This window comes from Cryobacterium algoricola (assembly GCF_004402485.1).
GTDB classification, from domain to species: domain Bacteria; phylum Actinomycetota; class Actinomycetes; order Actinomycetales; family Microbacteriaceae; genus Cryobacterium; species Cryobacterium algoricola.
The window spans coordinates 1-115,343 of record NZ_SOFG01000017.1 but is presented as its reverse complement, the minus strand read 5'-3'; the positions used below and the strand labels follow the sequence as shown (position 1 = coordinate 115,343).

Annotated in this window: 101 protein-coding genes, 2 tRNA genes and 1 pseudogene (1 of these 104 running past the window's edge); 74 read left to right on the top strand and 30 right to left on the bottom strand. The window is 67.0% G+C overall.

Annotated features, from left to right (window positions below; genetic code table 11):
* Together E3O44_RS13605 and E3O44_RS13600 are read left to right on the top strand one after the other, a co-directional pair.
* A protein-coding gene (locus tag E3O44_RS13605; RefSeq protein ID WP_174775082.1) for a sugar transferase crosses the window boundary here: on the top strand, positions 1-341 show its final stretch. It extends 1,147 nt beyond the left edge of the window; the window shows 341 of its 1,488 coding nt (coding positions 1,148-1,488); the start codon falls outside the window, past its left edge; its stop codon occupies positions 339-341.
* A 537-nt stretch (positions 342-878) separates the two neighbouring features.
* A complete protein-coding gene (locus E3O44_RS13600; RefSeq protein ID WP_134535312.1) occupies positions 879-2,042 on the top strand; it encodes an IS30 family transposase in 1,164 nt (387 codons plus the stop codon).
* A gap of 303 nt (positions 2,043-2,345) precedes the next feature.
* On the opposite strand, the gene E3O44_RS13595 is transcribed toward E3O44_RS13600, so the two are convergent.
* The gene (locus E3O44_RS13595; RefSeq protein WP_134535311.1) at positions 2,346-3,701 is read right to left on the bottom strand and encodes a hypothetical protein; all 1,356 of its coding nucleotides are present in this window, start codon (positions 3,699-3,701) and stop codon (positions 2,346-2,348) included.
* 809 nt (positions 3,702-4,510) lie between these two features.
* On the opposite strand from E3O44_RS13595, the gene E3O44_RS19650 reads away from it, so the two are divergent.
* The 12 genes from E3O44_RS19650 (at position 4,511) to E3O44_RS13535 (ending at position 17,794) form a co-directional block, all read left to right on the top strand.
* Entirely contained in the window at positions 4,511-5,074 is a 564-nt protein-coding gene (locus E3O44_RS19650; protein ID WP_241976326.1) for a glycosyltransferase, read from the top strand.
* A complete protein-coding gene (locus tag E3O44_RS13585) occupies positions 5,071-6,108 on the top strand; it encodes a glycosyltransferase family 4 protein (RefSeq protein WP_166792663.1) in 1,038 nt (345 codons plus the stop codon). The genes E3O44_RS19650 and E3O44_RS13585 overlap by 4 nt, the downstream gene beginning before the upstream one ends.
* A 58-nt stretch (positions 6,109-6,166) precedes the next feature.
* Complete coding sequence (locus tag E3O44_RS13580; RefSeq protein WP_166792662.1) at positions 6,167-7,012, top strand: glycosyltransferase family 2 protein; 846 nt, start codon at positions 6,167-6,169, stop codon at positions 7,010-7,012.
* Positions 7,013-7,394: 382 nt separating this feature from the next.
* Positions 7,395-8,849 (top strand): oligosaccharide flippase family protein, encoded by a 1,455-nt coding sequence (locus tag E3O44_RS13575; protein WP_134535307.1) that lies wholly within the window; start codon positions 7,395-7,397, stop codon positions 8,847-8,849.
* Position 8,850: 1 nt separating this feature from the next.
* Positions 8,851-9,783 carry a glycosyltransferase gene (locus tag E3O44_RS13570; protein ID WP_166792661.1) on the top strand — a complete coding sequence of 311 codons (933 nt, stop codon included), beginning with the start codon at positions 8,851-8,853 and terminating at the stop codon, positions 9,781-9,783.
* 439 nt (positions 9,784-10,222) lie between these two features.
* Positions 10,223-11,206 (top strand): GDP-mannose 4,6-dehydratase, encoded by a 984-nt coding sequence (locus E3O44_RS13565; protein WP_134535305.1) that lies wholly within the window; start codon positions 10,223-10,225, stop codon positions 11,204-11,206.
* A 13-nt stretch (positions 11,207-11,219) separates the two neighbouring features.
* Positions 11,220-12,182, top strand: a complete 963-nt coding sequence (locus tag E3O44_RS13560) for a GDP-mannose 4,6-dehydratase (protein WP_134535304.1) — start codon at positions 11,220-11,222, stop codon at positions 12,180-12,182.
* A 162-nt stretch (positions 12,183-12,344) separates the two neighbouring features.
* Complete coding sequence (locus E3O44_RS13555; RefSeq protein ID WP_166792660.1) at positions 12,345-14,036, top strand: DUF4012 domain-containing protein; 1,692 nt, start codon at positions 12,345-12,347, stop codon at positions 14,034-14,036.
* A 68-nt stretch (positions 14,037-14,104) separates the two neighbouring features.
* Positions 14,105-14,638 carry a hypothetical protein gene (locus E3O44_RS13550; RefSeq protein ID WP_134535302.1) on the top strand — a complete coding sequence of 178 codons (534 nt, stop codon included), beginning with the start codon at positions 14,105-14,107 and terminating at the stop codon, positions 14,636-14,638.
* 282 nt (positions 14,639-14,920) lie between these two features.
* A complete protein-coding gene (locus E3O44_RS13545; protein WP_134535301.1) occupies positions 14,921-15,472 on the top strand; it encodes a hypothetical protein in 552 nt (183 codons plus the stop codon).
* Positions 15,473-15,657: 185 nt separating this feature from the next.
* The gene (locus E3O44_RS13540; protein ID WP_134535300.1) at positions 15,658-16,971 is read left to right on the top strand and encodes a UDP-glucose dehydrogenase family protein; all 1,314 of its coding nucleotides are present in this window, start codon (positions 15,658-15,660) and stop codon (positions 16,969-16,971) included.
* 49 nt (positions 16,972-17,020) lie between these two features.
* A complete protein-coding gene (locus E3O44_RS13535; protein WP_134535299.1) occupies positions 17,021-17,794 on the top strand; it encodes an HAD-IIB family hydrolase in 774 nt (257 codons plus the stop codon).
* 16 nt (positions 17,795-17,810) lie between these two features.
* Here E3O44_RS13535 and E3O44_RS13530 read toward each other — a convergent pair whose 3' ends face one another.
* Positions 17,811-18,113, bottom strand: a complete 303-nt coding sequence (locus tag E3O44_RS13530; RefSeq protein ID WP_134535298.1) for a hypothetical protein — start codon at positions 18,111-18,113, stop codon at positions 17,811-17,813.
* 173 nt (positions 18,114-18,286) lie between these two features.
* Positions 18,287-19,180, bottom strand: a complete 894-nt coding sequence (gene galU, locus E3O44_RS13525) for a UTP--glucose-1-phosphate uridylyltransferase GalU (RefSeq protein WP_134535297.1) — start codon at positions 19,178-19,180, stop codon at positions 18,287-18,289.
* 239 nt (positions 19,181-19,419) lie between these two features.
* On the opposite strand from galU, the gene E3O44_RS13520 reads away from it, so the two are divergent.
* Positions 19,420-20,433 (top strand): LCP family protein, encoded by a 1,014-nt coding sequence (locus tag E3O44_RS13520; RefSeq protein ID WP_134535296.1) that lies wholly within the window; start codon positions 19,420-19,422, stop codon positions 20,431-20,433.
* Between the two features lie 145 nt (positions 20,434-20,578).
* Entirely contained in the window at positions 20,579-21,622 is a 1,044-nt protein-coding gene (locus tag E3O44_RS13515; RefSeq protein ID WP_134535295.1) for an FRG domain-containing protein, read from the top strand.
* A 134-nt stretch (positions 21,623-21,756) separates the two neighbouring features.
* Here E3O44_RS13515 and E3O44_RS13510 read toward each other — a convergent pair whose 3' ends face one another.
* Both E3O44_RS13510 and E3O44_RS13505 read right to left on the bottom strand, forming a co-directional pair.
* A complete protein-coding gene (locus tag E3O44_RS13510; RefSeq protein WP_166792659.1) occupies positions 21,757-22,275 on the bottom strand; it encodes a VanZ family protein in 519 nt (172 codons plus the stop codon).
* A 259-nt stretch (positions 22,276-22,534) separates the two neighbouring features.
* Positions 22,535-23,560, bottom strand: coding sequence for an ATP-binding cassette domain-containing protein (locus tag E3O44_RS13505; protein ID WP_134535293.1), 1,026 nt, complete (start codon positions 23,558-23,560; stop codon positions 22,535-22,537).
* Between the two features lie 223 nt (positions 23,561-23,783).
* On the opposite strand from E3O44_RS13505, the gene E3O44_RS13500 reads away from it, so the two are divergent.
* Together E3O44_RS13500 and E3O44_RS13495 are read left to right on the top strand one after the other, a co-directional pair.
* The gene (locus tag E3O44_RS13500; RefSeq protein WP_134535292.1) at positions 23,784-24,812 is read left to right on the top strand and encodes an LLM class flavin-dependent oxidoreductase; all 1,029 of its coding nucleotides are present in this window, start codon (positions 23,784-23,786) and stop codon (positions 24,810-24,812) included.
* Positions 24,813-25,015: 203 nt separating this feature from the next.
* Positions 25,016-25,972, top strand: a complete 957-nt coding sequence (locus E3O44_RS13495) for a hypothetical protein (RefSeq protein WP_134535291.1) — start codon at positions 25,016-25,018, stop codon at positions 25,970-25,972.
* Between the two features lie 95 nt (positions 25,973-26,067).
* Here E3O44_RS13495 and E3O44_RS13490 read toward each other — a convergent pair whose 3' ends face one another.
* From E3O44_RS13490 to E3O44_RS13470, 5 genes are all read right to left on the bottom strand, one after another.
* Entirely contained in the window at positions 26,068-27,597 is a 1,530-nt protein-coding gene (locus E3O44_RS13490; RefSeq protein WP_134535290.1) for a DHA2 family efflux MFS transporter permease subunit, read from the bottom strand.
* A 2-nt stretch (positions 27,598-27,599) separates the two neighbouring features.
* Positions 27,600-28,163 carry a PadR family transcriptional regulator gene (locus E3O44_RS13485; protein ID WP_134535289.1) on the bottom strand — a complete coding sequence of 188 codons (564 nt, stop codon included), beginning with the start codon at positions 28,161-28,163 and terminating at the stop codon, positions 27,600-27,602.
* A gap of 135 nt (positions 28,164-28,298) precedes the next feature.
* A tRNA-Pro gene (locus E3O44_RS13480) sits at positions 28,299-28,372 on the bottom strand.
* Positions 28,373-28,456: 84 nt separating this feature from the next.
* Positions 28,457-29,443, bottom strand: coding sequence for a metallophosphoesterase (locus tag E3O44_RS13475; protein WP_134535288.1), 987 nt, complete (start codon positions 29,441-29,443; stop codon positions 28,457-28,459).
* Positions 29,440-31,929, bottom strand: a complete 2,490-nt coding sequence (locus tag E3O44_RS13470; protein ID WP_241976325.1) for a transglycosylase domain-containing protein — start codon at positions 31,927-31,929, stop codon at positions 29,440-29,442. The genes E3O44_RS13475 and E3O44_RS13470 overlap by 4 nt, the downstream gene beginning before the upstream one ends.
* Before the next feature lie 110 nt (positions 31,930-32,039).
* Here E3O44_RS13470 and E3O44_RS19250 point away from each other — a divergent pair, with 110 nt between their 5' ends.
* Positions 32,040-32,201 (top strand): Sp36 family protein, encoded by a 162-nt coding sequence (locus E3O44_RS19250; protein ID WP_166787392.1) that lies wholly within the window; start codon positions 32,040-32,042, stop codon positions 32,199-32,201.
* A gap of 2 nt (positions 32,202-32,203) precedes the next feature.
* The gene (locus tag E3O44_RS13465; protein ID WP_134535286.1) at positions 32,204-32,674 is read left to right on the top strand and encodes a RidA family protein; all 471 of its coding nucleotides are present in this window, start codon (positions 32,204-32,206) and stop codon (positions 32,672-32,674) included.
* Here E3O44_RS13465 and E3O44_RS13460 read toward each other — a convergent pair.
* Together E3O44_RS13460 and acs are read right to left on the bottom strand one after the other, a co-directional pair.
* The gene (locus tag E3O44_RS13460) at positions 32,671-33,972 is read right to left on the bottom strand and encodes an acyltransferase family protein (protein WP_134535285.1); all 1,302 of its coding nucleotides are present in this window, start codon (positions 33,970-33,972) and stop codon (positions 32,671-32,673) included. The two genes, E3O44_RS13465 and E3O44_RS13460, sit on opposite strands and share 4 nt — an antisense overlap.
* Before the next feature lie 63 nt (positions 33,973-34,035).
* On the bottom strand, positions 34,036-35,991 hold the full coding sequence (gene acs / locus E3O44_RS13455) for an acetate--CoA ligase (RefSeq protein WP_134535284.1): 1,956 nt from the start codon (positions 35,989-35,991) through the stop codon (positions 34,036-34,038).
* Positions 35,992-36,446: 455 nt separating this feature from the next.
* Here acs and E3O44_RS13450 point away from each other — a divergent pair, with 455 nt between their 5' ends.
* The 5 genes and pseudogenes from E3O44_RS13450 to E3O44_RS20010 all read left to right on the top strand — a co-directional run.
* On the top strand, positions 36,447-37,535 hold the full coding sequence (locus E3O44_RS13450; protein ID WP_420897930.1) for a TadA family conjugal transfer-associated ATPase: 1,089 nt from the start codon (positions 36,447-36,449) through the stop codon (positions 37,533-37,535).
* The gene (locus E3O44_RS13445) at positions 37,532-38,785 is read left to right on the top strand and encodes a pilus assembly protein (protein ID WP_420897929.1); all 1,254 of its coding nucleotides are present in this window, start codon (positions 37,532-37,534) and stop codon (positions 38,783-38,785) included. Before E3O44_RS13450 ends, E3O44_RS13445 begins: the two co-directional genes overlap by 4 nt.
* A 659-nt stretch (positions 38,786-39,444) precedes the next feature.
* On the top strand, positions 39,445-39,684 hold the full coding sequence (locus E3O44_RS13440) for a DUF4244 domain-containing protein (protein ID WP_134535283.1): 240 nt from the start codon (positions 39,445-39,447) through the stop codon (positions 39,682-39,684).
* Positions 39,665-40,093: a TadE family type IV pilus minor pilin gene (locus E3O44_RS13435; RefSeq protein WP_134535282.1), complete on the top strand. Its 429-nt coding sequence runs from the start codon at positions 39,665-39,667 to the stop codon at positions 40,091-40,093. Before E3O44_RS13440 ends, E3O44_RS13435 begins: the two co-directional genes overlap by 20 nt.
* Positions 40,090-40,359 (top strand): annotated as a pseudogene (locus E3O44_RS20010) (Rv3654c family TadE-like protein); the annotation flags it as partial. The gene E3O44_RS13435 and the pseudogene E3O44_RS20010, both read left to right, overlap by 4 nt.
* Before the next feature lie 117 nt (positions 40,360-40,476).
* On the opposite strand, the gene E3O44_RS13425 reads toward E3O44_RS20010, so the two are convergent.
* Positions 40,477-40,719: a hypothetical protein gene (locus E3O44_RS13425; RefSeq protein WP_134535327.1), complete on the bottom strand. Its 243-nt coding sequence runs from the start codon at positions 40,717-40,719 to the stop codon at positions 40,477-40,479.
* Between the two features lie 141 nt (positions 40,720-40,860).
* Here E3O44_RS13425 and topA point away from each other — a divergent pair, with 141 nt between their 5' ends.
* The 6 genes from topA to E3O44_RS13395 all read left to right on the top strand — a co-directional run bounded on the left by topA (position 40,861) and on the right by E3O44_RS13395 (position 48,529).
* The gene (gene topA, locus E3O44_RS13420) at positions 40,861-43,899 is read left to right on the top strand and encodes a type I DNA topoisomerase (protein ID WP_134535326.1); all 3,039 of its coding nucleotides are present in this window, start codon (positions 40,861-40,863) and stop codon (positions 43,897-43,899) included.
* Positions 43,900-43,949: 50 nt separating this feature from the next.
* Positions 43,950-44,573: a dTMP kinase gene (gene tmk / locus E3O44_RS13415; RefSeq protein WP_134535325.1), complete on the top strand. Its 624-nt coding sequence runs from the start codon at positions 43,950-43,952 to the stop codon at positions 44,571-44,573.
* A 177-nt stretch (positions 44,574-44,750) separates the two neighbouring features.
* Entirely contained in the window at positions 44,751-46,007 is a 1,257-nt protein-coding gene (locus E3O44_RS13410; RefSeq protein WP_134535281.1) for a DNA polymerase III subunit delta', read from the top strand.
* A gap of 99 nt (positions 46,008-46,106) precedes the next feature.
* Positions 46,107-47,687 carry an alpha/beta hydrolase gene (locus tag E3O44_RS13405; RefSeq protein WP_241976322.1) on the top strand — a complete coding sequence of 527 codons (1,581 nt, stop codon included), beginning with the start codon at positions 46,107-46,109 and terminating at the stop codon, positions 47,685-47,687.
* Between the two features lie 75 nt (positions 47,688-47,762).
* Positions 47,763-48,401: a TetR/AcrR family transcriptional regulator gene (locus tag E3O44_RS13400; RefSeq protein ID WP_134535280.1), complete on the top strand. Its 639-nt coding sequence runs from the start codon at positions 47,763-47,765 to the stop codon at positions 48,399-48,401.
* A gap of 52 nt (positions 48,402-48,453) precedes the next feature.
* Positions 48,454-48,529: transfer RNA gene (locus E3O44_RS13395), tRNA-Thr, on the top strand.
* 15 nt (positions 48,530-48,544) lie between these two features.
* Here the strand turns inward: E3O44_RS13395 and E3O44_RS13390 are convergent.
* On the bottom strand, positions 48,545-49,702 hold the full coding sequence (locus E3O44_RS13390; RefSeq protein ID WP_134535279.1) for a site-specific integrase: 1,158 nt from the start codon (positions 49,700-49,702) through the stop codon (positions 48,545-48,547).
* A 685-nt stretch (positions 49,703-50,387) separates the two neighbouring features.
* Between E3O44_RS13390 and E3O44_RS13385 the strand changes: the two genes are divergently transcribed.
* The 8 genes from E3O44_RS13385 (at position 50,388) to relB (E3O44_RS13345) (ending at position 56,291) form a co-directional block, all read left to right on the top strand.
* Positions 50,388-50,837: a hypothetical protein gene (locus E3O44_RS13385; protein ID WP_134535278.1), complete on the top strand. Its 450-nt coding sequence runs from the start codon at positions 50,388-50,390 to the stop codon at positions 50,835-50,837.
* 297 nt (positions 50,838-51,134) lie between these two features.
* Positions 51,135-52,130: a hypothetical protein gene (locus E3O44_RS13380; protein ID WP_134535277.1), complete on the top strand. Its 996-nt coding sequence runs from the start codon at positions 51,135-51,137 to the stop codon at positions 52,128-52,130.
* Between the two features lie 1,295 nt (positions 52,131-53,425).
* The gene (locus tag E3O44_RS13370; RefSeq protein ID WP_134535276.1) at positions 53,426-53,761 is read left to right on the top strand and encodes an MmpS family transport accessory protein; all 336 of its coding nucleotides are present in this window, start codon (positions 53,426-53,428) and stop codon (positions 53,759-53,761) included.
* 290 nt (positions 53,762-54,051) lie between these two features.
* Complete coding sequence (relB, locus tag E3O44_RS13365; protein WP_134535275.1) at positions 54,052-54,273, top strand: type II toxin-antitoxin system RelB family antitoxin; 222 nt, start codon at positions 54,052-54,054, stop codon at positions 54,271-54,273.
* Positions 54,270-54,536, top strand: a complete 267-nt coding sequence (locus E3O44_RS13360; protein ID WP_134535274.1) for a type II toxin-antitoxin system RelE family toxin — start codon at positions 54,270-54,272, stop codon at positions 54,534-54,536. Before relB (E3O44_RS13365) ends, E3O44_RS13360 begins: the two co-directional genes overlap by 4 nt.
* 384 nt (positions 54,537-54,920) lie before the next feature.
* Positions 54,921-55,211 carry a hypothetical protein gene (locus E3O44_RS13355; protein ID WP_134535273.1) on the top strand — a complete coding sequence of 97 codons (291 nt, stop codon included), beginning with the start codon at positions 54,921-54,923 and terminating at the stop codon, positions 55,209-55,211.
* 127 nt (positions 55,212-55,338) lie between these two features.
* Complete coding sequence (locus E3O44_RS13350) at positions 55,339-55,779, top strand: MmpS family transport accessory protein (RefSeq protein ID WP_134535272.1); 441 nt, start codon at positions 55,339-55,341, stop codon at positions 55,777-55,779.
* A gap of 290 nt (positions 55,780-56,069) precedes the next feature.
* Complete coding sequence (gene relB / locus E3O44_RS13345; protein ID WP_134535271.1) at positions 56,070-56,291, top strand: type II toxin-antitoxin system RelB family antitoxin; 222 nt, start codon at positions 56,070-56,072, stop codon at positions 56,289-56,291.
* Between the two features lie 339 nt (positions 56,292-56,630).
* Here the strand turns inward: relB (E3O44_RS13345) and E3O44_RS13340 are convergent, their stop codons facing one another.
* Both E3O44_RS13340 and E3O44_RS13335 read right to left on the bottom strand, forming a co-directional pair.
* Entirely contained in the window at positions 56,631-57,137 is a 507-nt protein-coding gene (locus tag E3O44_RS13340; RefSeq protein WP_134535270.1) for a DUF6278 family protein, read from the bottom strand.
* 21 nt (positions 57,138-57,158) lie between these two features.
* Positions 57,159-57,845 (bottom strand): hypothetical protein, encoded by a 687-nt coding sequence (locus E3O44_RS13335; protein WP_134535269.1) that lies wholly within the window; start codon positions 57,843-57,845, stop codon positions 57,159-57,161.
* 122 nt (positions 57,846-57,967) lie between these two features.
* Between E3O44_RS13335 and E3O44_RS13330 the strand changes: the two genes are divergently transcribed.
* Complete coding sequence (locus E3O44_RS13330) at positions 57,968-58,225, top strand: hypothetical protein (RefSeq protein ID WP_134535268.1); 258 nt, start codon at positions 57,968-57,970, stop codon at positions 58,223-58,225.
* Positions 58,226-58,298: 73 nt separating this feature from the next.
* On the opposite strand, the gene E3O44_RS13325 is transcribed toward E3O44_RS13330, so the two are convergent.
* From E3O44_RS13325 to E3O44_RS13315, 3 genes are read right to left on the bottom strand one after another with little or no spacing between them, the layout of a single operon-like run.
* Entirely contained in the window at positions 58,299-59,261 is a 963-nt protein-coding gene (locus E3O44_RS13325; RefSeq protein ID WP_134535267.1) for a hypothetical protein, read from the bottom strand.
* A gap of 2 nt (positions 59,262-59,263) precedes the next feature.
* The gene (locus tag E3O44_RS13320) at positions 59,264-59,611 is read right to left on the bottom strand and encodes a GntR family transcriptional regulator (protein ID WP_134535266.1); all 348 of its coding nucleotides are present in this window, start codon (positions 59,609-59,611) and stop codon (positions 59,264-59,266) included.
* 50 nt (positions 59,612-59,661) lie between these two features.
* On the bottom strand, positions 59,662-60,060 hold the full coding sequence (locus E3O44_RS13315) for a MerR family transcriptional regulator (protein ID WP_134535265.1): 399 nt from the start codon (positions 60,058-60,060) through the stop codon (positions 59,662-59,664).
* 49 nt (positions 60,061-60,109) lie between these two features.
* Between E3O44_RS13315 and E3O44_RS13310 the strand changes: the two genes are divergently transcribed.
* From E3O44_RS13310 to E3O44_RS13295, 4 genes are all read left to right on the top strand, one after another.
* Complete coding sequence (locus tag E3O44_RS13310) at positions 60,110-61,093, top strand: oxidoreductase (RefSeq protein WP_174775081.1); 984 nt, start codon at positions 60,110-60,112, stop codon at positions 61,091-61,093.
* A 278-nt stretch (positions 61,094-61,371) separates the two neighbouring features.
* On the top strand, positions 61,372-61,632 hold the full coding sequence (locus E3O44_RS13305; RefSeq protein WP_134535264.1) for a hypothetical protein: 261 nt from the start codon (positions 61,372-61,374) through the stop codon (positions 61,630-61,632).
* Between the two features lie 71 nt (positions 61,633-61,703).
* The gene (locus E3O44_RS13300; RefSeq protein WP_241976321.1) at positions 61,704-61,925 is read left to right on the top strand and encodes a hypothetical protein; all 222 of its coding nucleotides are present in this window, start codon (positions 61,704-61,706) and stop codon (positions 61,923-61,925) included.
* 83 nt (positions 61,926-62,008) lie between these two features.
* A complete protein-coding gene (locus tag E3O44_RS13295; RefSeq protein ID WP_134535262.1) occupies positions 62,009-62,821 on the top strand; it encodes an alpha/beta fold hydrolase in 813 nt (270 codons plus the stop codon).
* Position 62,822: 1 nt separating this feature from the next.
* Here E3O44_RS13295 and E3O44_RS13290 read toward each other — a convergent pair whose 3' ends face one another.
* Entirely contained in the window at positions 62,823-63,455 is a 633-nt protein-coding gene (locus tag E3O44_RS13290; protein WP_134535261.1) for a TetR/AcrR family transcriptional regulator, read from the bottom strand.
* Between the two features lie 74 nt (positions 63,456-63,529).
* Between E3O44_RS13290 and E3O44_RS13285 the strand changes: the two genes are divergently transcribed.
* A complete protein-coding gene (locus E3O44_RS13285; RefSeq protein WP_134535260.1) occupies positions 63,530-64,945 on the top strand; it encodes an MDR family MFS transporter in 1,416 nt (471 codons plus the stop codon).
* On the opposite strand, the gene E3O44_RS13280 is transcribed toward E3O44_RS13285, so the two are convergent.
* On the bottom strand, positions 64,942-65,436 hold the full coding sequence (locus tag E3O44_RS13280) for a 2'-5' RNA ligase family protein (RefSeq protein WP_134535259.1): 495 nt from the start codon (positions 65,434-65,436) through the stop codon (positions 64,942-64,944). The two genes, E3O44_RS13285 and E3O44_RS13280, sit on opposite strands and share 4 nt — an antisense overlap.
* A 23-nt stretch (positions 65,437-65,459) precedes the next feature.
* Positions 65,460-66,365 carry a LysR family transcriptional regulator gene (locus tag E3O44_RS13275; RefSeq protein ID WP_241976320.1) on the bottom strand — a complete coding sequence of 302 codons (906 nt, stop codon included), beginning with the start codon at positions 66,363-66,365 and terminating at the stop codon, positions 65,460-65,462.
* Between the two features lie 116 nt (positions 66,366-66,481).
* Between E3O44_RS13275 and alsS the strand changes: the two genes are divergently transcribed.
* The 5 genes from alsS to E3O44_RS13250 all read left to right on the top strand — a co-directional run bounded on the left by alsS (position 66,482) and on the right by E3O44_RS13250 (position 73,074).
* On the top strand, positions 66,482-68,257 hold the full coding sequence (gene alsS, locus E3O44_RS13270) for an acetolactate synthase AlsS (protein ID WP_241976319.1): 1,776 nt from the start codon (positions 66,482-66,484) through the stop codon (positions 68,255-68,257).
* The gene (budA, locus tag E3O44_RS13265) at positions 68,254-68,988 is read left to right on the top strand and encodes an acetolactate decarboxylase (RefSeq protein WP_134535258.1); all 735 of its coding nucleotides are present in this window, start codon (positions 68,254-68,256) and stop codon (positions 68,986-68,988) included. Before alsS ends, budA begins: the two co-directional genes overlap by 4 nt.
* A gap of 152 nt (positions 68,989-69,140) precedes the next feature.
* Positions 69,141-70,694 (top strand): protoporphyrinogen oxidase, encoded by a 1,554-nt coding sequence (gene hemG / locus E3O44_RS13260; RefSeq protein ID WP_166792657.1) that lies wholly within the window; start codon positions 69,141-69,143, stop codon positions 70,692-70,694.
* Positions 70,691-71,971 carry a TIGR04053 family radical SAM/SPASM domain-containing protein gene (locus E3O44_RS13255; protein ID WP_134535256.1) on the top strand — a complete coding sequence of 427 codons (1,281 nt, stop codon included), beginning with the start codon at positions 70,691-70,693 and terminating at the stop codon, positions 71,969-71,971. The genes hemG and E3O44_RS13255 overlap by 4 nt, the downstream gene beginning before the upstream one ends.
* Entirely contained in the window at positions 71,968-73,074 is a 1,107-nt protein-coding gene (locus E3O44_RS13250; protein ID WP_134535255.1) for a ferrochelatase, read from the top strand. The genes E3O44_RS13255 and E3O44_RS13250 overlap by 4 nt, the downstream gene beginning before the upstream one ends.
* Positions 73,075-73,206: 132 nt before the next feature.
* Here E3O44_RS13250 and E3O44_RS13245 read toward each other — a convergent pair whose 3' ends face one another.
* Entirely contained in the window at positions 73,207-73,815 is a 609-nt protein-coding gene (locus tag E3O44_RS13245) for a TetR/AcrR family transcriptional regulator (protein WP_134535254.1), read from the bottom strand.
* Positions 73,816-74,025: 210 nt separating this feature from the next.
* On the opposite strand from E3O44_RS13245, the gene E3O44_RS13240 reads away from it, so the two are divergent.
* The 19 genes from E3O44_RS13240 (at position 74,026) to E3O44_RS13150 (ending at position 95,827) form a co-directional block, all read left to right on the top strand.
* Complete coding sequence (locus E3O44_RS13240) at positions 74,026-74,460, top strand: GntR family transcriptional regulator (RefSeq protein ID WP_134535253.1); 435 nt, start codon at positions 74,026-74,028, stop codon at positions 74,458-74,460.
* 19 nt (positions 74,461-74,479) lie between these two features.
* Positions 74,480-75,418: an ABC transporter ATP-binding protein gene (locus E3O44_RS13235; RefSeq protein WP_134535252.1), complete on the top strand. Its 939-nt coding sequence runs from the start codon at positions 74,480-74,482 to the stop codon at positions 75,416-75,418.
* Positions 75,415-76,125, top strand: coding sequence for a hypothetical protein (locus E3O44_RS13230; protein WP_134535251.1), 711 nt, complete (start codon positions 75,415-75,417; stop codon positions 76,123-76,125). The genes E3O44_RS13235 and E3O44_RS13230 overlap by 4 nt, the downstream gene beginning before the upstream one ends.
* Positions 76,126-76,257: 132 nt before the next feature.
* Entirely contained in the window at positions 76,258-77,457 is a 1,200-nt protein-coding gene (locus E3O44_RS13225) for a MalY/PatB family protein (protein ID WP_134535250.1), read from the top strand.
* Between the two features lie 134 nt (positions 77,458-77,591).
* The gene (locus tag E3O44_RS13220; RefSeq protein ID WP_241976328.1) at positions 77,592-78,842 is read left to right on the top strand and encodes an O-acetylhomoserine aminocarboxypropyltransferase/cysteine synthase family protein; all 1,251 of its coding nucleotides are present in this window, start codon (positions 77,592-77,594) and stop codon (positions 78,840-78,842) included.
* 23 nt (positions 78,843-78,865) lie between these two features.
* On the top strand, positions 78,866-79,849 hold the full coding sequence (locus tag E3O44_RS13215) for a Gfo/Idh/MocA family protein (RefSeq protein ID WP_134535248.1): 984 nt from the start codon (positions 78,866-78,868) through the stop codon (positions 79,847-79,849).
* A 112-nt stretch (positions 79,850-79,961) separates the two neighbouring features.
* Positions 79,962-82,268, top strand: coding sequence for a putative bifunctional diguanylate cyclase/phosphodiesterase (locus E3O44_RS13210; protein WP_134535247.1), 2,307 nt, complete (start codon positions 79,962-79,964; stop codon positions 82,266-82,268).
* The gene (locus E3O44_RS13205) at positions 82,265-84,595 is read left to right on the top strand and encodes a putative bifunctional diguanylate cyclase/phosphodiesterase (protein ID WP_166792656.1); all 2,331 of its coding nucleotides are present in this window, start codon (positions 82,265-82,267) and stop codon (positions 84,593-84,595) included. Before E3O44_RS13210 ends, E3O44_RS13205 begins: the two co-directional genes overlap by 4 nt.
* Complete coding sequence (gene dacB / locus E3O44_RS13200) at positions 84,592-86,115, top strand: D-alanyl-D-alanine carboxypeptidase/D-alanyl-D-alanine endopeptidase (protein ID WP_241976318.1); 1,524 nt, start codon at positions 84,592-84,594, stop codon at positions 86,113-86,115. Before E3O44_RS13205 ends, dacB begins: the two co-directional genes overlap by 4 nt.
* Positions 86,116-86,151: 36 nt before the next feature.
* Entirely contained in the window at positions 86,152-86,763 is a 612-nt protein-coding gene (locus E3O44_RS13195) for an isochorismatase family protein (RefSeq protein ID WP_134535244.1), read from the top strand.
* A 173-nt stretch (positions 86,764-86,936) separates the two neighbouring features.
* Positions 86,937-87,656, top strand: coding sequence for a DUF4397 domain-containing protein (locus E3O44_RS13190; RefSeq protein WP_134535243.1), 720 nt, complete (start codon positions 86,937-86,939; stop codon positions 87,654-87,656).
* Between the two features lie 235 nt (positions 87,657-87,891).
* Complete coding sequence (locus E3O44_RS13185) at positions 87,892-88,749, top strand: DUF4397 domain-containing protein (RefSeq protein WP_134535242.1); 858 nt, start codon at positions 87,892-87,894, stop codon at positions 88,747-88,749.
* 28 nt (positions 88,750-88,777) lie between these two features.
* Entirely contained in the window at positions 88,778-89,512 is a 735-nt protein-coding gene (locus E3O44_RS13180; protein WP_134535241.1) for a class F sortase, read from the top strand.
* Between the two features lie 112 nt (positions 89,513-89,624).
* Complete coding sequence (locus tag E3O44_RS13175) at positions 89,625-90,185, top strand: RNA polymerase sigma factor (RefSeq protein WP_241976317.1); 561 nt, start codon at positions 89,625-89,627, stop codon at positions 90,183-90,185.
* Positions 90,172-91,128, top strand: a complete 957-nt coding sequence (locus tag E3O44_RS13170) for an anti-sigma factor (RefSeq protein ID WP_166792655.1) — start codon at positions 90,172-90,174, stop codon at positions 91,126-91,128. Before E3O44_RS13175 ends, E3O44_RS13170 begins: the two co-directional genes overlap by 14 nt.
* 64 nt (positions 91,129-91,192) lie before the next feature.
* The gene (locus E3O44_RS13165; RefSeq protein WP_134535238.1) at positions 91,193-92,668 is read left to right on the top strand and encodes an NAD-dependent succinate-semialdehyde dehydrogenase; all 1,476 of its coding nucleotides are present in this window, start codon (positions 91,193-91,195) and stop codon (positions 92,666-92,668) included.
* A 41-nt stretch (positions 92,669-92,709) separates the two neighbouring features.
* On the top strand, positions 92,710-93,507 hold the full coding sequence (locus E3O44_RS13160; protein WP_134535237.1) for a TrmH family RNA methyltransferase: 798 nt from the start codon (positions 92,710-92,712) through the stop codon (positions 93,505-93,507).
* A 176-nt stretch (positions 93,508-93,683) separates the two neighbouring features.
* The gene (locus E3O44_RS13155) at positions 93,684-94,871 is read left to right on the top strand and encodes a thiolase family protein (protein WP_134535236.1); all 1,188 of its coding nucleotides are present in this window, start codon (positions 93,684-93,686) and stop codon (positions 94,869-94,871) included.
* Between the two features lie 107 nt (positions 94,872-94,978).
* Positions 94,979-95,827 carry an SDR family NAD(P)-dependent oxidoreductase gene (locus E3O44_RS13150; RefSeq protein ID WP_134535235.1) on the top strand — a complete coding sequence of 283 codons (849 nt, stop codon included), beginning with the start codon at positions 94,979-94,981 and terminating at the stop codon, positions 95,825-95,827.
* A gap of 101 nt (positions 95,828-95,928) precedes the next feature.
* Here the strand turns inward: E3O44_RS13150 and E3O44_RS13145 are convergent, their stop codons facing one another.
* The 3 genes from E3O44_RS13145 to E3O44_RS13135 form a co-directional block, all read right to left on the bottom strand.
* On the bottom strand, positions 95,929-97,770 hold the full coding sequence (locus E3O44_RS13145; RefSeq protein ID WP_134535234.1) for a hypothetical protein: 1,842 nt from the start codon (positions 97,768-97,770) through the stop codon (positions 95,929-95,931).
* 393 nt (positions 97,771-98,163) lie between these two features.
* Complete coding sequence (locus tag E3O44_RS13140; protein WP_134535233.1) at positions 98,164-99,240, bottom strand: agmatine deiminase family protein; 1,077 nt, start codon at positions 99,238-99,240, stop codon at positions 98,164-98,166.
* On the bottom strand, positions 99,237-100,274 hold the full coding sequence (locus E3O44_RS13135) for a nitrilase-related carbon-nitrogen hydrolase (RefSeq protein WP_198415916.1): 1,038 nt from the start codon (positions 100,272-100,274) through the stop codon (positions 99,237-99,239). The genes E3O44_RS13140 and E3O44_RS13135 overlap by 4 nt, the downstream gene beginning before the upstream one ends.
* A 135-nt stretch (positions 100,275-100,409) precedes the next feature.
* On the opposite strand from E3O44_RS13135, the gene E3O44_RS13130 reads away from it, so the two are divergent.
* Positions 100,410-101,039, top strand: a complete 630-nt coding sequence (locus E3O44_RS13130; RefSeq protein ID WP_134535232.1) for a TetR/AcrR family transcriptional regulator — start codon at positions 100,410-100,412, stop codon at positions 101,037-101,039.
* Between the two features lie 313 nt (positions 101,040-101,352).
* Entirely contained in the window at positions 101,353-104,274 is a 2,922-nt protein-coding gene (locus E3O44_RS13125; protein WP_134535231.1) for an aminotransferase, read from the top strand.
* A 5-nt stretch (positions 104,275-104,279) separates the two neighbouring features.
* On the opposite strand, the gene E3O44_RS13120 is transcribed toward E3O44_RS13125, so the two are convergent.
* Positions 104,280-104,762 carry an Lrp/AsnC family transcriptional regulator gene (locus E3O44_RS13120; RefSeq protein ID WP_134535230.1) on the bottom strand — a complete coding sequence of 161 codons (483 nt, stop codon included), beginning with the start codon at positions 104,760-104,762 and terminating at the stop codon, positions 104,280-104,282.
* Between the two features lie 143 nt (positions 104,763-104,905).
* Positions 104,906-106,348, bottom strand: a complete 1,443-nt coding sequence (locus tag E3O44_RS13115) for a helix-turn-helix domain-containing protein (protein ID WP_134535229.1) — start codon at positions 106,346-106,348, stop codon at positions 104,906-104,908.
* Between the two features lie 187 nt (positions 106,349-106,535).
* Between E3O44_RS13115 and E3O44_RS13110 the strand changes: the two genes are divergently transcribed.
* Positions 106,536-108,386, top strand: a complete 1,851-nt coding sequence (locus E3O44_RS13110) for a phosphoenolpyruvate carboxykinase (GTP) (protein ID WP_134535319.1) — start codon at positions 106,536-106,538, stop codon at positions 108,384-108,386.
* Between the two features lie 79 nt (positions 108,387-108,465).
* Here E3O44_RS13110 and E3O44_RS13105 read toward each other — a convergent pair whose 3' ends face one another.
* Complete coding sequence (locus E3O44_RS13105; protein WP_134535228.1) at positions 108,466-109,038, bottom strand: TetR/AcrR family transcriptional regulator; 573 nt, start codon at positions 109,036-109,038, stop codon at positions 108,466-108,468.
* Positions 109,039-109,095: 57 nt separating this feature from the next.
* Here E3O44_RS13105 and E3O44_RS13100 point away from each other — a divergent pair, with 57 nt between their 5' ends.
* Positions 109,096-110,586 (top strand): MFS transporter, encoded by a 1,491-nt coding sequence (locus E3O44_RS13100; protein WP_134535227.1) that lies wholly within the window; start codon positions 109,096-109,098, stop codon positions 110,584-110,586.
* Between the two features lie 166 nt (positions 110,587-110,752).
* The gene (locus tag E3O44_RS13095; protein WP_134535226.1) at positions 110,753-113,908 is read left to right on the top strand and encodes an alpha-mannosidase; all 3,156 of its coding nucleotides are present in this window, start codon (positions 110,753-110,755) and stop codon (positions 113,906-113,908) included.
* Positions 113,909-114,010: 102 nt separating this feature from the next.
* On the opposite strand, the gene E3O44_RS19640 is transcribed toward E3O44_RS13095, so the two are convergent.
* A partial coding sequence (locus E3O44_RS19640) for an ATP-binding cassette domain-containing protein (protein WP_241976314.1) occupies positions 114,011-115,343 on the bottom strand: 1,333 nt, incomplete at its 5' end.

The window sequence follows — 115,343 nt, the reverse complement described above, 5'->3', positions numbered from 1 at the left end:
AGGTAGATCCGCGAGTAACTCGAGTTGGCCGATTTATTCGACGTTTTAGCCTCGACGAATTACCTCAGCTATTCAATGTGTTTATTGGAAGTATGTCGCTCGTTGGCCCGCGACCGCCGCTGGAAACGGAAGTCGAACAGTATGAATCGCACGTGCACCGACGCTTTCTTGTAAAACCCGGGATCACGGGACTCTGGCAAACCAGCGGGCGCTCAAACCTGTCTTGGGAAGAGACCGTTAGGCTCGATCTCTACTATGTCGAAAACTGGTCCATCGCGGGCGACCTAGTGATACTTTGGCGAACTGCAAGGGCAGTTATAGCTCGAGAGGGCGCGTACTGAGGGTTGTTTCGCTAGCGACAGAGCGTCTGTTGATGCAGCCGCAGGATTGTCAACGGCCATGCCAAACTGCGCATATGCGGCCATGGGATTGCCCGCTGATGGCCATGAGATCTGCCCACCTCTATTTCTGAATCCCCGCCCGGGTGCGTGGCGAGAGTCCCTTCCTGGGATCTGATGACGGTTTCAGTCGCATCAAAGTCGCACAGGAAGACGCCCTGAATGAAGTTTGATGGTGAAATCATGGAAATACCCGCTGCCTACGCCCTGGCCTAGTCGTTGCGTGCCGCGGCCGAACTCACGGGCTCCCTGCATCACACCGAGGCCCGGTGCGTCGCCGCGCGCGACGCGGGCCGGCCGCTCGCGGAACCAGCTTACCGGGGTCGGGTCACGGATCCGTTCTTGCTGAAGACCGAGGAATGGGTTGACGCGTGTCAGCGCTCTTTGAAAAGTAGGCCAGTTTCGCTGACAGTTTCAAGCGGTCAATGCAAGGGTGTGGTTCCGGTGACCTCCTAATCTGCTTCTTGGGAAGGAGCGAGAATGGGACGGAAACCAAAGCCACCGGAACAGCGGATGGCGTTCTTTACGGCATGTGCGTCGGGTGCGTCGCTTCGAAAGTCCGCAGCATTGGGGGGAATTTCGAGGTCGACGGCCTGTCTGTGGCTCAAGCAGTCTGGTGGTGTCAGACCGCGGGCGACGAAGCCTCGGCCGGCGTTGCGGTTGTCGCTCGATGAGCGTGAGACGATCTCGCGCGGTCTCGCGGCTAACCGGTCTCTTACGTCGATCGCCGCCGAGCTAGGTCGGCCGGTTTCCACTGTTTCGCGGGAGGTGCTTCGCAACAGTGGGAGGCATGGATACCGTGCCGCTCATGCTGAACGTCTCTCCGAGGCCCGGAGCCGGCGGCCTCGCCTCGGGAAGCTCGCTTTGGATGATCGTTTGCGCGAGCACGTGGAATCCAAACTCCAGGTCTGCTGGTCTCCGCAACAGATCTCGAAGCGCCTGATCGCGGAGTTCCCGGACGACTCGGCGATGCGGGTGTCTCACGAGACGATCTACACCTCGCTCTTTGTGCAGGCCCAGCCCGGTTTCAAAGCGGAATTGACCGCCCAGCTTCGGACTCGGCGTTTGCGGCGCCATCTGCAACGGCGTGTTGCCTCCGGTGGGAAGAAGTCACGGATACCGGGCCTCGTGCCCCTGAAGGACCGTCCGGCCGAGGCGAACGACCGCAAGACACCCGGCCATTGGGAAGGCGACATGATCGTGGGACGTTACGGTACGTCCCACATCGTGACTTTGGTCGAACGGCACAGTCGCGTCCTGATCGCCGTCCCGTTGCCGCACGGCGCCAGAAGTGAAATCGTGATCGCGGCACTCATCGAAACCTTCAACAAGCTCCCCGCTGTCATGCGCCGAACGCTGACCTGGGATCGCGGCAACGAGATGGCTCGTCACGCTGATTTCACGATAGCGACCGGGATTCCCGTGTTCTTCTGCGACGCGTACTCACCCTGGCAACGTGGCACGAACGAAAACACCAACGGCCTGCTCCGCCAGTACCTGCCCAAGAGCACCGATCTCAACCTGACCAACACAGAGAGACTTGAGGAAATCGTGGCAGAACTCAACAACCGCCCGCGGAGAACACTGAGATGGCAGAATCCTCATGAGGTCTTCAGCGCCGCCTGCGTTGCGTTGACCGCTTGAAACTGTCAGCACCAAATGCCTACTATTCAACGAGCGTCGACAGACGCGTCGCAGGGCAAGATCCGTGCGGACTGAGCCCACGCGAAGCTGAGCGCTCTGGGACATGCGGAGTCGGAGCGGTCGGCGCGGCGCCCGGTCGCGGATGACCGTGCTGCGTTCCGGCTAGGCCGGGTGGGGGTCCACTAGCTGTGGATTACGGGGCTCACTCGAGCCTCCATAAACCCGGGGCTTGACACCAGGGGATCAACAGCCGCCAGTTGTTGACACTGATAATAGTGGCAGGCCCCAAAAGCGTCTTTGGCATTAAGCCGAAGCACGCACCGCCTTGTCGTCCAGGCCGGTATCGCCCATTTGCGAACTCTGCACTGGAATAACCGGATTCTTTTGGTGGGCTTTTGGGGCAATCGACCAGCACGCGCTCGCGCATGCGGCGATCAGGGTCCAAAGGATTGGTGAGGAAAGATCGGGTGTTGCAATTACTTTCGCCACGAGGACAGAAAAGAGTGCCCACGCGATGGCGCGTCCACTTCCGAATCGTCCAGCGTGCCAGATGATGCGCGCAGCCAGCCACAAGAAGGATGCCAGTCCGACAACTCCCACGCAGGACAAAAGCATCATGGCAAAGGACGACGGCCTGTTGCTCCCAAGCCCGGCACCAATCCAGTAGGTATCGCTCGACACTCTGATTGAGAAAAGGTCGGCGCTTGACCTGGTTATCTGCGAATGGCTTCCGATCTTCTCACCTACTATGCCGATAATCGAGTTAGCCGCCGCACCTCCCCAAAGCAGGACGGCTACGGCCCCAACCAGAATTACCAACGTGGCAAACATCGCTCCTTGACCACGAGTCAGGAATCTTGAGACACCGTAGACGAGAACTGCAACGCTTACGATGACGGCAGCGACTGTTCCCGTTCCAGTCATCGAGGCGGACAGATTCACTCCAGCGAGTGCCGCAAGAATCAGGTAAGCAACCCTTCTTTTGCCTCGAGCTGAGAAGAACATGAAAAAGAAATATACGGCTGCCGCGATTGAGAATTCTGCCAGTAGGGACGGTTCAGCGAACACTCCGCGCAGCCTTGAGATCCCGCCGACGTCACCATTCGTGTAAATAGACGTTCCTGTGTCGAACACTTCAGACGGCCAACGCCCACCTGTCCGCACGACCAGGAGATTGGCTGAAGAGAGTACTGTTCCAACGCCGAAAGTCACGGCAGGCAAATGAATGGTCGCCGGATTCTTTACCAGGAAAAACACGAACCCCACTGCTATGAGCAAGTATGACGCTTGAGCCGCATTGGAAATTCCCGGAGCCAAGATGGCGGGGTCAAGCACCCCAGTATCAATACCGTTCCGCGGGCTAAGTACCCGGATGCCGGCGAATATGATCGGGCTGAGGGCAGTCACGAAGACTGCCCAAACTACGAACAGTTTGATTGCTCCCACACCCGGCCCAACTACTCGGCTGCCAAAAAAAAGAAACCAAAATAGTGTAGGAATCGCCAAAAGATAGAACGGGCTGATCGCATTGTCGTTTAAGAGGATTGCGGCCGATGAGGGAAACGCCGCGGCTATCGCAAGTAGCCAAGGATACGCCGAACGTCGTAACAACAGGGTTGCTGCAGCGGCTATGAGAAAGGCAACCCCCAATATTGTCACAGCGATATCTTAGCAATCAGATAAGTACGCCAGGCCCTATCTCCAACTCGTTGTGAACAGACTCACCAACATTTTGACCCGTAGTGGCCGCACGAAAGTAGGGTCTTGCCTTGGACGCAACATGGTATTTTTGCGGCTCGTTGGAGGCAACCTGCGGTAGGTTCCGAGCCGCTGATGCAACGACAAGAAGTTAGACTCGGCCTGGACAAAGCAGTCTGACCTGCATCGGGCCTCGATGCTGAGTGCTTTTCTAATTGGAGGGGGCAATCGCCATGCCTGAGATTATTGTCCATGAGTGGATTGAGGCTCACGGTGGGGCTGAAAAAGTCTTGGATTCGATTGCCTCGTTGTATCCGCTCGCGCAGATTAAGTGCCTTTGGAACGATGCACCATATCGATTTGAACAAGGCCGAGTGTCCGAATCGATACTAGCCAGGACCCCGCTCCGGCGGAACAAAGCTATGGCCCTTCCGCTAATGCCGCTGACGTGGAGATATTCTGGTCGCTCCAATGCTGGCCTCATCCTGTGCAGCTCGCACCTATTCTCTCACCACGTGCGCTTCTCAGGGGCTGCACGGTCGGCGCCTAAAATTGTGTACGCGTACACCCCTGCTCGGTACATTTGGAATCCCGAGCTCGACACGAGAGGCGCCTCATTTGGCGCCAGAGTGGCATCAGTTCCGCTTCGAAAAATTGACCGGGCTAGAGCAAATGAACCTCGGTCTATTGCTTCCATAAGCGAGTTTGTCCGATCCAGGATCCAATCCGCATGGGACCGTGACTCGCAAGTCATTTATCCGCCTGTGGACGTGGCTTTCTACACCAACAAGGCACAGGACTGGACGCCAGCTGAAGAAGGAATACTCCAGTCGCTACCAGATGTGTATGTGCTTGGTGCATCCCGATTTATCCCCTACAAGAGATTGGAAGATGTCATTCTTCTTGGGAAGGCCGCGGGTGTTCCAGTCGTACTGGCAGGCGATGGCCCCCACGCCCCAATTCTCAAGGCCTTGGCGGAGCGCACTGGTGCTTCTGTGCAATTCGTCGTCAGGCCGAGTGCGCAGTTGCTTCGAGAGCTATATGTCAGAGCGCTGGCTTATGTCTTCCCTCCAGTCGAGGACTTTGGATTAATGCCCGTCGAAGCAATGGCTGCCGGCACACCAGTTATTGCTCGGGCGATTGGTGGGGCTTCAGAAACGGTCGTACATGGAAAGACAGGAATTTTGCTGGACGAGTTTGAGCCTGTGTCGATGCGCAATGCAGTTGACAATGTGGATTCTCTAAAGACATCCGACTGCGTGGACAGAGCGTGGGAATTTGACCAACTCGTATTTGAGAGAAAGATGACCCGATGGGTAGACGCAAACCGATGATTGGAATAAACGGTAAGTGGATCGGGCACCCAATGACCGGCACGGAACGATACGGGACCGAAGTGTCGAAGCGCGTTATACGTTCTCTCGGCTCCGCGGCTACACTCTTCATTCCGAAGTCAGCCCCAATCCCGGCTTGGATTGGTGATTGTCGCGTAGTCCGCTCGCGACTTGATGGAAACGCGTTCGAGCAGATTGCACTACCCTGGCTCGCTCGAAACCACCACCTCATCAGCGTTGGTGGTCCGGCGCCACTGGCGAAGCGAAACCAAACCGTAACATTATTTGATGCAAGCGTCTTTCGATTTCCCGATACCTTCGGCAAGGCGTTTTCAATGTGGTATCGATTCATGTATCTAGTGCTAGCTCGCACGGCAAAGTCGGTGGTGACCATTTCGGAATTCAGTGCAATTGAAATTTCAGACGTTACCAGGACCCGACGAAAGCACTTTACTGTTGCACTATGCGGGAGTGACCACTATCGAGACCTAGCGCCCAGAAAGCCGGATCTCGATATCCCCGAGGTTTTCGTAGTCTGCGTGGGCACGATGGCTCTTCGCAAAAATCTAGTACCCGTGTCAGCTGCGCTTGCCGAGGCAGGCGTTAACACGGTCATCGTTGGTGCTTCTGGCAAGGCCAAAGTTTTCGGAAAGCAACGCGTGCATCCAGCTGCAAGTGATTCCCTGATCTTTGCAGGTCGTCTCTCGGACGAGGAAATTGCTTGGCTTTACGAACACGCCGTCGCGCTCGTGTTCCCGTCGTTATACGAGGGCTTTGGGCTCCCTATCGTGGAGGCGCAGACGCGTCGTTGCCCGGTCGTTTGCTCAGACGAGCCGATAATGCACGAGGTCGGCGGTTCATCCGTGCTCTATTTCAATTCTAATTCACCGTCAGAGGCAGTGGCTAGGGTGGCAGAACTACGTGAATCCGTTGGTCTGAGGGAAAAATTGATTGAAGCAGGCGTAAGAAATTCGGCTCGCTTTAGCTGGGACGCAACAACAGAGATCATCTTGGGGATTGCGCGGAACAGATGAGTATTTTCGAATCGGGGACTTTCCGAATGCAAACTCTGGCTGAGTATTGATGGGCACTGTGAGCGCGATCACGCTCAACTGGCGTGACACGAAGCGCACGACGGCATGCGTCCTGAGTCTTCTCTCTGAGCCCGAAATACACCACGTTATTGTTTCCGACAATGAAAGCGACGGCAGTTTACGCGCATCTCTGGGCCCACTTCTGGACGATGGTCGAATTTCAATTATCGAATCCGAGAAGAACCTTGGATTCGCAGCAGGAATCAATCCAGCGCTCCTGGCTGTATTAGATTCCGAGGCAGAGTTTGTCTTTGTGGTCAACAATGACGCGGTCGTTGAGCCTGGAGCGATAAAGGCATTAGTCCACCGCATGAAACTTGATGATTCCCTAGGGATTTGTGGCCCCAAAATACTTAACCCGGACGGATCTGTCCAGACGCTAGGCGCTCAAGTTTCTCCCATAAGGGCGTCAGTTCGGCAGATTGGCCTAACGGGACAGCCGGATTATCTGACATGGGCGGCAGTCCTGATGAGAACAGACGCTATCAGGAGTGTTGGACTCCTCGATGAGCGATTCTTCATGTATTGGGAAGACGTTGAATATTGTCTTCGAGCCAGAGACCTCGGTTGGGGAATTTGCGTTTGCGAAAGTGCATCAGTTGTCCACGAGCTTTCCGCATCGGGAAGGGGAATCGCTGAGACAGTACGCCGCTACTATGTGGAAAGTTTGGTTCAGTTTGCTTTCTTGAGGAAGGGCGGTTGGATTCTCGGGCTTCCGTTTAGGCTTGTTATCTTGATTCTTGCGCGGATTCGGGTTTTCGATCTAAGAGGCGGCGCGGCTGTTTTCGAAGGAGCCGTTGATGGTGTGCTCAAGACGTGGAAGGCAGGGAGGCTTGAGTCCTAGTTTCCTTTTCGAGAGAAGTTGTTGCACTCGAAAGCCAGATTTGATTTGCACAACTACTTCTACCGGCGTCTCGAACCAGTCGAATCCCGATAGCTCGTGGCGCTGATTTGTTCGTGTCGAGGACGATCGATACTCATCAGTAGCTGAGCCCGCGTGAGTATTTGCGCATCTGGCGGCGCGTGCTGTTGACTCTCGGGGCCAGGCCATTGATCGATGCGGCGAGTAGGGCGGCGTGAGTCGACCGGATATTCTCGTTGGGCCATCTGCTTGGCTCTTTCCGCTGCGCGGATTGGCGCGCGGCGAAAGGAGCAATTAGCAATACGAGCGAACTAAGTGCGTGATCGTCGCGACTGACTTCGATCTCAGCGGATATGGTTAGCGAATGGAACGAATTCTGAAAGCTACCGTGGTAGTGGGGCTTAGCTCGCTGCTGACCGTAGCTTTCGGCGCTGTTAGGTACAAATTTATTGCCACAGAACTCGGTGCCACCGGCGTTGGACTGCTAGGAATACTCACGTCGGGAATAACCTTCGGCGTTGTGCTGTTCAGCCTTGGTTTGAACACGAGCGGTGTTCAAGCGGCGGCGGCGGCGAGTGGCGACAAGGCGAAGTTTCAGCTGACGCGATTTGCGCTGTTGCGCGGCTCAAACTGGCTGGGAGTCGCGGGTGGGCTGATTGTCGCTACTTTGGGTCTAACCTTGGGCGCGTCTTGGTTTCCGGCACCAGTTGAACCCGCGTTGATGATATGGATGGGTGTTGCACTCGGCTCCATGGTTGTGTCTGGCGGGTACTTGGCTCTCCTGAACGGCACAGGGCGTATTCGAGCCCTTGCCGTGAGTAATGCATTGGGTTCTGCTGTCGGAACCGTAGTCACGATCGCTGCCGTCTTCATTTCCGGTCAGGCCGGCCTCATCGCGGCATTGGCTGCCGCGCCAATTGCAACTCTCGCGTGTAGCGGCTGGTTTCTCCTCAGGGACCCGCGGACAATCCCCCGTCCGAATTTCAGCCAATGGTGGCCGGAACTTCGGAGCATGTTCCTTTTGGGGGGAGTCGTCATGGTCGGACTCTTGGTGGGGAGCGCCGCGCAGCTGATTGTTCGCATTTGGCTCCAGCAGACACAAGGGCTACAAATCGTCGGCTATTTTCAAGCCGCGTGGACGATTACCGGGCTCTATTTGGGATTTGTGCTTACGGCACTCGCGGTCGAGTACTACCCGAGAATCAGCAAGCAGGTTAATCATCCGCGCATTCTGAACTCGAGCGTCGACAAGCAAATTCGCGTCGCACTACTCTTGGGCGCCCCAGTTCTACTTTGGATGATGGTCCTTTCACCATTGGTGTTGCACATTTTGTACGACGCAGATTTTCAATCGGCAACAAGCATTCTTCGTTGGCAATTACTAGGCGACGTTCTAAAGATCGTAGGTTGGGCGATTGCTTTCCTGTTGCTGGCGCGAAAGGCACGAGGGGCGTATTTCGTCGCTGAACTAAGTTTCAATGTCTGCTACTTACTTTTGGGCATCCCGCTCGCGTTACAGAGCGATCTTGCCGCAATGGGCATTGCATACGTCGGTTCCTATGCTGTGTACGTTCCGGTCACGCTTTGGCTGGCGCACCGCGAGAGCGGATTCGTTCTTCAGCGAAGTGCTGCCCTGCTAATTCTTGTGCTTCTCGTCGCAGGTGGCGTCACTCTTTGGTGCCTAGAGAATGGTTCGACAGTCGGGATTTATGTCGGATCGTTTGTAGCATCAATTGTGTCAATCGCATCAGCATTCACACTTCACGCATGGCGCAAGGTCGAAAGGCGATCGGCGGTCGATGTGGACTACATTGGGTGACGTGAATTCTGAGATTGAGCCTTCGGTAACTCCCTTGGTGAGTGTTCTTGTGCCGGCATTCAATCACCAGGAATACATCGAAGCTTGCCTGGACAGCGTCGCAGCGAGCGGATACGCCCCTCTAGAAATCCTGGTTATCGACGACGGTTCGACGGATGCAACGTTCCCACGCGCCTCCGCTTGGATGGAAAAGAACAGCCATATGTTGAGCCGAGGGGAGGTCCGGCAGCAGCCCAATGAGGGAATAACCCGCACCCTCAACACGCTGGTTGGAATGGCGTTAGGACAGTACGTCGTGATCTTGGGTAGTGATGATGCACTTGAACCAGGCGGCATTGGGATCCGGGTTGCCGCGCTCGAGCTCCATCCGAAATGGCTCGCAGTCTTTGGGGACTGCAGCGTTATCGACAGCGCTGGCCGCATAACGGCAGCAAGCGCTCTCTCGAGCCTGCATCGAGCGCACGTTCCAAGCCTGCGGGATCCGCGACGAATAGCACGCGAACTAATTCTGAAATGGTCGGTGCCGGGTCCTGCCATGATGGCAAGGCGGTCGGCCTATAGTGCAGAAGGAGTTGGCCAATACGATGAGCGGCTCCGGGTTGAAGATCGAGATTTCTATTTGAGGTTGTTGTGCGTCAGCGCCTTGGGTTTTACTCCTGAGACGGTGGCCAAGTACAGGCTTCATGGGTTGAATAGCATCTTTCAGGGTTCATCTGTCTCCCGTGACATGACCACCGCTGAATGGCAGAGTGTTTCAAACTTTCGAGGGCTTAACCGATGGTTGCTGATCTTGGTCGCTACACGGGGTACTTGCGCGTTGTCAGCGGCCGATCAGACCGAGTCTGGGCATCTTGTGCGCGGGGCGGCGCTCCGACTGATCGGCCGCGGTCTAGAAGTGATAAAGAGGGTCGCTCTAGTCGCAACTCGTCTTTGACATTCCTGAGGGAATGGGGAGATCTTTCCGCGGCGCGTTTCCGATTCGAAAATGAGTTGGCCCGATGATTTCGGTGAGGCGGCCAAATCTGATTTGATCGAACACCGAAATCGTAAGGCCGAAGTGAACAGGATGACATCCTGTTTCTGCAGTCCTGGACTTTGAGCATTTAGCCCGAGGGCGAGGAAACGCTAGGGCTGCGAAATTCGGGCTCTTGTGTCGTTTGCAAATGCATCCGCACCAAGGCCCGTCAGTCGGGTTTCGTCGTATCATTTCGTCGGCTATGTTTCATAGTGGATGGGATTCGGCATGTAGGTTCCAGTAGCCTCGCGACTTATTCTGTTGCCGAACATTCAAACTTTACGCGGGCTGCGTCTTGGCAGCGAAGCGATAGTCCACGACCTAATAGCTACGCCAGAAAACGCACAAACGGAGAGTCATGCCTCGCGCACTAATAACAGGAATCACTGGGCAGGACGGGCTGTATCTTTCCGAACTGCTCTTGAGCAAGGGATACGAGGTCTACGGTCTCATTCGCGGGCAGAACAACCCGAAGCTTGACCTTGTCCGTCGGACAGTCCCCGCCGTGAAATTGCTGAATGGTGACCTCACTGATGTTTCGAGCCTCGTGCGAGTGCTATCGATCGCTCAGCCCGACGAGGTCTACAACCTGGGAGCGATTTCGTTCGTCGCATACTCATGGGAAAACTCCTCCATGACTTCCGACGTCACGGGCAAGGGTGTACTGAATATTCTTGAGGCCACGCGCCTCTATATGGCCGGCGACGCGTCCAAAGTCCGGTTCTACCAGGCATCGTCCTCGGAGATGTTCGGCAAGGTGCAGGAAGTACCTCAGCGGGAAACAACGTTGCTCTGGCCACGCTCTCCCTATGGTGTGGCGAAGGTGTTTGGCCACTACATGACGATCAACTATCGCGAGTCCTATGGACTTCACGCGTCCAGCGGGATTCTCTTCAATCATGAATCGCCGCGGCGTGGGCCGGAGTTTGTCACCAGAAAGATTTCCCAGGCCGTCGCGCGTATTGAGCTCGGTCTTCAGAAGGGCGTAACCCTGGGAAACATCGACGCAAAGCGAGACTGGGGATTCGCTGGCGACTACGTCGACGCCATGTGGCGGATGCTTCAGCAGCCCGAGGGCGATGACTATGTGGTGGCGACAGGTGAAACTCACTCGATTAGGGATCTTCTTGACGTTGCTTTCGCAACGATCGGCGTTGACGACTGGGCGCCTTTTGTAACTCAGGATCCCCAATTCATGCGACCGGCCGAAGTGGACCTATTGATCGGCGATCCGACCAAGGCTCGCGAAGTGCTGGGATGGAAGCCCAAGGTTCCCTTCGAAGAGCTGGTTCGAATGATGGTCACGAACGACATTGCCGAGCAAGCCGTCCTGTCTCGTTAGCGAAGCAACTCAATTGCCGCGCGCACTGATCACCGGCATCACCGGTCAGGATGGAAGCTACCTCTCGGAGCAGCTCCTTGCCCAAGGGTGGGAGATTCACGCGCTCGTTCGAAAAGCGCGCCAAGACAACGAGCGGTTCGTCGACGCCCGGGTCATCACTCATTTTGGTGACTTAAACGATTTCGTCGGTCTTGAGCGCGTCGTCAGCGACGTCGAGCCCAACTACGTCTTCAATCTTGGAGGCATCAGTTCTGTCGCGACGTCTTGGGACAAGCCAGCTGCGACGGGACTCATCAGTGGAGTCGCTGTGGTGGCGTTGCTGGATGCCTCCCTACGGCTTCAGGTGCGCACCGGGAAGGATGTTCGCTTCGTTCAGGCATCCAGTTCCGAGATCTTCGGTAACGCCCGCGCAGCACCTCAAGACGAGAAAACTCCGGTGAAGCCGATCTCTCCTTACGGAGTGGCCAAGGCTTATGCCCACGATGGAGTCAGGATTTATCGAGCGAAGGGATTGCACGCGTCTTCGTGCATTCTCTACAACCACGAGTCGCCGCGTCGTCCCCAGACCTTCGTCACGCGAAAGATCACTATGGGCGCCGCTGAAATAGTGGCCGGAGTATCTGGTCGACTGATGCTCGGGAGTCTGGACGTCAAGCGTGACTGGGGGTGGGCACCCGACTACGTCGACGCCCTTATCCGAGCCTCCCAGGCTTCGGAGCCTGACGACTACGTGATTGCCACCGGTATATCTCACTCTGTTCGTGACTTTGTAGAGGCCGCGTTCGTAGCTGTCGGTATAACCGATTGGGAGCCATTTGTAGGTGTCGATCAGAGATTTGTGCGTCCGGCTGACGTCCAAGAGATGCGCGGTGATGCGAGAAAGGCCTTGCGCGTTTTGGGGTGGAAACCGACCATTGGCTTCACCGAAGTCGTTTCACGCATGGCCCGCCATGACCTGGCTTTACTCGGAAAGTAGCTGTTGGCGAGTCTTCGCTGACACGTCTGGTTGACTGGGAAAATGTCTCCCTCACACTCCGCCGCGCGCCGTCGCGGTCGCCGATCTCGACCACGCAGGGTTGTGCTCTGGGTTGGCGCCGGGGTTGCGGTGCTCGCTATCGGCGCAGTGGCCTGGGTAGGAGTGCGCGGTGTACTCGCCAAGGGCGAACTCGAAAGTGCCATCCCGCTCGCTTCGAAGATTCAAGACCAGGTAGTGTCCGGCGATGGACCGTCTGCTGGCGCGACTGCGGACGAGCTCAGCAGACATGCGGCCAGCGCAGCGAGCCTGACGAGCGATCCGGTTTGGCGGGCCTTTGAGGTTGTTCCGTTTCTGGGACCGAATCTCGTCGCGGTGCGGCAACTAGCCGCGGTTGTCGACGGCGTGGCGCAGAATGCCGTCACGCCGCTCGCCCAGGTCGCCGGGGCGGTCACGCTGGGCGACTTCAAGCCCGTGAACGGCGCAATCAACCTCAAGCCGCTTGTCGATGCTCAGTCCCAGTTCGCTGCGGCGAACACAGCCCTGGTTTCGGCCACAGTGCAGGTCGCAGCGATCGACACCTCGGCGACCCTACCGATGGTGCGTGGTGCGGCCGAGCAGCTGGCGAGTGCGGTCACGAAGGCGGCTGGGAGCGTCGATGATGTGGACCGGGCGGTACGCCTGGTGCCGAGCATGCTGGGGGCATCCGGACCACGCAATTACGTGCTGCTATTCCAGAACCCGGCCGAGTTGCGGGCCACGGGTGGAATTGCCGGCGCCGTGGCTCTCATTCACACCGAGGGCGGGCAGATCAAGCTCGCGCAGCAGTCATCCAGCACGGACTTCCCGCTCTATAAGACGCCCGTGCTCCCGCTGGCGGAAGAGACCCGAGGTCTTTATGGCGAGATCACCGGACAGTACATACAGGACGTCAACTTCACCCCCGACTTTGCTCAGACAGGACCATTAGCGCGGGAGATGTGGAAGCGGCAGTTCGGCGTCGAGGCCGACGGTGTCGTCTCCATCGACCCGGTCGCGTTGAGCTACTTGCTCCGGGCCACCGGGCCGATCACGCTGCCCACCGGCGACGTGCTGTCGGCCGACAATGCGGTGCAGTTATTACTGAGCGATGTCTATGCCCGCTACAAGAATCCGACCGACCAGGACAAGTTCTTCGCGGCCGCCGCGTCATCCGTCTTCTCGGCGGTCTCGAGTGGGAACGCCGACCCGGTCGCTCTCATCACCGCGCTGGCCCAGGCGGGCGGTGAGCACCGGGTGCTGGTCTGGAGCGCGCACGAGGAAGACCAGGCTGTGCTCGCTGATACGACTCTCGCCGGCGGCCTTCCGGTGAGCGACGCAAGCGCTACCCGGTTCGGCGTATACCTCAATGACGGCACTGGCGCAAAAATGGGGGTGTACCTTGACATGAAAGTTGGCCTCGGACAAGCGACGTGCCGCAAGGATGAGCGCCCCAATTATGGGGTCACCGTCACGCTGACGAATACCGCTCCGGCGGATGCCGCGACCAGGCTCTCCGACTACGTCACCGGCGGCGACGTCTACGGGGTGCCCCGAGGAAATGTGAAGACAATTGTCTCGGCCTACGGCGCGCCGGGCATGGAAAACCTGGGAATGACGCGGGACGGCGCCGCTGTGGGCTACCACCCGGGCACCGATGCTGGTTACCCGGTGAGCGCGGTCACAGTCGAACTAGCACCTGGTCAGAGCACGGTTCTGCACTTCGGCTGGCTCGGCGAGAAGCCTTCGGCCGCTCCGCTGGCTGTCCAAATGACTCCGGGAATTCACGTACAAGAAACACCCGGGGGAGACATTGGCTGTGAATTTACCCTAAGGTAAGAAACGTTCCTATTAGGCGCGCTCAGCGTCGGTACATATTTCATCAGCTAACTGGGGGAAATCTCACCATGGTAAAAAAGACTCTCGCGGTCGTCGCACTCGCGGTCCTCGCACTCTTCGCAGTACCGACCGCGGCTACCGCCGCTGGTTACGTTGCTGCTGACAAGGTGACCGTTGCAGGTGCCGAGGTTGCCGGCGGCACCGTCGTCGCGAACTTCGCCGCTGGTTCCTTCACGGCCGGCGAGAACGTTTCCTTCGCCGTCACGGGTTCGGGCACCGTCGTTCTCTCCACAGTCAAGGCTGCCACCGTGTCCCTGGTCAAGGTCGCGTCCGCCACCGGCGCCACCTCGGTCAACGTCAAGCTGCCGGCCGACGCGACCGGCACCTACTCGGTCACCGCAACGGGCGTCACCTCGGCCAACATCGCCACCGCCTCGATCACGATCGTTGCCGCTGACGCCGGAACCACCGGCCAGGCGCTCGCCAGCACCGGCTACAACGCTCCCGTGCTCCTCATCTGGGGCGCCGTCGGCGTTCTCGTCCTCGGCATCGCACTCGTCGTCGTCATGAGCATCGTTCGTCGCCAGCGCGCGAACGCGTAACACCCTCGTTCGGAACCTGTCCTGACGGGTTTCGAGGTTTCCCCCCTAGAACGGCCCCGCACCTCGGTGCGGGGCCGTTTGGTGTTCGTGGGGGCGTAGACCACGTCGCACAGCAGGCGTCAGTGTGCGCCCGGTCGGTTGCAGGCAATGGAACGAAATGTTCACTCGCTTGAAACAGAACAACTGGAAATCCGCTGGGAATGTACCCTAAAGTGGGGGTAGCCTCAGCCGAGGTCAGCCAGTGTCGGCGACGTACATCTGATCCAGGGCAGGGAATGCATCATGGTAAAAAAGACCCTCGCGGTGATTGCACTCGCAGTCCTCGCCATCTTCGCAGTACCGGCCGCAGCGAACGCTGCGGGCTACGTTGCCGACGATCACGTCCTCGTCTCGGGAACCACCGAGCCCGGGGACACCGTCGACGTTGAGTTCACCGACGGTTCTTTCACTCCCGGCGAAGACGTTTCCTTCTCCTGCACGGGATCCGGGCTCGCGACCCTCTCTATCGTCAAGGCCGCAACGGCCACTCTGGTCAAGAGCACCTCAGCCACTGGAGCGGTCAAGGTCGCCGTCACCTTGCCGTCGGACGCGACCGGCACCTATACGCTGACTGCGACCGGTCTCACGTCCGGCACCGTCGGTGCCGCATCCATCACGGTTACGGCCGTTGACTCGGCGTCCACCGCGACGAACACGGGAACTGGCCTGGCCAACACCGGCTACACCACGCCTCTTCTCCTTCTCTGGGCTGCCGCAGGCGCTCTGCTCCTTGGTGTGGCGCTCGTCGTTGTGCTGCGCTTCGTACGCCGTAGTCGTCTCGCCGCGCAGCGCTGACCGGGGCAACGTCGTCCGAGGTGGTGTGAATTCGATGGCCACGAAGTGACCCATTGGGAAGGCCCCGGACGTTGTCCGGGGCCTTTCTTCGGAGGGAGACGGGTGGTTTTTCTCTCGCGAAGCCTGCGGCCTATCCGAGCCTCGCGTTTCTACGCCGCTAGGCTTTTCTCTATGGAGCTGCGCGCATGAAGATATCCGTCATTGGTTGTGGCTACCTGGGTGCCGTGCACGCGGCGGCGATGGTCGAACTCGGGCACGAGGTGGTCGGCATCGACGTCGACGCGAAGAAGATCGCGCAACTCGCCGTCGGGCTCCCCCCGTTCTTCGAACCCGGACTTCCGGAGATCCTGACCTCGGCGATGGCCACGGGCCGGCTCCGGTTTAGCACGGATATTTCCGAGGTTGCCGGGTCCCGGGTGCACTTTGTGGCCGTTGGAACCCCGCAGAAGCCCGGCAGTTACGCGGCGGACCTCACGTACGTCGACGCCGCAGTCCAGGCGCTCCTTCCGCACCTGAGCGAGGGTGACCTCGTCGTGGGCAAGAGCACCGTCCCGGTCGGGACCGCGAGCCGCCTCGCTGGCATTGTGGAGGCATCCGGAACCGGGGCGACGCTCGCGTGGAACCCGGAGTTCCTCCGTGAGGGCTTCGCCGTGAAAGACACCATCAGCCCCGATCGCCTCGTTTACGGTGTCGCCGCCGGTGACCTGGGCGAACACGCTACTGCTCTGCTCAACGAGATCTATTCCGCCGCACTTGCCGCGGGGACTCCGCTCGTGATCACCGACTTCGCCACGGCCGAACTCGTCAAGGTCGCGGCCAATGCGTTCCTTGCCACCAAAATCAGCTTCATCAACGCCATGGCCGAAATCGCCGAGGTGACCGGTGCCGATGTGACCCAGCTCGCCGATGCGATCGGCTACGACAGCCGCATCGGACGACGTTTCCTGGGCGCCGGCGTTGGATTCGGCGGCGGCTGCCTACCCAAGGACATCCGCGCCTTCACGGCCCGAGCCGAAGAGCTGGGTCGCGGTGAATCGGTCGCTTTTCTCAAGGAAGTCGATTCGATCAATCTGCGGCGTCGTCAGCGCGCGATCGACCTCACCGTATCGGCGCTCGGCGGCAGCGCGTACAACGCGAAAGTAGCCGTACTGGGGCTCAGCTTCAAACCGCACTCGGACGATGTGCGCGACTCCCCGGCGCTCGACGTCGCGGTGCAACTGCATGGTCTTGGCGCGAAGGTTGTCGCGACTGACCCGCAGGCCATTGAGAACGCACGGGCCCGTCATCCGCAGCTGACGTACGCCACCGATCTGGAGGAGACTCTGCGCGGCGCGGACGCCGTGGTGCTCGTGACCGAGTGGCCCGAATTCCGGCACCTCGACCCGGACTGGGTTGGCAACCTGGTGAAGAACAAGATCGTCATTGACGGGCGAAACTCGTTCGACCCGGCCGCGTGGCGGTCTTCCGGGTGGACGTACCATGGTCTGGGGCGTCCATAACCGGTCCCGTACGACTGCCGAACGTTTCAGTAAGGAACACAGCACACTCATGACGACTCTTCCCCGCCTGGTCGCCTTCGACCTGGATGACACCCTTGCGGCGTCCAAGTCCCCGATCGACCCGCGGATGGCCGACTTGATGGTGCGCCTGCTCGGTGTCGCCGAGGTGTGTGTCATCTCCGGTGGCCAGATCGGTCAGTTCCACATGCAGCTCATCGACAACCTCATCGACGTCGATGATGCGGCACTCGCCCGACTGCACCTGATGCCCACGTGCGGCACGCAGTACTACCTGCATCAGGGCGGCGACTGGACTCAGATCTACGCGGAGTACCTCACCGACGACCAGAAGTCGCGTGCGCTCGTGGCCGTGGAGACCACGGCCCGAGAACTCGGTTATTGGGAAAGCGACACCTGGGGTCCGATTCTGGAGGACCGCGGCTCGCAGATCACGTTCTCGGCGCTCGGTCAGGTCGCACCGGTCGCGTCCAAGGTCGCCTGGGATCCGACAGGGAGCAAGAAGAATACACTGCGTGAGGCCGTGCAGGCGCTTCTTCCCGACCTCGAGGTGCGCTCTGGGGGTTCCACCTCGGTCGACATCACCCGACAGGGCATCGACAAGGCCTACGGCATGAAGAAGCTTGCCCAGCTGACCGGTGTACCGCTCGACGACATGCTCTTCGTGGGCGACCGCCTCGACGAAGACGGCAACGACTACCCGGTGCTCGCACTCGGGGTCGAGTGCTTCGCTGTCGAGGGTTGGGAAGACACGGCCGCGTTCCTGGAGACGCTCATCCCCAAGCTCGCGGCCGCTTCCGTCTGATTCGACAAGGGCGGCACTAGCCGACCGGGAAATCGAGCGCGGTGAGAGTGAACTGGCGCTCGATCCTCCTCCACTTCGCGACGACGAGCGTGGCTCCGTTGGAACGGAGGTTGCGGACGAGTCCCAGGTTGAGGACCTCACGTTTCATAGAGTGATCCCAGCCGTGCTCGGGAAAGTAGACCGAAATCGCCTTCGGCAGCGCTTTCGGCGTGCCGAATTTCTCGAGAAGGAGCGGGTGGATCGAGTTTAGGTCGATCTGCCGTGCAGAACGGACGGAGTCGGGGTCGGGAGGCTGCGTTTCGGGGAGCGATGACGACATTCTGAATCCTCTTGGGACGATCGGCGGTGTTAACGGAATCGTTGCTTCAGCGAATCTCTGGCCAGACTACTGTCGAGGAGCTATGAACCCGCTGAACGATAACAAACCGCAATGTCGATGGAATGAATTCGTTCTTGTGCACCCGTGAAAGAGGTTGCGGGAACCCCTTCGCGTCACTCGAGGGTCGCGGCGAACTCCTGTAGCCACACGCGGAGGTCCGGGCCGAGGTCGGGACGGTCGACGGCGAGCTGCACGATGGCCTTGATGTAGTCGAGCCGGTCGCCGGTGTCGTAGCGGCGACCGCGGAAGATGACGCCGTACACGCCGCCGGTGAACTGCGGGTTGACCGCCATCACCTGCAAGGCGTCGGTGAGCTGGATCTCGTTGCCCTTGCCGGGCTTGGTGTTCTGCAGCACCTCGAAGATCTCGGGGCGGAGCACGTAGCGACCGATGATGGCCAGGTTCGACGGGGCATCCGCTGCGGAAGGCTTCTCGACCAGGCCGGTCACCTTCACCACGTCGGGGTCGTCCGTGGTCTCGACGGCGGCGCAACCGTAGAGGTGGATGGCCTCGGGCTCGACCTCCATCAAGGCGATGATCGTGGCGTTGCGTTTGGTCTGCTCGGTGAGCATCTTGGACAGCAGCACATCGCGGTCGTCGATGATGTCGTCGCCCAGAAGCACGGCGAAGGGCTCGTGGCCGATGTGCATCTTTGCACGCAATACGGCGTGGCCGAGACCGAGCGGGTCGCCCTGGCGCACGTAGTGCACGTCGGCGAGTCCGGTGGCGAAACGCACCTTGGCGAGGCGGTCCTGGTCGCCCTTCTTCTCGAGCAGGTCCTCGAGCTCGGTCATGCGGTCGAAGTGGTTCTCGAGCGCGTTCTTGTTGCGGCCCGTGATCATGAGCACGTCGGTGAGGCCGGCGGCGACGGCTTCCTCCACGACGTACTGGATCGCGGGCTTGTCGACGACCGGGAGCATCTCCTTGGGCATGGCCTTGGTCGCAGGCAGGAAGCGCGTACCCAGCCCGGCGGCGGGGATGACGGCTTTGGTTATCTTCGTGGTCATGACACTCAGGTTATTGAAGAAAGGTTACGGCGTCATTACGCGGTGATAGACGGCGTGTCGTCCCCCGTTTACGGGGGTTTTTCGGGCGTTCGGGGCCGGGACAGGGGGTTGCCGCCCGGGCTATATTGTTTGCACCTGAACCGCACCGTTCCTTGCACTGTCCCTGTCTTGCTTGTGTACTGCGACTGCTGGAGGCCCACCGTGTCGAACCCGAATCGAGAATCGTGACGGAGGCGGCCGTGCGCCAGCCGTCGGGGGTGTGGCGGGTCACCTCCATTGTGATCGTCCTGATGCTCGCGGCTGCGGCAGGAGTTGCGAGCATCAGCTCCATCGTCGGGCGGTTCTTCGACCTCAAACTCCCCACCCTGTCCGACCCGTTTCCGGCGGAGGCCGCCCGACCGCCGGTCTCGACCGGGCTCGCCGCCGGGGCGCAGAACATCCTGCTGTTGGGCTCGGACACCTGGGATCAAGTCAACGGTTCGCTCGTGAACATCAGCAAACAGCGCTCCGACACCATCATGGTTGTACACATTCCGGCGGACCGGCACCACGTCTACGTGATGTCGATTCTGCGCGACAGCTGGCTCGACCTGCCGGGGTTCGGCTCGGACAAGATCAATGCGGCGCTCTCCTATGGCGGCGTGCCGCTCGCCGTGCAGACGATCGAGGGACTCATCGGAACCCGCATCGACCACGTCGCACTCGTCGACTACGCCGGGTACAAGGGGCTCACCGACACGCTCGGCGGGGTGGATATCCTGAACCCGGTCGGGTTCCAGTCGTCGGCGAGTGACCACTACTACCCGTCCGGGATGCAACACCTCACCGGCGACGAGACTCTTGCCTTTGCGCGCGAGTGGCGCGCGTTCCCCGACGGGGACTTCCAGCGGGTGCGCAACCAGCAGCTCGTGATGCGGGCCACGCTCACCAAGGCGATGCAGCGGGAGACGCTGACCGACCCCGGCAAGGTGTCCGCCCTGTTGTCTGCGGTGCGCCCGTTCGTTGCCGTGGACGAAGGCCTCAACGTGGACTACCTGACCGTTCTGGCGGGGTCGCTGGCCAGCATCCGCTCGACGGACTTCACCTTCTTCACGGCGCCGACGAAGGGCATCGGGGTGACGAGCGACGGGCAGTCGATCGTGCACCTCGACCTGGCGAAGCTGTCGGTGGTGCAGCACGCGTTCCAGACGGACACCCTCGATACCTTCGAGCCGGAGTACCAGACCATGCAGACCGTGGCGCCGGTGCCGTAGGTCGTAGTCGTAGTCGTAGTCGTAGTCGTGACGATGCGGTCGGCGGCTGGTGAGCGAACCCTCTAGCTAGTGGGCGCCGGACTCGCCGGGAGTCGTGCCCGCCGCCAGGGCATTCAGGTGGCTGATCAGGCGATAGATTTTGACTATGTATAACGCCGAGATCAGCGGATTGTCGCACGACAATGCCGAAGATGCCTTCTCAGTTGAGGATTTCTTGGACGAGCGCAGGCTCAACCTCCATGACGGCTTCAAATCAGTTGACGATATCTGGGACTTCTTTACAAACGAAGAGCGGCTCGCCGGCTTCAATCTCGATGAAGGCACTCTGCTTTTCAGAGGTCAGAGCCGAGCGGTACATGGAGTGAATTCGAGTCTCTATCGCGTTGCGCAGCAAGAGATCGAAAAGGTTCAAGAAGCTTCGACCGCGCAGCAGAAGTACCGTGCCGAGTCTGTTCTTGCAGAGGCGGAGATCCGGGTACTCGAGGCTGCACGCGTCAATGGAATTGGGCTTGGACTCTCAAACCTGGAGACTCTCGGCCTCCTTCAGCACCATTCCTCGCCGACTCGGCTTCTCGACGTGTCCGCTTCGCCGCTGGTTTCTCTCTATTTCGCGTGCGAAAAGAATGATTCTGAGGACGGCCGAGTGTTCCTCTTCACCGTTCGGAACGATGATGATGAACTTCCAGCACCAGAAGCCGCCGGAACACGCCTTCCGTGGACGGATTGGATCGGCAGGACTTCAGATCGAAGAAACTGGTCGACAAAGGTGTGGCACCTCCCGATGACACCCCTTGATGCGCGCATGCGCGCACAGCAGGGAACATTCCTCGTGGGCGGACTTTACTCCAGCGGGGGCGACTACCCCGTCTATTGGAAGAAGAAGTCATCAGATGTCGGCCATGGCAAGACACTAGCTGCGAGTGACTTTCGAAGGGTCTGCACGCTCACGATCAACTTTCCAGCAGTCGGCCTGAGGCCACGGAATGCAAGCAGCTGGAGCGCCTATGGCTGGTCGCTGCGCATCAATCGAAAATGGAAAAGCAAACTTAGGGAGAGACTCGCACATCTCCCTCAACCGATTACCTACGACTCCGTCTACCCGCCCATTGATGAGGTCAGACGACTTCTCGACCACGTTGCGCGGCAAGGAGCGAAGGATGCGGTCGACAACCTGAACTTGGGAATCTAGACTCGCGATTTCTTCCTTCAGGCGTTGTATCTTGTCGGGTGCGGCGGACTAACCGGGAGGTTGCGCCCGAAGTTCGCCATCATTCATTTGCGCAGCGGGACGCTCGGGCGTTGGGCGGAAAACGGCGCTCAGCGCTAGTGCGGGTTAGCGGCTCGCGCGGCTGAGCCGCGCGGGCGGGCGATCTCGGCGAGGATCAGCAGCAGGACGCCGAGGAGGGCGCCGACGACGGCGCCGGTCGTGTTGGCGATGACGTCGTTGAGGGTCGCGAAACGGCTGGAAAGGAAGAGCAGCTGGCCGAGCTCGATCGTGCAGCTCGCGGCGAATCCGACGAGCACGGCCCACCACCAGCGCCGGGCGCCGGAGAGCACCACGATGAACACCCCGACCGGGATGAAGAGCACGATGTTCGCGCCGAACTCGACGGTGCTGTAGCGGAACCAGCCGGGGGCGCCGTGCCGGTGCAGCCAGTCGATGAGCTGCAGCAGCGGGCCGTCGATGTTGCGGTCGACCGGGACCGGCCAGAACGCGATCAGGGCGAGGGCGACCACGTAGACGACGGCGAGGGCGATCACCCAGCGGCGCAGCAGCGGATGCCGGTGCCCGGCCGGTGTGGGGACGGGCGGTCCCTGCCGGTCAGTGATCGTGTCGAACACCACAGCACCTCCCGGGGAACAGAGCGGGTGAGCGACCGGTCCGACGGCGTCGGGTTGTGGACCACGTCACCATCGATCCGTCCACTGTATGCCTCCCGGCTGGTCGCCCGCTGGAATCCGCGCGACAGCGAACCAATTCGACGGAGTTTTTCGATTCTCGACACGTGGGACGGCGCTCAAACCGGTTCAGAACGCAAAAAGTCCGTCGAATTCGTCCGGTGCCGGATGGTGTCGCTGGGTACCCGCTGACGCGCCGACGCTAGCCGGCGAGGGCGCCGGCGTCGTGGTAGTACGCCGAGGCGCCCATGGAGTGCAGCGCGACGACCTCCAGCACGTCGGCCCCTGTCCTGGCGGCGAGGTCTTCGGGGCCGAAGCCGTATGGCTGGCGGGCGTCGAGCATCCGCTGGGTATGCGGATGCTGCGGGTACGCGAACAGCTCGTCGACCGCGCCCTGTTCGACGATGCGCCCGGCCTGGAGCACGGCTATGCGTTCGCAGCACTCTGCGGCGATGCCGACGTCGTCGGTGACGAGGATGAGCGCGAACTGGTGCTTGCTCTGCAGGGCCCGCACGAGGCGGAGCAGGTCGGCGAGGGGGCGTGCGTGTGCGGGGTCGGCGGGGATCGTGGCGATCAGGAGCTCGGGGTCGAAGGACAGCGCCGCGGCGACCGCGACCCGCTGCACGACGACGGGGGAGAGGTCGCCCGGGTAGGAGAGGGCGACGACGTCGGAATTGTCGAGGCCGACCCGCGCGAGGGCCTTCAGGGCGCGCTCGCGGGCGGCGGGGCGATCGAGCCCGAGACGTCGCCGGAGCGGGGTTGCGAGCTGGCTGAGGATGGTGCGGGTGGGGTCGAGAGACCCCAGCAGGTCGGGTGGGAGGTATCCAATGTTGGCGCCGAGGAGCCGGGCCTGGGCGCGGCGTTTCAGGCCGACGAGCTCCTGGCCGTTGAACAGGATCGACCCGTTCGTCACGGTTTTGTCCAGGGGAAGCAGGCCGGCGATAGCGAGGGCCGTCGCGGTCATGCCGCTGCCTGCCTCGCCGACGAGGGCGAGCGACTCGCCCTGCATGAGGGTGAGGGCGACGCGGGACACCTCTGTGACACGGGGCATTTCAGTGCGGTCGGGTGTGACCTGGCGGGTAGTGGTCACGGTGAGTCCGCGTACATCGAGCAAGGCCATGGCCCGGAACGCATGAGAGGGGACGGGGTCCTGGTCGGCGCGTTCGCCCTCCGCGTTGGTCGACGTGGTTCCGGCATCCCTGAGGGTGTGGTCACTTAAATGGTTCATAGCCGGGCCTATCGTGTTGCAGTGCGTGATTTACTGTATCCAATTCACGGCGGATCCCACCGGTTTTAGAGAGATTCTCAGGAATGGCATAACTCCTGCAGATTCTGCCGAACGGGTCGAAAACGTGCCCAGTGCGGGGTTTTTCGGAAATGTGCAGGAGTTATGCTCCGTGGAAGGCCGGAAAGCGGGAATCAGGCATGGTCGAACGAGGTTGGAACAGGCGATGAAGACTTTGCCGATTAGCGTGCTCGACCTGGCCGGCCGCCCCGCGGGCGGCACCAACGCGGAGGCGGTGGCCGGCAGCATCCGCCTGGCGCAACGTGCGGAGGACCTCGGCTACGACCGGTTCTGGGTGGCCGAACACCACAACATGCCGGCGATCGCCTCGAGCGCGCCGCCCGTGCTGATATCCGGGATCGCGGCGCGGACGACGCGGATCCGGGTGGGGTCCGGCGGCGTGATGCTGCCCAACCATGCCCCGCTCGTCGTGGCCGAGCAGTTCGGCACCCTGCACGCCCTCTACGGCGACCGGATCGACCTGGGGATCGGGCGCGCGCCCGGCACCGACGGCGCGACCGCGCTCGCCCTGCGGCGGAGCGCCGAGGGGCTCGGCGTCGACGACTTCCCGCAGCAGCTCGTCGACCTGATCGGGTTCTTCCACGGGGGCATGGCCGCAGACAATCCCCTGCGCGACATCACCGCCTACCCGGGGCTCGGCGACGCACCCGAGATGTGGCTGCTCGGCTCGAGCGGGTTCAGCGCGCAGCTCGCCGGGGCGCTCGGGCTGCCGTTCACGTTCGCGCACCACTTCGCCGGCGAGCATACCGAGGAGGCCCTCGACCTGTACCGGGCACATTTCGAGCCGAGCGCGTTCCTGGCCGCCCCGCACACGATGATCGCGGTCGGGCTGATCAGCGACGACGACCCGGAGGTCGTGCGCCGGGAGGCCTTGCCCGGGCTGATCACCTTCCTGCGGATGCGCCAGGGCAAGAAACCCGCGCCGGTGTCGCTCGAGGAGGCGCTCGCCTACCGGTTCACCGAGCATGACCTCGCGTTCGTGGCCTCCCGGAACCGCCGCCAGGCCGTGGGCACACCCGCCGAGGTGGATGCGCGGCTCAGCGCGCTCCTCACCGCCACCGGGGCCGACGAGCTCATGCTCAGCGCGCAGTCCGCGACACTGGCCGGGCGCATCCGCTCGCTCGAGATCGTGGCCGCCCTGCGCGCCGACCCTGCGGAGCCCGCCGCGGCATAACGCGGGTGCGTGAGGTGTCGCAGATCGAGGTTCCCCGGGCCTGCGAAGGTCGATCTGCGACACCTCAGCACCGGGTCCGGCGCCGCCAGCGCGGCATAATACCCCTGTTCGGGGAAGAAACTGAGGGGTAGTCACGTCCCGCTGACCGGGATTTACTGACTGGGCCGTCCCCACCCGAACCGGGGCGGCACGGGCAGGTTGCTATGGACGCGCCACACCACCGATCGTGGTTCCGCCGAGCGGTCGGCCGGTGCGCCCGGGTGGCCGGGGCCGTGAGCCTCGTGCTCGTCGCGGCGACGCCCACGCTTGCCGCCGCCCGCATGACAGCGGATGCCCCCGCACCCGACTCCGCCTCCGCGTCGGCGGCCGTCGCGCCCGGCTCCGGCACCGCGTCGGCGTCGGGCGCTGCTGTCGGCTCCGCTGTCAGCTCCGGCCGGTACGCGAATCTGCAGCGGACACCGTTCCGGTCGAGAGTGACCTTTGCACCGGTCACTCTCGACCGGAAAGGGGCCTCTCGAGGTCTCGTCGAGTGGCAGTCCCCGCCGCAGGGGCTCGCCGGGGCGGTCGCCCGGCTCGCGTTCGGCGCCACGCAGTCCGCCGCCGCGCACACGGATCGGATCGCGGAAGCCGCGCGCATCGCCGAGGTCGCCCGCGTCGCGGAGGCAGCGCGGGTCGCGGAAGCCGCCCGGGTTGCCGAGGTCGCCCGGGTTGCGGAGGAGGCGAGGCTCGCCGAGGCCGCGGCCGTTGCTGCCGAGGAGGCACGGGTCGCCGCGGCCGCGCAGGCCGCTGCGGAGGCGGAAGCGGCAGCATCCGCCGCCGCGCAGGGCGCACCCACCTACACGAAGTACGTCTGGACGAGCGGCTGGCAGGCCGAGATCGACAGTTGCCAGGGTGCCGTCGACCTCAGCGGCAACTACGGAGTCGCGGTGATCGCCGAGCACTGGTCGTGCGGCGGGTCGCACTTTCCGGCGGACGGCACGATCATCGCGCTGACCGGGGTGCGGTCGGGCACCTACCGGGTCGGCCCGGTCGTCGCGATCCTGAACGCCAACACCGAACGCACCGACGCCATCCCGCGCGGCTACGACCTGCTCTACCAAACCTGCATCAACGGGTCGAACGCGACCATGTCGTTCACCGAGCTCACCCGAGTCGGCTGACCCGCCGCATCCGCCCGTCGAACGCGCGTGAAACGAAGGGGCACTCTCGACTAACGGTCCCGGCGCAGACCTGGCGACGGGCGGATGCCGCCGCTCTAGAAGCGCGCGTCGACCCGCTTGGGCAGCACGAAGACGAGCAGCAGCGCCAGCACGCTGAACGCGGCGCTGACGGCCATCGCATCCGTCGCAGCACTCGTGAATGCGGACGCGAGCGCGTCCTTCCCCGGCCCGGTGACGACGAGGTTGCCGAAGAGCACGCTGCCGATCACGGCGATGCCGGTAGCCGCACCGACCCGCTGCATCACGCCGACGACACCGCTCGCGGCGCCGGCCTCCGCACGGTCGACCGTCGCGACGATGAACTGCGCGTTCGGGGCGATGAAGAACCCGCTGCCGAGTCCCGCGATGAGCAGCGGCGGCAGCAGCTCCCAGTTAGTGATCGACGGCCCGATCAGGAGCAGCGCCAGGTAGATCCAGATCAGGCCGATCGTCACGAGGGTCACGCCGATCACGAGCACCGTACGGCCGAGCCGCTGCGCCAGCCGGTTGCTCTGCGAGGCGCCGACGATGTTGCCGATCGCGAACGGGATGGAGACGAGCCCGGACTCGAGTGCGGTGTGGCCGAGGCCGGCCTGCCACAGGATCGAGATGGTGAAGAAGATGCTCGTGAACGCCGCGAAGTAGACGAGGGCGAGCACGACGCCACCGGAGAACGCGGGGTGCGAGAACAGGTGCGGCGGCACGAGCGGGCTCCTGCCGCGACGGGTGTAGGCGACTTCCCAGGCGCCGAACGCGACGAGCAGCACCGCGCCGAGCGCGAGGGTGAGGTACGTCCAGAGCGGCCAGCCCTGGTCCTGGCCCTCGATGAGCGGCACGAGCAGGGCGACGAGGCCGCCGGAGAGCAGCACGAGTCCGACGAAGTCGATGCCGGAGCTCGCCTTGTTCGGGTCGCGCTCGGCGCCGGAGGGGAGCATGAACACGGCGGCGACGAGGGCCACGATGCCGATCGGGAGGTTGACCCAGAACACCAGTCGCCAGCCGTTCTCGTCGCCGAAGGCCTGGATGATCAGTCCGCCGAGGATCGGGCCGAGTGCGGTCGAGACGCCGATGACCGAGCCCATGATCGCGAAGGCCTTGCCCCGCGCCTGCGGCGGGAAGACGAGCTGGATCACGGCCGTGACGGCGGGCACGAAGATGCCGCCGGCGAGGCCCTGCACGACGCGGGCGATGATCATCTGCAGGTCGTTCTGCGCGAGGCCGCAGGCGAGGCTCGCGAGGGTGAAGAGCGCGAGTCCGGTGAAGAAGACCCACTTGTGGCCGATCCGGTCGCCGAGGCGCCCGGCGGGGATGAGCGCGAGGCCGAAGGCGAGCGCGTACCCGGAGATGATCCAGGACAGCGTCGCCTCGGAGGCGTTCAGGCTCTCCCGGATGGTCGGCAGGGCGACGTTCACGATCGTGGTGTCGAGCAGGGCCATGAACATGCCGGCGAGCAGCACGATCAGGGCCTGCCAGGCGTGGCGGGGGATCACGACCGGCGGTCGGGTGCCGGGCGTGCCGGGCGTGCCGGCGCCGGCGGGACCGCCGGCGGTGCCGCCAGTGGTGGCGGGAGCGTTGGTGTCTGACATGGTCAGTCGGCCTTTCGGGCTAGTTCGTCCGCGACGATGTCGGGGAGGACGGTGACGAGGTGTTCGTGCCAGGCGATTTCGGCGCGCAGGCGGGCCGCCTTGTGCTGCATGACGAAGGCTTCGCTGGCGGTGAGATAGGGCAGGGCGTGGGCCGTGGTGGCCTCGGAATCGGTGAGCAGGGCGCGCAGCGAGAGCAGGCGTGCCTCGATCATCAGGGGGAGTTCGTCGAGCAGTTCGGGGTCGAGCCGGGTCATGGCGAGGTCGAAGGGGTCGGGCTTGAGCACGATCGTGCGCAGCCCGTCGAGCCGGAGGGTCGCGAGGTCCCGGCGCCCGGCATCCGAGATCTCGTAGACCTGCCGCTCGGGGTAGCGGCCCTCGCGTTCGACGCGGGCCACGTGGATCAGCCCCTCGGTCGCGAGCCGCTTGATCGCGCCGTACACCGCGCCGACGGAGATGTCCGTCCACATGTGCACGTGCTCCTCCTCGGCGAGCAGCCGCAGCTGGTGCCCGTGCATCGGCCCGCGCTCGGCGAGGGAGCCGAGAATGAACAGACGGATCGAGGACATGCGCTTACTCTCGCATGAGTAGTCTTGCGAGTCAAGGCCAGGGGTGATGCGGATTTCCCGGCGGATGCCTACCGTGCGCACAGCAGAAAACCCCCACTCTCGCGAGTGGGGGTTTTTCGTTTCTGTGTCTTGCTGTCGGGGTAACAGGATTTGAACCTGCGACCTCGTCGTCCCGAACGACGCGCGCTACCAAGCTGCGCCATACCCCGATGGCCCGTAAGCCTTGTCAAGTATAACCCCATGCGCACGGATGCTCGGTGCACCCTCCGAACGGATCCCGCGGGCGCGGCCGGCTACGCGGAGGCGGTGAGGGTCAGCAGGGTCGCCTCGGGCGGGCAGGCGAAGCGCACCGGGGCGTAGATCGAGGTGCCGAGGCCGGCCGAGACGTTGAGGTACGCGCTGCGGAGCCCGGATCCCCAGAGGCTGAGCCCCTTGACCTGTGACCGGGGAATGTCGCAGTTCGTGACGAGAGCGCCGAACCCGGGCACGCAGACCTGGCCGCCGTGGGTGTGTCCCGCGAGGATCAGTTGCGCGCCGTGGTTCACGAACGAGGTGAGCACCCGGCGGTATGGCGCGTGCGCGACGCCGATCGTGACCGTCGGCCGCGGCTTGCGGTGCTCCGCAGAGTCCGGCCAGGTCTCGTCGCCGAGCGGGTCCTCGCCGCGGAGGTCGTCCACGGCCCGGGTGATCAGGTCGAGGCGGTCGCGTCCGATGTGCGGGTCGTCCACGCCGAAGACCTCGAGGTGGGTGCCGTTGATGTCGAGGGACTCCGCGGCGTTGTTGATGTCGTTCCAGCCGAGGTTCGCGAAGATCCCGTGCAGCCGGTCGGTGTCGAGCCGGTTCTGCGGGGCGGCCTTGAGCAGCGACGGTCCGCCGAAGTACCGGAACGGGTTCTTCAGCTGCGGGCCCCAGAAATCGTTGGAACCGTTGACGAAGATCCCGGGGATGCCCGCGAACGGCTCGAGCGTGTACGCGAGGGCGTCGAAGGCATCCGCGTGCCCGAGGTTGTCGCCGGTGTCGACGACGAGGTCGGGCTTCAGCGCGGCGAGGCCGCGCACCCACTCCTGCTTGTCCTTCTGCCAGGGGGCGAGGTGCAGGTCGGAGATGTGCAGCACGCGAATCGGTGCCGAACCGGGGGCGAGCACGGGCACGGATGCCTCACGCAGGGTGAACATCCGGCGTTCGAGCAGAGACCCCCAGGCGAACGCGCCGGCACCGGTCGCGGCTAGCGCGCCCGTGCCGACGAGGAGGGCCTTGGCCCCGGTGCCGAGGGCGCTCATCCGCCCGCCTTCGGCGGACCGGCGAGCTTTCCGATCGCGATCGTCACGGTGTCACCTGGCTTGGCGCCGGCGCCGGCGAGCGGGGTCATCGCGACGACCTTGCCCACCTGGGTCGGGTCAGTCACGGCGGCCTCACTCTTGACCACCGCGAAGTTGCCGAGCGTCGTTCTCGCCTCGGCCTCGCTCTTGCCGACGACGTCGGGGACCACGATCAGCGCGGCGTTGCTCGTGGACACCGTCACGGTCGAACCACGGTTGGTGCTGGTCCCGCCGGCCGGGTCCGTCTTCGCGACCGTGCCCGCCGGGAGCTCGGAGTCGGTTATCCCGCCGTTGATGAACACGAATCCGGCGGCCTCGAGTGTGGTCTGGGCTTCGGCGATGCTCTTGCCGCGGAGGTCGGGGATCGGGACCTGCACGGCGTTGACGATCGCGCCGGACGCGACCGGGAAGGCGTCTCCGCCGTACTTGGCGTTGGCGACGCTCATCACGACGGGCCACATCCGGTGCCGGGCGTCCGCCGCCCGACCGCTGTCGAACCGGGTAGTGCGCTGGTCGCGGTCTCCGGTGACGCTCATCACGCCGACGACAGTGGCGACCTTGGTCGTCGCACCGCTCATCCAGGTGTCCTTGTTGCCGTCGGTGGTTCCGGTCTTACCGATCATCGGCACCTTCGGGCTCGTGGCCGCGTTCGATGCGGTCGCCGTTCCCTTGGTCATAACCTGTTGCATTGCGGTCGTCATGCCCGCTGCGACGGCCGGATCGACGGACTGGGTGCACGTACTCGCGGGCACCGGGATCGCGGCTCCGTCCGTGCCGGTGATGTGGTCGATCACGATGGGGCTGCAGGTGGTGCCCTTGTTGGCGATGCCGGCGAAGGCGACCGCCATGCTGAGAGGAGCGACCTCGTTGGTGCCGAGCACCGCGGAGGCACCCTCCTGCAGGGGGTCACCGTCGGCTCGGGTCACACCGAAGGCCTCTGCGGTCTTGCGGATGCCGCACAGGTCGAGTTTCTTGGCCATGCCGATGTAGCCGGTGTTGATCGAGTTGATCGTGGACTCGAGGGCGCTGTAGTTGGCGCCGGCCTCGCCGGAGTCGTTCTTCGGGTTGAAGACGAAGCTCTGGTTGCCGAGGCAGCTGTCCCGGAACACGCCCCAGTCGGTTTTGCGCCGCGAGTCGACCCGTTCGTTGAGCGAGTGTCCTTCGGTGAGCCATTCGGCGAGCGTGAAGACCTTGTACGTCGATCCCGGCTGGAAGCCGTGCGAGCCGCCCTGGTCGACGTTGGTGTTGTAGTTGATGCTGGTGTAGTTTGCGCCGGTGGCCTGCACGGCCGGGTCCTGGCTGTAGTCCTTGTTCTGCGTCATCGCGAGCACCTTGCCGGTGCCGACGCCGACGGAGACGATCACGCCACCCACGTCCCAGCCGGGGTAGGTGTCGGGAACGTTGGCCTTCATCGTGGTCTCGGCGGCGTTCTGGAGGTCGAGGTCGAGGGTCGTGTACACGTTGTAGCCGCCGCGACGGAAGTTCGCGAGGCGCGTGGCCTCATCCGCTCCGAAGGTCGTGTTGGTCTGCAGGATGTTCACAACGAGGTCGCAGAAGAACGCACTGCCGGCTGCGGTCTGGCAGCCGGTCGAGGGCTCGTGGATGCTCGGCTCGATCGGGGCGGCGATCGCGGCGTCGTGGTCGGCCTGGTTGATCTTGCCGTACTTGAGCATCTCATCGAGGATGTAGTCGCGGCGGTCCTTGTTCGCGGCGTAGCCGTTCGCGGCGCCGTTGGTCACGCTGTCCGGCTGGTCGAGCTGGAACTTGACCGGGTTATTCACGATCGCGACGAGGCTCGCCGCCTGCGGGAGCGTCAGCGTGAGCGCGGTCGCGCCGAAGTAGTACTCCGCGGCGGATTCGATGCCGTAAACGGTGCCGCCGAAACCGGTGATGTTCAGGTACGAGCGGAGGATGTCGTCCTTCGCATACTTCTTCTCCACGCCGATCGCGAGCCGCATCTCCTTGAGCTTGCGGTCGGGTGTGGTTGCGGTCGCTGCGTCATAGCAGTCCGACTTCTTCTGCGCATCCGTCAGCACTTCGCACTTCTGCACGAGGACGTTCTTCACATACTGCTGCGTGATCGAGGAGCCACCGCGGGTGCCGCCGCCGGCGAGAGTGGAGACGAGTCCGCCGACGGTGCCCTGCAGGTCGACGCCGCCGTGGTCGTAGAACCGGGGGTCTTCACCGGAGGTCGCGGCGTCCTTGACGAACTGGTTGATCGCGTCGGACCCGACCTCGACCCGGTTCTGGTCGTAGAACGACGCCAGAAGAGCCTCGGATCCGTCGGAGCGGGTCGCGTAGATGTTGCTCTTCTGCGAGAGCTGGTCGATCTTCAGATAGTCGGGCAGGTTCTCGAAGACGTTGATCGTGTTCGTCGCAGCCATGCCCGACAGAGCGAGAGCGGGAGTCACCGCAGCCGTCACGAGAACACCGACGATTGCACTCATTCCAACGAAACCCAGGAGACCGCCCAGGGAGCCGCTGACCGTTCGATTTTTGGCAGACATACAATTGAGCGTAAGGGACAAATCTGAAAAACCGCCTGAATCGGAGTCTTATGCCTGCCTGGGAGTACCTCACCACCCCGCTGATGATCCACAACACCGCCGCCATCCTGAACAGCTGGGGATCGGACGGCTGGGAGCTCGTCCAGGTCGTGCCAGGGCCGGAGGGTGGCCTCGTCGCCTACCTCAAGCGCCCCGTTGTGAAGGAGGCCTGAACATGTCGATGATTGATGCGCGTCTCGCCGAACTGGGAATCGAACTGCCGAGCGTGGTTCCCCCGGTTGCGTCCTACGTTCCCGCCGTCGTCTCCGGCAACCTCGTCTTCACCTCCGGCCAGCTGCCGATGGTGTCCGGCGTCCTGCCGGAGACCGGCAAGGTCGGCGACGGCCACGGTCTCGTTCCCGCAGCGGACGCCCAGGAGTATGCCCGCCTGTGCGCGCTCAACGCCCTCGCGGCGATCAAGGATGTGATCGGGTCGCTCGACCGCATCACGCAGGTCGTCAAGGTCACCGGTTTCGTCGCATCCGCCCCCGACTTCACCGGCCAGCCCGGCGTCGTCAATGGGGCGTCGCAGGTGCTCGGCGAGATCTTCGGCGACCGCGGCGTGCACGCCCGTTCGGCGGTCGGGGTCGCGGTGCTGCCGCTCGACTCGCCCGTCGAGGTGGAGCTCGTCGTCTCCTTCGCCTAGGCCTTCGCGCGCTCGTCTTCGGGCGCGCGGGCCGGGGCCGCAGCGGATGCCGCGACATCCGCTTGCCCGCCGCCGCCGCCGCTTCGTCGCAGTGCCCCGGCCTTCGCACTCGCCCACCGGCCCGTCCAGTTCGCGAGGCGTTGCGAGGGCAGCTCGACCCACAGGTACATCAGCTGCGCGAGCGCGAGGCTGAGCGGCACCGACACGAGCGCGCCGAGCCACCAGCGGCCAGGGCCGAACATCGTGCCGAAGGCGACGACGACCGGGAAGTGCACGAGGTAGAGGCTGAAACTCACCCGGCCGAGCCAGACCAGCGGCCGGGCGGACAGCGGGCGCTGCAGCGGAGGCCAGAGCGCGACCACCGCGACGACGAGCACGGCGCCGGGCACCCGCAGCGCGAGCGTGAGGTCACCCCAGAGCCCGCTCAGTTGCGGGCGCAGCAGCCAGTGCGACACGAGCAGGGCCGGCCCGAGGGCGGTGAGCCCGATCCAGAGAGCGGTGCCGCCGCGTCGTGCGGCGACGCCGGCCGCCCAGGTGCGCAGCGACTCGTAGTTCGCGGCGAGCAGGGCACCGAGGCCGAACGCGGGCAGGTACATCAGCGGTTCGATGCCCGTGACGTACCCGGTCGCACTCACGGCGAGGAAGGCAGCGGCCCAGAGCGCGGGCAGCCGGCGGGTCGCCACGGCGAGCAGCACGCAGATGGGCAGCAGAAGCGAGAACCACATTTCCCAGGTCAGCGACCAGAGTGGCGGGTTGACATCTGGCCGGCCGGAGCCGCCGATGACGCTCGCCTCGCCGAGCAGGTTCGGGAGGCCGATGTCGGGGCTGTCCTGCCGGGCAAGCCAGCTACCGCCGACGTCGATGCCGGCGCGCGGCACGAGCAGGATCCACGCGGCGGCGAGGGCCACGGAGACGACGACGGGAATCGCCAGGCGGATGATGCGACGCGGGTAATACGCCACCCAGTCGTAGCCGCGGGCGGCGAGCCCGTTTGCGCGGCTTGCGGCCCGGCTTGCCGCCCGGCTCGCCGCCCGGCTCGCGAGCGGTGAGCGCACGAGCACGAAGCCGCTCAGCACGAAGAAGACCAGCACGAACTCGGGGCCGGCGACGAGGAACTTGAGCGGGGTCAGGGTCGACCACCAGCCCGCCGAGCCGGTGTTGACGCCGACGGTCGACTGGTATGCGGCGGCAATGCCGGGAGCGGTCATCGAGACGTGGTGCACGAGCACAATGCCCGCGGCGACGCCGCGGAGGGCATCGAGCGCGACCAGGCGACCGGACGAGGGAAGTCGAGGCATTGTCCCCACGATAGGGGGGCCGCTTGTGAAAACCCTCACTGCCCCCTCGTCCGGCCCGCGCGGCTACCGCAGGGTGCTCTTGATCACCTGCATCACCGAGGTGTCCGCGAGGGTCGTCGTGTCGCCGATTTCACGGCCCTCTGCGACGTCCTGCAACAGGCGGCGGATGATCTTGCCCGAGCGGGTCTTCGGCAGCTCGTTCACGATGAAGATCTGTCGCGGACGGGCGATCGCACCGATCTGCTGCGTCACGTGTGCGCGAAGAACCGCCTGGATGTCCTCGTGTGAGCTCTCCTCGAGGTGGCTGTACTTGATGATCACGAACGCGACGACGGCCTGGCCGGTCGTCTCGTCGTGAGCGCCGACCACGGCCGCCTCGGCCGTCATCGGGTGCGACACGAGCGAGGACTCGATCTCCGCGGTCGAGAGCCGGTGCCCGGAGACGTTCATCACGTCGTCGACCCGGCCGAGCAGCCAGATGTCCCCGTCTTCGTCGAGGCGGGCGCCGTCGCCGGCGAAGTAGCGCGGGTTCTCCTCGCCGAACTTCTCCCAGTACGTCTCGATGAACCGCTCGGGGTCGCCCCAGATGCCACGGAGCATCGACGGCCAGGGCTCGGTGACGACGAGCAGCCCGCCGTTGCCGTGCCCGACGTGCACGCCGGCCTCGTCGAGAACATCGATCGCCACTCCGGGAATAGGCACCTGCGCGGCGCCCGGCTTCGTGACGGTGACCCCGGGAAGCGCGGAAATCATGATCGCACCGGTCTCGGTCTGCCACCAGGTGTCCACGACCGGGGCGACGTTGCCGCCGATCACCTCGCGGTACCACATCCACGCCTCGGGGTTGATCGGTTCGCCGACCGAGCCGAGCAGCCGCAGGCTCGACAAGTCGAAGCCCTGCGGAATCTGGCGACCGAGCTTCATGAACGTGCGGATGGCAGTGGGTGCCGTGTAGAGGATGCTGACCTTGTACTTCTCGACGATCTCCCACCAGCGGCCCGGGTGCGGGGTGTCCGGGGTGCCCTCGAAGAGCACCTGCGTCGCCCCGTTGGCGAGCGGGCCGTAGGTCACGTAGCTGTGGCCGGTGATCCAGCCGACGTCCGCGGTACACCAGTAGACATCCGTTTCGGGGTGCAGGTCGAAGACGTTCTTGTGGGTGAAGGCGACCTGCGTGAGGTACCCGCCGCTCGTGTGCAGGATGCCCTTGGGCTTGCCGGTCGTGCCCGACGTGTAGAGGATGAACAGCGGATTCTCGGCGGGGAAACCCTCTGCCTCGTGTTCGGCGTCGACGCTCGCGAGCTCGTCGTGCCACCAGAGGTCGCGGTCGGTCCACTCCACCTCGTTGCCGGTGCGCTTGACGACGAGCACGTTCCGCACGGTCGTCGGCACGCCGGTCAGCGCCATGTCCACGGCGGGCTTGAGCGGGGTCACCCGGCCCTTGCGGTAGCCGCCGTCCGCGGTGATCACGAGCACGGCGTTCGCGTCGTCGATCCGTGAGCGCAGGCTTTCGGCGCTGAAGCCGCCGAAGATGACCGAGTGCACGGCGCCGATCCTGGCGACGGCGAGCATCGAGATCACGGCCTCCGGAATCATCGGCAGGTAGATCGCAACCCGGTCCCCGGCTTGCACACCGAGCTTTGTCAGTACATTCGCAGCCCGCTTCACCTCGGCCGTCAACTCGGCATAGGTGATCGCGCGGGAGTCCCCGGGCTCGCCCTCGAAGTAGAGCGCGACCCGGTCGCCATGGCCCGCGAGCACGTGCCGGTCGAGGCAGTTCCAGGCCACATTGAGCTGCCCGTCCTCGAACCATTTCGCGAACGGCGGGTTGGTCCAGTCGAGCACTTTGGTGAACGGCTTGTGCCAGTGCAGCAAGTCACGGGCCTGATCAGCCCAGAATTGGAGGCGGTCTTCCGAGGCATCCGCGTAGAGCTTCGATGTGCCGATAGCCTGGTCCGCGAAGTCAGCGGTCGGTGCGAACCTGCGGGTTTCGTTGAGAAGATGGTCGATCTGAACGCTCATAGCTTGTCGCTCCTTTGCGATGACGGCCGGGTGCGTAACAAGCCCCCCGAGCACCATACCCTGACGATCCGCGAACCCACGTTGCGGGGAATTGCGGTGCGACTCTCTTTCCGGAGAACCCCGCGTGATCGCCGGAGGAGTCCCCTGGATAGGGGGCACGGAATCGTGTCCTCATTTATGAGGACACCGGGGACTTGCGCATCTGGATTTTCCTTATACACTTGGACTCGTCCGAACGAAAGTTTTGACCTGCATCACGTTTGGTTCCCCCCAATCAGCGTGATGCCGAGGCGGCACCTGTTCCCCCCAATAGGTGCCGCCCCCCTTTTTTTAACGACCGGTCGGTTGTGCGGCAGTCCGGCGGCCCTTCCTCCACAGCCGTCGTGCCGGTCGAGTTGTCCGCAATCGTGGTTGCGGCCCCCGTGCAGGCACCCATCGCCGCCTACCTTCAGGGCATGCTGCAACCGTTCATTGCCGTCCCGTCGTTCGGGCGTGAACGGATGCCGGCCGCCACGGGTCCGGGGGAGCGTGCGCCTGTGCCTGTGCCTGTGCCTGTGTCTGTGCCCGAGCGGGACCTGGCCGGGCTGGGCCCGCTCGCGCCCTACGCGGCATCCGCTGGCGTGACGGACCTCTTCGTCAACGGCGAGGCCGGCCTCTGGGTCGACGCCGGCCTCGGCCCGGTGCAGGAGCCGGGCTGGCGGCGTGCCGAGGCCGAGGTACGCGCGCTCGCCGTGCGGCTGATCGCACTCGGCGGCCGGCACATCGACGAAGCGAGCCCGTGCGTCGACGTGCGGCTTGCCGACGGCATCCGCGTGCACGCCGTTCTGCCGCCGGTCTCGAGCACGGGCACCCTGCTCTCGATCCGGCTGCCGCGGCCGGACCGGCCGCGACTGGCCGCGCTCGCCGCCGGCGGGCTCTGCGGCTCAGGGACGGCGGGCCTCGCGCTCACCGGGCGCCTGCGCGCCGCGGTGCAGGGCAGGGAGAACCTGCTCGTGACCGGGGCGGCCGGCAGCGGGAAGACCACCCTGCTGGCCGCACTGCTCGGCGAGGCGCCGCCGGGGGAGCGCATCGTGGTCATCGAGGACGTCGCCGAGCTCCGCATCGACCACCCGCACGTCGTTGCGCTCGAATCGCGGCAGCCGAACCTCGAGGGCGCCGGCGGGGTCGGCCTCGACGCGTTGCTGCGGGAGGCGCTGCGGATGCGCCCGGACCGATTGGTGCTCGGTGAATGCCGCGGCGGCGAACTGCGGGAGCTGCTCGCCGCGCTCAACACCGGGCACGACGGCGGGGCCGGTACCCTGCACGCGAACTCCCTGGGCGATGTGCCCGCCCGGCTCGAGGCCCTCGGGGCGCTCGCCGGGATGAGTCAGGCGGCCGTCGCCCGGCAGGCGGTCAGCGCGATCGGCCTCGTGCTGCACCTCGAGCGTCGCGGCGGCGAGCGGCGGCTCGCGCAACTCGGACGGTTCGAGCTCGACGCCCGGGGGCTGCTCGTGGCGGTGCCGGGGGCCGTTCCGGTGGCCGTGCCGGTCGGGTTTGATCCGTGATGCGCAACGGAGCGGGCGGGCTGGCGAGGCCGACGGGGAGCGCGGGGCGGGCCGGGAGCGTCGCGCCTGCCGGTCGTGCAGCGCGCGCGGATGCCGTGGGCCGCCCACGCGGGACGCCTCGCCGCAGGGCTCGCGGTCACGCCCACGGCGACGCCGATATCGAGGACGCGGCCCGCATCGTGCAACGTCTGGCCGTGCTCCTCTCCGCGGGGGTGTCGCCGGTGACCGCCTGGGGATACCTGGACGAGGGCCCCGGCCCAGAGGTCGCTCATGCCGGCCTGGATGCTGCTCACGCCGACCTTGCTGGCGCGGCCGGCCCGCGTTGGACGCGGCCGCGCGGGAACCGAGCAGGTGCCGGATCGCCGGCCGTGGGCATCCGTGTCGTGCGCGCCGCCGGTCTCGCCGCACGCCGCGGCGACAGCGTTGCGGAGGCCGTTGCGGGGGAGGCTCGGGCCCTGGGCGGCCAGCCGGGGGACGCCTGGCTCGCGGTCGCCGCCGCGTGGGAGGTGGCGACCCGGTCCGGGGCGCCGCTCGCCGCCTGCCTGCGCCGGCTCGCGTCCAGCCTGCGCGATCTCGGCCAGCTGCACGCCGACCTCGAGACGGCGCTCGCCGGCCCCGCCGCGACGGCCCGGCTGGTCGCCGTCCTGCCGCTCGTCGGAATCCTGTTCGGCGTGGTGCTCGGGTTCAACACCGTCGCGACGCTGTTCCTGACGGTGCCGGGCTGGCTGTGCCTCGGCAGCGGCACCGGGCTGATGCTCGCGGGGAGCCGGTGGAATCGCCGGCTGCTCCGGCGGGCCCGGGTGCGGGCGCCGACGCCGGGCCTCGAACTCGACCTGACCGCGATCGCGATGAGCGGTGGCGGTTCGGTGGAGCGTGCCCGGGCCCTGGTGACCGAGGTGCTCGACCGGTACCTGCCAGCCGACCATGGCCGGCGCCCGGAGCGTGGCCGTGGGTCTGGCTCCGGAGGCACCGGCCGCGCGGACCCTCGGGGTGCCGCGGACTTGGGTCGAACTGCCGCGGACCGGGTGCTGGACCTCGCCGTGCGCGCAGGCGTGCCCGCCGCGGAGCTCCTGCGCAGTGAAGCCGAGCAGCTGCGCCGCGACGCCCGAACGGCGGGCCAGCGGCGGGCGATCAGTCTCGGGATCGCCCTGCTGGTTCCCCTCGGGGTGTGTGTGCTACCGGCCTTCATGCTGCTCGGCGTTGTCCCGCTCCTCGTGACGGTGCTGTCGACGACGCTCTCGGAGTTCTAGCCGGCGGCATCCGGACACGAAAAAAGAGCCGGACCCTCGGGTCCGGCTCTTTCGAAGTCACGGTAAATCTGTCCAGCTGCTCTAGTCCTTGCGCTCCGGACGAGCTTTCTTGTCGGCGCGTTTTTCCTTCAGAGTCTTCGCTGCGGCAGTCTTGCCGGTGCTCTTCTTAGGGGATTTGTCTGCCATCAGCGCCTCGTTCCCCGGACCCTTGTGGGTGCCGTTGGGAAGACACTACGCTCATCTTTCGCCAAAGGTAACCCCTTTCTGAAATTGGTCGACCGGGTCCACAAATCGGGTCCGAGAATCGTCCCCCGTCCTCCCGCGAGAGCGTACTTTTGGCCCTTAAACCGCGGGTTTAAGGGCCAAAAGTGCGCTCTCGCGGGGGCTGTGCGGGGTGCGCGGGTCCTCAACAGGACCGGGACGGGCGGGGTTGTGCACGCATCCCGGACGGGAGCCGGTACCGGGGACCGGCAGGGCGAATCTGGACTCGATCGTGCCGCCGGACTACCGCGTCGATGGACGCGAGAGGAGAAGAACCGATGCCGAGCACCACAACCACGTCGCAAAGCCAGACCGGGTCCAGGCCTGCCCCCTGTGTGCCTGAGTTGCGCGCTTCAGAGAGTGCGCTTCCGCCGAAACCGAAAAGGCGGGTGTCCGGCATGGCCGATGCTGCGGCCGGCGCGGTGCCGCACGGCATCGTGCGCACCCGCACCGTGCCGACGAACACGTCGCGCGCCCTGAGACGGCTGCGCGACGAGGGAGGCGCCGCGACGGCCGAGTACGTGATCGCGACGATGGCGGCCGTCGGCTTCGCGGGGCTGCTCATCCTCATCCTGCGGGGAGACGAAGTGCGCGGCATCCTCACCGAGCTGGTGCGCCATGCCCTCACGGTGGGGTAGCCGGAGGGGCGCCGCCCGCGCGGCGTGCCGTTCCGGTTCCCGTGCCGCGATCCCCCGTGCCGCGACCTCCCGTGCCGAGGGGAGCAGCGCCACGAGGGAGCGCGGCAGCGTCACGGCCGAGTTCGCCGCCGTCGTTCCAGCCGTCCTCCTCGTGCTGCTGCTGTGCCTCGGCGGGGTGCAGGTGAGCGGTCAACAGGTCCGGCTGGCGGATGCCGCGGCCCAGGCCGCCCGTTCCCTCGCCCGGGGCGACGGGCTGGTCCACGCGACCGCGCTCGCGCGGCAACTCGTCGGCGGAGCGATCGTCACCGCGGACCAGCGCGGCGACGCGGTCTGCGCCCGGCTGAGTGCGCCCGGCGCGCTCGGCATCACCGTGACGGCGGCATCCTGCGCCCTCGGCGGCGCCACGTGACGCGCGACCGCGATCGTGGCTCCGGGTCGGTGCTCGCCGTAGGCGTCCTCGGGGCGGTCGTGCTGCTGACCGCCTTGGTGCTCCCGCTCTTCGCGGTGCTTGTCGTCGGCCAGACCGTGCGGGCGGCGGCGGATGCCGCGGCGCTCGCCGCAGCGGACACGCTGTCGGGGCTCGTGGCCGGGGTGCCCTGCCAGGCCGCGGCCGAGATCGCGGCCCTGGACGGGGCATCCGTGGCGCTGTGCACAACGGAGGGTCCGATCGCGAGTGTCACGGTCACCCGGCACTTTCTCGGCTGGAATCTGAGGGCGCAGGCCAGCGCCGGTCCACCGGGTTCGGCGGACGGCGGTGCGTCGCCCGGGGTCGAGCGGGGCGGAGGGCCCGGTTCAGTCGAAAATGGCCTCGAGATAGCGGTAGTCGACGGCCGTCGGGCGCTCGGGAAATTCCGTGGAGTCGAACTCCAGGCCGGCTCCGCGGGTATAGAGGTAGCGCTTGCCACCGGACTCCGCGGGAATCTCCAGACGAGGCCGGATATCGCCCGTCTCGAGGAACTCGGTGGTGATCGTCTTGCCTTCGAGGGGGCCGTCCGTAAGCTTCGCGGTGTACGTGCCCGTAGCTGCTGTACCCATGCCTCCATTGTCCTCACCCAGGCGCGGCTGGCAAGTCCCAAAGCCCTGTGTGACGTGTGGCCGATTAGGTGGGCACCGTCTTTCTGTGTGTATGGTGTGCCTTGGCCCTTCAACGGGCCGATACCTATAAAGAGGAGTCTGGTGCCAGGCACTAAGAAGCTGGTCATTGTCGAATCGCCGACAAAAATGAAGTCGATCGCCGCGTATCTCGGCGACGGCTACGAGGTCCTGTCCTCGGTCGGCCACATTCGAGACCTGATCGAGCCCAAGAACCTGCCCCCCGAATTGAAGAAGGGGCCCCTCGGCAAGTTCTCCGTCGACGTCGACAACGGCTTCGAGCCGTACTACGTCGTCTCCGACGCCAAGAAGAAGACCGTCGCCGAACTCAAGCGGGCGATGAAGACGGCCGACGAACTCCTGCTCGCAACTGATGAGGACCGCGAAGGCGAGGCCATCGCCTGGCACCTCCTGCAGGTCCTCCAGCCCAAGGTCCCCGTGAAGCGCATGGTGTTTCACGAGATCACCAAGGAAGCGATCCTCAAGGCGAAGGACAACACCCGCGACCTCGACACGGCCCTCGTCGACGCGCAGGAGACCCGGCGCATCCTCGACCGGATCTACGGGTACGAAATTTCCCCCGTGCTGTGGCGCAAGGTCGGTCCCGGCCTCTCCGCCGGGCGCGTGCAGTCCGCCGCGACCCGCCTCGTCGTCGACCGCGAACGCGAACGCCTCGCCTTCGTGTCCGCCGGCTACTGGGACCTCTCCGCACAGCTCGCGTCCGGGACGGCGACCACCGATGCCGCGTTCCAGGCCAAGCTCGTGCGCCTCAACGGCGAGCGCATCGCCTCCGGTGGCGACTTCGACGATCTCGGCCGTCTCAAGCCCAAGGTCACGGCGACGACGCTCGACGAGGCATCCGCCCTCGCCCTCGCCGACGCGCTCAAGGACCCGAACGTCGCGATCACCGTGACCAAGGTCGCGTCCAAGCCCTATCGTCGCAGCCCCGCCGCCCCGTTCACGACGTCGACCCTGCAGCAGGAAGCCGCCCGCAAGCTGCGCTTCACCGCCCGGCAGACCATGAGCGTCGCCCAGTCGCTCTACGAGAACGGCTACATCACCTACATGCGTACCGACTCGCCGTCGCTCTCGCAGCAGGCGATCAATGCCGCCCGCAACCAGGCGTCCTCGCTGTACGGCCCCGAGACGGTGCCGGCCCAGCCGCGTCTCTACAAGGGCAAGAGCAAGAACGCGCAGGAGGCCCACGAGGCCATCCGCCCGTCCGGCGACACGTTCCGGACGCCCTCCTCGCTCGCGAACACCATCCGCGGCAACGACTTCCGTCTCTACGACCTGATCTGGAAGCGCACCGTCGCCTCGCAGATGGCCGACGCGACCGGTTCGACCGCGAGCGTCACCATCGCGGCAGGCCCGACCGGAGTCTCCCCGCACCCCGCGGCGTCCGGCGTGCTCGCCGAGTTCTCCGCGAGCGGCACCGTGATCACCTTCCGCGGCTTCATGCTCGCCTACGAGGAATCCCGCGACGAGGAGCGCAACGCGCCCACCGACGCGACCGAGTCCAAGCTGCCGCCGCTCGAAGAGGGCCAGTCGCTGTCCCTCCTCGAGGTCGAGGCCAAGGGCCACGAGACCACCCCGGCCGCCCGGTACACCGAGGCGAGTCTCGTCAAGAAGCTCGAAGAGCTCGGCATCGGCCGTCCGTCGACGTATGCCTCGATCATCTCCACGATCACCGACCGCGGCTATGTCACCCCGCGCGGCCAGTCGCTCGTGCCGAACTGGATCGCCTTCTCGGTGGTGCGCCTGCTCGAGGAGTACTTCACCGATCTCGTCGAATACGACTTCACCGCCGAGATGGAGGACGACCTCGACCGCATCGCCGACGGCAAGGCCGACCGCGTCGACTGGCTCAACAGCTTCTACTTCGGCTCGGAGAAGCACCGCGGTCTCCGCCAGGTCGTCGACAACCTCGGCGAGATCGACGCCCGGTCGATCAACTCGATGCCGATCGGTGACGACATCACCCTCCGCATCGGCAAGTACGGCCCCTACCTCGAGGTCATCGACCCGAATGCGGCAGCGGATGCCCCGCCGCGCCGGGTGAACATCCCGCCGGAGCTCGCACCCGACGAACTGACCCCCGCGAAAGCACGTCAGCTCATCGACGCGCCCGTCGTCATCGACCGCGTCATCGGGGTCAACCCGGAGACCGGCAAGAACATCGTCGCCAAGGACGGTCGCTTCGGCCCGTACGTCACGGAGCTCGACCCGGCACCCGCGGAGCCTGTCGTCGTCGAACTCGTCGAAACCCAGACCGAGTCCGCCGGCGAGACCATCGACCCGCTCACCGGTGAGGTGACCCAGCTGGTGGATGCCGGAGCTCCCGCAGCGAAGCCCAAGCGCAAGCCGGCCGCGAAGAAGGTCGCTCCCGCCGACAAGCCGCGCACCGCGTCGCTGTTCAAGTCGATGGACCTCGCCACGATCGATCTCGAGACCGCGCTCCGGTTGCTCGACCTCCCGCGCGTCGTCGGCCTCGACCCCGAAACGCAGACGGAGATCACCGCCCAGAACGGCAAGTTCGGCCCGTACCTGAAGAAGGGCGTCGACACCCGCTCGCTCACGAGCGAGGACCAGATCTTCGAGATCGACCTGCCCGGAGCGGTTGAGCTGTACAACCAGCCCAAGTACGGCGCGCGTCGCGCGTCGAGCGCCCTGAAGGAATTCGAGACGCCCGACCCGGACAGCGGCAAGGCGATCAAGATCAAGGACGGCCGTTTCGGCGCCTACGTCACCGACGGCGTCACGAACGCGACGATCCCGAAGGCGGAGACGGTCGAAGAGGTCGATTTCGATCGGGCCGTGCAGCTCCTCGCCGACAAGCGTGCCAAGGGACCGGCCGTCAAGAAGGCGCCCGCGAAGAAGGCCCCGGCCAAGAAGCCGGCCGCCAAGAAGCCCGCCGTGAAATCGGCGGCCGCCAAGAAGCCGGCCGTGAAGAAGGCCACCGCGACGAAGGCCACGGCCACGAAGGCCACCGCGACGAAGACCACGGTCACCAAGACCGCGGTCCGCAAGCCGGCCGTTACCAAGACCGGGACCTCCACCAAGACCGCGACGACCAGGACTGCAGCGACGAAGACTCCCGCGGGTTCGACCACCCAGTCGTGACCGCACCAGACGTGACCGGGGCAGCCTCCACCGAGGCCGCCCCGACCGGCCTGACCCCGACCGGGCTCTTCATCACCCTCGAGGGCGGCGACGGTTCCGGCAAGTCCACCCAGGCCCGGCTGCTCGCCGAGTGGCTCGGCGAGCAGGGGCGCACCGTCCTGCGCACCCGGGAGCCCGGCGGCACCGTCGTCGGCGTCGAAATTCGGGAGATCGTGCTGCACCACACCGGCGAGGTGTCCCCGCGCGCCGAGGCCCTGCTGTACGCGGCCGATCGCGCCCAGCACATCGCCACCGCCGTGCGTCCGGCGCTCGCCCGCGGAGAAGTGGTGGTCCAGGACCGCTACCTCGACTCATCCGTCGCCTACCAGGGCGCCGGGCGGGTGCTCGGTTCCGCCGAGATCCGCGACCTGTCGCTCTGGGCCGCGGAAGGCCTGCTGCCGGAGCTGACTATCCTGCTCGACCTTGATGAGACCGCCGCGCGCGGCCGGCTCGACGCGGCCAACAAACGTTTCGACCGCCTCGAGGCCGAGAAGGGCTACTTCCACCGTCGGGTGCGTGCCGCCTTCCTCGACCTCGCCCGCGCCGAACCGGACCGCTTCCTGGTCGTGGATGCCGCACGCCCGGTCGACGATATCGCCGCGCTCATCCGCGCCCGCGTCGCACCCCTCCTCTGACCCCGCCCCGCCTCCCATTCGCCGCCCCGCGACCCCGCGCTGTTCCGAATTCAGGAGTCGAGCCCGGATTCGGGCTCAAACCGGAGCAAAAACCGGTTTAGGCCGACCCAACTCCTGAATTCGGCACGGGCGTGATGCCCGGGGCGGGATGTCAGCGGCGACCGGTACCCTGAGGGAATGAGCGTGTGGGACAACCTGACCGGCCAGGCGGATGCGATCGCGATCTTCCGCGCCGCCGCTGAGCCGCTGCAGAGCGCGGCTGACGCCCCCGCGAGCGCCACCGGCAGCCGCGCTGCCGCCAACATCGGCACCACCAGCGGCACGTCCGCGTCCAGTGCCTCCGCGTCCAGTGCCTCGGCGTCCAGTGCCTCCGCGTCCATGACGCACGCCTGGCTCATCACGGGCCCGCCCGGTTCGGGACGGTCCAATCTGGCCTTCGCCTTCGCCGCCGCCCTCCTCAGCCCGGGAACGCCCGCCGAAGACGCGACCGCCGAACGGCTCGTGGAGGCCCGCACCCACCCCGACCTCGTCGTGCTCGCCACCGAGGGCGTCATCATCAAGATGGAGTCTGTCAAAGAGGCCGTGAAACGCTCGCAGTACTCGCCCTCGGTCGGCCGCTACCGGGTGATCGTCGTCGAAGACGCCGACCGCATGGTCGAGCGCACCTCCAACGTGCTGCTCAAGGCCCTCGAAGAGCCTCCGGAACGCACCGTCTGGATACTCTGCGCACCGAGCGAGGCCGACCTGCTGCCGACCATCCGGTCCCGGGTGCGCACCGTGCGGCTGCGCGTGCCGAGCGTCGCCGACGTCGCCGCGCTCCTCGTCGCCCGCGAAGGCGTCGACCCCGCCATCGCCGAGCGCTGCGCCCGCGAGGCGCAGAGCCACATCGGCATGGCGCGGCGGCTGGCCACGAACCCCGAGGCCCGTGAACGGCGCGAGGAAACCCTGAAGGCCGCGCTCGGCATCCGTGGGGTGTCGTATGCGGTGAACGCCGCAGCGCGACTGCTCGCGATCGCCGGAGACGACGCGAAGGCGATCACCCTCGAGCGGGACGCCGCCGAACGGGAGAGCGTGTTGCGCTCCCTCGGCGTCGAGCCGGGCAAGTCCGTGCCGCCCGCGCTCCGCGGCCAGATCAAGGCGCTGGAGGACGACCAGAAACGGCGCGCCACCCGGAGCCTGCGCGACGGGATCGACCGCATCCTCGTCGATCTGACCTCACTGTACCGGGATGTGATCATGGTACAGTTCGGCCGCGAGAATGAAGTGATCAACCGGGAGCTCCTCGTCGGAGTGCGTGCCGCAGCCGCGGCGTGCGCCACCGTCACGACGCTCGCGACCCTGGACGCCATCGCGATCGCCCGGCAGAGAATCGAATCCAACGTGGCACCCGCACTGGCCCTCGAGGCCATGCTGGTGTCCGCCATTCGACGATGACGCCGATGACCACGAAGACCACGACGATGACGCCGCCCACCCGTGGCGCTCGTGAGAGCCTGAGCACACCTGCCCGACAAGACCAGTAATGAGGAACCGTTGACCACACGCATCCGCCAGCGCCCGGCGTCGAATGGCACACTGACGCGCCGCCCGGCCGCCCGTCGCTTCGCGATCCTGGCCGCCGCCGTCGTCGTCACGATGGGGTTGAGCGGATGCGTGCCGGCCTTCCTGCCGCAGCCCTCCGCCTCGACGTCGTCCCCCACCGGCGAAACCGTCAGCAGCGCCCTCGACCCGTTCTACAACCAGGTGCTCACCTGGACCGACTGCGGCAACAGCATGCAGTGCACCACGGCGAAGGCGCCGCTCGACTGGACCGCGCCCGGAACCGACACCGTCGACCTCGCCCTCGTGCGGCATCTCGCGACCGGCACCCGGGTCGGCTCCCTCCTGGTGAACCCCGGCGGGCCCGGCGGCTCCGGGTACGACTTCGTGAAGGCCTCCCTGGACTACGCCACGGATGCGAAGTTGCAGGCCGGGTTCGACATCGTCGGGTTCGACCCGCGCGGGGTCGGGCGCTCGTCAGCGGTGAAGTGCTACGACCCGGCGCAGATGGACGACTACCTCTACTCGATCCCCACGGCAGCCCGCGGCACCGACGCCTGGATCCAGGAGGTCGAGAAGTCCTCGACCGACTTCGGGGCGGCCTGCGCCACGAACTCCGGCGCCCTGCTCGCTCACGTCGACACCGTGAGCGCTGCCCGCGACCTCGACATGCTGCGGGCCGTGCTTGGCGACAAGAAGCTCAACTACTTGGGTTACTCCTACGGCACCTTCCTCGGCGCGACCTACGCCAACCTGTTCCCGGACAAGGTCGGCCGGCTCGTGCTCGACGGGGCGCTCGACCCCTCGACGAGCAACGCCGAGGTCACCCGGGTGCAGGCCGTCGGCTTCGAGAACGCGCTGCGGTCCTACCTCGCCGATTGCCTCGGCGGGTCGACGTGCCCGTTCAAGGGCACCGTGGACCAGGCGATGTCCACGATCTCCGCCCTGCTCGACTCGGTGGATCGGAGCCCGCTCGCCGCGAGCAACGGCCGGATGCTCGGCGCCAACACCCTGCTGACGGCGATCATCTACCCGCTGTACCAGGCATCCGCGTGGCCGAACCTCAGTGAGATGTTCCGGAGCGTGATGCAGGGCAACACCAAGCTCGCCTTCCAGTTCGCCGACTCGTATAACGGACGCAACTCGGACGGCAGCTATCTGGACAACTCGACGGAGGCCTTCCTCGCGATCAACTGCCTCGACTACAGCTACAACGACGACCCGGCCGTGATGCGCGCCGACGCCGCCGCCATCGAGGCCGCAGCACCGGTGATCGGCAAGTACATGGCTTACGGCGACACCGGCTGCGCCAACTGGCCGGACAAGTTCACCGGCACCCGTGGCGAGATCCACGCGCCGGGAGCGGCGCCGATCCTCGTCGTCGGCACGACGAATGACCCGGCGACCCCGTACGTGTGGGCGCAGAGCCTGGCGAAGCAGCTCGACAGTGCGCAGCTCGTCACCTACGCCGGCGAGGGCCACACTGCGTACAACAAGTCGAATGCCTGTGTGAACAACGCGGTGGACTCCTACCTCCTGCAGGGGACGGTGCCGGCCGCGGACCCGAAGTGCTGATGCCCGGGGGCGGCGCCGCGGCATCCGCTCGTCGCCCTCGAGGTGCACATTTGCGCACCGTGTAAGAATGTGACCATGGTGGATGTTGCGGAAGAACCCGGCCTGCGTGAGCGGAAACGTCGGGCGACCCACCGGGCCATCCAACTCGCGGTGCTCACACTCGCGGCCGAGCGCGGGGTCGACAAGGTCACCGTCGAAGACATCAGCCGGATCGCCGACGTGTCCCCGCGCACCTTCTTCAACTACTTCCCGTCGAAGGAAGCCGCTCTCGCTGGCGACGATCTCGCCCTCGGCTCCGAGGCCGAGATCGAGGAGTTCGTACATGGCAGTCCTGCGGGAGACATCCTCGCCGACCTCGCGGTGCTGCTCACGACGAGTCTGCAGAATTCGGAGGATGACCGGGAGGTTCATCACCTGCGGCGTCAGGTGATGAAGGAGAACCCCTACCTGTTCGGGATGCGGATGGCCACTCTCCGCAACTTCGAGGGACACCTCGACGAGGTCATCAGTCGGCGCCTCGCGGCCGACGATCCGGTACTCGCCGCGGATCCCGTCGCGCTGCACCAGCGCGCCCTGTTGCTCACGCTCGTCGCGGTCGCCGCCCTGCGGCACGCCTGGCGTTGCTGGGCCGAGGGGGACGAATCCCTGCCGCTCGCCGATCGGGTGCGGGCCTCATTCGCCGGACTGTACGAGTTGACCCTCCGGACCAGCTAAGCTTTGTTGCTGTGTCACCGCGCGTTTCCGGAAGGAAGCATTCGGGCGTCACGCCGCCTTAGCTCAGTTGGTAGAGCATCTCACTCGTAATGAGAAGGTCGTCAGTTCGATTCTGACAGGCGGCTCCAAATAAATCCCTGGTCCTAGGCTGTTTCTGAGCTCGACGAAATCGCAGATTCCGCCGTTTCCCCGGCCCGTGCCCACATTTTGCCCACATCTGTACGACGCGCCCTGTCGTCGAGGGCGGTCGCAACGGCATCCAGATCGTCGTCGAACAGGTCGCTGTACACGTCGAGCGTCATCGCCGCCGAGGCGTGGCCGAGCATCCGCTGCACCGAGAGCACCGTCGCTCCCGCCGAGATCGCGAGCGATGCTGCCGTGTGCCGCAGCGAGTGCGGCGTGATCTTCGGCAGCTCCGGATAGCGCTTCCGCAACACCGCGACCGCGGCGTCGAAGCGGCGATTTCGGAAGTTGCCGCCGCGCAGCACCCCGCCCGCCGCGGACGTGAACACGAGGTCGTCGGCACGCTTTCCGGCGCACTGGGCGGCGAGCAGGTCGGTGAGGAACGACGGGAACGGCACCGAGCGGCGCTCGTGGTTCTTGGGCGTGCCCCAGATGATCGCGCCGGTGGGTTCGGTGACGGCCTCGGCGACGTCGAGGCGCCGGCGCTGGAGGTCCACCCGCTTGACCTTGAGGGCGGCCAGCTCGCCCCAGCGCAGGCCAGTGTAGGCGAGCAGGAAGATCACCGTGCCGTCGGTGCCGCAGAGCTCGGCCAACTCGGCGACCTGCTCGTGCGTGAGGTAGCCGCGCGGGTCGGCGGTCACCCGCGGCAAGCGGATGTTGTCACACGGGTTGTGCGGGATGCGGCGGTCCTGCACGGCGTACTTCATCAGCCCGGAGAAGATCACGTGGATCTTCCGCACGGTCGAGGGCGCAAGCGTGGCACTCAGGCCGGTGACCCAGACCTGAACGTCAACGTGTGTGACGGCGACGAGCGGCACGGCACGCCACTGGGGCAGCACGTACCGGGCCAGGATCCACTCGTAGGCGCCCCGCGTCGTCGGCTTGAGGTTAGAGCGAGCCGCGAGCCACGTCGTGGACCAGGTGCCCACGGAGACGCGCGACAGGGTCGGATCGACCCACTCGCCGCGGCCCTTGGCGACCTCGACGCTGGCGAGGAATTGCTCGGCGTCGCGCTTGGTCCGGAAGCCGCGCTTGTCCGTCTGGCGACGATCCGGGGTCCGATATCGGACCCGATAGCGCTTGCCGCTTTGCGTCGTGTACGTGTGGATGCTGCCCATGGCTCCATCTCGATTTCGTCGTCGGTCGGGAGGTTGCGAGAGGTTGTGACACTGGAAGTATCGCCTGAACGTCCGACGCCGAGTCGAGGGCATTCGGAGTTCCGGGATCGGGTCGCGGATGTCTAGGGGGTCGCTCAGCGTCCCCCTCAGGGGTACGGTCACCGTCCCCTTCAGGGGTACGAAAACTGACCCAGCGAGGGGACGCTCACCGTCCCCTTTAACAGTAAGGAACAGGAAGAGCAAAACTGGAGCAGTACGCGCGCGCGAGACGACCCTGTGGATAACTCCTCCGGGAACACCGGATGTCCGGGCGAGCGAGGGAAGCTCGAACGACGAAGAGCCACTGAATATCGTTGGCGCGAGGTCCTCTCCGGAGGGACCTCGAGGCGAGTGCATACACACCTGCCTGGTCGTTTACCCCGTCATCGAGAGCGAATAGGTAAACGACTGCCCGAGGGCACTCTTTCCCTGTCCCACCGCCACCCCCTCGCTGCGCTCGCTTCCCAACCCCCCACACCCAACGGCATTGTGTGGGGGGTTGGGAAGTAAAAGGGGAGGTGGTGGGACAGGGAAAGAGTCAGAGGTAGATGAAAGAAATATGAATGAAAGAAAAAGAAAAAACAATGAGAAAAGACAAGAAGAAAAAACAGGTGAGTGGCTGAAGTTCTGAGGGACGGGGAGCGGCATGGTGCAGGTGACAGAGCGTGATCTGGCGATGGTCGACTGGCTGGGCACGGTGCGTCTGGCGGAGGTCAATTCGATCCGGTGGGCACTGGGCGCGATGTCGGGTTCAGCGGAGCCGATCAGCACCAGGAAGGCGCAGCACTGGGTGATGCGGATGGTTCAGGCTGGACTCGTGGCCCGGGCGCGCCCGACGTTCCAGAGTGCGTCGTTCGTCTGGGCGACGCACGAGGCTGTCGGTAAGCAGCCGCCGAACCTGTTCCGGCAGACCACGAGGCATGAGGTCGCGGTCGCGGCGGTATCGGCCCGGTATCTCGCTCTCGGCTATACCTGGAAGCGCGACCGACGACCGGTCAGCCATCTCGACCACCAGGCCGACGGTGTCGCAACCTATGGCGACCGTGTGGAGCTCGTCGAAGTTGAGCTGACAGCAAAGTCACCTGCTGGGGTGTGAGCGCGGGTTCCGCGTCGACGTTGTCGTAGCAACATTCCTCCTCGTGGAATTTTGTTGGCCCCTTACGAGTGTCCTCCGAAGAGCCGACTGTACGTATTTATCGCTCTGATCTAGATTTTTCCTGGGACAAGCTCTTATTCGGGAGTGCACTGAGGCTCTCGACTGACGCTTTGGGGCTTCAAATAGGATCATTGGGGGATAATCTTGCGGCGACCAAAATGGCACTTCACCTTGACCATAGGAGCTTTGCTTGTTGTGCTATCAGCACCAGTAAGCGCCTACGGCGAGACACAAGACATGGATCTGGCAAACCCGCAGGCCTTACTCGAAGACATTGCGCCGGGCAAGGTTATTCCGAGCGATTCCAATACTCAAGTCGACCGAAGGGCGGATTCCGCCGAGGCATCGACCGCTCGCATGCAGGACGGTGAAGGCCCGTCGATTGATGTTCGATCGAGCGATTTCGGTCGATCGACGGTCGTGTCCTTAGATGCGAGTCTGGCATTCGCAAAAAGGACGGGCGACTTCGATGTTTACCTAAGCGCGGACAAGAAAATGGGAACGTACACCAAGCCCTCCATTGCCGGCGCTCAAATCATCTTTGCGATAGGTTCCGCGGATCATCTGGGTGATCTCAAGGTCCAACTCCCGATAGTGTCAGCGAAGCCCGCTCAGCGAAACGGCCTGATGCTGACGCTCACGGACGATAGCAAGATCTATGTGATGGCACCCTGGGCTCGTGACGCCATCGGAAAGGATCTGGCGACCCACTACGAAGTCGATGGCGATACGTTGGTTCAACGGATAGATACGACGGGCCACTTGACCTACCCCATCCTGGCCGACCCAGCGTGGACGTACGTCAACGACTATGGAATCGGGACAACAACGCCGGGTGTCGCCTCCGCGATCATGCACGGCTGCTTTAGCTGCTACTTTCCCGTGCCGGGTGCTCCAAGCCGCTTTCCGACCGTTGGGACTGACCTGCCACTCATGGTCGGGCCGTGGAGTTTTCACTGCACGTTCGGTCAAGAAGCGACCGGACACATGCCGGGATATCCGACTTGGGCGTTCGAATTCGAAGCGGCCTCGGGCCATGTTGATGGCTTGGGATCCTATATTTCATTTGGATTCTTCAAGAATGACGGCGAATCGACATACACTCTGGAGGTCTTCGGCTACATCGTCAACGACAACCCTACGGGCGTTGGCCGGCCGGCTTACTTGCTCGGTGCATCCGCCGAATGGGCGATATTCGCTTCAAACATGAGCAATATTTCCATTGTTACCTAGACGAGGAGCTGCGTTATTACGCCTGTCAAGCCGAAAAGAATCGAATACCTAAGAGCGACGATTCCACCGTTCGTAGTCTCCCTGATACTTGTGCTCGTGTCGTTTTCCATTCAGCCATTCTTTGGGATTATTTGGCTGTTGGCGCTGATGTCATTCGCAATCGTGTCATCAGTCGTGGCCATTGCAGTCATTCTCTGGGTAAATCATCGAGCTCAAACCTCGGGGAGCACGACGCTGAAAAACAGATCTCGCGTTTTCGGGATCTTGACAGCATGTTGGGGAGGATCGTGGCTGCTAGCACCGATCGCATACTGGTTGATTTCGGCAACCCTCCTCCTTGGGCCCTCGGTACCTGCGCCAGCGCTGACAGACGTCGCCCTCAGCGCGCTGGGACTCTGCTTTCCTCTGTTGGTCATCTATGTAGCTACGACTGGGGTCTCACTGCGCTACATCGCACCAGTGCAAAACCAGCTGACTCCGTGAATGAATTGCGGGCTTGCCAGATAACTGACCACGCGTCATGAGGTCGCTGTCGCGGCGGTCTCGGCCCGGTGTCTCGCTCTCGGCTACGCCTGGCAGCGCGACCGACGGCCGGTCGGCGTGCTCGACCACCAAGCGGACGGTATCGCCACGCGCGACGGCCGTGTGGAGTTCGTCGAAGTGGAGCTTACGGCGAAGTCCGCGCCGCGCTACAAACTGATCTACCAGAACCACTCGAGGCGGCTCACACATGACGGAGTATCGAGGGTCGCCTACTACTGCACAGCGGATGCCGAACGGATCGTGAATCGGGAGGCGGACAGATTGATCTTCCGCACAGAGCGACCTCGGTTCGTGTCGACGGTCGCGTTCGATGAGCGCGGGCACTGGATTGCCGCACCGTCCAATCTCACGAGGTCGGGGCGATGTGGCCCAGCCAAGGCGACGATCGATTGAAGGCGGTTCTGGGAGCGGCGAAGAACCCTCCGCAAGCCGGCTCACTGTCTTAGGCGTCGACACGGTCAGCAACTCGGCATCAGATCGCATAATTGTTGCCCATGTTTCATAACCCATGGAATACGGGCCGGCAATTTCGAATGGACTCGCGGTCCTACCTTGATCCAATCGCGGCCTGAAAGTACGCAAGACCTTCCTCGGGACCGATACCGAGCTCTCCTAGTCGCAGAACGTAGGCCTGCGCCGCTTCTTGGGCGAGACGCTGGTTGGCACTGCCTTGCCTCGCGACGAAGGAGCCATGTCGGCCGCGAGTTTGGATGACCTCGTCGCGCTCAAGTTCGCGGTAACTACGCGCCACCGTGTTGGGTGCCAGCCCTAGGTCTCCGGCAAAAAGCAACACGGTGACTTATGAGGTGACCAGCGATGCTGGCACGGCCGGGAGCATCAGATACATGACGTTCAATAGCGGCAGCCCGGGTCAGGAACAGACCTTTGACGCGCCTCTCCCCTTCACCAACAAAATGACGCTTGAAGATGGCGGATCGTTCTCCTCAAGCACCGTCTCGCTGACCGCAGCGGCGTCAGCTGAGGCAACGACGATTGCGTGCAAGATCACGGCAAATGGAGAAGTCCTTGCTGAGCAAACCTCCACCGGCGCCTACTCCGTCGTGGCGTGCTCCGGCAGCAGCGAGTAGCTCGGCAGGTGCCTCAGCCCTTGGATCCGAGAGACGCCAGGACTGCCCGCGACCAGGGTATGTGGAGTAACCTCACTAGCCAATCGCGTCGACCACTAGGCTCGGCGTCAAGTTCATAGGGGCCCGTCCATGCGCAACCGGGCGGAAACGCAATCGGCACAATGGGCGCCCGTCACTGGGACGACACTCGCACTATGGCGCTGACGTGTCCGCGCGGGTTGGCCCTGGACCGCATTCATGGATCGATGTAGAGTACGTGTAAACATGTCTTACATCGGAAGGGTGGCGTCATGACGATCTCGATCCGGCTCACGCCCGAGGAAGAAGAGCGTCTCGAGAAGCTGTCGCAGCGCACGGGGCGTTCGAAGAGCTTCTACGTCCGGGCCGCTCTCCGCGAGCACCTGACCGACCTGGAGGACGCGTTCGCTGCGGACGAGTCGCTGGGCGCTTTCGAAGCTGCTGGGAGCCGCTCTCAGCCGCTTGCGGCGCTGAAAGCCGAGACTGAGCTGTGACCGCGCGGTGGCACGTTGAGACCACCGAGCAGTTCGATCGCCAATTCAAAAAGCTGGACCGCGCTGTGCAGCGGCGGGTCCTCTCGTACCTCGAGGACATAGAGAGCTTCGAGGATCCACGCCAACGCGGCAAGGGGCCGACGGCGAATCACTCCGGGGTGTGGCGATACCGGGTCGGGGACTACCGCGTGCTCGTGCAGATCCTGGACGATGCTCTGGTCGTCCTGGCGGTGAACGTCGACCACCGCAAAGACGCGTACTGAAGGCATGGTGGAGTGGCCGAGCCCCCATTCTCTGCCCACATTTTGCCCACATCTGTGGGCAAATCAGGCGTTTTCTGGTGATTGAGCTGTGCTCTAAATAGCCTATCTATCAGGTGTTTCAGATTTTGCCCGCGCAGGATCAAGGGCTCCGAGGTCACTCGTAATGAGAAGGTCGTCAGTTCGATTCTGACAGGCGGCTCCATATGCAGGTTGCACTCTCGATTCGCCGGGAAGACGTACGCCTAAGCTGGGCGCATGAAGCGAAGAGCTCTGTTGGCGGCATTTGTGTCATTGTTCGGGCTCGCTCTCACCGGATGCGCAGCCATCCCAGAGTCCGCGGCCATTCGTACGTTCGATGGGGTACCGAGCGACTACCGCGGGGGAATGGACGACCTGCTCGACGAGAATTACCACGCAGAATGGGCCGACGACGGGGATGTGCTCTTGGTTTCCGCAGTATTTGCAACAACATGTGTCGCTGTTCCAACGCGAATCGTCAGTGACAGCGATCAGGTTATTTTCATTACTTTGGAACCCCATCAGGCGGAGTTCCCCTGCCGAGATGACCTCCACGCCGTCACCTTTGAGTTTCACAGACCATGGAGTGTCGACTCCTCAAAGTCCGCCGCACTTGAGATTGACAACGTGCGAGTAGAGATACTGCCTAACGTCTAAGCCGCGATTTTGTCGATCGAGGCTTCGAGCGCGAGGCACCAAACGCTGCAGCAACTTCTCGTCGAATTCGGACCAGCCTGTGTTTGGACTGTCGCAGGCATTCCATCCACAACAACCAGGGGGACCAATGAAGAATACCGCGCTGGTGCTCACCACCGGCATGCTGCTATCGGCGTTCGTGCTTACGGGATGTAGTTCAATTGCAGCGCCCAAGTCCGATGCCGGGGCAGTCGACGTCCCGGGCGCCAAAGCGGAGGCATCAAAAGGCAACACGGTGATTTATGAGGTGACCAGCGATGCTGGCACGGCCGGGAGCATCAGATACATGACGTTCAATAGCGGCGGCCCGGGTCAGGAACAGACCTTTGACGCGCCTCTCCCCTTCACCAATGAAATGACGCTCGAAGATGGCGGATTGTTCTCCTCAAGCACCTTCTCGCTGACCGCAGCGGCGTCAGCTGAGGCAACGACGATTTCGTGCAAGATCACGGCAAATGGAGAAGTCATTGCTGAGCAAACCTCCACCGGCGCCTACTCCGTCGTGGCGTGCTCCGGCAGCAGCGAGTAGCTCGGTAGGTGCCTCATCCCTTGGATCCGAGAGACGCCAGGACTGCCCGCGACCAGGGTATGTGGAATAACCTCACTAGCCAATCGCGTCGACCACGAGGCTGGGCGTCAAGTTCATAGGGGCCCGTCCATACGCACCCGGGCGGAAACGCAATCGGGAGCCTGGGCGCCCGTCACCGGGACGACGCTCGCACTACGGCGCTGACGTGTCGGCGCGGGTTGGCCCTGGACCGGATTCATGGTTCGACGTAGACTATGTGTAAACATGTCTTACATCGGAAGGGTGGCGTCATGACGATCTCGATCCGGCTCACACCCGAGGAGGAAGAGCGTCTCGAGAAGCTGTCGCAGCGCACGGGGCGTTCGAAGAGCTTCTACGTCCGGGCCGCTCTCCGCGAGCACCTGACCGACCTGGAGGACGCGTTCGCTGCGGACGAGTCGCTGGGCGCTTTCGAAGCTGCTGGGAGCCGCTCTCGGCCGCTTGCGGCGCTGAAAGCCGAGACTGAGCTGTGACCGCGCGGTGGCACGTTGAGACCACCGAGCAGTTCGATCGCCATTTCAAGAAGCTGGACCGGCCTGTGCAGCGTTCGCGCGGATGCTGCACTAGGTTCGGACCATGTTGATGCTCGTGTTAGTCGCGGCAGTCGTGTGCCTGGCTATGGTTGGCTTGGCTCTCGTCCTATCTGCGGAGCAGACGGCCCGACGACAGCCACGCGCAGAGCAGGATGTCGCTACGGGCGATGCGCTCCAATTCCCACCCGGGGTCTCAGGCGCTAAGGGCAGCAGCCCGCTCTGATATGCATGGGCCACGATCTGGGCTCGGGACGTAAGTCCCAGTTGGCCTGGGCACGGTCAGCCGTCGCTGCCGGCCGCGAGCGCTCGGGCATGGTCGTAGTGATCGAGCAGGCTCCACGCATTGGATTCCAATCGCGACATGGCCACACGTACAACGTCAATGCTGATGCCGGGTGCGATCCGAACCTCCGGGTGGGAGGCGTCGATGACTATCCAATGGGATCCAGCGATTGTGTGGGTGAGGACATCGCCGTAGAACATAGCGATCTCGGCTGCGAGGTCTCGGGAATGCTGAGGCGATGCATCAATGAAGTTGTCCAGGGTTCTCAGTCCGTTGGCGTCACGGCTGAACTTCGCGCCCGCGGCGGCCCCGCATGTGGTCAGGTCGTCGTAGCCTCCAACGTTCCTGATGGAGATGTCCTCGAGCCGCGGCCGTCCGAGCGCATAGGGCGCGCTATTGCGGCTGATCCCCGGGGGATGCCGTTGGATCGGTTCTTTCGCATGTGGGTCTTGGACCATTGTCAGGCGTTCGATGTTTGGGTTGGGTTCGAGCGGTGAGGACATTGTCTCTCCACGAGTCGGTGCCTAGCGGTCTGCGACGAGCAGGTTGAGCCGTTTTCCTGTCGGCGCGGTTTGCTTGTCCGTACCCATCAACTGGGCATCGTTCAAGTAGGTGAGGTCGTCGACGGTGATTCCGAATCGGGCGGCCACGTCCGCGCGATATTCATTCGTTGCGGGGGTGTAGCCCGCGGGCGTGCCGTCGATGACGTCGACCGTGCCCCGGGCGCCGGGCGTCTCACCGGAGTCCACGGGGTTGAGGTAGCCGCGGACCGGTTCGAAGGTCCAGCGGATGTCGGCGCGCGCGAGGACGGTCTGACGGCAGTCCGGGTCCTTCGTGTCGGGTTGGGCGGAGGGTGTGACCAGGATGACCTGGTCGATTCCGCTGGGATCTCCGCTGAGAATGCTGAGGTCACCCCAATCGGAGGCGCCGCTTCCGCTCGTGAACTGCCCGAAGTCCATGCGGAAGCCGCTGTCGTCGCAGGTCTGGTTCGCCGGTAGAGGCTGGGTCGCGGTCACCGCGTCGACCGTCGCGGCTGCCGGCGAGATGAGGTCATCGACGTGGAGCGTGAGCACGGTTCCGTCGAAGCCGAAGCTCACACGGCCGGTGGTGCCGTTGTCGGAGGTCAGAGTGCCCGTTCCGATGGTCCCGGTCGGGATCGTCCCTGGAACGTTTGGTCGGGTCGCCGGTGAATCCGTGGATGCAGGCGGCATTGGGGCTGGTGTGCCGACAGCTCCACCGCTCGAACAGTCCGTAAGAAGCACCAGCACCGATATTAACCCGCATGTTGCCGCGATTCCGCGCATCGCACACCCCCGTGTGCAGATCATAGAGGATGGAACGCCTGACCACATCAACTATTGTGTTGCTCTGGCGCATTTCGGCGATGACTGACAAGATTGCACCGCGCCGAGCAGGAGTCGCGATATTCGAACTCGAGGGGGACGCAGTGGCGGAACACGAACCGTGGTTTGGTCCGAAGAAACTGGGTGGGGGCTGGGGTCCGCGCACGTGGCAAGGCTGGCTGATTGTCGCCGTGTTCACGATCGCGGTGGTTGTGATCACGGTCATCGCGACGACGCATACTGGCTGACGATATGGCTCGGCCCGCTGGTGATCGGTGTTCAGCTTGGCCGGGCCGGGATGTGGCGATACCGGGTCGGGGACTATCGCGTGGATGTGCTGAGGGTGGAGAGAAGCGCTGCGGGTATCTCAGGCGAATTGAGGGAGACTGCGAACTGCTTTCCGTTGGTGAGGGTGACGATGACCCCTGGTCCGGTGCGGAGGATGATCGCTGACCGCCCGGGCATGAATCGGTAGCCCCAGCCTCCCCACTGCAGGGGTTCCAGAGTGTCGGTGTGTACGGACTCGATCTCCGTGAGTGGGATTGTCTTCAGTGTGATGCCCAGGAACCAGGTCACGACTTTCAGGCCGCGCCAGTCCACGCTGATCCGAAGTCGAGCGAACCCAAGCAGAAGGACGCCGAGAACCAGAAGAACGACGCCGCCGAAGGCATCCGCCCCAGATCGGCCGTCTCTTCCCGTCACGATGAGCAGCGTCGCGGCGGCGGCGAACGATGCCAGGCTCGCGATCGCGAACAACGGAACCGTGACAGTTGTGATCCAGGCGCCGGTCTCTGTCGGAGCTAGCACGACCTCGACCGGACGCTCTTCGGGTTCTGCAGCCACCCACCGGTGCGCGAGAAGAAAAGGAATGAGGCCGTACCCGAACAACGCCATGAGAAGCAGTGGCCACGCACCGACCCGCGGTTCGGCGCCGGGACCGGCGGTGATCGTTGAGCCGGCGGTCATCAGCCACGCCCCGGTTGCCAGCCCAGCCGCGAATCCGCTCCACAGGAACGTCTTGCGGCGAGTGGGGGCCGCGCCCTCCCGCAACGCGAAGGTCGCCAGAACGGCCGAACCCAGGCAGACCACGGAAAAGAGCGCAATCGCGACCCCCGTCGGCCACGTCGAACTGACGCCATCATTGCCCCACTGCCGGGGCAGGTCAGCCGGAAGCTCTGCCCGCCAGACGAGCCAGGTCGCGGCCACGACGGCGAGGGGGATCCAGACAGTGGCCGCCGCGAGGATGTCACGAGCGCGTGCGCGTCCGGAACTGCGTGAAGTCATGGTCAGGCTCCTTCGATCAGTCGGCGGATCTCGGGCTGTGACAGTCCCAGTTTCCGTGCTTCGGTCAGGAACTGCCCGGCGAGTTCGGTCAATCGCACGAACCCGGGTTCGACGTCCTGGCGGACCCAGGCTCCACGGCCCTGACGCATCTCGATGATTCGTTCATCGCGGAGCACGCCGTATGCGCGGAGCACGGTGTGCATGTTGACCCTCAACGCAGCGGCCAACTCGCGGGCCGGCGGAAGACGCTCCCCGGCCTTGAGTTCATCGTTGAGCACCGCCAGACGCACTTGGACGGCGATCTGCTCCGCCAGCGAGACCGTGGACGCAGCATCCACTCGAAACAACATGTTCTAAATACTAGTAGAACAATCCGCCAATGCGGGGTTCGAACGGGCAGTCATGTCCTGCTTGCCACTGCCCGACGGTAGAAGATGATCTTGTCCCGGATGACCTCGCGGCTGGCGATGAGTTCTTCGATCTGGGCATCGAGATAACGGGCGTGCGATTCCATCAACGCGATCCGGTCTGCCTCGTTGCCCTCGCCGGCGCGAACGAGTTGAGAGTACCTGGCCATGTCAGCCACGGGCATGGCCGAATCGCGCAGCCGGTTCAGCAGCGCCAACCAGCGCACGGCCTCGTCGCCGAAGATCCGCTGGCCACCGGGGGTGCGTGGGATGTCCCGGGGGAACAAGCCTTGCGCCTCGTACCAGCGCAGCGCATGAACGCTCAGGCCGGAAATGGCGGCAAGTTCGCCGATCGTGTAGGTGCGTTCGGCGATGGTCGCCTCTGCCGTCATGAGATCCGTCCTTGACCTAGAGTGAACTCTAGAACTTAGCATGGCGGGTATGACTGCAACGCACGACATCACCGCCCGCCAGCAGCCGCTGGCCACCGAGTTCGGCTACCGCACCACCGCCGCCGAAGTCCTCGCCGGCCACGACCTCGGGGGGATGACCGCCATCGTCACCGGCGGCTACTCCGGCCTCGGACTCGAGACCGTCAAGGCGCTCGCCGCCGCGGGGGTCGCCGTCACGGTGCCGGCCCGCCGCCCGGACGCCGCCACGGCTGCACTCGTGGAGGTGCCCGGCGTCACCGTCCGTCAGATGGATCTCGGCGATCTCGACTCGGTCGCAGCCTTCACCGCGGCAGTGCGTAACGCGGGCACTCCGATCGACATCATGATCAACGCGGCCGGGGTGATGGCCTCGCCGCTGTCGCGCACGCCGCAGGGCTGGGAGTCTCAGTTCGGCATCAACCACCTGGGACATTTCGCTCTCGTCGCTGGGGTGGCCGGCCAACTGCGCCCGGGTGCCCGCGTCGTGGCCTACTCCTCGACGGCCCACTACCTCTCCCCGGTGCGGTTCGAAGACATCAACTTCGAGCACACGCCGTACGACCCGTGGGTAGCCTACGGCCAGTCCAAGACGGCCGATGCACTGTTCGCCGTTGCGCTCGATGCGCGCTCCGCCGCCCGCGACATCCACGCATTTTCCGTGAATCCCGGTGGCATCATGACGGACCTGCAGCGGCACATGCCGCGTGAGGAGTTGCTCCGGCGGAAGTGGATCGACGAGAACGGCGACCCGAACCCGTTGTTCAAGACCGCCGCCCAGGGTGCCGCGACCGCGCTGTGGGCCGCGACCGCCCCCGAACTGGTCGAACGTGGCGGGGTGTATTGCGAGGACTGCTCCATCAAGGGCATCGTCTCGCCCGACCACACCGACGCGATCGCCGGTGGGGTCAAAGAATGGGCCATCGACGCGGACGCCGCCGAGCGCCTGTTCGCACTCTCGGTCCAGGCGACCGGGCTGAACCCGTTCGCCGACTGACGCTTGGCGGGTATGCCCGCTTGAGCGCTCGGCGAGGAGCAGGTTGATTCGATTTCCTGCCGGCGCGGTTTGCTTGTCCGTGCCCATCGATTGCGCATCGTTCAAATAGGTGAGGTCGTCGACGGGGGTGCCGAATCGGTCGGCCACGTCCGGAGGCACGGGTGCTGCGGTCCCTATCGCTCGGGCGCAAGCGGCGGTACGGTCGCCGCGATCGCTGATTCGCGCGCGAACGAGCCGATCACCCTCCTGTCCCAGCGTCGGAAACGAGAGAGGCAATCATGACAACGGTGTTGATCTTCCACGAAGTCGATGACGTCGAGCACTGGCTAAACTCACCCAGGCGGGAAGAGATCTTCGGGCCGCTGGGCATCACCGTCCAGACCTTCATCGACCCGACCGACGACCACAGGGTCGGGCTGATCGCCGACGTGCACGACATGGACGTCTTCCAGCGGGTGATGGCATCCGAAATCGCGGCGGAGGCCATGCAGTTCGACGGCGTCCGACCGGAAACCGTCGTGATGATGGTGGAGTCCTGACGATGTATGCCCGAATCAGCACGTTCACGACTAGCCCCGACACTGACCTTCACGCAAATGAGAATGCCACCATGCTGCGGGTGCTGGCGAATCCCGGTTGCCGCGGGATGTATTTCCTGAGGGGCACGGAGAATAACACCGCCCTGGCCATCACGCTCTGGGACTCGGAGGACTCCCTCGCGGGGAGCCGGGAGGCCTCTGACACCATCCGCGCGGACACGATCGTCGAGCAGCACCTGACGATCGTGGGTGTCGAGGAGTTCGAGGTGACGACGAGCACCTTCATCGGCTGAGCCCGGCGGCGCCCGCCGGCGCAGGGCCGTGCGGCACCGCTCGTTACGATGGGGGAGTCCCACGCCCCGCTCGGAAGGCAGCCATGGAGTACGCCCCCGCGCCCGACGGCGCCCGCATTGCCTGGTCATCGACCGGCGCAAACGCACCCGGCGACGCACCCGGCGATCCCGTCGTGCTGATCGCCGGGCAGGGCGTCTCGAGCCGATCGTGGTCTCCGTTGCTTCCGGCGTTCGGCGCCCGGCACCGGGTGATCACCTTCGACACCCGCGGGGTCGGCGGCAGTGAGCCCGGCAGCGACGCGCGCTTCACGACCGCGGCGCTCGCCGAGGACATCGTCGCGGTGCTCGACGCTGCCGGCATCGACAGGGCGCACGTGTACGGCCACTCGATGGGTGGTCGGGTCGCGCAGTGGTTCGCGATCAATCACCCCGATCGCCTCGGCGCCCTCGTGCTCGGAGCAACGAGCGGCGGCGACGCCCGTGGCCTGACCCGGTCGGTCGCTGTCGCCCAGCGCATGGCCAGAGGTGACGCGCTCTCGATGGGCCCGCTGTTCTTCACGGATGCGTTTATCACGTCTCACTCGGAACTCGTCGCCGCCATGTTCGTGCGCCCGACCTCGATCCACACCCGACGCTTGTTGTTCGACGCGAGCACCGCGCACGATGCCTGGGACCACCTGCCGAGGATCGCCGCGCCGACGCTCGTCCTCCACGGCGATGCCGATGAGGTCACGCCGCCCGCGAACGGCGAACGCCTCGCCGAACATATTCCGAATGCCGCATTCGGGGAGCTGCCCGGGCTGCGGCACGGGTACTTCCTCGAGAGTGAGTGGGCGACGGATGCCGTCCTCAGGTTCTTCGCGGCGCATCCGCTGGACGGGCCGCCCGCGGCGTGACTTACGGCGTGACGTCCGCCGCACTCGCCCGGGTGACCGGCGCCGCGACCAGTGGGAGGAAGACGTCGTCGACGATCTCGCGGATCACCTCGGCCGGCACGGCGGTCAGGGTCATCATGGCCTCGTTCCGGAACAGGTCGAACGGGACCCCGGCCACCCGCTCGCTGATCGGCCCGGGTCGGAGTTCGCCCCGTGCCCGGGCCCGCTCGAGGATCGTGACCATGGAGAGTTGCCGGTCGCCGATGAACTCGCGGCGCAGGTCGGCCGGGGTGAGCGTGCCCTCCTGGTAGTAGGCCGACAGGCGGGCGCTCAAGAGTGCCGCCATGCCCGTGCGGCGTACGCTCGCTGCCGAGAGCAGGGCCATCACGTCGCCGCGGAGGGATCCGGTGTCGGGAAGGGGGATGGCATCCGCCGCCCCGCGGTGCCGCAGGACCGCGAGGAAGAGCTCCTCACGGGTGGACCAGCGCCGGTAGAGCACCGGTTTGCTCGTATGGGCGCGCTCGGCGACGGCCTCGAAGGTGAGCGCGCCGTAACCCGCTGCGAGCAGCTGTTCCCACGCCGCGTCGAGGATTGCGGACTCCAGTTCGGCGCCGCGACGCCGCGACGCCGGAACGCGCTCGATTACAGGATCCATTTGAGTATCTTATCCAACCGGCCTATGCTCTGAGGAAACGAGACAGTTTCTTATATCGGTTGGAGAAGGCCACGATGACACAAGCCACGGACCCGGACGTCCTCGACCCGCAGACGAAGCGGGCCCTGACCGCGTTGATCACCGGCGGGGTCGCCGCGGTGCTCGACACAACCATTGTCACGATCGCCATCCACACACTCGCGAGCGAGTTGAACACGACGGTCGCCGTCATCCAGTGGGTGAGCACCGGGTATCTGCTGGCGCTCGCCGTCGCGATCCCGCTCGTCGGTTGGGCACAGGCGCGGTTCGGCGGCAAGCGACTCTGGATGCTCGCCCTGGTCATCTTTGTGCTCGGTTCCATCCTCTGCTCGCTCGCCTGGGACGCGCCGAGCCTGATCGGGTTCCGGGTCGTGCAGGGGTTCGGCGCCGGGATGATCTTCCCGCTGATGCAGACCCTCGCGATGCAGGCATCCGCCGGGAAGGCCCTCGGCAAGATCGCGGCAACGGTGAGCCTGCCGATCGCGGTCGGGCCCATCCTCGGCCCGGTGCTCGGCGGCTTCATCCTGAACTGGCTGAACTGGCGCTGGCTGTTCCTGGTCAACGTGCCGATCGTCGCGGTCGGACTCGTCCTCGCGTGGCGGGCCCTTCCCGACGACCGCCCGGGCCTGGGCGTGGCGCGTCCGCGGCTGGATGTCGTCGGCTTCGTCCTCCTGACGCCCGCGCTCGTGGGAATCCTGCTCGGTCTCTCGAATGTGCACGGAGACGGCGGTTTCGGACGGACCGACGTGTACCCGCCGGTGCTGCTCGGCGTGGCACTGCTCGTCGGCTTCATCGTCTGGGCGTGGCGCCGGGGCGACGCAGCGCTCATCGACATCCACCTGCTTGCCACTCGGCCCGTGGGCGTCGCGTCCGTGATCCTCTTCGTGACGGGCGCCTGCATGTACGGGGCGATGCTGCTCCTTCCGCTTTACTGGCAGAGCCTGCGCGGCTTCGACGTGCTCGGGGCGGCGTTCCTGCTGATTCCGCAGGGCGTCGGCTCGCTCCTGTCGCGCACCATCGCCGGGTCGCTCACCGACCGGTTCGGGGCGCGCTGGATCGCCGTGGTCGGCTTCCTCATCGTGGGGCTCTCGACCATTCCGTTCGCCTTCGCCGGCGCGGACACCAACCAGTGGTGGCTCGCGGTCGTGCTCCTCGTGCGCGGCCTGGGCCTCGGCGCCGTGTTGATCCCGACGATGACCGTCGCCTACGTGGACCTCGACCGGGAGGCGATGCCACACGCGTCGATGATCACCCGGATCAGCCAGCAACTCGGTGGCTCGTTCGGGGTGGCCATCGTCGCTGTCGTGCTCCAGGGTGCCGTGGTCTCGGCCCCTGGTGGCCTCGCCGCGGGGTTCGCGGCGGCGTTCTGGTGGACCATCGGCTTCGCGGGGTTCGCCGCCGCGATCTCGCTGCTGCTTCCGGCTCCCCGGACGGCGCATCGCCGAGGCTAGGGGCGGGGCGGGCGCGGGCGCAGCGGGATCGTCGCGAGCACGGCGCGGCCGGCCGGGTCGGCCCGGGGCGCCATGTCGACAAGCGCGAGCTGGCCGAGCTCGAGGGTCTCGCCGGTCGCCACGCGCGCGTGGTGCTTGTCGGTGACGTGCGCCCGGAATTCGGTCCCGGTGAACGCCGCCTCGTCCGGGGCGGCTGCATACGGGCGCACCGCGGCGACCACGAGGTCATGCAGCGCGGTCAGTCCGGGGTGCGGCTCGAGCACGGTCACGGGGATGTCGTGGCGGCGCCCGAACCGTTCGGCGCCGCCGGCGACCACGCTCAGCGCGGGCAGAGCGGATGCCGCGGCCTCGAGAGCCTCCGCGATCGCGCCGGGCGCGGCATCCGTCAGGAACGGCGCCAGCACCGTCACGTGCAGGGGCCAGTCGCGCACCAGGAAGGTGTCGCCGACGTTCAGCGGCGCCAGCGGGAGGACCACGACGAGCCGGGGCATCACTGCATCACCGCGCTACCGCGTCACCGGATCGCGCCGGTCTCGTCATCGGCGAGGGCCAGGTCGATGAAGGCCCGCACCGCCGCCGAGAGCCGCCGCGTGCGCGAGGCCGCGAGATAGACGGTGAAGTCGGGCATGCCCGCCACGGGGAGGCGCCGCACGTTGCGGGCGTCGCGGGCGGCGAATTCGGGCAGCAGGGCGACGCCGAGGCCGTTGGTCACGTACTCGGCGGCGGTGCCGATGTCGGACACCTCGATCATCACCCGGCGCTCGAGGCCGGCCGCGGCGAAGGTCTCGTCCACAATCTGCCGGCTCGCGTAGCCGGGCGGCAGGTCGATGAATTCCTCGGGGGCGAGGTCGTCGAGATGGTCGAGGCCGACGTGTCCCGCCGTGGCGAGGCGGTGGTCGGCGGGCACCACGAGGACCATCGGCGATGAGGAGATCGGTGCGGCCACGAGCTGGGTGGGCACCGGCCCGCTGAGCGCGAGGAACGCGAGGTCGAGTTCGCCCGTCGCGAGCTCGTCGAGGAGCCCCGCCGAACCGCGCCTCGCCGCCCGCAGCCGCACCCCGACTCCCGGGTGGCCGGTGCGGAACAGCCCGAGCAGCCGGGGCACATTGACGAGGGTGACCGAGGTCATCAGGCCGATCACGATCGACCCGGTGATCGCGTGGGTGGTCTCCTCTGCGGCGTCGCGCACCCCGTTGACGGCGTCGAGCGCCTCGCGCACCTTGGGCAGCAACAGCTCGCCCGTCGAGGTGAGCCGGATCTGCCTGCGGCTCCGGTCGAAGAGCTCGACGCCGAGCTCGTTCTCGAGCGCGCGCACCCCCGCGGACACCGCCGACTGCGCGATCGTGAGCCGGTCGGCGGCCCGCGTGAAGCTCAGCTCGCTCGCCACCGCGCTGAAGAATTCGAACTGTCGCACATCCACCCGTAAATCATCTCATTTGGAGATTGGTTCCATCACCATTCGGCGTTGTTTCTTATCTGTTGGAGCGGGACGATAGATAGAGGGAGCCGCTCGAACGGCGAACCGGAAGGCATGACGTGACGAACAATTCAACTGTCCTGGGCAGCGGCCCCGTGGCGGAAACCCCGACGCCGGCAGTGGCGGCACACACCCCGAACTCGGCAGTAACGGATGGCCTCGGCGTGCCCGCAGCGCCCCGCCGCTCGGCCGACCGGGTCGTCGAGGTGCTCAAGGCCCACGGGGTGAAATGGGTGTTCGGCGTGCCCGGCGCCAAGATCGACCCCGTCTACGACGCCCTCGTCGACGACGGCCCCGAACTCATCGTCTGCCGGCACGAGCAGAACGCGGCCTTCATGGCCGCCGCCGTCGGCCGGCTGAGCGGACAACCCGGAGTGGTGCTCGTCACGAGCGGGCCCGGCACCTCCAACCTCGCAACCGGGCTGCTCACGGCCACGACCGAGGGCGACCCGATGGTCGCGATCTGCGGCGCGGTCTCCCGCGCTGACCGACTCAAGCGCACGCACCAGTCCATGGACGCCGTCGGCATGCTCTCCGCCGTGACCAAGTCCGCCGGCGAGGTCAGCGTCGCCGACAACGTACCGGAGGCCATCGCCAATGCCTTCCGTCGCGCGACCCAGGAGCCCAAGGGCGCCGCCGCGGTCGTGCTTCCGTACGACGTGCTCGTCGACACGACGACCGTGTCGATGACAGGCCCGCACTGGGTGCCGCGCCTCGGCGCCGCCCCCGCGGAGAGCGTCACGCGCGCCGCCGAACTGCTGAAGAACGCGGAATTCCCGGTCATCCTCGCCGGAGCACGTGCGGGGTCCGACCGGGCCACTGCCGCCCTGCACCGCCTGCTGGGCGTCGCCGACCTCCCCGTCGTCGAGACGTTCCAGGCGGCCGGCGTGCTATCCCACGAGCTCGAAGAGCACTACCTCGGCCGGGTGGGTCTGTTCCGCAACCAGCCGGGCGACATCCTGCTGCACAAGGCCGACCTCATCCTCGCGATCGGCTACGACTTCGTCGAGTACGAGCCCTCGAAGTGGAACAAGGACCACCAGCGCCGGATCATCCACCTCGACGAGCTCTCCGCCGACCTCGACGACTACTACCGTCCGACGGTCGAGCTGCGTGGCGACGTCGCCGAGACCATCGACGCGCTCGCCCGGCAGATCGACGGCCTCGAGCTCGGCGCCGCGGCATCCGCTGTCGTCGCCACCGAGCGGTCCCGCCTCGCCGAGGCCGACGAGCCGCACTGGAACGAGGACGAGTCCGAGGGCGTGCACCCCGCGGCACTGACCCTCGCGATGCGGAAACTGCTGCCCGACGACACGACCGTGCTCTGCGACGTCGGCTCGCACTACATCTACATGGCCCGGCACTTCCGCACCTATCACCCGCGGACGCTGCTCTTCTCGAACGGCCAGCAGACGCTCGGCGTCGCGCTGCCGTGGGCGATCGCCGCGACCCTCGTGCGGCCCGGAACGCCGGTCGTCTCGGTCTCGGGCGACGGTGGTTTCCTCTACTCGGCGATGGAACTCGAGACCGCGGTCCGCCTCGGCTCGACGTTCACCCACGTGATCTTCAACGACGGCACCTACGACATGGTCGCATTCCAGCAGCAGGGCAAGTACGGCCGCACCTCCGGCGTGCAGCTCGGCGACTACGACGCGGTCCAGTACGCCGAGTCCTTCGGCGCGCACGGCTACCGGGTCACCCACCTCGACGATTTCGCAGGTGTGCTGAAGCAGGCAATGGCCGAGCCGGGGCCGAGCATCATCGACGTGCGCGTCGACTACCGAAACAACCGGGATGAGCTCATGGCTGATCTGGAAAGCGATGTGTTGCAATGAGTGAATTCACGGTCTCCCGCCACGAGATCTTCCAAACGAGCCTGATGAGCGCCCTGCTCGACGGCGTGTACGAGGGCGAGATGACAGTGCGCGACCTGCTCGGCCACGGCAGCTTCGGCATCGGCACCTTCAACGGGCTCGACGGCGAAATGCTGATCCTCGACGGCAGTTGCTACCAGCTGCGCGCCGACGGCGGCGTCTCAAAGGCCGACCTCGGCGCGCACACGCCGTACGCGGTCGTCACGAACTTCGTCCCCCACGTCGAGAGCGACCTGCCTGACGGCGTGCTCCGGGCCGAGGCGTCCGCCTTCATCGACCACATGACCTCGTCAGAGAATTACATGTACGCGCTGCGGATCGACGCCGAATTCGAGTGGATCACCATGCGCACCGTGGTCAAGCAGGAGAAGCCGTACCGCCCGATGGTCGAGGCGACCGACGAGGACGCGATCGTCGAACTGCACAACGTGACCGGCACCATCGTCGGTTTCCGCACCCCGCTCTACGAGCAGGGCATCGGCGTTCCCGGCTGCCACGCCCACTTCGTCACCGACGACCGCAGCGCCGGCGGCCACGTGCTCGACTTCAAGCTGAAGTCCGGCCACGCCGCCCTCTGCCTCGGCACCGACCTGCGCCTGCAGCTGCCGCTGACGGATGCCTTCCGCGACGCCAATCTCTCGCCCGACGACCTCGAGTGGCAGCTGCAGAAGACCGAGGCGCACGCCAAGTAGGCGCAGCCGCGGTCTGGGGTCACGGGGGCGCGGCGGAACGGGGCGCCGACACTAGTGTCGGAAAACCCTTTCCGGCCGAGCCGTAGGATCGATGGAACGGTGTGCTCCAGCCTTCCGACTGTGCCGGTCCACCGGCAACGGAAGGACCTTACGTGCTCTCTCGACCCCGGGTCGTCATCGTCGGCGGCGGAATCAGCGGACTGGCGACAGCCCACTATCTGCACCAGTCGCTCGGGGACGGGGTGCTGATCACCCTGGTCGAAGCCTCGCCCCGCCTCGGCGGAAAGATCGTCACCGAGGAGTTCGCCGGGCACTCGGTCGACGCCGGCCCCGATGCGCTGATGGTGCGCGCCCCCGTCGCCGTCAACCTCCTCACCGACCTGGGCCTCGCGGACCTCGTCGTGGCACCCGCGAGCGGCGGATCGCGGATCTGGTCCCGCGGCCGGCTCCGCACGCTGCCCACCGGAACCGTGTTCGGCATCCCCGACCGCCTCCTGCCGCTGCTTCGGTCACGCCTGCTCACCCCGCTCGGCTTCGCCCGGGTGCTCGTCGACCTGGCCCTGCCGGTCGGGCGCACACTGCCGGCCGACCCCACCATCGCCGAGATCGTGGTCCCGCGGATGGGCCGTGAGGTCTTCGACCGGCTCGTGGACCCGCTCCTCGGCGGCATCCACGCCGGCCGCGCCGACGAACTCAGCGCGCACAGCACCGCCCCCGACATCGAAGTGCTCGCCCGCGGCAACCGCAGCCTGAACCTCGCGCTCCGCCGCCGGCGCCGTGCGGGGGCCGCGAAGGCCGCCGCCGCGCTCTCCGCCGGCACCGGTGCCACCGTGGCTCTCTCCACCGCGGGGGATGCCGCGGCCGGGTCTCGCGCAGCGGCGTCCGCCGGTGCAGCGCCCCGGCTCGCCCGGGCCGGCGGGGCTACGCTCGTCACTGTCGAGGGCGGACTCGGTCGCGTCATCGACGCGCTCGCCGCGCGTGCGGCGGGCGACGACATCCGCCTCGGCACGGCCGCGACGAGTCTCGCCCGCGAGGGCGCCGGCTACCGCGTTGGACTCTCCGACGACACGAGCGTCGAGGCCGACGCCGTGGTGCTCGCCGGCCCCGCGTTCGTCGCCGCCGACCTGCTCAGGGACGAGAACCCCGTGCTCGGGGCCGCGCTCGCCGGGATCCCCTACACGGATGTCGCCACGATCTGCCTCGCCTACCCGCGCTCGGCGCTCGGCCGCCCGCTCGGCGGCAACGGTTTCCTGGTTCCGCCGGTCGAGGGCAAGCTCGTGGTCGGCTGCACCGTCTCGAGCAACAAATGGCCGCACCTGGCCGATGAGGCGACCGTCCTCATCCGCTGCATGGTCGGTCGCGCCGGGGACACCCGCTGGGCCGGGCTCGACGACGAGACGCTCGTCGCGCAGGTGCACGCCGAGCTCGTGGACGCCCTGGGCATGACCGGGAGACCGACCACTCACCACATCGAGCGCTGGCCGCTCGGGATGCCGCAGTACGTCGTCGGGCACCAGGGCCGCCTCGACACCGCCGAACGGGAGCTCGCCGGACTGCCCGGGGTACACCTGACCGGGTCGGCGTATCGCGGGGTGGGACTCGCGAGCTGCATCGCCGACGCCGAACGCGTCGCCACCCGGATCGCCGCAAGCAGCGCCGCGGGCACCATCGCCGCGGCGCAGGCACCGAGCGAGGTCGTGTCATGAGCACCGCCACCCAGACCACTCAGACCACCGGGGCCGTCGAGACCACCGGGGCCGGCGCATCCGCTGCGATCGGTGTCGACGTGCTCGACCCGACCCGCAGTCACGTGCTCGGTCACTCCGCCGTGCTGCCGACCCTGCCCGCCGCCCGCCGCGGCCCCGGGCCGGACTACTCGAAGCGCCCGATGCTCGTCTTTTGGGAGACGACCCGCGCGTGTGCCCTCGCCTGCAAGCACTGCCGCGCGAGCGCGACGATGCAGGCGCTGCCCGGCGAACTCACCACGGCCCAGGGCAAGGACCTGATCGACCACATCGCCGGCTTCGGCCGGCCGTACCCGATCCTCGTGCTCACCGGTGGCGACTGCCTGATGCGCCCCGACCTGTTCGAGCTCGTCGAATACGCCACCGGGCTCGGCCTGCCGACGGCGCTCTCGCCCTCGGTCACGCCCACCCTCACTGCCGCGATGATCGAGAAGATCGTCGCGAGCGGGGTCAAGGCCGTGTCGATCAGCCTCGACGGGGCGAGCGCACCGACCCACGAGGGCGTCCGCGGCATCCCCGGCCACTTCGAGGACACCGTCAACGCCATCCGCGCCCTCGCCTCCGCCGGACTCAGTGTGCAGGTGAACACCACGGTGATGCGCGCGAACGTCGACGAACTGGCGGATGTCGCTGCCCTGATCCAGAACGCCGGCGCGGCCATCTGGGAGGTCTTCTTCCTCGTGCAGGTCGGACGCGGCGTCTCGACGGAGGCTGTGACCCCCGAGGAGCACGAGGAGATCTGCCACTTCCTCTACGACGCCTCTCAGCACGGCTTCATCATCCGCACGGTCGAGGCCCCGTTCTTCCGGCGGGTCGTCGCCCGGCGCCGCGCGGGAGACCCGGCACCGGCAACCGCGCTCTACGAACGGCTGGCCAGTCGGCTCGAGAGTCTGATGGGCCCGCCGATCGGACTACCCCGCGCGCAGACGGCCTCGACCCGCGACGGCAAGGGCATCGTCTTCGTCGCCTACGACGGTGAGGTCTATCCGGCCGGCTTCCTGCCGCTCGGCCTCGGGAATGTGGAGACGACACCGCTCGCCGAGATCTACCGCGACAACCCGCTGCTCAAGCAGATCCGCGCGACCGAATTCACCGGACGCTGCGGCAGCTGCGAATACGCCGACCTCTGCGGCGGCTCCCGGGCGCGTGCCTTCGCCTCGAGCGGCGACCCCCTCGGCGAAGACCCGGCCTGCCCGTACCTGCCGGGGACGGATGCTGCGGCCGGCCTGACGGCATGAGCGAGCCCGGGGAGGAGACCCAGCCTGACCGCGCATACGACGCCGTGCTGCTGCTCGGCTTCGGCGGACCAGAGGGCCAGGACGACGTCATCCCGTTCCTCCGCAACGTCACGCGTGGGCGCGGGATCCCCGAGGAACGGCTCGAGACCGTCGCGACCCACTACCGGGCCTTCGGGGGAGTGAGCCCCGTCAACGGGCAGAACCGGGCCCTGCGGGCCGCCCTCGAGGCCGAGTTGGCCGACCGCGGTGAGCCGCTGCCGGTGTACTGGGGCAACCGCAACTGGATGCCCCTTCTCGCGGACACGGTGCGGGCGGCATCCGCTGCCGGACACGCCCGGCTGCTCGCGATCACGACGAGCGCGTACAGCTCGTACTCGAGCTGCCGTCAGTACCGCGAGGACATCGCGGGGGCCCTGATGACGACCGGGCTCGACGCCACCATGCGCATCGACGCGGTGCGCCCATACTTCGACGAGCCCGGCTTCACCGTGCCCTTCGTCGAGGGCGTGCGCGCTGCGCTTGCGCGCCTCGCGGTGCGGGGGCTGCCGGTCGCGCGCACCCGCGTGCTCTTCACCACGCACTCGATCCCGACGGCGGATGCCGCACGCAGCGGGCCGCGCGGCGTCGATTTCGGCGCGGGCGGGGCCTACCTCGCCCAGCACCGGGCCGTCGCCGCTGCGGTAATGGCCGCCCTCGCCGATGCCGCTTCCCGCGGCGATCGCGGCACCGCGGCCGACGGGGAGTCGGTGCCGGCGTGGTCGCTCGCGTTCCAGTCGCGGTCCGGTCCGCCGGCGATGCCGTGGCTCGAACCCGACGTGAACGACGCCCTCCGGGCGCTCGCCGCCGACGGGACGCAGGCCGTCGTGATCGTGCCGATCGGCTTCATTTCCGACCACATGGAGGTGCTCTGGGACCTCGACACCGAGGCCGCGGCCACCGCAACCACCCTCGGACTGACGATGGAGCGCGTCGCGACCCCCGGCATCCACCCGGCTTTCGTCGCCGCCCTCGCGACCCTCGCCCTCGAGCGCCTGCACGGTCCCGTGCTGCCCGGCTGCCCGAGCGGCTGCTGCGAGAAGGGCGCCGGCCGCCCCGCACATTAGTCCTGCCCCGTCCCTGCCGAATTCAGGAGTTGAGCGGGTTCGCGCCCGAAACAAGCGCTTTCCCGGCTGAATCCGCGCTCAACTCCTGAATTCGGAACATCACCGGGCCGGTGAGGGCGCCGGGGGAACGGGCTAGAAGTCGATCGTAAAGAGGGGGCGCAGGAAACTCCGGAGCTCCTCCGCCATGTCGAGGGTGTCCGGGGCAAGTAGCCATTGCACCTGCAGGCCGTCGCTGAGCGCGATGAGCGACCGGGCGGCGCTCCGCGGGTCGACCCCTTCGCGCAGCTGACCGGCAGCCTGAGCGTTGGTGAATGCCTCGGACATCAGGGAAACCACCCAGGTGTACCTGTCGACGAAGTACTGGTGGGCCGGGTGCTCTGGCGCCGTCGCCTCGGCAGAGAGCACACAGTGCAGTTCGACAAGCCCCGGGGCGAATTCGGCGTTGTATTCCGCGGCGCGCACCATGCCGCGAATCGTCTCGATGCCGGGCGTTTCGTCGAGGGGGACGAGCGCCACGGAGCGTTCGTCACGCAGCTCGAGCACGCCCGCGAGCAACTCGTTCTTGTTCGAGAAGTGGTGCAGCAGGCCGGCCTGGCTCATTCCCACCCGCTCGGCGATCTCACGCAGCGATCCATTCCGGAACCCGTGGTTGGCGAAAACCTCGATGCTCGCCTCCAGGATCTCCCGCCGTCGCCCAGCTGTTTTGGCATAGGACCCACGCGACTTCCCCGTCATAGTCATGCGGCGACTCTAGTCTGAAACCCACCGTCCATCGCAAAACCGTGTGCGTGAGAGTTTTTCGTATTGCGTCTTCAGTCGGGCGACCCGAGGCGTGGTCACCGCCTCCGTGCTCACCCCTGAAGACGGGGGAGGCGGATGTCCCGCCGGGCTTGACAGGGCCGGCTCGGGTCCATAGGTTCATTAGTGTAGTAATGGACCAAAGGGGTACAGGTGTTTTCCGAAGGCAGCCCGATCTTCCAGCAGCTCGCTGCGCAGATCGCCAACGACATCGTGGCCGGAACGTATCCGGAGGGCACGGCCGTTCCGTCGGCGAGCGAGTACGCGATTTTCTACCAGATGAATCCGGCGACGGCGGGCAAGGCCGTGAACGTGCTCGTCGAGCAGGGTGTGCTGTTCAAGAAACGGGGGGTCGGCATGTTCGTGTCCGAAGGCGCCCGCGACATGCTCAGCGCCCAGCGGCACGCGGCGTTCCGCGTGCTGTTCGTCGAGCCCCTCGTCCGCGAGGCGCACGTGCTCGGCATCGAGACCGACGAGCTCGCCCGGATTATCGCAGCCGAGACCGATGCCCAGTCGCAGTCGCAGTCGCAGTCCCAGAATCAGAACCATTCCCAGAATCAGCCCCACTCCCAGACCCCAACCCGATGATCGAGAAAGAAGTTCTCTCATGACCGCAGCCATCGACATCCGTGCCGTGACCCGAACCTACGGTCACGCCACGGCTCTCGACAACGTCAGTTTCCGTGTGCCGGAGGGCTCGATCTGCGGGCTCTTCGGCAGCAACGGTGCCGGAAAGACCACGGTGATGTCGATCATCGCCGGTCACGACCGGCCGTCCTCCGGCGAGGCCCTCGTGCTCGGCGACACCCCGTTCGAGCACGAGGTCACCGGCCAACGGATCAGCTTCATCCGGGACAACCAGCGCTACCCCGACAACTACCAGCTCAAGCACGTGCTGCGGATCGCCCCCGAATTCGCACCCGACTGGAGCGCCGAGGTCGCCGCCGAGCTCGTCGAGGGCTTCCGGATCCCGGCGAAGACGCCGATCAAGAAGTTCTCCCGTGGCCAGCTGTCCGCCGTCGCGATCGTGCTCGGCCTCGCCTCCCGGGCCCCCGTCACCCTCTTCGACGAGCCGTACCTCGGTCTGGATGTCGGAGCGCGCACCCTCTTCTACGACGTGCTCCTGCGGGACTACGGCCGGCATCCGCGCACGATCCTGCTCTCGACGCACCTCATCGACGAGTCGGAGTCGCTCTTCGACCGGGTTGTCATTCTCAACGCGGGTCGGGTGGCCGTCGATTGCGACCGTGACGAGGCCCGCGAACTCGCGGTCGTGATCAGCGGCGCAGCGGATGCCGTCGGCCGGCTGACCGCAGGCCGCACGGTCCTGCAAACGCGCGCCATCGGCTCTCTCAGCTCGGTGACCGTCACCGGGATCGCCGACGAGGCCCTCCTCGCCGACGCCCGCCGGGCGGGAGTGCAGGTCGAGTCCGCCTCCCTACAGCAGCTCGTCGCGGCATACGGCGCTACCGCCGGAAACGCGGCGGAGCACACCGATCACCAGTCCACCCGCACCACCCAGCAGAAGGAAGCGGCAGCAGCATGAACGCCATCACATCGGTCGTCAAACTGCACCTGAACCGGCGCGTGGTCGCCCTCCTGGTGCCGCTCTTCATCGTCGCGGTCGTCGTGGTGATCTCGATCCTGATCTCACTGCTCTTCTTGCGGGGTGGCAGCGTGCCCGGCTCAACGGTGTGGGTCAACGCGTCCCGGAGCAACACCGGCATGCTGTTCTCGCTTGCCGGGTTCCTGGTCAGCATGGGCGTCGCCTCCGCCGCGACCACGTTCCCGTTCGCCCTGGCGCTCGGGGCGACCCGGCGGGCGTTCACGCTGGGGACCCTGGCATGGAACATCCTGCAGGCCGCCTACCTCACCGTGGTGTTCGCCGTGCTGACGCTGCTCGAGCTCGCCACCGGGCACTGGTTCGCCGGCTTCTACATCTTCGACATCACTATTCTCGGGGCCGGCGACCTCGCGAAACTGATCCCGATCGTCTTCCTCTCGGTGCTCGCCCTGCTGAGCGTCGGCGGGGCCTTCGGCGCATCCTGGGTGCGGTTCGGGGCGCGTGGCCCGCAGGTGATCGCGGCCGTCGCTGCCATCCTGATCATCGTCGGCCTGATCATCGCGCTCCCGTCGGCATCCGTGCTGATCGCGAACTTCGCGCTCTGGTGGCTCGCCGTCGCCGGCGTCGTGCTGGTCGTGATCGCGATGGTGGGCATCTGGTTGCCGCTCCGCACCGCGACCGTGCGCTAGTTCGCCGTGATCTCGCACTGAGTCGTTATGTGTCGCACCGAGACTCCCCGCATCGCACGCAGTTGGTAGCGTGCAGGTCAAGCACTACTTGGCAGGCAGGGGCACCTCCGGCCATCCACCGGAGAGATTCTGATGACGACTTCCCGCTTTGACGAGATCACGCGCGAGCAGCTGAGCCGGGCCGACAGCCGCAAGTGGAGCCTGCACGCCGGCACCATCGGCGCCTGGGTCGCCGAGATGGATTTCGGAACCGCCCCGGCTGTCACCGAAGCCCTGCACCGGGCGATCGATGACGGCGACCTCGGCTACCTCGCCCCCGCGACCACCCGGCGGATGGCCGAAGCCGCCTCCGACTGGCTGCGCACCGACTGCGGCTGGGAGATCGCCCCGGAGAACATCCACCCGGTGTCCGACGTGATGGCCGCCCTCGAGGTCGCGATCACGAAGTACTCCCCGGCCGGGAGCGGCGTCATCATCCCGACGCCCGCCTACATGCCGTTCCTCTCCTTCATCCCGACACTCGGCCGGGAGGTCTTCGAGGTGCCCGGCATCGAGTCCGCCGGGCGCTGGACGCACGACCTCGTCGCGATCGAAGCGGCCTTCCACGCCGGCGCGCGCACCCTCATCCTGTGCAACCCGCACAACCCGACCGGGACCGCGATCTCCCGAGAGGAGCTCGAGGCCATCGCGGTGATCGTCGACCGGCACAACGGCCGGGTCTTCGCCGACGAGATCCATTCGCCGCTCCGCTACGGGTCCACGCCGCACGTGGCGTACGCGTCCCTTTCGACTGTGACCGCCCGGCACACGATCACCGCGACCTCAGCCTCGAAGGCCTGGAACATCCCCGGGCTCAAGGCCGCGCAGCTCATCACGTCCAACCCCGCCGACGAGGAGCTCTACCAGATCTTCGGTTTCGCGGTGCTCCATGGCGCCTCGACACCGGGGGTCATCGCTGCGGCGGCAGCCTATCGGCACGGTCGGGAGTGGCTCACCGAGGTCACCGGCTACCTCGACGGCAATCGCCTCGAGCTCGGGCGGCTCCTGGCGGAGCACCTGCCCGAGGTCGGCTACCGCATCCCCGAGGCGACCTACATCGCCTGGCTCGACTGTAGGCGGCTCGGTATCGAGGGGTCGCTCGCCGACTTCTTCCGCACAGAGGCGGGTGTTGCGGTGACCGACGGCGCGCAGTGCGGGAAGGGTTATGCAGGGTACGTCCGACTGATCTTCGCCATGCCCCGGCCGATCCTCGAGCAGGCCGTGACCCAGATGGCGGATGCCGTGCACCGGCACCACGCACAGCGGAACCAGACGACGACAGGAACACCGTGACCCACCAGGCCGATACCGAACCCACCCTCGAGGACACCACCCTCGAGGAGACCGCGCCCGGGGACACGACCACGGGGCACACCGTCGCCGCTCCGGAGTACGACTGGGACGGCTACGCCTTCGACACCCGCCAGGTGCACGCCGGCGAGACGGAAGACCGCTCCAACGGTGCCAGGATCCAGCCGATCGCGATGACGGCCGGCTACCGGTTCGACTCCTACGACGACGCCGCCGGGCGTTTCTCCGGCGAGGGCGACGGCCTCATCTACTCCCGGCAGCGCAACCCCTCCGGCACCGTCGCCGAGAAGCGGATAGCCTCCCTCGAGGGCGGCACCGAGGCCATCGTCGTCTCGTCCGGCCAGGCGGCGATCACCGCGGCGCTGCTCGCGCTCGCCGGCTCCGGCGAACGGATCGTCTCGACCGCGAGCATCTACAGCGGCACGCGGGTCCTCTTCGGCCGTAGCTTCAAACGCTTCGGCGTCAGCGTCGACTACGTCTGGAACGAAGCGGACGACGACGAGTGGGATCGCCAGATCACGCCGGACACCAAGGCGATCTTCACCGAGACCATCCCGAACCCCAAGAACGACATCGTCGACATCGCCCGGGTCGCCCGCGTCGCCCGCCGGCACGGGATCCCCCTCGTCGTCGACAACACGATCGCATCGCCCTTCCTGATCCGGCCCCTCGAACACGGCGCCGACATCGTCGTGCACTCCTCGACGAAGTTCCTGAGCGGTCACGGCGCCGCCCTGTCCGGCACCATCGTCGACGGCGGCCGCTTCGACTGGGCCTCCTCCACGCGCTCCTACCCGCTGCTTACTGACCCGGTGCGCCCGGGCCGGCCCTCGATCCTCGAGCAGTACGGCCCTACCGCCTACGCACGGATGACCCGCGAGGCCGTCGTGAACGACATCGGTCCCGCGCTCTCCCCGTTCAACTCCTTCCTGCTGCACCAGGGCATCGAGACTCTCTCGCTCCGGATGGAACGGCACCTCTCGAATTCGCTCACCATCGCGGAGTGGCTCGACGGGCATCCGCGCGTCGACAGTGTCGACTACGCCGGCCTGCCCGGCAGTCCGTACCACGAGCTCGCCGAACGGCTTTACGGCGGCCGCAGCGGCTCGGTCTTCTCCGTCACAGTGCGCGGCGGCTCGGCGGGAGCCCGCCGGTTCCTCGACGGCCTGCGGGTGATCAGCCGGATGACCAACATCGGCGACGTCCGCTCGATGGCGCTGCACCCCGCGACGACGACCCACTCCTCGTTCACGCCCGAGGTCCGCGACCGGCTCGGCATCGCGCCGGGACTGATCCGGCTGTCGATCGGCATCGAAGACCCGACCGACCTGATCACCGACCTCGATCGCGCCCTCTCCGCGCTGTAGCGGCACCTGACTAGGCTCTGAGCATGACCGAGACAATTCGCTGGGGAATCCTGGCAACGGGCGGGATCGCCCATGCGTTCACGAATGACCTGATTCTCCACGGGCACACGGTCCAGGCCGTCGGGTCCCGGTCCCAGGCCGGGGCGGATGCCTTCGCGACGGAATTCGGGATCCCCACCGCCCACGGGAGCTATGAGGCCCTCGCTGCTGACCCCGAGGTCGACATCGTCTACGTGTCGACCCCGCATCCGTTTCACGCCGCCAACGCGACGCTCGCCCTGAACAACGGCAAGCACGTGCTGATCGAGAAGCCGCTCACGCTCAACGCGCGCGAGGCCAGGGAGATCACCGAACTCGCGGCCGAGAAGGGCCTGTTCGTGCTCGAGGCGATGTGGACCCGGTTCCTGCCGCACATGCGGCGAATCCGGGAGATCATCGCCGCGGGAACCCTCGGCGACGTGCACACCCTGATCGCCGACCACACCCAGGACCTCCCCGACGATCCGGGGCACCGGCTCAACTCGATGCAGCTCGGCGGCGGCGCGCTGCTCGACCTGGGCGTGTACCCGATCACCTTCGCCTCCGAGCTCTTCGGGACGCCGGAGACCATCCTCGCCGCGGCGACCTTCAAGGCGACGGGAGCGGATGCCCAGGTCGCGACGACCTTCCGTTACCCGGGCGGCCAGATCGCCGTCACACTCTCCGCGAGCGACACGGCAGGGACGAACACGGCTGTGATCCTGGGCACCCTCGGCCGGATCGAGATCGACGCGGTCTGGTACTCGCCGACGAGTTTCCGGGTGCTGAACAGCAGCGGTGAGGTGCTCGAATCGTACGTGTCGGCCGTGACCGGTCGTGGGATGCAATTCCAGGCGGTCGAAGCCGAACGGGTCATCCGCGCCGGCCTCACCGAGAGCGACCTGCTCCCGGTCGCGGAGATGGTGAGCATCATGGAGACCCTCGACACCGTCCGGGAACGGATCGGACTGCGCTATCCGGGCGAATAGGCCGCTGATCAGCCGACGGTAGTGCGTCCGGCACGGTAACCTTTCGTCACAGACATCAGCGACCCGGGCATGGCCCCGGACGGACGGTGCGGCACTCGAGAGCTCGGATCCAATGGAATTGCTGGTGGGGGAGGACCGCAGGCGACGTGCGGCCACGCCACGGCCGGATGCCTGGCTGGTCTGGACGTTGATCGTCCTCGTGGTCGCGTCCGCGGTCCAGACCTTCGCTGCGGGAGTCGCCGGCGTTCGGACCCCGGTCGGGGACATTGTGGGAGCGCTCTCCTTTGCCGCGCCCACGGTGCTCTGCTGGGTGTCCGTCTCTCGCGCAACGGCGCGCCGGATGGAGCTGATCCTCACGGCCCTGGCCGTGAGCGCCTATTCGCTGTCGGGCGTCCTCTTCTCCCTGGTCTACCTGGTCTTCGCGGGCGTTGCCACCGACCCGCTGGCGATCGTCGCAACCGCGCTCTTCTTCTCGTTTTACCCGCTGATGGTCGCCGCCCTCGCTGTGCTCGTCCACCGGCAGAAGGGGAGGCTGTCCTGGGGCCTGACGCTCGACAGCACCGTCGGCGCACTCGGCGCGGCGTCCCTCCTCGTCGTCCTCCTCGGCCCGAGCATCGATCGGGCATTCGCACAGCCGTTCTCGCTCGACTCGTTCGTCGCCGCCGCGAATCCCCTCCTGGACATCGTCGTGATCGCGGCCCTCGCCGGTGTCGCCGCCTCGCGGTCGATCAGTGCCGGACGCAACTGGCTCCTGCTGACCATGGGGCTGCTGCTCTTCGCCGCCGCCGACATCGGCTTCGCACTCACCGGCATGACGATCGAGGGCAGCTACTCGACGGCCTCGCCGTTCGATCTCGGCTGGATCGCGGGCCTTGCGCTGATGGCCCTGTGGGCGCACCGCTCGGCCAGGCCCGTGTCCACGGCGCCGGGAATCCGCAACGCGGCCGTGGCGCGCTGGGCGCTCTCCCTCCCTGTCCTGGCGACGACCGCGGGGCTCGCCGTCCTCCTGATCGCGAGCGAGGTCGAGGTCTCCCCGTTCGCGATCTCCCTCGCGGCCGCCGCCGTCATCCTCGCCGCCGCCCGGACCACGATGGCATTCCAGGAGCTGCGGCGGATGGGCGACATGCGCAGGCAGGCCAGGACAGACGATCTCACCGGGCTGCCCAACCGGCGCGCCCTCTACGCCGAGGTGCCGTTGAGTCTCACCTCCGGTGCCGACAGGGCACTGCTGCTGCTCGACCTCGACCGCTTCAAGGAGGTCAATGACAGCCTTGGGCACGACGTCGGAGACCAACTGCTGGTGCAGGTCGGCACCCGACTCGCGAGCAACGTCCGGGGAACCGACCTCGTCGCCCGGCTCGGCGGCGACGAATTCGCGATCCTGCTCGCCGACGCAGGGGAGGCGGAGGCCGTGGTCGTTGCGGGAACGCTCAGGGAGGTCCTCGCCCGACCGTACCTGCTCGAAGGAATCACCCTGCAGACCACGGTCAGCATCGGCATCGCCCTGTATCCCGGCCAGGCCCTCGACCTGACCGGGCTGCTCCGCAAGGCCGACATGGCCATGTACAAGGCGAAGGAAACCCGGAGCGGTCACCGGGTCTACGACATGAGCGTCGACAGCCACGGCGCCGCCCGGCTGCGCACCCTCCAGGAACTGCGCGTCGCCCTGGACGAGCGGCAGCTGGTGGTCTACTACCAGCCCAAGGTCGACCTCGCGACGGGAGCGGTGCGCGGGGTCGAGTCGCTCGTGCGCTGGAACCATCCGGTGCGCGGCCTCGTCCAGCCCGGTGACTTCCTGAGCATCGTCGAGGAGGCCGGGCTGATGAACGCGATGACCCAGCAGGTGCTCGACATGGCCCTCGACCAGGCCGAGGTCTGGCATGCCAGGAGCGCCGACCTGACCGTCGCCGTCAACCTGACGGCGAGCGCCCTCGTGGATGCTGAACTGCCGGAGCGGATTGCGGCGATGCTTGCCGATCGCGGCCTGCCGGCATCCGCCCTCATTCTCGAGATCACCGAGGAGTTCCTGCTCGAAGACCGGGTCAGGACCACCGCGATCCTGACCCGGTTGCGGGCGGGAGGCATCCGCATCGCCATCGACGACTTCGGGACCGGCTACAGCTCGCTCGCCTACCTGCGCGACCTGCCGGTCGACGAACTCAAGCTCGACCGGTCGATCGTGTCGCCGATGAGGGACGATCCCCGGGCTGCCGCCCTCGTCTCCTCGACGATCGAACTGGCGCACAGCCTCGGGCTCACGATGGTGGCAGAGGGCGTCGAAGACGCCGAGGTCTACGCCGGCCTGGCCCGGTACGGCTGCGACGAGGCCCAGGGCTTCCACATGTCCCGGCCGATGCCCGCAGGCGAACTCGACAGCTGGCTCGCCGAACGGCGACTCGACCTCGCGGCCGCACCGTGACGGCCGCTGTGACGGCCGCTGTGACGCCGCCCCGCCAGGGCATCGACCGGTGGATGCTCTGGGCGCTCTGGCTGATCATCGCGGCACACGTCGCGAGCCTCGTGCTCCGTGCGCCGACGGACTACGTCGCCTCTCCGTTCATCCTGCTCGGGGTGCTCGCAGCGGCCGCGCCCCTCGTCGTCTGCTGGGTGGCTGTCGCGCACACCCGGTCGAACCGGCTGCAGGCCCAGCTCGCCGCCTCGGCCGTGACCGTGTTCGTGATCGGCAACGGCTTCTTCGCGGCCGCCGACCTGCCGCTCGGCGACTGGGTCCCCGTGCTGGGCGACCTCGCCCAGATCTGCTACCTCGGCTTCTATCCGCTGATGCTCGCCGCCCTGTTCACCCTCGTGCGGGACCAGTTGCGGAGCCTCTCCGTCGCAATCGCCCTGGACTGCGTCGTCGGCGGCCTCGGCGCCGCCGCGGTCGTCTCCGCCGTGCTCGGTCCCGTTCTCGCGGCCGGCTCCGACGGTCCACCGTCGATCTCCACCTTCGTGGGCATCGCGAGTCCCGTGCTCGACCTGGTGATCGTCGCGGCGGTCGTCGCGATCGCGGCGTCGCCGATCCTGAGGGCGGGCCAGAGCTGGATCCTGCTCGTCGGCGGGCTGCTCTCGTTCGCCGCGGGAGACATCCTCTTCGCCCTGGGCAAGCTCGACGGCACGTACGTGGTCGGTCACTGGCTCGACGCCGGCTGGTCGATCGGACTCGCGCTCGTCGCGACGTGGCTGCGCACCGCCGCGACCCCGACCCCGGACGACGACGGCAGGGCAGAACGCGGCAGGGGCGCAGCCGAGCGGCCGGGGTCGCAGGGGAGTGGAACGGCAGTACTCGCGGTCCCCGTTTTCGCGACGCTCGCCGGTCTTGCCGTCCTCCTGGTTTCGAGCAGGCACGGGGAGTCCCAGGTGACGGTGGGGCTCGCCGCGGCCACGCTCGTCGTCGCATCCGCCCGCACCGTCATCGCCTTCCGGGAACTCGGTCGACTGGGCGATCTCGTGCGGCTGGCCCGCAGCGACGACCTCACCGGGCTTCCGAACCGGCGCGCGCTCTACGCCGAGGTGCCCGACCAGCTGGCCCTCGGCGGCCGCAACGCCCTGCTCCTGCTGGACCTGGACCGGTTCAAGGAGGTCAATGACAGTCTCGGGCACGATGTCGGTGACGTGCTCCTCGTGCAGGTGGGCCTGCGGATCAGCGCCCAGCTTGCCGCGGACGACCTCCTCGTGCGGCTCGGCGGCGACGAATTCGCGATCTTCCTCCGCGACTCCGGTGCGGAGGAAGCCGAAGTGGTCGCGATCAAGGTGCAATCCGCCTTGGCGGCACCGCACACCCTCGAAGGAATCTCCCTGCAGACGAGTGCGAGCATCGGGATCGCGCTGAGCCCCGAGCACGGCCACAGCCTGGGCGTCCTGATGCGCAAGGCCGACATGGCGATGTACCGGGCCAAGGTGCGACGCGGCGGGCACCGCGTCTACCAACCGGTCGACGACAGCCACGGCGACACCCGGCTGCGCACCCTCGAAGAACTGCGCGCGGCGCTCGCCGCGAACCAGCTGGTGCTGCATTACCAGCCGAAGGTCGAGCTCTCCGGCGGGGAGGTGCGCGGTGTCGAGGCCCTCGTGCGGTGGAACCACCCGAAACGCGGCCTGCTCTACCCGAGCGAATTCCTCGAGCTCATCGAGGATGCCGGCCTGATGCAGACACTGACGGTGCGGGTCCTCGAACTCGCGCTCGACCAGGCGGCCGTCTGGCATCGGCGCGGCGAGAGACTGACGATCGCGGTCAACCTCGCGGCAAGTTCGCTGCTCGACTCCGGCCTGCCCGAGCGGGTCGGCGCCATGCTCACGGCGCGCGACCTCCCGGCGACGGCGCTCATGTTCGAGATCACCGAGGCGTTCCTGCTCGACGATCGTGGTCGCGCGAGCGACATCCTCGGCAGGCTGCGCTCCCGCGGCATCCGCATCGCCGTCGACGACTTCGGCGTCGGGTACAGCTCGCTCGCCTACCTCCGCGAACTCCCGATCGATGAACTCAAGCTCGACCGCTCGTTCGTGGCCCCGCTGAACGGCGACAAGCGCGCCGCCGCGGTGGTGTCGTCGAGCATCCACCTCGCCCACAGCCTGGGCCTGCGGATGGTGGCAGAGGGCGTCGAGGACGCAGAGGCATACGCGCAGCTCGCCCGGTTCGGCTGCGACCAGGCCCAGGGCTACCACGTGTCGCCACCGGTGCCCGCCGCGGTTCTCGACGACTGGCTGGCCGCGCGCCTCACAGCGGACGCAGGTACAGTACAGGCGTGAACGATCAGGACAACACCGCGCCGCAGGGCCCCATCGCCCCGGGGACCGCCCCGCACCTCCCCGGGGCGCGCGGCCCAGGGGCAGCCGGGATCGCCGGGTTCCTCGCCCGGCACCGCACCGCAGCCTGGATCACCGCCGCGGCCGTCGCCTTCGCCCTGCTCGGCAGTGGCGCCGTCGTCGCCGGCGCGTCCACGCGCAGCTCCGCCTCCGCGCCCGCGCCCCTTCCGGTCACGGAGTCCCCGACGCCGACACCCACGCCCACTCCCACACCGACGCCGGTCCGCCCGGTTCCCGGAACGGTCGTTCCCGCGAGCCACCTGCGCACGTGCTCCGTCGCGGCACTCTCGACCGACTCCCGCCTGGGCAGTTTCCAGTCCCAGGTCGTGAACGCGACGACGGGCGAAGTGCTCTTCGACCGGGGCGGGGGAACGCCCTCGCGCACCGCAAGCGTGCTCAAGGTGCTCACCTCCGCCGCAGCCCTGAGCGTGCTCGGTTCCGACTTCCAGGCGACGACGCTCGTCGTGAAGGGTTCGGAACCCGGGTCGATCGTGCTCGTCGGCGGCGGCGACCTGACCCTCTCCCGGCTGCCGAGCGGCACGGAGTCCACCTACACCGGTGCCGCCCACCTCGACACCCTCGCCGCGCAGGCCGTCGCGGCGTGGCACGCCGACCCCGCGACCGCGAACACGCCGATCACCTCGCTCGTGCTCGACTCCTCGCGGTTCGGCGATCCGGCCTGGGACCCGAGCTGGAACCGCAAAGAGCTCACCGACGGGTACATGCCCGAGATCACCGCCCTGCAGGTCGACGGCGACAGGGACAACCCGAAGCAGAGCACCTCACCGCGCAGCAGCGACCCGATCGGGCGCGCGGGGCAGGCCTTCGCCGACCTCCTCGGCGGGAGCGTCACAGTGACCCGCGGCACGGCGCCGTCCGGGGCGACCCAGCTCGCATCCGTGCAGTCGCAGCCGGTGTCGACCCTGATCAAGCAGGCCCTCATCGTCTCGGACAACACGATCGCCGAGATGCTCGCCCGGCTCGTCGCCATCAAGTCCGGCTCGGGCAACACCTTCTCGGCGCTGCAGAAGTCGACGGTCGCGGGCCTGCAGACATACGGCATCGACACCACGGGCATCCTGATCGCGGACGGCTCCGGCCTGAGCGACAACAACGCCGTTCCGCCGGCGTACCTCACCCAGCTCTTCATCAAGATCAACGCCCGCCAGGGCAACCTCGGGGTCATCTTCGACGGGCTCCCCGTCGCGGGCGGCAAGACCGGGTCCCTCTCGTACAGCGACCGGTTCACGGGTAAGAACGCGGATGCCGACGGTTCCGTTTTTGCCAAAACCGGCTGGATCGACACCGGGTACACCCTCGCCGGCATCATCCACGCCGCGGACGGAACCCCGCTCACCTTCGCCGTTTACGCCCTCGGCGATGTGGGCGATAATGCGAAGCAGGCGATCGACACCATCACGGCGGCGTTCTATCGCTGCGGAAACAACCTCTCCAATACGTAGCGCCTCGCGCAGGCGCAGGACTCAGAACGGAACACCGTGACCAGGGCCTTGTTCATCATCGACGTGCAGAACGACTTCACGGAGGGCGGCGCCCTGGGGGTCGATGGCGGGGCGGCCGTGGCCGCAGGCATCAGCAGGCTGCTGGCGGGGCATCCGCTGCACTACGACTTCGTCTTCGCCTCGCGCGACTGGCACAACGCGGCGGGCGACAACGGCGGCCACTTCGCGGCGGCGGGCGCCGAGCCCGACTACATCGGCACCTGGCCGGTGCACTGCGTCGCGGATACCGCAGGCGCCGACTACCACCCGGACCTCGCGCTGCCGGCCGGGACCGTTCACATCCGCAAGGGACAGGGCGAACCGGGGTACTCGATCTTCGCCGGCGTCGACGATTCCGGCACTCGTACGGGCGAGCTGCTGATCGAGCACGCAGTGACGGATGTCGACGTCGTCGGCATCGCGACCGATCACTGTGTGCGAGCCTCGGGCCTCGACGCGCTCGAGCACGGCCAGCGGGTGCGTGTGCTCACGGACCTCGTGGTCGGCGTCCACCCGGACGCGAGTGCCGAGGCCCTCGCCGCCCTCGCCTACGCCGGAGCGCTCCTCTCGACCACGGCCGCGGCCCTCCCGCCCGTCCAAGTGGCATAACTCCTGCAGATTCCGGCCGGCCGGGATTCCTGCCGCGGAATTCCAGGGCGCCGCACCGGCCACGCGGAAATCTGCAGGAGTTATGCCTGGGTGCATCCGGATGAGGGGTAACTCCCGAAGTGGGGATGGGAGGTAATGCTGCCTCCCGCCACCACGATAAGCAGGAGGTAACCATGCGCAAGATTCTCGCCGTAGGCGCCGCAGCCGGTGTACTCGTCGCTCTCGCAGGATTCGGGCCGGCATACGCCGGAGACGGCGGCCACGGCCACGGTCACGGTTCCGGGGACAACGGGCCCGCCGAACTGACCGTGTTCCACGGCATCCCCGGGGTCACCGTCGACGTGTATGTCGACGGAGCCCTCACGCTCGACGATTTCACGCCGGGCTCCTTCTCGGACACGCTGTCCCTCGACCCGGGCACCTACTCTGTCGCGATCACGGCCGCCGACGCCGCGGACGCGAGCAACCCCGTGATCGGCCCGGTCGACCTCGCCCTCGAGAGCGGCGACAACTACACCGCCGTCGCCCACCTCACCGAGTCAGGGATGCCGACGGCAACCTTGTTCACCAACAACCCCGACTCGGTCGGCAAGGGCAATGGCCGGCTCACGGTGCGTCACGTTGCCGCTGCGCCGTCCGTCGACATCCTCGCCAACGGTGCCGCCGCCATCACCGACCTCACCAACCCCGACGAGGTCGAACTCACCCTCCCGACCGGCACGATCTCCGCGGCCGTCGCGGCGACGGGCACCACCGACCCGCTGCTCGGGCCGGCAGATGTCTCGATCGCGAAGCGCACGAACACGATTGTGTATGCCTACGGCAGCCTCGCCGACGGAACCCTGGCGCTCGCCGTGCAGACGGTCGCGCTCGAGAAGGGTCACCGGCACTGACCCGTCACAACTGACCGTCGGAACTGATCGTCGACACTGACACGTCAGCTACCGACTCGAGCCGACCGGCCCGCGCAGACACCCACTGCGCGGGCCGGTCTTCGTCCGTCCACAGCCGTCGATCATCCTCCTGGAGGATTTCCGTTCTTGCCACTGCATCCGAAATGGCCCATGAACGGGAAGTACGGGGAAGGAGCAGTTCAACCCAACGCAGAACCCAACGCAGGAGGACACGATGCACGCGACACACAGCACACGATTCACGGCTTCCCTCGCCGCTTCACTCACGGCCGCGTCGATCGGGGCGTTCGTCGTCTTCGGTGGTCTGGCCCCCGCGAACGCCGCCACCGGAGACGCGCAACTGTCGGTGTTCCACGGCGTCCCCGGCCTCACCGTCGACGTCTACGTCAACAACAAGCTGACGATCGACAACTTCAAGCCGGGTGATATGGCCGGACCCGTTGCCCTCGCCGCAGGCACGTACACCGTCGCGATCACGGCCTCCGATGCCGCTGACGCGAGCAAGCCCGCGATCGGCCCGGTCGACCTGAAGCTCGAGGCGGGCATGAACTACACCGCCGTCGCGCACCTCGGGGCGGACGCGAAACCCACGGCCACCCTGTTCACGAACGACACGTCCACGATCGCGGCAGGTTCCGGCCGCCTCGTCGTCCGTCACGTGGCCGCAGCGCCCGCCGTCGACGTCCTGGCGAACGGCGCGGTCGCGATCTCGAACCTGTCCAACCCGAAGGAATCGGTTCTCGTGATTCCCGCGGGAACGATCTCGGCCGTCGTCGCGGCCACCGGCACCACGGCACCCGTGATCGGCCCGGCCGATGTGAAGGTGGCCGAGGGAGTCGACACGATCGTCTACGCCTGGGGCAGCCTCGCGGACAAGAACCTCGCCGTCGCCGTGCAGACCGTCTCGGGCATGAACTCCGACCCCAACGGCATCCCCGCCGGTGAGGCCGGACTCGTCGCGACCAACCGACCGGCGGACCAGACCCCGCTCTGGCTCGGCGGCATCGCCGTGCTCGTGCTGCTCGGCCTCGGGTCGGCTACGTTCCTCGGACTCCGCCGAGCGCGCCGCTGAGCGTGCGAGCCAGGACGGAGGAAGAACGATGAGGGCCACGGCGGGCAAGATCGGGATGCTCGCCGTGGCCCTTGTCCTGCTTTCCGCTCTCGCCCTTGGTCTGATGCTGATGCTGATGCTGAGCGGATGCGGGAGCGTGCCCGGCGCACGGACCCTCGCCGCCGCGCCGACGCAGCTCCCCGCGACGTCACCGTCCACGCCGGCGCCAGCGCCGACCGCGACACTGCCTTCTCCGACCGCGACGACGCCGGCCGTGCCGCTTCTCACCGGGGTGAGCGCCGACATCCGCTCGGTGCAGGCCGCGGAGCAGGTGCCGGTCGCGCCGGTGCGGATCAGGATCGAGGCGCTCGGGATCGACATGGGCATCGAAGCCGTCGGACTCGGCGACAGCGGTGGCATGGGGCTGCCGAAGAACCCGGCGATTGCCGCGTGGTACAAGTTCGGGCCGTCCCCGGCGAGTGTGGCGGGCGCGACCGTGATCGCGGCGCATGTCGACTCGCTCGAGTACGACGTGGGCCCGTTCTCCCGGCTCGCCACCGCGCCAGCGGGCACGGAAATCGTCCTCTCGCTCGCCGACGGCGGCGAGCGGCGCTACCGGGTCGCATCCGTCGAGCTCGTGCTCAAGCCCGACGTGCCCTGGCCGGCAATCTTCGACCGCACCGGGCCCGCCCGCCTCACGCTCGTCACGTGCGGCGGTGAATTCGACTACACCGCGAGGCGGTACCTCTCGAACGTGATCGTTTCCGCGATGCCGGTTCCCTGATGAGCGGGTCTGGCTATGCTGTCGCCGATGAAGCCGGGCTTGCCGCACCCGAGAGGTGCCGCGCATGACCGGGAACCGCACCAACCTGCCAGCCGGGAGGCGACGCACGCCCGTGACCGCACCCATCGATGACGTCGACCACCTGCGCCTCGTCGCCGCGTTCCGCGCGGGGGATGAGCGCGCCCTCGCCGAGGCCTATGCGCGCTGGTCGTCGCTCGTGTACACGATCGCGGTGCGGTCGCTCGGAGATCCCGGCGAAGCCGAGGACGTGACGCAGACGGTCTTCATCGCGGCCTGGCGCGGGCGGGACAACTACAATCCCGAGCGGGCGAGGCTCCCCGCCTGGATCGTGGGGATCACCCGGCACACCGTCGCGGACACGCACGAGGCCCGCTCGCGGCGCCGCCGGATCGAGCAGGCGGTCGCGGGCGAATTGCGCACGACACCCGTCGACGATTCGGTCGACGTCGCCGACCGGGTGATGTTTGCCGAGGAGTTACAGCGGCTCGAGCCTGTCCCGCAGCGGGTGATGCGTCTTGCCTTCTATGCTGACCTCACGCACGCGCAGATCGCCGCGATGCTCGGTCTGCCGCTCGGAACCGTCAAGAGTCACATCCGCCGAAGTCTCGGCCGGCTGCGCGCGCGATTGGAGGCCAACGATGACACATATTGACCGCGACGACCTCGCACTCATCGCCCTCGCCGAATTCGACCTCACCGAGGCTGAGCGCGGTCACCTCGCCGAGTGCCCGCAATGCGCGCTCGAACTCATTTCGCTGCAGCACATCGCAGCGGTCGGCCGGGCCGCCCGTCACGTCAGCCTCACCGAACCGTCCGCCACCGTGTGGGCGGGCATCCACGCGACCCTCGGCCTCAGCGCCGCCGTCGGTGCGCCGCCGCGACTCCGCGACTTCGTGCGTCCGGAGGATGCTGCGGGTGCCGCGGATGCTGCCGATACCGCTGATGACGTGGCCGAGCTTCTCGAGGGCGAACGGGAGGCATTCGCCGCGCATCCGCCCGTCGTGCCGTCTCCCACTGCCGTACCCGCTCCCGCTGTCGCGTCCGCCGCAGGCCCCGCCGTCGCGGACCCGCCGTCCGCGCGACCGCCGACGTCCGACTCGCCCGCCGCACTGCGTCCGCGCCGACGGAGGGCGGCCCGGAGCCGTACCGCGACGCGTTTCCTCCTCAGCGGGGCCGCGGCCGTGGTGCTGGTCCTCGGCGGCTTCGTCGCGGCGCGCTGGATCGACACGATGCAGCAGCCCGCGACCGCGCCCGTCACCTTCGAGGCCCGGCTCACGCCGTTCCCCGGCTGGCAGGCGAGCGGCAGCGCCGAGGTCGAGGCCATGCCCGGGGGACACCGCGAGGTCGTCGTCGACCTCACCGGGCTTGCCGACGCCACAGCGGCGGCTCCCCTCCGCGAGGTCTGGCTGATCAAGGCGGATGCCTCCGGCCTGATCAGCATCGGCCTCCTCGATGGCAACACCGGCCACTTCGACATCCCCGACGACGTCGACCTCAGCCAGTACCCGCTCGTCGACGTCTCGGCGGAGCCCGACAACGGAAACCCGGCCCACTCGGGAAATTCGATCGTGCGCGGCGAACTGCACGCCACGTGAGCGCGACCGCCCGCGGATAGGCTGGTTCGAGGCAGGCATCAGACGCACGCGACAGGGAGACACCATGACAAACGTCACCGAAGCGGAACTTCTCCGGATGGTTCCGAAGGAACTCTTCATCAACGGGGAGTGGGTCCCCGCGGCTGACGGGGCGACCCTCGACGTCGTCGACCCGGCCACCGGTCTCGTCATCGCCTCGATCGCCGACGCCGGGGTCGCCGACGGTGCCGCGGCCCTCGACGCGGCCGTCGACGCCCAGGACAGCTGGGCGGCGACCCCGCCTCGGGTGCGCGGCGAGATCCTGCGCCGGGCCTTCGACCTGATGCAGGAGCGCAAGCAGGAATTCGCGCTGCTGATGACGATCGAGATGGGCAAGCCGCTCGCCGAGGCATACGGCGAGGTCGCGTACGGCGGTGAATTCCTGCGCTGGTTCAGCGAAGAAGCCGTGCGCATCAGCGGCCGGTACGGCAGCAACCCCGAGGGCACCGGGCGGATGCTGGTGTCCCAGCACCCGGTCGGCCCCTGCTTCCTGATCACGCCCTGGAACTTCCCGCTCGCCATGGCCACCCGCAAGATCGCGCCGGCGCTCGCCGCGGGCTGCACCGTCGTCGTGAAGCCGGCGTCGCTGACCCCGCTCACGACCCTGTATTTCGCCAAGCTCCTCGCCGAGGTGGGGCTCCCCGCCGGCGTGCTCAACGTCATCACGACCTCGCGCTCCGGCGCGGTGTCCGACCCGATCATCGCCGACCCGCGGCTGCGCAAGCTCAGCTTCACCGGCTCAACCGCCGTGGGGCGCCGCATGATCGGCCAGGCCGGCCAGGGCGTGTTGCGCACCTCGATGGAGCTCGGCGGGAATGCGCCGTTCATCGTCTTCGCCGACGCCGACCTCGACAAGGCCGTCGACGGCGCCATCGCGGCGAAGTTCCGCAACGTCGGGCAGGCCTGCACGGCCGCCAACCGGTTCATCGTGCAGGCATCCGTCGCGGAGGAGTTCGCCCGCCGGGTCACCGCGCGGGTGCAGGACTTCGTCGTGGGTCGCGGCACCGCCGAGAATGTGAACATCGGACCGCTGATCAACGCCGGGGCCGTGGAGAAAGCATCCGCCCTCGTGCAGGACGCCCTCGAACGCGGCGCGACGCTCCTCACCGGCGGCGACTCGATCGAGGGCGCCGGCACCTTCTTCGAGCCGACCGTGCTCGCCGGGGTCGCGGCGGGGAGCGACATCCTGCGCGAAGAGATCTTCGGGCCGGTGCTCGCGATCGCGACCTTCGACGAGGAGGAGGACGCCGTGCGCCTCGCCAACGACACCGAGTTCGGGCTGGTCAGCTACGTCTTCACCCGGGACCTCGCCCGCGGGCAGCGGATGGTCGAACGCCTGCAGACCGGCATGATGGGGCTCAACGTCGGCGTGATCTCGAACGCGGCCGCGCCGTTCGGCGGGGTCAAGCAGTCCGGCCTCGGCCGCGAGGGCGGGCCCGAGGGCATCCAGGAGTACCTCACCACCAAGTACACGATGACCCCGGACCCCTTCGCCGACTAGCCCCGTGGTTTCGCCCACCGCGCGGCTCGTAGACTGAACGGATGCCCGTCATCGAGATCACCGACCTCGACGACCCGAGGCTCGTCGACTACGCCCACGTCACCGACGTCGCCCTGAAGAAGGCGCACGGCACCGAGCACGGCCTGTACATCGCGGAGTCGGCGCTCGTGCTCGAGCGGGCGCTCCGGGCCGGCCACCGGCCCCGCTCCGTGCTCGCGCTCGGCAACACGGTCGACGAGGCCCGCGCGCTCGTCGGCGAGGACGTACCGGTGTTCGTCGGGCCGGGGGAGCTCCTCGCCGAGCTGACCGGGTACATCCTGCACCGCGGCCTGATCGCGGCCATGAACCGGCCCGCCCTGCCCGACGCCGACACCCTGCTTGCCGGCGCCCGGCGCATCGTCATCCTCGAGAACGTGTCAGATCCCACCAACGTCGGCGCGATCTTCCGCTCCGCCGGCGCGATCGGGGCGGATGCGATCCTCGTCACGCCGCGCTGCTCCGACCCGTTCTACCGCCGCGCCATCCGGGTCTCGATGGGCACGGTGTTGCAGGTGCCGTGGACCCGCGCCGGCGACTGGACGAGCACCCGCGCCCTGCTGTCGAGGCACGGCTTCCACGTCGCCGCGCTCGCCCTCCGGGCGGATGCCGTCAGCCTGCGCGACTTCGACGGTCGGGAGCACGACAAGCTCGCCCTGCTACTCGGTGCCGAAGGCGAGGGCCTCACCGAGGACGCCCTCGCCGCCTCGGACAGTGTCGTGCAGATCCCGATGAAGCACGGCATCGACTCCCTCAACGTGGCCGCGGCCAGCGCCGTCGCGATGTGGGCGCTCTCCGCCTGACCCGCGCCGCGCATCCGCCCGCCCGTTCCTCTGCCCCTGGCTTGTGCCGAATTCAGGAGTTGAGGCGGCTGCGGCAGGGGCGGCCCCGGAGCAGTGCGGCAGTCCGGTCCCGTCGGTGCCGTTCCGGACCTCAACTCCTGAATTCGGAACAGCACCGACGGGCCTAGGCTGTCGGCATGAGCAACGAGGCCGTGATCATCGATGTCGTGCGCACCCCGTCCGGGCGGGGCAAGCCGAATGGCGCTCTGGCGGGGGTGCACCCGGCGGACCTGCTCGCCGGGGTGCTCGCCGAACTGGTGCGCCGGAACGACCTCGACCCCGCGCTCGTCGACGACGTGATCGGCGGCTGCGTCACGCAGGCGGGCGAGCAGGGCTACAACGTGACCCGCACCGCGCTGCTCAGCGCGGGTTTCCCCGAATCGGTTCCGGGCACGACGATCGACCGGCAGTGCGGTTCCAGCCAGCAGGCCGCGAGCTTCGCCGCCCAGGGCGTGATCGCCGGCAGCTACGACATCGTGATCGCGTGCGGCGTCGAGTCGATGAGCCGGGTTCCGCTCGGCTCGTCCCTGCGCGCGGGCCAGGACCCGTCCGGGCGGCTCCTGCACGAGCGCTACCCGAGCGGTCTCATCGGCCAGGGCGTCTCCGCCGAGCTGATCACCCGCCGCTGGGGCCTCACCCGCACCGAACTCGACGAGTACGCGGCCCGGTCGCACCTCCTCGCAGCGGATGCGATCGGCCGCGGAGACTTCGACCGCGCGCTCGTCCCGGTCCGGCTCCCCGACGGCTCGACCGTCACCACCGACGAGACCGTCCGTCCCGGCACGACCGCGGCGGGTCTCGCCGCCCTGCCGCCGGCGTTCCGCACCGACGCCCTCGCCGCCCGGTTCCCCGACCTCGAGTGGCACACCACCGCCGGCAACTCCTCCCCGCTCACCGACGGCGCCTCCGCGGTACTGATCATGAGCGCCGCCCGCGCCGCCGAGCTCGGCTGCACCCCGCGAGCGCGGTTCGACAGTTTCGCCGTCACCGGGAGCGACCCGCTCCTGATGCTCACGGGCGTGATCCCGGCGACCCGGCGCATCCTCGCCCGCTCCGGCCTCGACCTCGACGACCTCGACGCCTACGAGGTCAACGAGGCCTTCGCCTGCGTGCCGCTCGTCTGGGCGCGCGAACTCGGCGCCGACCCCGCGCGTCTCAACCCGGCAGGCGGCGCGATCGCCCTCGGCCACGCGCTCGGCTCTTCCGGCACCCGCCTGCTCGGCACCTTGCTCGGCACCCTCGAGCGCACCGGTGGCCGCTTCGGCCTGCAGACCATGTGCGAGGGCGGTGGCATGGCCAATGCCACGATCATCGAGAGGCTCTGAGATGACCGGCAGCGGATGCCGCGCGCGGCATACCTGCGCGTTCCTCCGATCCACCACCCCGGGCCGCCCTCCGGCGCGTCGGGCGACTCGTCTCGAAAGGCTCTGAGATGCGCATCGACGGATGCTCCGCGCTTGTGACCGGGGCCGCCTCCGGCCTCGGGCTGGCCACCGCAACGGCACTGCACGCGGCCGGGGCGGCCGTCGTGCTCCTCGACCTGCCCGGCGCGCCCGGGGCCGCCATCGTGTCCGCCCTCGGGGACCGGGCGCGTTTCGTCGCCGGCGACGTCACGAGCGCGGGCGATGTGCACAGCGCCGTCGAGGCGGCCGTGTCGATGGCGCCACTGCGCATTGTCGTGACGTGCGCGGGAATCGCTCCGGCGGACCGCACGGTCGGCCGGGACGGCCCGCTTCCGCTCGACGACTTCGAGCGAGTGATCCGGGTGAACCTCACCGGGACGTTCAACGTGATCAGGCTCGCGGCGGCCGCGATGCTCGCCTCAGAGCTGATCGACGCCCGGGGCATCGGCCTCGGGTTCGGCTCCGGGGCCGGCGCCGGTGCCCGTCCCGGCGCGGGTGGTGGGGCCGGGGGAGGCGGGACCGCCGAGCGTGGGGTGATCGTGACGACGGCATCCGTCGCCGCTTTCGACGGGCAGGTCGGGCAGGCGGCGTACGCGGCGTCGAAGGGCGGGGTCGCGGCGATGACGCTGCCGCTCGCCCGGGAGTTTGCGCGCTCGCAGATCCGGGTCGTGTCGATCGCGCCCGGCGTCTTCGACACCGCGATGCTGCAGAGCATGCCGGCGACCGTGCGCGAATCGCTCGCCGCGCAGGTTCCGCACCCGGCCCGGCTCGGGGACCCCAGCGAGTTCGCCGCGCTCGTGCGGCACATCGTGGAGAACCCGATGCTCAACGGCGAGACGATCCGGCTCGACGGCGGAATCCGGATGCCGCCCCGCTGACCGCCGCCGCCCCGCACCGACGGGTGCTGACCGATGCGGTGCGGTGCGGTCGGCGACAGCGGTGACGCAGGCTCGCGGCGCCCGGACCCGCGACCCGGCGTCTACTCGGTGTGGTTGACCTTCCGCTGGGCGGCACCGGCCGCCCAGCGCTCCGCGGAGTCCGTCGCGAGCGCGGCCGCCTCGTCCTGGCGCTGCACGATCGCCTCGGCGGCCGCGATCCGGTCCGTCAGGCTCGGCAGTACCACGCCCGAGGCCAGCGCCGTGAGCTGCGCCTCATACTCGAGCCGGTAGTTCTCGGTGCCCTCCGTCAGCGAACTGCGCACGGCGGCGTACTCGATGCGGGCCTCGCGGGCGGTGGCCTGCTCGGTCTGGGCATTCAGGTCGAAGAACTTCGTGCGCGCCCGGTTCTCCGAGATGAGAGCAGCGCGGTAGTTGGGGCCGGTGCTCTTGTGACCGGTCTGCACCCGCAGTGCGGTCGCCCTTGCCAGGATTTCCCTGGCCCGGTCCCGTTCGGCGCGGAGCATCTGCGAGCCCGTGACAGCACCGACGTAGCTCGGCACGATCGGCCCTCCCGGCACGGGCGCCGCCGGCACGCGCGTCGACCGGGTCAGGGAAGCCTGCGGTGCGCGCTGGGCCGCGACGCGTGCGGCGGACTCCGCCGCGGACCGCACCACGGCCGACGGTTCCGGCTCCGGCGGCGCGGGCAGTCGTGACGGGCCGGCCAGCGGCACCGGCACCTGCACCGTCCGCGCGAATGTCGATGCGTATGCTGATGCGGCGTGTGCTGTCGCGGCTGCGGCCTGTTCGGCGGCGGCTTGTGCCGCGGCCTGGGCGGCGGCGTGTGACCGTGCGGCCTGCTCTGCGACTGATCGCTCAGCGGCGGCGGCCTGCTCGGCTGCGGCCTGCGCCGCTGACTGTTCTGCGGCGTCCGCCGCGGCTTGGGCGGCAGCCGCTCGGGCGGTTGCGGCGTGCTCGGACGCGACCTGTGCGGCAGCGTGCGCGGCTGCCGTTTGTGCTGCGGCCGCGTGCACCCGCGCGGATTGCTCCACGGCGACCTCCGCAGCCGCAGCCTGCGCCGCCTCGGCCTGCTCGGCCGCACGGTGTGCTGCTGCTCGTGCTTCCGCGGTCTGAGTGGCGGCGACCCGTGCCGCCTCGAGCTGGGCCGACTCCGCGTGCACGGCGGCCGCTTGCGCCGCTACCGCCTGAGCGACCGCGGTCTCTGCCGCGGCGGCGAGAGCCAGAGCGGCAGCGGATGCGTCGGATCGCGCCGGCTGTGCCGCCACCGGTGGTGCGGCAAACAGCGGTGCGGCGACCGATGGCGCGGCGAACTGCGGTGCGGCAACGGGTGGTGCGGCGAACTGCGGTGCGGCGATGGACAGTGGGCCGACGAGCGGTGCGGCAGTAGACAGCGCGCCACTGAGCGGCGCGGTGACCGGCGGCGCGGCCAGGACCGTGGCCGGCAGAAGGGCAGGCGGTACAGCAACGGGCGTGGGCACAGTCGCAGCAGCTGCACCCGCGTACCCGGTTTCCCGAGGCTGGACGGCCCTGGCCACGAAGTCCGGGACGACCTCGGTGCTGCCGTCTCCCCGCTTGAGCACCCAGTCCACATTGTCCCGGCCGCTCACCGTGGGTACCGAGATCTGGGCGACGTCGATGAACGCCTGTTGGGCGTAGTACTCCGCGTTCGAGAGCACGCCCTTCCCGGGAGACACCCGGGCATTCATGTGCCGGCTGAACCGGCTTCGTTCGGCTGGGCTCAGGAGCGCCGGGTTGAATGTGATCGCAACGCTGCGCCCCAGCCGGACGACGGCCGAGGACCCGGTCGCGGGCTGGGCCACGCGTGCGGGCGGCGGATTCTTCCCAGCCGTGCGTGCGGCCGTCCGCTGGCTGCGGCGCAGCAGGGCCTCACGTTCGACGTCACGGAAATCGCCTGCGGCGCTCATCCGAGATCACCCGCTCGTCCAGCGCCGGGGGCCGGCGGCCGGTGGAAAGCATCGGGTATCGGTGTATCAGGTGTCGGGTGGGTCACGGTGGGTCCGCGTTTCTCGCTTCGACGCCACCTTTTCGTCGGGGTGCTCAGCCGACCGGGGTTTCGGGACCGTGAAGTCGGCAGTCGAACGGACGGGACGGGCCCGCAGGCAGCGCTGCGAGGGGTCCGGCACCGTCTGGAAAATCGAATCAGCCGCTGGGGCGAACGACAGACCTTCCGACGAAAGGTTACGTAGTGATAGATGGGTGTGGTCGGCCGTGCGACCGACCCCAGAACAGGGGGAGAATCACGCGCCCACCCATACCCTAGCTGCGCCGACAGCGTCACCGCCAGCCATTGCGGCGCGTTACCCCGTCGCGGGCTGCTGCTGGGTGATGCAGTGGATGCCTCCGCCGCGGGCGAAGAGCGGCCGCGCGTCCACGGTCACCACCTTCCGCCCCGGGTAGGCGTCCTCGAGGATCGACCGGGCCGCGGCATCCGCCCGGGGCTCGCCGAAGCCGCACGCGATCACGCCGCCGTTGACCACGAGGTGGTTCACGTAGCTGTAGTCGACGAAGCCCTCCGCGTCGGTGAGCCGGGCGGGCGCGGGCAGGTCCATGATCGTCCAGGGCCGGCCGGCGGCATCCGTTGACGCCGCGAGCACCGCGCGCAGCTCACGGGACACGGCGTAATCGGGATGCGCCGGGTCGTCCTGGGCGTGCACCAGGAGGGTGCCGGGCGCGGGGATCGCGGCGACGATGTCGACGTGCCCGCGGGTGCCGAAGCGGGCCTGGTCGCGGGTGAGGCCGCGCGGCAACCAGATCACCTGCGTCGCCCCGATCGTGCGGGCGAGTTCGGCCTCGACCCTGGCCCGGGTGGCGTGCGGGTTCCGGCCCGGGTCGAGTTGCACGGTCTCGGTGACGATGACGGTACCCTCCCCGTCGACCTGGATGCCGCCGCCCTCGTTGACGAGCAGCGAGGACACCGGGACCGCCCCCGTCGCGCGGGTCACCAGGGCGGCGATGCCGGCATCGCGGCCCCAGCTCGCCCAGTCCTGGCCGCCCCAGCCGTTGAAGATCCAGTCGACCGCGCCGAGCCGCCCGGCCGGATCGAGCACGAACGTCGGCCCGATGTCGCGCATCCACGCGTCGTCGAGCGGGGCTTCGATCACGTCGACTTCGGCGGAGAGATGCCGCGCGGCCTCGGCCCGAGCCTCGGCGATGCTCCTGGTACTTCGGGTGTTTCCCGGGTTCCCGGTGTTCCCGCCGGGGTCGACCACCATGGTCACCGGCTCGAACTCGAGCACCGCATGGGCGACGGCCGCCCAGGTGCTGCGCGCCTCCTCCGCCTCGGCCGCCGTGTCGCCGAGCGTGTAACCGCCGGAGGGGAACGCCATCCAGACCCGCTCCTGCGGCGCGGTCTCCGCGGGCATCCGCCAGGTCATGCGTGAGTCGCCGCGGTCGCGCTCGCGGTCGCGCTCGAGTCCGCGTCCGCGCCGAACGGATGTCCCGGCTCGACCGGGGTGGTCAGGCGCCCGTAGCTGTCGGGTCGGCGCGTGCCCAGGAACGGGAACAGGGTCAGCCACTCGGCCCGCTGGGCGAGATCGAGGTCGGCCACGAGCACGGCCGACTTGTCGCGGGGGGCCTGGGCCAGCATCCGCCCGTAGGGGTCTGAGATGAACGAGGAGCCGTAGAAGGTCAGGTCACCCTCGTCGCCCCAGCGGTTGGGTACGACCATGAAGAGGCCGCTCGTGATGCCGTTGCCGACGATGACGTGCTGCCAGATCGGCTGGGTGTCGAAGGCGGGGAAGCCCGGTTCGGAGCCGATCGCGGTCGGGTAGGCGAGGATCTGCGCCCCGGCGAGGCCGTAGAGGCGGGAGACCTCGGGGAACCACTCGTCCCAGCAGGTCGGCAGGCCGATGCGCGCGCCGCCCAGTTCGGCCGGTGCGTAGACGGGGTAGGCGTCCTCGGGCGGTCCGGGCCGGAAGTAGGTGTCCTCGTAGTAGCCCTCGGTCACCGGGATGTGCAGCTTGCGGGTGCGACCGAGCAGCACGCCGGTCGGGGACACGATGATCGCGGTGTTGTAGCCGCGCGGGTCGTCCGGCCGGTCGGCCGCGTCGGGGCGCTCGAACAGGGAGGCGTGCACGATGACGCCGTGCGCACGGGCCTGCTCGGCGGCGAAGGCGAACGTCGGCCCGGTGAGCAGGTCCTCGGCGCCCTGCTTGGGCACGCCGGTCGCACGCCGGTTGCCCGGGTACTTGCGGAGGGTCAGTTCCGGGAGGAACACGATCCGGGCGCCGGCCTCGGCGGCGAGGCGGATGCCGTCGGCGAGTTCGGCGCGGAGGACCGCGTCGTCCGCGTGCCAGCGGTGCTGCACGAGTCCGACCCGGAGCGGGCCGGCGGGGACCGCTGTCGGGCGGGCCGCCGATGTGCCGGCGGCGCTGCCGGCGGTGGGTGCGGCGTCGGTGACCCGGGTCAGCGGCGGGGCGGCGGGGGCGATGATGAGCTGCAAGGCGTCTCCTGGGGGGCCGAAACGGCGATCGAAGGAAGGATATCGAGCCAGTTGATCACTTGATCAATAAGCTCGAGGCAAAACTATATACACTGAGGTGCGATGTCAACCCTTCCGAGCCGGACCAAGCGCAGGACCGGCGTCGAGCGCGCCGCCGAGATCGCCCGCACCGCGCGCGAGATCGCCCGCTACGACGGCCTCGACGCGATCACCCTGCGCTCGATCGCGGCCCGGATCGGCGTCACCCCCGCCCTGGTCAGCCACTACGAACCGAGCACGGAGGCCCTGGTCGCGAAGACCTTCGGCTCGATCGCCGGCGCCGAGCTCGCGGAGATCACCCGGGAGTTGTCCGCGCTCCCGAGTTCCGTCGAGGCGTTGCGCGCGCTGATCGACACGCTCCTGGGCCCGGATCGCAGCGCCGTGACCACCGTCTGGCTCGACGCCTGGAGCGTCGGGCGTCGCAACATCGCCCTGGCTCGCGAGGTCGGCGTGCAGATGGATGCCTGGCAGGCGTTCCTGGTGGCCCTCCTGAACCGAGGTTCTGCGCGCGGCGAGTTCGCCGTCGCCGATAGCGGCGCGCTGGCCTGGCAGCTGCTCGCGATCATCGACGGAATCAACGCGCACGCGGTCGTGCGCTACGGCGACGCCCGCGGCCAGCGCGACCTCGTGCGCACCGTCGCGGAGCACGAGCTCGGCCTCCCGGCCGGCGCTCTCGCCCCCGCATCCGCCTGAGCCCCGCGCCGCGGCATCCGCTCACCGGTCCTCCGTGAGGGGATCTTCTGTCCCATTCCAGGGGATCGTCGCGTTCGACGACGAAGCCACAGGGTCGCCCCTCCAGCGGTGTGCAAAAATCATGCAAATAAACATCAAGCTAATGATTTATCACCAAAGCGACTGATTCAATGACATTTATGGAATACTGACGCCATGGATTGACCCTCCCTTCGGCGGAATCAAAACACCAGCACACGGTCGCGCAGGCGTACGATTCGCCATCGACGAGTTCACCCACAGGACAATCACACGGATCGGCTGAAACGCCCCAATGACGAACTACAACTTCTTCTCCACTCCCTCTCTCCCCAGGCCCGCCGTCACGGAACACGACGCGACGGCCGTCGCCAGGGATCTCTTCCACGTGAGCGGACAGCTCACCGAACTGGGAAGTCAACAGGACCGCAACTTCCTCATCGACGACGGCGACACGCGTTGGCTCCTCAAATTCTCCAATCCAGAGTTCTCCGCCCAGGAGCTCGAGGCTCAGGATGCTGCCGCCGAACGGGTGAGCCTGGCCGGAATCGACGTTCCTCGGAGCGTCCCGTCACACGAGGGAGCCGCGATCCGGATCGTTCATGTCGGCGACGTCGACCTCCACGTCCGACTCCTGAGCTTCGTCGAAGGGGATGCGCTCACCGGTCGCGGCGCTCTCACCGTCGCGGAAGCCCGCTCCCTGGGCCACACGGCCGGCCGTCTCGCCGCCTCCCTCGAAGCATTCGTCCACCCCGGCACCGAGCGAATCACCCAATGGAATCTCCGGATCGCGACGCAGGTCGTGCAGATGTATCTGCCGCATGTGCCCGACCCTGGTCGCCGGGAGCGTGTTCGAGTGGCCGCGGCGCGAGCACAGGCGGTGCTGGAACCGCTCAGCGATAAGCTCCGATCGCAGCCCATCCACGGTGACATCACCGATGACAATGTCGTCACCCGGCACGGCAGCCCGCTCGGTGTCGTCGACCTCGGTGTCATCGACTTCGGCGACATCGCCGACAGCTGGGTTGTCGCCGAACTGGCCGTCACCTGCGCATCCATCCTTCACCACAACCCGCGAACACCGTTGATCATCCTCGAGACGATCGCCGCGTTCGTCACCCATACGCCGTTGACCGACGACGAGCTCGCTGCGCTCTGGGGCCTCATCGTCCTCAGAACCTGCGTCCTCGTCGTCAGCGGCGAGCAGCAGGTCGCCGTTGACGACGCGAACCACTATGCGTCTGAGAATCGTGACCACGAATGGATCGCATTCGAAGTCGCTGAGGGCCTTGACGCTCAGCAGATGTGCGCGTTGATCAGAGCTCGCGTGCGCCTCGATCGGCATAGCGTCATCGAACGCCCCGAGGGCCTCCTCCTCCCGGCCGCCTCGCTGTCCGTCCTGGACTTCTCCGTCACCAACCCGGAACTCAGCGACGGGATCTGGCTGCGCCCCGATTCCGAGGCCGTCCTCGCCGCGGCGGTCGTCCGAACATCAGGCACAGCCGTCACGCGCTACGGCGAGTACCGGTTGACGCGCGCGAAGCTGCATCACACCGGGGAAACCGCGACGCTGGCGCTCGGCGTCGAGGTGGTGACTGCACCCGGAACGGTCTTCTCGGCGCCGGTCGACGGCGTCGTGCGCATGGAGGGCGACGCACTGGTGCTGGAAGCGAGCGGGTACGAGATCTGGCTCGTCGGACTCGAACCCCTGGCGCCGGGTCACGTCAGCGCAGGGCAGCGCATCGGCGCGGCACGCGCGGGCACGGCACGGTCCGAAGCTCCCGTCCACGTCAGGGTCCAACTGTCACGGCTAGCGGGCATCCGCCCAGCCTTCTTCGCTACTCCCGCTGAAGCCGAGATCTGGCAGCGCGTCTGCCCCGACCCCTCCCCGCTTCTCGGCATCGACCTTGCCGCACCTGAACTGCTGTCCGCGGATGTCCTCGAGCGGCGTGTCTCGACGTTCGCCGAAGTCCAGGAGCACTACTACACGGAGCCGCCGGAAATTGAACGCGGTTGGCGGGAACACCTCATCGACGTGCACGCTCAGTGCTATCTCGACCTGGTGAACAACGTCGCACTGACCGGACACGCCCATCCCCGGTTGGTCAAGGCCGTGAGTAATCAATGGTCGCTGTTGAACACCAACTCCCGTTTCAACTACAGTGCGTTGCCGCGTTTCACGGAACGGCTGGTGGCCCTGGCGCCAGAAGGTCTGGACACCGTCTTCCTGGTGAACAGCGGCAGCGAAGCGGTCGATCTCGCGTTGCGGCTGGCGAAGACCTACACCGGGAATGATGCGGTCCTCGCCTTCCAGGAGGCGTACCACGGCTGGACCGTGGGCGCCGACGCCGTTTCATCCTCCATCGGAGACAACCCGCGTGCGCTGGAAACCCGGCCGGACTGGGTGCACGTCATCGATGCGCCCCATCCCTTCCGCGGCACACACCGCGGCGCCGATTCAGCTGCCCGCTATCTGGACGATCTCGAAGCCCGGCTCGGAGTACTCGATGACGCAGGAACCGGTCTTGCGGCCTTCATCGGGGAACCGGTCTTCGGAAATGCCGGTGGAGTGCTCTTGCCGGACGGATACCTGGCCGGTGTTTTCGAGAAGGTGAGATCCAGAGGCGGGCTCACCATTTCGGACGAGGTGCAGGTCGGATACGGTCGCCTCGGAGAGTATTTCTGGGGGGTCGAACAGCAGGGGGTCACCCCGGACATCATCACGATTGCCAAGGGCATGGGCAATGGGCAGCCGGTCGGCGCCGTGATCACGCGGCGTGACATCGCCGAGAAATTCGCTGAAGAGGGCAGCCTGTTCTCCTCTGCCGGTGGAAGCCCGGTCAGCTGCGTCGTCGGGCTGACCGTGCTCGACATCCTCCGCGACGAAGGCCTGCAGGAGAACGCGCGCACAGTCGGAGGCGACCTGAAAGCCAAGCTCCTCACGCTGCAGGGCCGGCACGACATCATCGGCGCTGTGCACGGGTTGGGCCTGTATCTGGGCGTCGAGCTCGTACGCGACCTTGCTACCCTCGAGCCGGCCTCAGTGGCAGCGTCCGAGATCTGCGAGGAGCTGCTGCGTGAAGGCTGCATTGTCCAGCCGACCGGAGATTACAAGAACGTGCTCAAGATCAAACCGCCGCTGAACATCACGACCGAGAGTGTCGACTTCTTTGTCGAGGCGCTCGATCGGGTCCTGTGCGCACGGAGTCGAGGTTGATCCGGCTATCTCGTGCCCCACGTGAATCGATGGGTGTGGATGTTGTAATACGAGAACGTCTCACAGCGTGAGACTCCCGGGATCGTGCGGATGCGCCCGTTGATCAATTCGAGGAGTGCGTCAGCGTTGACGGCGATGACCTCGACCAGCAGGTCGTAGGAGCCCGCACCGATGACCAGATAGATCACCCCTTCCAAGGCACCGATTGCATCAGCGACTGCGCGCACGTCGCCCTCAACCGACAGGTGCAGCATCGCCATTCGCTCGTACCCCAGCTTGAGCGGGTCGGTGACCCCGACGACCTGGACGATCTCACGTTCTTCCAGTCGGCGCACACGAAGACGAGCCCCGCCGGCCGAGAGCCCGACCTCTGCGCCCAACTCCGCGTACGTCATTCGTCCATCGGCCTGGAGAGCCACGATCAGAGACCGATCGATCGCATCGAGCCCGTCATCGGGTAGCACCGCTTCGGCGTCGTTGTCTGCCATGGATTCCCCCTGTCGTATGAACGTGGTACGAACGTCTCGTACGACGGTAGCGCACGTCCGTCGCTCTGCTGCGTGAGTGGATAGATCCTCAGGTGCGAGGCCTCTCCCTCGATGCGCAGGGTGGTTTCGGGACACCTCGCGGGTCAGCTGGTGGCGTGGGCCTCGAGGAACTCGTAGACCTCGGTGTCGTCGACGCCGGGGAAGGTACCGCTCGGCAGGGGCGAGAGCACGTGGGCGTGCAGTCGTGCGCTCGGCCAGGCGTGACCTGCCCAGTGCGCGGCCAGGTCGGAGGCGGGGCGGCGGCAGCAGGATTCGTCGGGGCAGCGTGACACCGCCCGCTGCACGGTCTCGCGACCGCGGAACCACTTGGCGTGCACGAACGGCACCCCGACGCTGATCGAGAACTCGCCGCCGTCCGCCGCGCCGGTCTGGGTCGCCGACCAGAAGGTTCCGACCGGTGTGTCGGTGTACTGGTAGAACTCCGTGGTGCGGTTGGTGTGGGTGAAGGCGCTGCGGGCGCTCCACTGCTTGCAGACGAACTGGCCCTCGATCGAACCGGTGACGTCGACCGGCAGCGGCAGTCCATCGTTCTCGTAGCCTTTCTGCAGGGCGCCGTCACCGTTGACCCTGAGGAAGTGCAGCGGCATGTCGAGGTGCGAGGTCGCGAGGTTGGTCAGGCGGAGTGCCGCAGCTTCGTGGGTGACGCCGAAGGCGTCGCGGAAGTCCTCGACCGAGAGCTCGCGCTCGCGTTTCGCGCGCGCGAGGAACGCGACCGACGCGGCGGGCGGCATCAGGCACGCGGCCGCGAAATAGTTGATCTGCAGCCGTTGCCAGAGGAATTCGGCGTAACTCGCCGGCCGCTCATGACCGAGCAGCCGGTGCCCCATCGCCTGCAGCGCCATCGACCGCAGCCCATGACCGCCGGGGATCGACGCCGGCGGGAGGTAGATCCGGTGGTTGACGAGGTCGGTCACCGAGCGGGTCGAGTTCGGCAGGTCGTTGACGTAGATCAGGCTGAAGCCGAGCTGCTCCGCCATCACGCTCACCTCGCGGTGTGTGAGGGCTCCGGAGACGTGGCCGGACGCCCGCACCCGGTCCTCGGCGAGCTGCTCGATGTCGGGCATGTAGTTGTTCTGCTCGCGCATGAGCTCGCGCAGCTCGGTGTTCGCCCGCCTGGCCTCCTCCGGCGTCGCGATCGCCTCGCTCGCCCGCCGCGCCAGCTCACGGTGCAACCCGATGAGCGACTCGAGGGCCGTGACCGGCATCCCCTTGGTGACTTTGACCTCGGGCAAGCCGAGCGCACCGTAGAGCGGGTTCTTCTGAGCGCGCGCGAGCTCGATCTCGAGCGCGGCCCGCTTGTTCGGCGCCTCGCCGTTGAGCAGGTCGGCGATCGGAACGCCGAGCACCGTCGCGACGTCCTGCAGGATCGACAGCTTCGGCTCTCGCCTGCCGTTCTCGATGAGCGATAGCTGGCTGCCGGCCAGCCCGACCCTCTCGCCGAGCTGATCGAGGGTGAGGCCGCGCTCGCCGCGATAGTGGCGGATGCGCAGTCCCAGGGTGACGAGGTCGGAGGCTCGAGTCGGCATTCCTTAACAATATCTAAAGAAGCCTGATTCTTAACAAGAGTTTTTTGGTTCCTCTCCGAAAATCGCGCGCATTCTGGTTCTGCAGCACAAAGTTACGCACCGAATGTCACCGACGACAAGCCGGGCGGATGCTTCCGACACGACCGCAGGCATCCGCTGCACACGCCATACCGAGAAAGGCCAGGAGATGACCATCGCCCACTTCCGAGTCACATCCAGCGGGAGCGATTCCGACGACACCGCCGGTACCACGGACCCGAACCTCCAGTCCTGGGTTGATTCCATCGCCCGGCTGACCCGGCCGGACGAAGTGGTCTGGTGCGACGGGTCGAGCCGGGAGGCCGACGAACTCTCCAAGCAGCTCGTCGCCGAGGGCAAGCTCATCAAGCTCAACCCCGAGTGGCGCCCCAACAGCTACCTCGCCCGCACGAGCCCGACCGACGTCGCCCGGGTCGAGGACCGCACCTTCATCTGCTCGACCGACCCGGAAGACGCGGGCCCCACCAACAACTGGGCCGACCCCGCCGCGATGAAAGACGAGCTCCGCGCCGTCTTCGCCGGCAGCATGCGCGGCCGCACGATGTACGTCGTGCCGTTCTCGATGGGACCGCTCGGCGGCCCGATCTCCCAGCTCGGCGTCGAGATCACCGACTCGCCGTACGTCGTGCTCAACATGGGCATCATGACCCGGATGGGCAATGCCGTGCTCGAGCTGATCGAGGCCGGCGCCCGCTGGGTGCAGACCATCCACAGCGTCGGCTACCCGCTCACGGATGCCGCGGGCGAGACCCGCCCCGACGTCACGTGGCCCTGCAACGACACCAAGTACATTGTGCAGTTCCCCGAGACCCGCGAGGTGTGGTCGTACGGTTCGGGGTACGGCGGCAACGCGTTGCTCTCGAAGAAGTCGTTCGCGCTGCGGATCGCGTCGGTGATGGCCCGCGATGAGGGCTGGCTCGCCGAGCACATGCTCCTGATCAAGGTGACCTCGCCGGAGGGACGCGCCGTGCACCTCGCCGGCGCCTTCCCCTCCGCCTGCGGCAAGACCAACCTGTCGATGCTGCGTCCGACCATCCCCGGCTGGACCGTCGAAACCATCGGCGACGACATCGCCTGGCTCCGGCCCGGCCCCGACGGGCGCCTGTGGGCGATCAACCCGGAGGCCGGCTTCTTCGGCGTCGCCCCCGGCACCGGCGTCGAGACCAACCCGACCGCGGTGCAGACCGTCTGGGGCAACACGATCTTCACGAACGTCGCCCTTCGCGACGACGGCGACGTGTGGTGGGAAGGCCTCACCGAGACCCCGCCGAGCCACCTGATCGACTGGGAGGGCAACGACTGGACGCCCGCGTCGCCGACCCCGGCCGCCCACCCGAACTCCCGCTTCACGGTCGCCGCGGCACAGTGCCCCTCGATCTCCGACGACTGGGAGGCAGCCGGTGGCGTCCCCATCGACGCCATCCTCTTCGGCGGGCGGCGCGCCACGAACGTGCCGCTCGTCGCCCAGGCCCGCAGCTGGAAGCACGGTGTCTTCATGGGCGCGACGATCTCCTCGGAGAAGACCGCCGCCGCAGAGGGCACCGTCGGCGAACTCCGCCGCGACCCCTTCGCGATGCTCCCGTTCTGCGGCTACAACATGGCCGACTACTGGGCGCACTGGCTGCGGGTCGGCAAGGGCCTCGGCAGCCGCGCCCCCGAGATCTTCCAGGTCAACTGGTTCCGCAAGGGCGCGGACGGCGGCTTCCTCTGGCCCGGCTTCGGCGAGAACTCGCGGGTGATCGAGTGGATCGTGCGCCGCATCGAAGGGTCGACGGATGCCGTCGACACCCCGATCGGGCGCCTCCCCGCCGCGGGCGCCCTCAACCTCGGCGGTCTCGACCTCGCCGAGGAGACCGTAGAGCAGCTGTTCCACATCGACAGGACGAGCTGGCTCGCCGAGTGCGATCTCACCGAGGAGTACTTCGCCCAGTTCGGCGACCGGGTCCCCGCTGCGCTGCTCGCCGAACTCGCGAGCGTGCGCTACCACCTCAAGGGATAAGGGCGGTCCGCGGGGCCGGCCCGCGGCATCCGCTCACTCGGTCGCGACGGTGTCGTCGCGACCGTTCGGGGACCCGGGCTCAGGGGGCGATGAGTTTGCGGGCGGCGACGATCGCTGCGGCACGGCGGCGGTCGCGCACGGATTCCGCCGGCTCGGCTCCCGGGGCCGGGAACACCCCGGGGGAGTGCACCCACGAGGTCGCGAGCGAGAAGACGAGGGTGACGAGGTCTTCCGGATCCCAACTGGGGTCGATCTCGCCGCGGGCCTGGGCTGCGGCGATCGCGGCCGCCTCCGGGCCGTTGCGCCATTCCGTGGTCGTCGGCAACAGCGCGGCGGCGCCTTCGAGCCTGGCCCAGTCGAGCATCCGCGAGTGCTCAGGGTACTCGACGACGTGGTCGAAGACCCGTCCGACGAAGCCGGGCAGGTCGTTCGTGTCCATCGGGATGGCGGCCATCACATCGCGCCGGTTCACCTCGAGCACGGCCGTGAACAGGGAGCCCTTGTCGCCGAAGTAGGCGTAGAGGCGCTCCTTGCTCGCCTTCGCGGCCGTGGCGATGCGGTCGACCCGGGCGCCGGCCAGGCCGTACCGGGCGAACTCGGCCTGGGCGGCATCGAGAATTCGGTCGCGGGTCGCTTCGCCGTCACTTCTCATGACTAAGATCATACCTATCCCAACCAACTAGTTCGTTTGAATAGGATTTCTGTCTCGATGAGTTCCCCCGCTCCTGCTGTCTCCCTCTCCACCCCGCCCCTGTCCGATCCCGCGTCGCACCCGCGCCGCTGGTGGCTCCTCGCCGTTCTCGCGCTCGCCCAGCTCATGGTCGTCCTCGACGGAACCATCGTCAACATCGCCCTGCCGAAGGCCCAGATCGCCCTCGACATGAGCGACGGCGACCGCACCTGGGTCGTCACGATCTACGCGCTCGCCTTCGGCTCCCTGTTGCTGCTCGGCGGCCGCATCGCCGACTACTGGGGCCGCAAGCGCTCCTTCCTGGTCGGAATGGCCGGCTTCGCGCTGGCATCCATGATCGGTGGCCTCGCCGACACCACCACCCAGCTGCTGATCTCCCGCGGACTTCAGGGCGCGTTCGCCGCCCTGCTCGCCCCGGCCTCGCTCGCGATCCTCACGATCACCTTCCCCGGTGGCAAGGACCGGATCAAGGCATTCGCCGTCTATGGCGCGATCGGCGGCGGTGGAGCGGCCGTCGGCCTCGTGCTCGGCGGCGTGCTCACCGAGTTCACCAGCTGGAACTGGTGCCTGCTCGTCAACGTGCCGATCGCCCTCGTCGCGATCCTCGCCGCGATCCCGCTGATGCACGAGAGTCGTGCGCACGGAAACACCCGCTACGACCTGCCCGGCGTGATCCTCATCGTCGCCGGCCTCGCGTCCCTCGTCTACGGCTTCAGCCAGGCGGAGAACGGCTGGGGGCGGGTCGAGACGATCGGCTTCCTCGCCCTCGGCGTCGTGTTGCTCGTGGCCTTCGTTATCGTCGAGGCCCGGGCGACGAACCCGCTGCTTCCGCTTCGGGTCGTGACCGACCGGGTCCGCGGCGGCGCGTTCCTGGTCTCGCTGCTCACCGGCGCGAGCCTCCTCGGCGGGCTCTTCTTCCTCACCCTGTACTTCCAGATCGTGCTCGGCTACTCGCCGCTCCGCTCCGGGCTCGCCTCGCTCCCGATGACCGCGACCATCATGGTCTGCGCGACCGCGCTCTCCGGCATCCTGCCGAAGGTCGGCGTGCGCCTGCCCCTGACGATCGGCCCGGTCATCGCCGCCGCCGGGCTCGCCTGGTTGTCCTTCGTCACGGTCCAGGACGACTATGTCCTGCGCGTGCTGCCGGGCGTCATCCTGCTCGGCATCGGACTCGCAGCCATCTTCGTGCCGCTGCAGAACGTCGCCCTCGCCGGCATCGACGCGCACGACGCCGGCGTGGCCAGTGCCGCCGTCTCCGCGACGCAGCAGATCGGCGGATCGATCGGCACCGCCTTGTTCACCGCCCTGTACACCGCCGCGATCTCGAGCTACCTGTCCTCGAACCCCGCGACGCCGACCGTTCAGCTCGACGCGTTCGTGAGCGGGTATTCGGTCGCGTTCCTCTGGGCGGCCGGGCTGATCCTGCTTGCCGCCCCGATCTCGTTCTTCATGATCAAGCACTCGAAGGCGGACCTCGTCGGCGCCCCCGAGATCGTGCACCTGGGCTGACCCGCCCTCCGTGTCCACCGCGCTCTCGGCCTCACGGCGACCGCGCGGGGCTAACTCAGGAGATCTGCCGGGATACTCAGCCGGGACCGCGGAACAGTGCGGCGTTCCGGACTGGCCGGTGCGGATCTCCTGAGTTAGCCCCCGCCGGCGGTCGTAGGATGCTGGCATGGACGACGAGGCCGCACTGATCCAGAAGCGCATCGACCGGTTCCTGCGCGAACGGCTGCGGCCGGCCGTGTACCGCGCGGCCGTGCCGCTGAAGGTCTCGGCCTGGGTGTCGACGGCTCCGGTGACGGATGCCCCGGCGACCGTCGTCAAGGCCGTCCGGCAGTCCTACACCCCGTTCGCCCTCGGCGAGGCATGGGGCCGCCCCTGGGGAACGGTCTGGTTCCACGCGACCGGCGCGATCCCGGCCGACTGGGCCGGGCAGCCCGGCACCCGGATCGAGGCCGTCGTCGACCTCGGCTTTTCCGACGCGGCCCCGGGCTTCCAGGCGGAGGGCATCGCGTGGACCGCGACGGGCACCGTGATCAAGGGCATCGCGCCGCGCAACCGGACCCTGCCCCTCGCGCTCCTAACGCCGCGATCATCGGATACCCCTGTCATCTCCGACGCCGCGGACGCGCCGAGCGCCCCGGACACCTCGGACGACGCGGGCGGCCCTGGAGCCGTCGACTTCTACGTCGAGGCCGCCGCCAACCCCGACGTCACCGCGGGCTTCACGTTCGTGCCGACCCGGAACGGCGACCCGGCCACGGCCGGCACCGAACCGCTCTACCGGCTGCGACAGCTCGATCTCGCTCTCCGCGACGACGAGGTGTGGGAGCTGCTGCAGGACGTCCTCGCCCTCGACGGGCTCCGTCGCGCCCTGCCCGCGGGATCGACGCGGGCGGTCGGGATCCTGCGCACCCTGGAGCGCTGCCTCGACGTGCTCGACCCGGAGGACGTGTCCGGGTCCGCGGCCGCCGGGCGGGCGGTGCTCGCCCCCGCGCTCGCGCAACCCGCCGTCGCGAGCGCGCACCGGGTGCACGCGGTCGGGCACGCCCACATCGACAGCGCCTGGCTCTGGCCGGTACGGGAGACGGTGCGCAAGGTCGCCCGAACCTTCTCGAACGTGCTGGCCCTGGCCGAGGAACATCCCGGATTCACGTTCGCCGCGTCATCCGCCCAGCAGTATGCCTGGCTCAAGGAGCACTACCCGGAACTGTTCGACCGGGTGCGGGCGCAGGTCGCCGCGGGTGCCTTCGTGCCCGTCGGCGGGATGTGGGTCGAGTCGGACACGAACATGCCGGGCGGGGAATCCCTCGCCAGGCAGTTCGTCGCCGGCAAGCGGTTCTTCCTCGAGGAGTTCGGGATCGAGCCGCTCGAGGTCTGGCTGCCGGACTCGTTCGGCTATTCCGCGGCGCTCCCGCAGATCATCGCGGCGGCGGGATCGCGCTGGTTCCTCACCCAGAAGTCGTCCTGGAACGAGACGAACCCGATGCCGCACCACACCTTCCGGTGGGAGGGCATCGACGGCACCCGCATCTTCACGCACTTCCCGCCCGTCGACACCTACAGCTCCGACCTCTCCGGCGCGGACCTCGCCCGCGCAGAGGCCCAATATTCCGAGAAAGGCATGGCCAATACCTCGCTCGTCCCGTTCGGCTGGGGCGACGGTGGGGGCGGGCCGACGGCCGAGATGATCGCGGCCGCACGCCGGACCGCCTCGCTCGAGGGGTCCCCGACGGTCGAGCTCTCCACGCCCCGCCGGTTCTTCGAGGCCGCGGAGGCCGAGTACCCCGAGGCGCCGATCTGGTCCGGCGAGCTCTACCTCGAGTTCCACCGCGGCACCTACACCTCGCAGGCCCGCACCAAACGCGGCAACCGGCGCAGCGAGCACCTCCTGCGCGAAGCCGAGCTCTGGGCGGCGACCGCGAGCATCCGCACCGGGGCCGCCTACCCATACGAGGCGCTCGAGCGAGCCTGGCAGACCGTGTTGCTCCAGCAGTTCCACGACATCCTGCCCGGCTCCTCGATCGCGTGGGTGCACCAGGAGGCCGAACGGCACTACGCGGAGGTCGCGCGCGACCTCGGGGGACTCATCGCGGCATCCGTGACCGCTCTCTGCGGCGCCGGCGACCGCACAGTGTCGCTCAATGCGGGCCCCTACGCGCAGCACGGGGTGCCGGCCTTCGGCGCCTCCGCGGCCGACGAGAACGGTCCGGCGGATGCCCCCGCGACCGTGACCCGCACCGCGTCCGGCCTGCTCGTGCTCGCCAACGCCCTCGTCAGCGCCACGATCGACGCCGAGGGACTGCTCACCTCCCTGCGCGACCTCGTCGCCGACCGGGAGCTCATCCCCTCGGGCACGCGCGGCAACCGGCTGCTGCTGCACCGCGACACCCCGACCCAGTGGGACGCCTGGGACATCGACGCCCACTACAAGCGCGCAAGCGTTCCGCTCGATGCCGCGGTGTCGGTCGAGGTCGTGACCGACACGCCCGCCGAGGCCTGCGTGCGGGTGACCCGCGTCTTCGGCGCCTCCCGCCTCGTGGAGCAGATCACCCTCGCCGCCGGTTCCCCGACGCTCGACCTCGTCTTCGACGTCGACTGGCACGAACGCCAGAAGCTCCTGAAGATCGAGTTCCCGTTCGACGTGCACGCCGAGCGGGCCGCCTCGGAGATCCAGTTCGGGCACGTCTACCGCCCGACGCATGCGAACACCTCCTGGGACACCGCCCGCTTCGAGACCTGCGCGCACCGCTGGGTGCACGTCGGCGAGACCGGCTACGGGGTCGCGGTCGCGAACGACTCGACCTACGGGCACGACATCGGCCGCTCGACGGATGCCGGCGGCCGCGCCACGACGACCGTGCGGCTGTCGCTGCTGCGCGCGGCACTCTTCCCCGATCCCGGGGCCGACCAGGGACGGCACTCGTTCCGCCTCGCGGTGCGCCCGGGCGCGACCATCGCCGACGCGATCACCGAGGGCTACCGGCTCAACCTCCCGCTCCGCACTGTGACCGGTGTCGCGAACGACGGCATCGACCCGCTCCTCGAGGTCGACAACCCGGCCGTGGTGATCGAGGCGGTCAAGCTCGCCGAGGACCGCAGCGGGGACCTGATCGTGCGCATCTACGAGGCGCACGGGTCCCGGGCGCGGGCCAGGGTGATCCGCCGTTTCGAGGCAGCGGATGCCTACCCGACCGACCTGCTCGAACGCCGGCTGTCCGAGCCCGGACTTCCGCTCGCGCAAACCGGGCCCGCCGTCGACATCGAGTTGCGGCCGTTCCAGCTCCTCACCCTCCGCTACCCCCGAATGGATTCGACGAAGTTGTGAGGGTTTTCGGCCCGAAACCGGCCTCCCACGTGCCGGAAACGCAGAAACTCCGTCGAATTCGTCAGGGGCAGGGCGGGCGCCGGGCGCGATGTGCCCGCGCGGTTAGACGAGCAGCTGGTGCTTGGCGAGCTCGCGGTAGAGCGGCGTCGAGACGACGAGCTCGGAGTGCGTCCCGGTCCCGATCACCTCGCCGTGGTCGAGCACCACGATCTGGTCGGAGTCGACGACGGTCGACAGCCGGTGCGCGATCACGATGAGCGTGCGGTCGACGGCGACGGCGTCGATCGCCGCCCGCATCAGTTGTTCGTTGACTCCGTCGAGGCTCGAGGTCGACTCGTCGAGCAGCAGGATCGGTGGCGCCGCGAGCAGCGCCCGTGCGATCGCGAGCCGCTGGCGTTCCCCGCCGGAGAGCATCACGCCGGATTCCCCGACGGCCGCGCCGAGCCCGGCCGGGTCCCGGTCGAGCACCTCGCCGAGGTTGACCGCGTGCAACACGGCGAGGCACTCCTCGTCGGTCGCGTCCGGCGCCGAGAGCACGAGGTTGTCGCGCAGCGAGCCGGCGAGCACGGGGGCATCCTGCTCGACGTAGCCGATCTGCGAGCGCAGCGCGGTGCGATCCAGGGTGCGGATGTCCAGCCCGCCCAGCCGGACGACACCCGCGTTCGGGTCATAGAACCGTTCGATGAGCGCCAGAATGGTGCTCTTGCCGGCGCCGGACGGCCCGACGAGCGCGGTGCGCAACCCGCGCGGAGCGCTGAAGGACACCCCGCGCAGCACGGGTCGCGGCCCGGACGAGTCGGCGGATGCGTCGGCGGACGAGTCGGCATCGGTCGCGGTGTCGACGGAGTCGACCGGACCGGCGTCGGCACTGAGCGACGCGGTGCCGTCCGCGGATCCGGGAGCCGGGGCGGTGAGCGTACCGTCGTCGGGCCCGTCATCGGACGACGTGCTCGACGGCGGGGTGACCGCGGATGCCCCGGTCACCGCAGCGGCCGTGCCGACGCGCTCCACGGTGTCGGACCCGAGGTCGCCGACCGCACTGCCGTCGGGGTCTGCGGCGACGGCTGGACCGGAGTCGGCGGACCCGCCGCGGGGCGCACCTGCGACCGGGTCGGAGACTGAAGCCGGGGCATCCGGCGCAGAGTCGGCGGCCAAGGCGCCCACGAGGCCCGACGTCTCCGAAACGTCCGCGACGGCCACGTCGGATGAGGGAACGTCGGAGGAAGCGGCGGCCGGGGCGCCGGCCGCGGAATCGCCCGCGGCGGACAGGTCGGGCAACTCGGCGTCGACGGCCTGGGGTGACGTCGGGGCGGCAAACGCCGTGGCCGCTGCGACCGCGGCGATCGACACGGTGCCGGTGGCCGCGGCGTACACCGCGGCGGTCATCGCGGCCGAGGCCGCGGCGGCCGCCTCGGCTGAGGTGGCTGCGGTCGCG

Excerpts from the sequence above, each read along its gene's own strand:
- E3O44_RS13600 (WP_134535312.1), top strand. The coding sequence starts at position 879 with ATGGGACGGAAACCAAAGCCACCGGAACAGCGGATGGCGTTCTTTACG.
- E3O44_RS13585 (WP_166792663.1), top strand. The coding sequence starts at position 5,071 with ATGATTGGAATAAACGGTAAGTGGATCGGGCACCCAATGACCGGCACG.
- E3O44_RS13575 (WP_134535307.1), top strand. The coding sequence starts at position 7,395 with ATGGAACGAATTCTGAAAGCTACCGTGGTAGTGGGGCTTAGCTCGCTG.
- E3O44_RS13565 (WP_134535305.1), top strand. The coding sequence starts at position 10,223 with ATGCCTCGCGCACTAATAACAGGAATCACTGGGCAGGACGGGCTGTAT.
- E3O44_RS13550 (WP_134535302.1), top strand. The coding sequence starts at position 14,105 with ATGGTAAAAAAGACTCTCGCGGTCGTCGCACTCGCGGTCCTCGCACTC.
- E3O44_RS13545 (WP_134535301.1), top strand. The coding sequence starts at position 14,921 with ATGGTAAAAAAGACCCTCGCGGTGATTGCACTCGCAGTCCTCGCCATC.
- E3O44_RS13540 (WP_134535300.1), top strand. The coding sequence starts at position 15,658 with ATGAAGATATCCGTCATTGGTTGTGGCTACCTGGGTGCCGTGCACGCG.
- E3O44_RS13535 (WP_134535299.1), top strand. The coding sequence starts at position 17,021 with ATGACGACTCTTCCCCGCCTGGTCGCCTTCGACCTGGATGACACCCTT.
- E3O44_RS13530 (WP_134535298.1), bottom strand. The coding sequence starts at position 18,113 with ATGTCGTCATCGCTCCCCGAAACGCAGCCTCCCGACCCCGACTCCGTC.
- galU (WP_134535297.1), bottom strand. The coding sequence starts at position 19,180 with ATGACCACGAAGATAACCAAAGCCGTCATCCCCGCCGCCGGGCTGGGT.
- E3O44_RS13515 (WP_134535295.1), top strand. The coding sequence starts at position 20,579 with ATGTATAACGCCGAGATCAGCGGATTGTCGCACGACAATGCCGAAGAT.
- E3O44_RS13505 (WP_134535293.1), bottom strand. The coding sequence starts at position 23,560 with ATGAACCATTTAAGTGACCACACCCTCAGGGATGCCGGAACCACGTCG.
- E3O44_RS13500 (WP_134535292.1), top strand. The coding sequence starts at position 23,784 with ATGAAGACTTTGCCGATTAGCGTGCTCGACCTGGCCGGCCGCCCCGCG.
- E3O44_RS13495 (WP_134535291.1), top strand. The coding sequence starts at position 25,016 with ATGGACGCGCCACACCACCGATCGTGGTTCCGCCGAGCGGTCGGCCGG.
- E3O44_RS13490 (WP_134535290.1), bottom strand. The coding sequence starts at position 27,597 with ATGTCAGACACCAACGCTCCCGCCACCACTGGCGGCACCGCCGGCGGT.
- E3O44_RS13485 (WP_134535289.1), bottom strand. The coding sequence starts at position 28,163 with ATGTCCTCGATCCGTCTGTTCATTCTCGGCTCCCTCGCCGAGCGCGGG.
- E3O44_RS13475 (WP_134535288.1), bottom strand. The coding sequence starts at position 29,443 with ATGAGCGCCCTCGGCACCGGGGCCAAGGCCCTCCTCGTCGGCACGGGC.
- E3O44_RS13470 (WP_241976325.1), bottom strand. The coding sequence starts at position 31,929 with ATGAGTGCAATCGTCGGTGTTCTCGTGACGGCTGCGGTGACTCCCGCT.
- E3O44_RS19250 (WP_166787392.1), top strand. The coding sequence starts at position 32,040 with ATGCCTGCCTGGGAGTACCTCACCACCCCGCTGATGATCCACAACACC.
- E3O44_RS13465 (WP_134535286.1), top strand. The coding sequence starts at position 32,204 with ATGTCGATGATTGATGCGCGTCTCGCCGAACTGGGAATCGAACTGCCG.
- E3O44_RS13460 (WP_134535285.1), bottom strand. The coding sequence starts at position 33,972 with ATGCCTCGACTTCCCTCGTCCGGTCGCCTGGTCGCGCTCGATGCCCTC.
- acs (WP_134535284.1), bottom strand. The coding sequence starts at position 35,991 with ATGAGCGTTCAGATCGACCATCTTCTCAACGAAACCCGCAGGTTCGCA.
- E3O44_RS13450 (WP_420897930.1), top strand. The coding sequence starts at position 36,447 with ATGCTGCAACCGTTCATTGCCGTCCCGTCGTTCGGGCGTGAACGGATG.
- E3O44_RS13440 (WP_134535283.1), top strand. The coding sequence starts at position 39,445 with ATGGCCGATGCTGCGGCCGGCGCGGTGCCGCACGGCATCGTGCGCACC.
- E3O44_RS13435 (WP_134535282.1), top strand. The coding sequence starts at position 39,665 with ATGCCCTCACGGTGGGGTAGCCGGAGGGGCGCCGCCCGCGCGGCGTGC.
- E3O44_RS13425 (WP_134535327.1), bottom strand. The coding sequence starts at position 40,719 with ATGGGTACAGCAGCTACGGGCACGTACACCGCGAAGCTTACGGACGGC.
- E3O44_RS13410 (WP_134535281.1), top strand. The coding sequence starts at position 44,751 with ATGAGCGTGTGGGACAACCTGACCGGCCAGGCGGATGCGATCGCGATC.
- E3O44_RS13400 (WP_134535280.1), top strand. The coding sequence starts at position 47,763 with ATGGTGGATGTTGCGGAAGAACCCGGCCTGCGTGAGCGGAAACGTCGG.
- E3O44_RS13390 (WP_134535279.1), bottom strand. The coding sequence starts at position 49,702 with ATGGGCAGCATCCACACGTACACGACGCAAAGCGGCAAGCGCTATCGG.
- E3O44_RS13385 (WP_134535278.1), top strand. The coding sequence starts at position 50,388 with ATGGTGCAGGTGACAGAGCGTGATCTGGCGATGGTCGACTGGCTGGGC.
- E3O44_RS13380 (WP_134535277.1), top strand. The coding sequence starts at position 51,135 with ATGGATCTGGCAAACCCGCAGGCCTTACTCGAAGACATTGCGCCGGGC.
- relB (WP_134535275.1), top strand. The coding sequence starts at position 54,052 with ATGACGATCTCGATCCGGCTCACGCCCGAGGAAGAAGAGCGTCTCGAG.
- E3O44_RS13355 (WP_134535273.1), top strand. The coding sequence starts at position 54,921 with ATGGACGACCTGCTCGACGAGAATTACCACGCAGAATGGGCCGACGAC.
- E3O44_RS13350 (WP_134535272.1), top strand. The coding sequence starts at position 55,339 with ATGAAGAATACCGCGCTGGTGCTCACCACCGGCATGCTGCTATCGGCG.
- relB (WP_134535271.1), top strand. The coding sequence starts at position 56,070 with ATGACGATCTCGATCCGGCTCACACCCGAGGAGGAAGAGCGTCTCGAG.
- E3O44_RS13340 (WP_134535270.1), bottom strand. The coding sequence starts at position 57,137 with ATGTCCTCACCGCTCGAACCCAACCCAAACATCGAACGCCTGACAATG.
- E3O44_RS13335 (WP_134535269.1), bottom strand. The coding sequence starts at position 57,845 with ATGCCGCCTGCATCCACGGATTCACCGGCGACCCGACCAAACGTTCCA.
- E3O44_RS13330 (WP_134535268.1), top strand. The coding sequence starts at position 57,968 with ATGGAACGCCTGACCACATCAACTATTGTGTTGCTCTGGCGCATTTCG.
- E3O44_RS13325 (WP_134535267.1), bottom strand. The coding sequence starts at position 59,261 with ATGACTTCACGCAGTTCCGGACGCGCACGCGCTCGTGACATCCTCGCG.
- E3O44_RS13320 (WP_134535266.1), bottom strand. The coding sequence starts at position 59,611 with ATGTTGTTTCGAGTGGATGCTGCGTCCACGGTCTCGCTGGCGGAGCAG.
- E3O44_RS13315 (WP_134535265.1), bottom strand. The coding sequence starts at position 60,060 with ATGACGGCAGAGGCGACCATCGCCGAACGCACCTACACGATCGGCGAA.
- E3O44_RS13310 (WP_174775081.1), top strand. The coding sequence starts at position 60,110 with ATGACTGCAACGCACGACATCACCGCCCGCCAGCAGCCGCTGGCCACC.
- E3O44_RS13305 (WP_134535264.1), top strand. The coding sequence starts at position 61,372 with ATGACAACGGTGTTGATCTTCCACGAAGTCGATGACGTCGAGCACTGG.
- E3O44_RS13300 (WP_241976321.1), top strand. The coding sequence starts at position 61,704 with ATGCTGCGGGTGCTGGCGAATCCCGGTTGCCGCGGGATGTATTTCCTG.
- E3O44_RS13295 (WP_134535262.1), top strand. The coding sequence starts at position 62,009 with ATGGAGTACGCCCCCGCGCCCGACGGCGCCCGCATTGCCTGGTCATCG.
- E3O44_RS13290 (WP_134535261.1), bottom strand. The coding sequence starts at position 63,455 with ATGGATCCTGTAATCGAGCGCGTTCCGGCGTCGCGGCGTCGCGGCGCC.
- E3O44_RS13285 (WP_134535260.1), top strand. The coding sequence starts at position 63,530 with ATGACACAAGCCACGGACCCGGACGTCCTCGACCCGCAGACGAAGCGG.
- E3O44_RS13280 (WP_134535259.1), bottom strand. The coding sequence starts at position 65,436 with ATGCCCCGGCTCGTCGTGGTCCTCCCGCTGGCGCCGCTGAACGTCGGC.
- budA (WP_134535258.1), top strand. The coding sequence starts at position 68,254 with ATGAGTGAATTCACGGTCTCCCGCCACGAGATCTTCCAAACGAGCCTG.
- E3O44_RS13255 (WP_134535256.1), top strand. The coding sequence starts at position 70,691 with ATGAGCACCGCCACCCAGACCACTCAGACCACCGGGGCCGTCGAGACC.
- E3O44_RS13250 (WP_134535255.1), top strand. The coding sequence starts at position 71,968 with ATGAGCGAGCCCGGGGAGGAGACCCAGCCTGACCGCGCATACGACGCC.
- E3O44_RS13245 (WP_134535254.1), bottom strand. The coding sequence starts at position 73,815 with ATGACTATGACGGGGAAGTCGCGTGGGTCCTATGCCAAAACAGCTGGG.
- E3O44_RS13235 (WP_134535252.1), top strand. The coding sequence starts at position 74,480 with ATGACCGCAGCCATCGACATCCGTGCCGTGACCCGAACCTACGGTCAC.
- E3O44_RS13230 (WP_134535251.1), top strand. The coding sequence starts at position 75,415 with ATGAACGCCATCACATCGGTCGTCAAACTGCACCTGAACCGGCGCGTG.
- E3O44_RS13225 (WP_134535250.1), top strand. The coding sequence starts at position 76,258 with ATGACGACTTCCCGCTTTGACGAGATCACGCGCGAGCAGCTGAGCCGG.
- E3O44_RS13215 (WP_134535248.1), top strand. The coding sequence starts at position 78,866 with ATGACCGAGACAATTCGCTGGGGAATCCTGGCAACGGGCGGGATCGCC.
- E3O44_RS13210 (WP_134535247.1), top strand. The coding sequence starts at position 79,962 with ATGGAATTGCTGGTGGGGGAGGACCGCAGGCGACGTGCGGCCACGCCA.
- E3O44_RS13190 (WP_134535243.1), top strand. The coding sequence starts at position 86,937 with ATGCGCAAGATTCTCGCCGTAGGCGCCGCAGCCGGTGTACTCGTCGCT.
- E3O44_RS13185 (WP_134535242.1), top strand. The coding sequence starts at position 87,892 with ATGCACGCGACACACAGCACACGATTCACGGCTTCCCTCGCCGCTTCA.
- E3O44_RS13180 (WP_134535241.1), top strand. The coding sequence starts at position 88,778 with ATGAGGGCCACGGCGGGCAAGATCGGGATGCTCGCCGTGGCCCTTGTC.
- E3O44_RS13170 (WP_166792655.1), top strand. The coding sequence starts at position 90,172 with ATGACACATATTGACCGCGACGACCTCGCACTCATCGCCCTCGCCGAA.
- E3O44_RS13165 (WP_134535238.1), top strand. The coding sequence starts at position 91,193 with ATGACAAACGTCACCGAAGCGGAACTTCTCCGGATGGTTCCGAAGGAA.
- E3O44_RS13160 (WP_134535237.1), top strand. The coding sequence starts at position 92,710 with ATGCCCGTCATCGAGATCACCGACCTCGACGACCCGAGGCTCGTCGAC.
- E3O44_RS13155 (WP_134535236.1), top strand. The coding sequence starts at position 93,684 with ATGAGCAACGAGGCCGTGATCATCGATGTCGTGCGCACCCCGTCCGGG.
- E3O44_RS13150 (WP_134535235.1), top strand. The coding sequence starts at position 94,979 with ATGCGCATCGACGGATGCTCCGCGCTTGTGACCGGGGCCGCCTCCGGC.
- E3O44_RS13145 (WP_134535234.1), bottom strand. The coding sequence starts at position 97,770 with ATGAGCGCCGCAGGCGATTTCCGTGACGTCGAACGTGAGGCCCTGCTG.
- E3O44_RS13140 (WP_134535233.1), bottom strand. The coding sequence starts at position 99,240 with ATGACCTGGCGGATGCCCGCGGAGACCGCGCCGCAGGAGCGGGTCTGG.
- E3O44_RS13130 (WP_134535232.1), top strand. The coding sequence starts at position 100,410 with ATGTCAACCCTTCCGAGCCGGACCAAGCGCAGGACCGGCGTCGAGCGC.
- E3O44_RS13125 (WP_134535231.1), top strand. The coding sequence starts at position 101,353 with ATGACGAACTACAACTTCTTCTCCACTCCCTCTCTCCCCAGGCCCGCC.
- E3O44_RS13120 (WP_134535230.1), bottom strand. The coding sequence starts at position 104,762 with ATGGCAGACAACGACGCCGAAGCGGTGCTACCCGATGACGGGCTCGAT.
- E3O44_RS13115 (WP_134535229.1), bottom strand. The coding sequence starts at position 106,348 with ATGCCGACTCGAGCCTCCGACCTCGTCACCCTGGGACTGCGCATCCGC.
- E3O44_RS13110 (WP_134535319.1), top strand. The coding sequence starts at position 106,536 with ATGACCATCGCCCACTTCCGAGTCACATCCAGCGGGAGCGATTCCGAC.
- E3O44_RS13105 (WP_134535228.1), bottom strand. The coding sequence starts at position 109,038 with ATGAGAAGTGACGGCGAAGCGACCCGCGACCGAATTCTCGATGCCGCC.
- E3O44_RS13100 (WP_134535227.1), top strand. The coding sequence starts at position 109,096 with ATGAGTTCCCCCGCTCCTGCTGTCTCCCTCTCCACCCCGCCCCTGTCC.
- E3O44_RS13095 (WP_134535226.1), top strand. The coding sequence starts at position 110,753 with ATGGACGACGAGGCCGCACTGATCCAGAAGCGCATCGACCGGTTCCTG.